This window comes from Ruegeria sp. O11, from assembly GCF_056535285.1.
The window spans coordinates 790,326-904,864 of record NZ_JBQERS010000001.1; the positions used below are offsets into that span (position 1 = coordinate 790,326).

Genomic DNA, 114,539 nt, shown 5'->3' on the forward strand with positions numbered 1-114,539 from the left:
GAAAACGAGCCGTCATATTCAATGCCGACAGATCAGGCCGTGCGGCAGCCAGCGCCTGCTGCTGCGTCTCTGCACCCTCCATCACGTTCAATATAAGCGTGACCTCACGGGCTGCCGTTCGCGTCATCTGTGCGGTCACTTCCTCGAGATGCTTTTGCAAAAAAGCGATTGCCACAACCAAGAGTACAACGATGACCGGTAGCACCAGGATAAGTGCAGCCCGCGCGTAAAGGCTGCGCGGCATATAGGGTTTGAGCCATTGGGTCGACATGCGCTAAACCTAGCGGGCTGCCTGGACAAGAGGAAGAGGTCAGAATGCAAGCCCCCGATGATTTCAACCCAGTGCCTGGACAAGCTGTGGAACTTGCTCAAGGCCTAAGACGGGTGCTTGCCCCAAATCCCTCACCGATGACATATCGCGGTACGAACACTTACCTTCTGGGTGAAACAGACATCGCCGTCATCGATCCGGGACCGCTGAGCGACGCACATTTGTCGGCGATTCTCGATGCATTACAGCCCAATCAGCGGATCAGCCATATCTTCGTCACTCACACCCATCTTGATCACTCACCCCTAGCTGCCCCTCTTGCGGCCCATACAGGCGCACCGGTTCTCGCTTTCGGAGGACCCCAAGCAGGCCGCAGTGAGGTTATGACGGAATTGGCGCAGACTGGGTTTGCGGGCGGCGGTGAGGGAATCGATATGGATTTTCGCCCTGATATTGAGCTGGAAGACTGTGCATGTATTTCTGCGGACGACTGGACGCTTGAAATCATCCACACACCCGGCCATCTCGGCAACCATATTGCGCTCGCCTGGGGCGATGTTTGCTTTACAGCGGATCATGTCATGGGATGGGCCAGTTCGCTGGTCTCACCGCCCGACGGGGATCTGACCGACTTCATGGCCGCCTGCCATCGCCTTCGCGCGAGAGAATGGTCAGTCTTTCATCCCGGCCACGGCGCTCCTGTAACTGAACCAAACAATCGCCTGGAGTGGCTGATTCATCACCGTCTTTCGCGCGAATCTCAGATTCTTGACGAACTGATCAAAGGCCCGGCTACTGCACGACAGCTTGCACAGCGTATTTATGTAGACACGCCTGGTGCATTGCTGCCCGCGGCGGAAAGAAATGTGTTCGCGCATCTGGTCGATCTGACCGGAAAGGCCCAGGTCGCTCCCGTTGAGACGCTTTCAGAACAGTCCGAATTTAGGATGCTCAGTTAGCAGCAAACTTTTTTCATCGGCAATGCGCTTCTCCTCTGGACGGAGAAAATCCGTGTTGTTATACGCCCCTCAGTTCCGGCGTAGCTCAGCGGTAGAGCAGTTGACTGTTAATCAATTGGTCGTAGGTTCGATCCCTACCGCCGGAGCCAATATCCATATGCATTCTCATTGCGCTGACAGATCGTACTAACCTTCCAGAGGTCTATTTTGGTGCAGTTCTGAAACGGCTGAGACGTCTTGTTTTCTGATTGCCTTGTCGCGGTCCATATTGGTGATTAGGACTTAACCCAATAAACGATATTGGCGGATTGTTTAGCTGCAATCGCGTGTACAGGAACAAGAACAAATATGCGCCACGAGTACGAAATAGGGATGCTGTGGGTCGAAGGCCCCCTCAGCTATGTAGAAGTTCTTTGCGCTCAATCTTTCTTAGATGCAGGTCATCATGTAAAACTCTACCATTATGGACACGTGCAAAATGTGCCGGAAGGTGTAGAGCTTGTTCACGGCGATACCGTACTCGGCAGTGATCGCTTTATCAAACACGGTAGAACAGGTAGCTTCGCGTTGTTCTCTGATGTATTCAGGTATCATCTTCTTCAACAAAATGACCGGATGATCTGGGCGGATCTTGATGCTTATTGTGTCAAGACTTTCAAGTCGGAGACTGGTCATTTCTACGCCTGGGAATCCGACTATCAAATTGCTGGTGGTGTTTTAGGCCTACCTTCAGACAGCGAAGCGCTTGGGCAACTTCTTGAGATGACTGAAGATGAATATGGAATTCCTGAATGGTATCCTGATGAAGAGAAGAAGCGCCTTGAAAACCTAAGAGAGGCTGGAACTCCGGTGCATGTTGGTGATTTACGTTGGGGCGTCTGGGGTCCGCATGCAGTGACTCACTATCTGCAAAAAACCGGAGAATCGAAATACGCTTTTCCAGAAAATTGGCTTTATCCAATAAGTTTTAAAAACCGCCGCTTTTTAATGCGGTCAAAATGGGCCCGAAAAGTGCGCCGTGCTGTAACTGAAGATACTTATTCAGTTCATTTCTATGGGCGTAGAGTCCGGCAGTTTTTGGCCACTATAGGAGGCGTTCCTGAACCGGGCAGTTACATGGAACAGTTGTTGACTAAGCACAACATTAACACCGCTGCGGCACCTATTTTTACGCGGCAAGAGCGTGAGGCGCAAAAGGCAACTCAGGAAGCAACTCCATCTGTAGAATAAACCTGCAGGTAGCCTTTCCAAGCGACAATGCTTACGTCGATGCTAAGAGAAAACTCACAAGCAAAAACACAGCGTTTTCTTGGCCTTTACTAATTATCTTCAAAAAATAATCTTATCCTCTGGACGATGCCAAAGCTGATTGTTATACGGCGCGGACCGTTCCGGCGTAGCTCAGCGGTAGAGCAGTTGACTGTTAATCAATTGGTCGTAGGTTCGATCCCTACCGCCGGAGCCATTCTTCCCCCGTTTGGCAATCACCCCATCAGCACGTCGCTAAAATCCGCACGCAAGTTCCGTTTCAGGACTTTGCCGGTTGCGTTCAATGGCAGAGCGTCGACGAATACAACTTTGTCTGGGACCTGCCATTTGGCGATCTTACCGTCGAAGAATGAAAGTAAATCCTGCTCGGTCGGCTCTTGGCCTTCCGCCTTCACAGCAACCAAAAGCGGGCGTTCATCCCACTTCGGATGTGGCACACCCACAACCGCCGCTGTCGCCAGTTGAGGGTGCGCGACAGCGATATTTTCCAGCTCAACAGAACTGATCCATTCGCCACCTGACTTGATAATATCCTTCGATCGGTCGCGGATGGTCATAAATCCATCCGGGTCCAATGTTGCCACGTCGCCGGTTGCGAACCAGCCATCCTGCAACAAGGCCTCATCTTGCATGTGGAAATAGCTGTCTAGCACCCAATGGCCGCGCACCATCAGATCACCCTGCGTTTCACCGTCATGGGGAAGGTCGCTGCCATCGTCATCTACGATTTTCAGCTCAACCCCAAAGGGCGGGCGGCCTTGGCTCTCGCGTAGTTTGTGTTGTGCTTCAATGGGCATTTCCAGATGCTTGGCCATAGGATAGTTCGTAGTGCCCAGCGGGCTCATTTCACTCATACCCCAAGCATGGACGGTATCGACGCCATAGGTCTCGCGAAAGGTTTCGATCATCGAAGGCGGGCACGCTGCACCCCCGATCACGGTACGATTCAGGCTCTCCAGTTTGGTTCCACATGTCGCCGCGTGCGCCAGAAGGCCCTGCCAGATGGTTGGCACACCCATCGCCAATGTCACGCCATAAGTGTCAATCAGATTAACCAATGCTTCCCCATGCAAACCCGGCCCCGGCAATACCATGCGTGAGCCGGACATGGCGCTGGCATAGGGTGAACCCCAAGCATTGACGTGGAACATTGGCACCACCGGCAAAACCACATCCATCGCGGAATAGCCGATCACATCACGTGTGTTTGACGCGAAGCTGTGCAGCAAGGTCGAACGATGCGAATACAGAACACCTTTGGGGTTTCCTGTTGTGCCCGATGTGTAACAAAGGCTAGAAGCGGTATTCTCATCAAAACTGGGCCACGCGTAATCCGCATCGCCGGTTTCAATCAACTCGTCATAGAAGATCAGACCAGGGACCTGAGACAACGCGGCCTCATCTCGTGCCCCCATCAGCACGAAATGCTGCACCTCGGTCAGATGCTCCTGAAGCGCGGCGACCAACGGCAGGAAAGTTGCATCAAAGAACAGAACCCGATCCTGCGCGTGGTTGATGATATACGTCAGTTGTTCAGGGAAAAGACGCGGATTGATCGTGTGACAAACGAAGCCCGCGCCGGATACGGCATAGTAGATCTCAAGATGGCGGCGGTTATTCCAGGCCAGTGTGCCCACTCGATCCTGCGGCTGTAGCCCAAGCTTCATAAGCGCCGAAGCCATACGGCGGGCGTTCTGCGCGATCCCCGCCCAGTTGGTCTGGGTCACGGTTCCGTCCGTCTCGACTGAGATTATCTCGGTCTGTCCGTGATAGCGTTCGGCGTGATCAATCAGCGACGAAATCAGCAAAGGCTGCGTCATCATCTGTCCCAGCATGGACAATCCTCCCATCGTCAGCGCTTGGCCGCGCCCTTCTACATTGGCAGAAACCCTGCCAAGATTTTAATTGTCTGACAATAAGAGAGTTTGGCTGAGTGCCGTGTCAACCTCGATGGCGTAGCGCGTACTCGACCAGACCGGCTGTCGAACCATCCTTGCCTTCGGTGCCAACTTCGCCATCGACAATGGGGCCCAGAGACGTCGCCAGTTCTTTGCCCAACTCAACGCCCCATTGATCGAATGAATTAATGCCGAGCAACACGCCTTCGACAAAAACCCGATGCTCGTACAGCGCAATGATCTGGCCCAGCACATATGGCGTAAGCTGCGGATATATCAGGGTTGTTGATGGGCGATCCCCCGAGAACACACGGTGGCGTGCCTGACGCTCCAGCTCTTCGCCGGTCAAACCTTTATCCACCATCCGCGCGCGGGCTTCATCCAATGATCGGCCTTGCATCAGAGCCTCGGACTGAGCCAGGCAATTGGCCAGAAGCAGACGATGATGATGGGCCAATTCAGGCTCATGCCCATTGGCTGCCACCATGAACTCGCACGGGATCACGTCAGTGCCCTGGTGAATCAGTTGATAGAATGCGTGCTGTCCATTGGTGCCAGGCTCGCCCCAAACCACCGGACCTGATGGCACGGCCAACGCACTGCCGTCCATTGCTACAGATTTGCCGTTCGATTCCATTTCAAGCTGCTGGAAATACGCAGGAAGCCGCAGAAGGCGCTGATCATAAGGCAAAACCGCACGGCTGGCGTAACCCAAAACCTGCCGATGCCAGACACCGACAAGCGCCAACATGACCGGCATGTTTTCAACCCACTTCGCCGAGCGGAAATGCAGGTCCATCGCCTGCCCACCTCGCAGAAAAGCATCGAATGCATTTGAACCTACAGCGATCATCACCGGCAATCCGACCGGGCCCCAGACCGAATAGCGTCCGCCCACCCAGTCGGCGAAACCGAACACGCGCTCTTCGGGGATGCCAAATGCAGCTGTCTTATCCACCGCGCTCGAAACGGCAGCGAATTGCTGCGACGGGTCTCCGCCTCCATCCACCATCCAAGCCCGCGCCGTCCGCGCGTTGGTCATGGTTTCGATGGTGGTGAAGGTTTTCGAGGCCACGATAACCAGCGTGCGCGTCGGGTTGAGCATGCGCAACGTGTCGGCGATATGCGCCCCGTCCACGTTCGAGACGTAATGCAACTTTGGACCATCGTGATACGGTGCCAGGGCATGTGTCGCCATGACCGGACCAAGATCCGAGCCGCCGATGCCGATATTCACAACATCCGTAAAGCTGCCCCCTGCCCCCTTGATCGCCCCGCCGCGCACCTCTTCGGCAAACACGCGCATCCGCTGCAATGTTTCCAGAACGTCTGGCATCACGTCCTGACCATCCACCTCGACCGGACCGCCATCGAGGTTGCGCAACGCCGTATGCAGTACCGCACGCCCTTCGGTCTCGTTGATCTTTTGGCCCACAAACATCGCAGTCCGGCGATCCGCCAATTTGGCCTGGTCACAGAGTTGAATAAGTGCAGAACGAATGTCGTCGTTGATCTGAGTTTTAGAGTAATCAAACAACAAGTCGCCGCTGGACGAGGAAAAACCCTCAGCCCGGTTTGAATCTGCATCGAACAGATCAAGTATTCTGCGATCACCGATCGATTTAGCCAGAGACTTCAGTTGATCCAATTGCATGGTGACTACTCCGCCCAGTGGACAGTCATGCCGGTTAGCACGGCCGCGATAGGCGCCTCTTCTGGCGGTAGTGACATGGCGCGATCCAGCGCATCGCGCTTGGATTCTCCGAAGATAATGAGGTGTTTTGATAACGCACCTTCGAGCACGGGTGCGGTCAGTGTTATTCTCGCCTCGGGCTGCACGTCTGTCCTTGCCACCGCAAGTGTTGGCGCGTGGCTGTCCAGCGCGGCAGTCAGGCCCTGCATCCCAGGAAAAAGAGAGGCCGTGTGCATATCCTCACCCATGCCAAGAACCAGGACCGACAGAGGCAAGACGGGAGTGATCAGGCTTTCGATCTCAGGCAGAACCGCCTCGGGCTCATGACCTGCGACAAACAATGGCAGGTACTGCGCGACAGAAGCGCGATTGGTCAATAGACGCTCGCGGATCAGCCGCTCGTTCGATCGTTCTTGGTCTCCCGGTACGCACCGCTCATCTGTCGGCAACACGCGCACGCGATCCCACTCAAGATCAGCCGCACATAACCCATCAAACACCGGCCCCGGGGTGGTGCCTCCGGGAACGGCAAGCGAAACAACATCGTGGTGCAACAACGCGGACTCAAGGTCTCCGGCCAGTGCATTCGCGACATCAATGGCCAGCATGTCACGGTCTGCATATTCTTTAATATTCATGGGTTTATTCCTTGCCAGCGGCGGTGATCTCTCTTCATCAGCAGTTCGGCGTCGCCCGGGCCAGTGCTGCCATTTTCATAAGGTTTGGGCACGTCACCGCGCGCCTTCCAGCCCGCAATGATCGGGTCGGTCCAGGCCCATGCGGCCTCGACCTCATCACCGCGCATAAACAGGGTCTGGTTGCCGCGAATGACATCCATCACCAGCCGCTCATAGGCGTCTGGCGGGTCCTGATTTTCGGGTCCAAGCGCCTCGGCAAAGCTCATGTCCAGCGGAACGTCGACCAGCCGCATCCCACCCTGCCCCGGCTCTTTGATCGTCACTTTCAGAGTAATGCCTTCATTCGGCTGCAACCGAATCGAAAGCGCATTTGCGTGACGCCCTGCCTCTTCGCCGAAAATCGAATGCGGCGCATCCTTGAACATCACATTGATGACCGACGACCGCGCCACCAATTCCTTACCAGTTCGCAGATAAAATGGAGTGCCGGCCCATCTCCAGTTGCTGATATGCGCGCGCAAAGCCACATAACTCTCGGTCGTGGACCGGTTGTTACCCACAACTTCGCGATACCCCCGACCCTGTTTTCCACCGGCAAACTGTCCCCGAACAATGTGGTGCGGTTCAACCGGGTCCAGCGCACGGATCACCTTGAGCTTTTCGTCGCGCACCGCATCCGGGTCAAACTTTGCGGGCGGTTCCATCGCGATCAGACACAAAAGCTGCATAAGGTGGTTCTGCATCATGTCGCGCATGGCACCTGCACGCTCGTAATACTCTTCTCGCCCATCGATGCCGACTGTTTCCGCAACGGTGATCTGAATGTGATCCACGTACTGGCTGTTCCACAATGGCTCGAACAACATGTTGCCGAACCGGACCGCCATCAGGTTTTGTACCGTCTCTTTACCTAGATAGTGATCAATTCGATAGATTTGCCCCTCATCAAAATGCGACGCCAACGTTGCATTCAAAGCGCGCGCACTTTCCAGATCGTGCCCAAACGGCTTCTCAACAACGATCCGGGTCTGAGGGGTGGCGAGATTATGCGCTCTGATCCGCTCGGCCAGCGGACCAAACAGTCTGGGACCCACCGAGAAATAGAACGCTCGGATTCGATCCGTGCTCAGCAATTCGGACAATGGAGCCCACCCGTCTTCGGACAAGGCATCCAGCGGAACATAATTTATGCGCTGTAGAAAACCTTTTACCGCCTCCGGGTCTTTAGACCGTTTTGGCGCATACTGACGCAAAGATTCGGCAACTATATCCCGAAAGGATTCAACGGTTAGCGCACCCCGTGCCGCGCCTATGATCCGGGTGGCCTCGGGCCATTGTCCGGCGCAGTAACGCCGAAACAGAGCCGGAACGATCTTGCGCTGCGCCAGATCGCCGGTTCCGCCGAATATGACCAGATCAAATGGGTCAACGGGTATGACGCGAGAAACCATGACTTTTCCTTACCTTGCCAGTCGCGGCATGTCCAATGTTAGCGCAATCAAAAATGTCGAAATCTTCGAACATCAAAACTCTGTCAGCAGGGCGTCAACGTACTTAACTAAACCGGCACGAACGATTAAGTCGGTTTGGTAAATGCACAAAACCGGATGCCGGAATGAAAGACAACGCCACTCAGGCTGCAAATATCGGGAAGTTTCAAAACAGTTTGGTGACAGCGGACGGGCAAACGCGCGCGTCTGTTGCGTTATCCAATCCGGAAACTCTGTGGTTCAATACCGGCACGCTGTGCAATATCGAATGCGTCAACTGTTATATCGCCAGCAGTCCCACCAATGACGCGCTGGTTTACATCGCAGCAGACGAGGTTCGCGCTTATCTGGATCAGATCGAAGAACGCCAGTGGCCAATCCGCGAGATTGGTTTTACCGGTGGTGAGCCCTTCATGAACCCTGAAATGATCGAAATGACCCGCGCAACGCTTGAACGCGGCTACGAGGTTCTGATTCTGACTAACGCCATGCAGCCGATGATGCGTCGCACGATGCGCGAAGGGTTGCTGGAGCTGCAACGTGACTATGGCGGCAAGCTGACACTGCGCATTTCGGTCGATCACTACCGCCCGGAATTACATGATGAAGAGCGTGGAAAGGGTAGCTTTGCCAAGACGCTGATCGGTATGGAATGGCTGCGGGATAACGGCTTTAAGATGGCGATCGCCGGGCGTACCGTGTGGGGAGATTCTGACACCGACAGCCGTGCAGGCTATGGCGCATTTTTTGCAGAACATGGCTTTAACATCGATCCTCAAGACCCGGGTCAAACCGTGCTGTTTCCCGAAATGGATGAATCCGTTGAAGTGCCTGAAATCACCACCGCTTGCTGGGGAATTCTTGATAAATCTCCGGATGCCGTGATGTGTGCCAGCTCACGCATGGTGGTTAAACGCAAAGGCGCGGAACGTCCGGCTGTTTTGGCATGTACATTGCTGCCATACTCACCTGAATTCGAAATGGGCGAAACCTTGGCCGAGGCCGAAGCCGACGTGCATCTAAACCACCCGCACTGCGCCAAGTTCTGCGTTCTTGGTGGGGCAAGTTGCTCCGGTTAATCAGTTAAGTTCAGGTGATTTCCAGAATTTTGTACCTGAGGCTCCCGCTGACACACGCCATCCTTTCTTGCTCAGAACAAAGAAGGATCGGCCATCGGTAAAGCGCAGCGTGTCTCCCGCGCGATCCTCACCATACATTGCGCCTGTCTCCGCGGTCGCATCGTAGCCGTGATCAATAAAATTCTCTAGATCCGCAGAGGTTTCGAACAGGATCACGAACTTGGTTTCAAAGCCCCCGATCCCAATAGCTCCGCCAACGCCCCCGGTCCCCATGTTCATATAGGTGTGTTGTCCTGTGTCTTTTGAAACGGCCACACCGCGCCCATAACCTGCAGATACCGGAAAAACCGTCACCTTGCGCGAGTCAAAAACCGCGTATCCAGCGCAGACATCGTATAGTTCTAGTGCCTGTGGATTCTCGGCAAGTAGTTGATCAAGAATTTCGCCCGCCATCAAATCCAACTTGGCACGTGTCTCTTCAGGCGTGGCCTCGTTTCTTAGCAGTTCCGAAGTCGAATCAATGGTTTCGTCGACGGCGTTCGCACCTTTCTCGATTGTGTTACCAACACCCTCTGCACCGCGACCTATCGCGTTTGCAGTATTCTCAGCCCCCTTTTTGATCTTATCCAGAACCCCTTCGGCGATGGCAGGACCGGTCAGGAAAACCGCAGCGGCGAGGATAAGATATCTGAGCATAGAGTGATTCCGTGTAAGACCATCAGTTTGGTCATTACATTATCTCAATCGCGACATTTGAGAACCGGACTTTCGATTCCTGAAAGGATATCCGACGCCCGATTAGTTCACGCGAAACTCTCCAACCATATTCCGCCATTCGCCCGGAGCGATCATCTTTCGATGTGTGAACCGAACAGAATGCAGCGGTCCTTCAATTTCTTTTTGCCAGAATTCCACGAATTCAAAAAGTTTGGGGTGATCCGGGGCAAGATCATAATCCTGCCAGATAAAAGTATTCAGAACGTGTATGTAATCGGGCATGTGATAGAAAAATTCTGCGGTTGTCAGCCCGTACCCTTTCAACATGAGTTCGGTTTCGTTTTGCGCCATCCAGACCTCCAATTTTGTTGCAAGGTCTTCTCAGGGTAACACGAAAATCACCTAATACTTAGATAACAATATGTTACTCTACTGTTACCGGGCTAATTTGGCCACAAGACGGTTGCTTGCTTGCACCTTATATGCCGGGTCTGATAAGGTGCATCCACAAGATATAGATCAAAAACAAGACACGGGCAGCCTACGTGAGCGATACGCCAGAAATACCTGAAAACATGGATGAAACACCGCCCGAGCGCCCCGTTTATGACGGCCCGACGGTATCCATCGAATCCGAGATGCGCACGTCCTATCTGGACTATGCCATGTCGGTCATCGTGTCGCGCGCCATTCCCGATCTGCGCGATGGTTTGAAACCAGTGCACCGCCGCATCCTGTATGCAATGCACGAAACCGGGAACACGCACGAAAAGGCCTACCGCAAATCGGCCCGCCCGGTCGGCGACGTGATGGGTAAGTACCACCCGCATGGTGATAGTGCGATCTATGACGCGCTGGTGCGGATGGCACAGGATTTCTCGATGTCCCTGCCGCTACTGGATGGTCAGGGCAACTTTGGCTCGATGGACGGCGATAACCCGGCTGCCATGCGTTATACCGAAGTTCGGATGGACAAGCCTGCCGCGTCCCTGCTGGCCGATATTGAAAAAGAGACGGTCGATTTTCAGGACAACTATGACGGCAAAGACAAAGAGCCGACCGTCCTGCCCGCCCGTTTCCCAAATATGCTCGTCAACGGTGCCGGCGGTATCGCTGTGGGTATGGCAACGAACATCCCTCCGCACAATCTGGGTGAAGTGGTTGATGCAACTCTGGCGCTGATCGATGACCCGGACTTGACCTCGGAACAGTTGATCGAATACGTCCCCGGCCCCGATTTCCCGACCGGCGGCGTAATGCTGGGCCGGTCCGGCGCGCGTAAAGCTTATCTGGAAGGCCGTGGCAGCGTCATCATCCGTGCCAAGACCCGTGTCGAGGAGCTTCGTAAGGACCGCTACGCCATCGTTGTCGATGAGATCCCCTATCAGGTGAACAAAGCCGCGATGATCGAAAAGATTGCCGAGGCCGTGCGTGAGAAGCGGATCGAAGGTGTGTCCCATGTGCAGGACGAATCCGACCGAAATGGTGTGCGCGTCGTCGTCGAATTGAAGCGCGATGCAACACCCGAAGTGGTGTTGAACCAGCTCTATCGTTTCTCACCGATGCAAACTTCTTTCGGCTGCAACATGCTGGCCTTGAATGGTGGTCGCCCCGAACAGCTGACCTTGCGCCGCTTCCTGACATCCTTCATCGACTTTCGCGAGGATGTGGTTGCACGTCGTACTGCGTACGATCTGCGCAAAGCACGCGAACGCAGCCATATCCTCTGTGGTCTAGCGGTCGCTGTTTCCAATGTGGACGAAGTGGTCGCCACGATCCGCTCGTCTGCAGACGCGGCACAAGCACGTGAAAAGCTGATGACCCGCCGTTGGCCGGCGGCTGATATCGAAGGCTATCTGCGTCTGATCGACGATCCTCTGTCAAAGATGAACGACGACGGCACCTATAACCTGACCGAAGTTCAGGCCCGCGCCATCCTCGAACTGCGTCTGCAACGTCTGACCCAACTGGGTGTCAAAGAGGTCACGGACGAGCTTGAAGAACTCGCCGCCAAGATCAAGGAATACTTGGATATTCTATCTTCGCGCGAACGCATCATGTCGATCATCGGCGATGAGCTGCGCAGCGTGCGCGACCAGTTTGCCGTTCCACGTCGCACCGAAATCGTTGACTGGTCCGGCGACATGGAAGACGAGGATCTGATCGAGCGTGAGGATATGGTCGTGACCGTCACCTCGGGCGGATACATCAAGCGCACCCCGCTGGCTGATTTCCGCGCCCAGAAGCGAGGCGGCAAAGGTCTGTCCGGCATGCAGACCAAAGAAGAAGACGTGGTCACCACGCTCTTCGTGGCGAATACCCACACGCAGTTGTTGTTCTTCACAACGGATGGCATGGTCTACAAGCTCAAGACCTGGCGACTGCCGCAATCGGGGCGGACTGGCAAAGGCAAAGCCATCGTCAACATCCTGCCGATTCCAACCGGGGTTTCCATTGCTGCAATTATGCCGGTGGATGTGCCGGATGAAGAATGGGAAAACCTGCAGATCATCTTCGCCACCAGTGCGGGCACTGTGCGGCGCAACCGTTTGTCAGATTTCACCAACGTCAAGCGCAACGGCAAGATCGCCATGAAGTTCGAAGAGGATCACGCCGACACCAAGTTGATCAACGCTCGTATCTGTTCCGAAGATGATGACGTCATGCTGGTCACTAAATCTGGCCGCGCAATCCGCTTCCCAACAACAGATGTACGGGTGTTCAACAGCCGGTCGTCTGTTGGTGTACGCGGTGTACGTCTGACCGGCGATGATGAGGTGGTTTCGATGTCGGTCATCCGCCACTTCAATGCCACCTCGGATGAACGGGCCGCGTACCTTAAAATGCGACGCCTGATGGCCGGTGTCACCGATGAAACCGAGACGGACGAAGATGAAGGAAACGCCGACAGTGTGCTGCCTCAGGAACGTTATGCCGAGATGTCGGCTGCCGAGAACCTGATCCTGACCATTACGGCAGGGGGCGCGGGCAAGCTGAGCTCAAGCCACGATTACCCGGTTCGCGGACGCGGCGGTATGGGCGTGGCAGCGATGGACAAGGCCATGCGCGGCGGTAAATTGGTGGCATCCTTCCCCGTTGATATTGACGACCAGATCATGCTGGCCACCTCAAAGGGTCAGTCGATCCGGGTGCCGGTTGATGGGATCTCTTTCCGCTCCCGCAGCGCGGGCGGTGTGAAAGTCTTCAACACGGGCAAGGGCGAAGAAGTCGTCAGTGTTGCCTGGATTGCAGACCAGGGTGATGAAGAAGCCGAAGAGTGAAGGATCGAGAAAGAAATCGGGTGAGTTAAGCTCGGTTTCTTTGGTCTAAACCTTCCAATTACCGCTCTGCGGACTTTTCAGTCATTCAGTCGAAACGTGTGAAGGCAGAAGAATGGATCAAGTCGTAAGATGGGCAATTTGCTCGCAGTCACAATGGGTGTTGCAAGAGCGATCCAGGCTGAACCTATTCGGGTACACGTAAACATCGAACTGAAGCTTGTCACACGAACCGCAAATAGTGGCCTCAGCAAAGCGCAGAGCTTAAGCGCCACTTTCAATCCAAATATTACTCGACCGGTGACCAATTCGTGTCTGGATCATAAGCAGAAATTTCAGATGCAATACTGAGTGTCTCCGGGCCAAAATCTGCCTCGTAGACTATGCCGTTTTCGCCTACCAGAAAGGAATGAATACCAGTTTCTCCGTAGTCTGCCGGTATTGCCAGCAAGGCATGTCCTGCAACAAAGTGATCCCCGACGAAATAGGGGTAGGCACCCCCTGGAGCGTTAGGGCCCTGCTCTTGCAGGATTGTGTAATAATAGCCAAGAAACGGTTCGGCTTCATAGTCAACCTGACCGTCACTCCACCCCGAAGCTGCGGCGCGGGCAAGCGCTGCACCGACAAAGCTGTCTTTTCCAGGCCAGAAGAGACCGTTCTGCTCTTCCGGATCGGAAATGATCGTCTGAGCGAATTCCATAACGCCATTCCCGTTATGGTCCACAAGCCGGAAAGCTGCCTGCAGGTCAACATAGGCCTCAAGCAATTCGATCACTTCCAACTCATTCAAGCCTATTTCACGAGCTGAAAGTTCCTCGATCCCAGCCTCCAGGTCAAAGCGCCAACCGTCATCTGTACGCAGAATTGGGATAGGAAAAGGCCAACCGTCTTCACCCAGAAGAAGTACAACGCCATCGTCCTCAGGCCGGAAACGATACCCCTCGGCATACATGCCAAGCACTTCCTGCCTTCTTTCTTGATCTTCCGCCGGATCACCCGTTCCAACCAGATCCTCGGCTTCAGGCCCGAAAATTTCGATCAGCTTGCTCTGATCATTAGCCCTCAACGCATCAACAAAAGCATCCAGTGCGGTTTGTGGCGTATCAAATCTGGCTCCTTCAGAGAGGGCCGGGCTTGTGGTCGCGGCGAGCAACAAAATTGAAAATACCGATCTACGCATCTTACCGTCTCCGCTTGCCTTTAGCGGCGTGTCCACGCTTGGACGCGCTTTGAGTTCTGCTGCCGGACGCCGTTTTCTTCATCGCTTGCCCTTTGGATGCCGCGGGCTTGCGCTGCGTCGATGCGGCTTTCTTCGCCTGCGGCTTCTTGGCGGTCTGCGGTCTTTGTGCGACTGGCTTTTTCGCTGAATCTGGACGTTTGGTACGATCAATGGCTTGTTGCTTTGCGGCAGCCTTGTCCCGATCAGCGTTTTTCCGGTTCGCTAAGGCACCGCCTGCTACAGCCCCTGCTCCCGCACCGACCGCGGCTGCAGCCGCCCCGCGGTCCCGGCTAATATCTGCAGCACCGGATTCTCGGCTCAACTTTGCACGCAGCTCATCCGTGCGACCGTCAGGACGGTTAACCGGCAAGTCGCTACGGCCACCTTCGGGTCTTTTGTGGTCCGCTATTTTGTTCCGGGCCTCCTGTTGCCGGTCAGGATCGGGGTTCCATCCGATATCCGTTCGGTCACCTAAATCTATATCATTGCCGATATTGACGTTGCCATCCACGTCTATGTCGATGTCTGGATTTCTATAAATCGGACCGCCGCCCCAGCCACCGCAATTTCGGCACCCCCAGTAGTCGTTCCAATCATCGTCGTCGTCAAAAATTTCGTCGATCAGGGCAACAGCGCCAAAAGTCAGTAGTGCGGCGCCCACAACATCCCCGGTTGACGGGCCAGTATAAATCGTCTCGGGATTGTATTGTGGAACGTATACCGTCTCGGGTTCTGTCGGTGTAATTACTACGTTGTCGTCGTCAGACACTTCGACAGTTTGCTCGGGCCCTGAAACCAGAGCGCCGCTGTCAATTGCCTGATCCCGCATGACCTGCACCGCATCCATCACATCGTCGGACTGGGCCAACATGGCAGTGCCAACTGTCTCGGTCCAGTCGATATGGGTGGCCATCTGACCAACAACTTCGGGGAACGCCGTTGCCAACACACTGACAGAAGGATCCCATCCCATCGCATCGATTTCGGGCTCTAGTTCAACAGGGTCGCGGTCGGCGTTATCGAGCAAATACCGCTCAGCCTTAACAATTTCCAATGGCTGGGTTGCCGCGACAAATATCTGTATGAGTAACGTGTCGGGATAAAGAGCAACCGGGGCGACCAATGTCTGCAACTCAGCGTCAGTTAGCAGACTGGACGAGGTCGCCGAGGTATCATCTTTTGCTGCTACATCTTCGGACGACTCTTGCGCTAACGCGGAAGTAGATACGTAAATACCGAATGCAATTAATAGTAACCTAAACATATTGCGATCCTTCGATTTCTTGAAGGATCACCTAAGACTGCGATTCTGGCAACCGATCAGTCAATAAAACGGTTGTGGGATAATAATCGACACCCAATCAAGTTTGAGCGAGTGTCCGCTTTGGGCTCGAAGCGAACGTTGCTTTTAAGCAAAACCCTGAATTCATAAACTTTCATACGCCTTTTAGAGGTTAATATTCGGCCCTCGCTCAAAGCCCATACAATGCCCCAAACTTGTTCTCAAGATAGGTCAACAATGCCTCCGGCCCGGGCTCGACACCACTTGCCCTCTGGATGATTTCGCGTGGCGCATAAAGGCCGCCAAATTGCTGGACGCTCTCGCGCAAAACTATGGCCTCTGGAGCGTCATAGGAGAAAAATAGGATGGCTCAGAAACGGTATTGAGATGAGAATTCGCTGCCCGAACCATGAGAACCTAACCGTGCGCAACGAACACATTCAAAAATGCAACCGTCGATAAATCTTGCAAGATTAGGGCCGCACCTGATTTAGTGACCGAAAATTGGGCGGCTTTTGGGGGGAAGCGCGTGCAGAAAGCACAAGAGCAGGACTACGAAGCCGAATTACGCATTCACGAAGCACTGGACGTTGCGTCGACAACGCCAGTATTTGCATTGTCTTTCGTGATGGCCTTTGCTGTGATGACATTGCAAATCGGTCCCTCGAACCTGACGCTGGGCGCGATCGTGTCTTTGGTCATGTTGCTGATCATGAATGTGATGGGGATGAAAAGCTATTACGCGTTGCGTAACAAGCCTAGACCAAAATCAATCTCGAAACGGCGATTGAGGGTAATTCTCATCACCTCACTGATCCTTGGAACAGGTTGGGGCAGTTTCAACTTTTTCATGATGCCGGTCTTGGCACCGCATGAACAGATGGTCCTGTATCTTTTCGCGTTTATCGGAGCATTTGGCGGCTCTACAACATTTTCGCTTAGGGTGACCTGGGGCTTCTCAAGCTCAATTCTCTTTCTAACTTGGCTGTCCATGCTTCTATGGGGGCCTTTGGAATGGTATTTTAATACTCTCATCATATTGGGCACGATTCTGGTCATAACTCAGCTGACACTCTTAACCAGAAAAAGTGCGATCAACGGCATCAATTTGACGCTGGCCAACACCAAGGCGCTGAACAATCAGCTTAGGGCTGAAAACCGGATACGTGAATTGGCGCGCATTCCGGAAGAAAACCCGAACCCGGTGTTGCGTATCTCTGAGAAAGGCGAACTGACTTACGCCAATAAGGCAAGCGCTCCATTAATCGAAGCACTGCAGCTAAGAGTTGGTGACCGCGTGGGAACGGGTTGGCGCAAACGAATTGCCAAGGGTTTGCAGGAAGATCAAAGGGCAGATTTCCAGTATAAGGCTGGTGGTCAGACCTATTCTCTTTTGCTGTGGCCGGTTCCGGAAGGAGGATACGCGAATATCTACGGTCGGAATATTACGCAGCAAAAACGCGTGGAGAGCGAGTTGCGGGTGGCCCGCGACACAGCTGAAACCGCTAACAAGACTAAAAGCACGTTCCTTGCCAATATGAGTCATGAACTGCGCACACCGCTGAATGCGATTATTGGATACAGCGAACTAATGTTGGAAGAAGCCATCGACCAGAAGGACGAAGCAAACCTGAGCGATTTGAAGAAGATTCAATCTGCCGGGAAACACCTGCTTGCGTTGATCAATGATGTATTGGACCTCTCCAAAATCGAAGCCGGAAAGATGGAGTTCGAACTGGAAACTTTCGACGTTTTCCAGATGATCAAAGATGTTAGCGCGACAGTGCAGCCGTTGGCTGAGCAGAACAACAACACGCTGGAAATTGAGTGCCCTGAAGATATCGGCGAGATGGTCTGTGACTTGACCAAGGTGCGGCAAGCCCTGCTGAACTTGTTGTCCAACGCTTGTAAGTTCACAGAACATGAAAAGATCACGTTATCGGTTGTAAAATCGAACGACACAGATCGACTGGAATTTGCGGTCACCGATCACGGCATCGGCATGTCGCCAGAGCAGGTCGAGAGGATATTCGATGCGTTTACGCAGGCAGATTCCTCAACAACGCGTAACTACGGTGGTACCGGATTGGGGCTGTCTATCACAAAGGCCTTCTGCGAACAGTTGGGCGGCAACATTCACTGCGAAAGTGCGCTTGGCGAAGGTTCGACCTTCACAATTCGCCTGCCGCGCATCTGTCGCGACCCGTCAACAGGCGTGATGCGTCTGGCTGACCAGTCAGAGAATGAATCGAACAATGACCCGAATGCTCCACTGGTTCTGTTGGTGGATGACGATCCGACCGTGCATGATCTTCTGGGTCGACGATTACTTCGTGAGGGATATCGCGTTCTCGCATCGGCCAACGGCGATGAGGCATTGGAACTGGCTCGAACAACCCGTCCTGATGCCATCACGCTCGATGTCTTCATGCCCGAAATCGATGGCTGGGCTGTTTTGTCCAAGCTCAAGGACGATCCCGAACTTAGGGATATTCCTGTCATTATGTTGACTTTCGCAGAGGATCGCAAAAGAGGTTTGTCGCTGGGAGCCAGTGAATATCTGGGCAAGCCAATTGACACGACCGAGCTGCTGAGTGTCCTTAAAGAGCACTGCCCGACTCTGCCAACGCCACGCGTTCTGGTCGTCGAGGACGAGGCTGCAACGCGTGAGCTGATCTGTCGCGTTCTCGAAAAAGAAGGCTGGCAGATTGACGAGGCGATCAATGGACTGGATGCCCTTCAACGCCTCTCTCAGTTCGTGCCGGACGTGATTTTACTTGATCTCATGATGCCCGAGATGGACGGTTTTGAGTTCTTGGCGGGGATAAGAAAGAACCCGGAGTGGAAGAATATTCCCGTCATCATCGTGACCGCCAAATCCCTGTCCAGCGAGGACCGCGCGCAACTGAATGGCTCGTTCCAGACGCTGGTCCGCAAAGATGGGGATGAGATTGAAATTATTCTGAACCAGTTGAACGAAATCCTTTCGGCTTCTCGATCTGAAGACGTATAGGCTGTGAGTAGCACCCCGAACACCCAACCCGAGCAGGCACAGGCAATGTGGCTGGCAAATTTACGCCAGAACCTGATTCCCCCGGTCAGTGCGATAGTCGGGCTATGTGAGTTTCTCGAAAGTGAGGCTGAACGCCTTACTCTGAAGGAAGCCGCATCAGACCTGAACCGAATATATCAGGCTGCAACCGAACTAAGCGTGTTTGTGGACCAGCTTCTGCATCCCCGAATGGCCTTGAAGCTTACGGTAAGCGGTGACGAAGGAGTGAAAAGGCTTCGTCACGATTTGCGAACGCCGATGAATGCGATCAAGGGCTACAGCGAAATGCTGCTTGAGGATCTGGAGGATCTAAACGCAGGACATCTGGAGTTGGACCTGCGCGGATTGCTGAAGCATACGGATTCTCTATTGCAAGAAATTGATGTGCTCGCATCGTTGTCCGACAACCAGTCCGGCGATGGCTTCAAAATACCCGAGGCATCGCAGGACGCAGCTGAGATGTTCGCAAATCTGGCTCAAAGCATGCGCTCGATTGATCCGGTTGCGGAGACTGCTTCGCTAACCGGAACCATCCTAGTCGTAGATGATGTCGAAGCTAACCGTACGCTGCTTGCCCGGCGGCTCGAACGGGATGGCCATCAAGTCTGGACCGCCGACGGAGGATATTCGGCTCTGGAAAAGCTGTCTCAACACGCGTTCGATCTGATCCTGCTTGATCTTATGATGCCGGATCTCAACGGTTATGATGTTTTGAAGCGACTGAAAGAAAACGATGACTGGCGCGACATCCCGGTCATCATGATTTCCGCGCTCGATGAGATCGAAAGCGTTGCGCGTTGCGTTGAGATCGGAGCAGAAGATTACCTCCCTAAACCGTTCAACCCAATCTTGTTGCAAGCTCGGATCAACGCCGCGCTTGAGAAAGGACAGTGGCGGGAGCGAGAGCGCCTCTATCTCTTTCAGATGGAGGCAGAGAAGCAAAATTACAAAGACCTTTTGCATAGTATTCTGCCGCAAAAAATCGTGACACGGTTGAACGATGGAGAGGCCACGATTGCCGACCGTCATGACGATGTGACTGTCCTGTTTTCGGACATGGTTGGCTTTACGGAGATGTCGGCGAAATTGTCACCCGCGCAAGTGGTTCACTACCTTAATCGGGTTTTTTCGGGCTTCGACAAGACGGCTTCGGAACTTGGTGTGGAAAAGATCAAGACAATCGGAGACGCCTACATGGCCGCAGCCGGAGTACCCGACCACCGGAATGACCACGCTGAAGTGATCGTTGAACTGGCTTGTCGGATGTTATCTCAGGTCGAAGCGCTGAACCACGAGCTGGACTACCCTATGCATCTTAGAATCGGCGTCCACAGTGGGCCCGTAGTCGCCGGAATAATCGGGTCACACCGTTTTCTCTACGATGTTTGGGGGGATACAGTGAATTTCGCCAGCCGTCTTGAAACAACGGGTGCGCCAGGCCGCATTCAAGTCTCAGAGGAGACCGCAAGGCGGGTTACGCATTGCTTTGACCTAACTAATCCGATGGATGTGAGAATTAAGGGCAAAGGCCAGGCAAAAACATATTTCATCACTGGACGGAAATCTTAGTAGTCGGATCTTCCTCCAGAGGCTGACAGCAGTTTTTCCATTATCTCAAGTAAACGGTTAAGTTCGACAGGTTTGGTATCAAAGTCATCGCAACCTGCCTCCAGCGCCTTTTCCCGGTCGCTGGCCATTGCGTGTGCCGTAAGCGCAACCACCGGGATTGAGGCCGTCTCGGGTGCTGCCTTGATGCGTCGGGTCGCCTCCCATCCATCAATCTCAGGCAGGCTCATATCCATCAAAACAATGTCGGGACGTGCTTCACCAGCCATGGACACGCCTTCCAACCCGTCCTTCGCAACGATAACTTGGAATCCTTTGCGCGCCAACCGACGCGACAACATATCGCTGTTCATTTCGTTGTCTTCCACCAACAGAACTTTAGCCAAATTTCCCCCTTTACGCATGCGCGCCATTTGACTGCCCACGAGACAGAGTGTTTCCGGATCCATTTTCAAAATGTCGAACATACCACAAGATTGCGCAAGTCGTTTCGGTTGAAGCATTCTTTCATCAATTCAGCTTCACGCAATGAACAAATTAGTGTCTTCAGGTAATGTCTTCTTTTAGTCCATCCAACCTGCTACGAATTTCGCTTTCCCACCCTTGCTGTTTTTTTGCTGCGGTCAAGTTGCGCCCAAAGCAATCGTTCATTGTCAGATTGCCAATGGCGGTAGTGTCCGCGTCTCGTTCATTGCCTGGGGAATTCTCGCTGCGCCGGGCCCGAATGGCGGCTCCTTACGCCGCATCGCCGTACTCAAGATAATGCACCCCCAGCAAAATCTGCGCTGTTTGCGTTTGCAGCGAGAAAATCAAATTCACAGGATGGGCTCGAGGCAGGCGTTGCTTTTGAGCAAGATCCTGAATTCAAAAACTTGCGTACACCTTCAGGAAGTTAATAATCGGCCATCGCTCAAAGCCCATACAATGCCCCAAACTTGCTCTCAAGATAGGTCAACAACGCCTCCGGCCCGGGCTCGACACCACTTGCCCTCTGGATGATTTCGCGTGGCGCATAAAGGCCGCCAAATTGCTGGACGTTCTCGCGCAGCCACCCGGTGGCGCCCGAGGTATCGCCCGCAGCCAATTGCATATCCAAATTCGGTACGGCCTTGCGCAAAGCCTGATTCAGACATCCTGCGTAGACATTCCCCAACGAATAGGTCGGGAAGTAGCCAAACAGCCCAACCGACCAGTGCACATCCTGCAGGCACCCATTCGAAGGCTTGTCGACCGCATATCCAAAATCTGCGGCGAAACGATCATTCCACGCGGCTTCAAGGTCGCCGACTTGCAGATCACCTGCCATCAACGCACGCTCAAGATCGAAGCGTAGCATGATATGCAGGTTGTACTGCACTTCGTCCGCTTCGGTTCGGATGTATCCACTGTGTACTCGGTTAACGGTGCCATAGAAGGCATCGGCGTCGGCGATGCCAAAATCGCCAAAGGCGTCTTTCATTTGATCGAAAAGCCAGCCGGTGAAGGCGCGGGACCGACCCAGTTGGTTTTCATAAATCCGGCTTTGGCTTTCATGCACTCCCATGGATACACCGCGCCCTAAAGGTGTCAGCAAATAATCCGGGTCGATCCCCTGTTCATAAGCTGCATGTCCCACTTCGTGGATCGTGGAATAGAAGCAATTGAACGGGTCCGTTTCGCTGGTTCTGGTGGTGATGCGTACATCCAGCCCGCTGCCAGAACTGAACGGATGTACAGCTTTGTCTACGCGACCATTATTTAGGTCATAGCCAAAGGCGACGGCCAGCTTTTGCGACAGGCGCATTTGGATCAACTCGTCAAATCTACCGGTCAGAGCCGCAGGCTCGGGCCGATCTAGGACAGCTGCGCGCAAAGCGACCAGACGTGGGCGCATCTGGCCAAATATCTCGGCAATCTGCGCACCCGTCGTGTAGGGCTCGTAATCTTCGACCATTGCGTCGTAGATATCACCGCCTTGAGCAAGCGCTGCACCTTCCTCGCGCTTAAGTGCAACAACCTCTTCCAGGACGGGCAGAAAAGCAGCAACCTCCTCGTTGGCGCGGGCCTGCGCCCATTTTCCCTGTGCCTCGGGCGTCACGCGTGCAATTGCAGTAGCCAGGTCCGATGGAACCTTCACCGCGCGATCATATTCGCGTCGAATTTCCCGCAGCTGAGCCTTGTCCGCTTCGCTGCTTGCATATGCGCTCTCCAGCCATTCCGCCACACGCGGGTCTGAGCGGCGCGCGTGAAGCACGGCTTCGATCGCGGCCATCTCTTCGGCCCGTTGTGGAGCTGCGCCGCGCGGCATTACCGTTTCCTGATCCCATCCCAGACGTCCGGCGATCTGGCCAAGGGCCGAAGTTTGGCGCTGATAGGCCATCAGGTCGTTGAAAGCTGTCATCTGGGTCATGCTCCGCGCAAAGAAGTTGCAATAGGATAGGCCGTGAGAAAACGTGCACGCAGGATCAGCGTCCAAACCACGACAGCCATGAATTGGTGGAATATCGCGATTTGCCAGGGTGCCGCGTAGATCACTGTCATAATACCGACCACCACCTGTAGCGAAAGCGCAGCGAATGCGGCGTTGAAAGCGAACCGCGTCTGCGGATGCGCACTTGCCGCGCCGCGCCGCCAAACAACGACTCCAAAGGCGAACAGCAGATAACCAGCGCAGCGGTGGATGAATTGCACAAGACCCGGGCTTTCGAAGAAGTTCCGCCACATCGGTTCAAGCATCGTGGCATCCGGTGGCAGAAGCTGCCCTCCGATCAAAGGCCAATCCGTATAGGAACGACCTGCGTCGATGCCCGCGACCAGCGCCCCAATGAGTATTTGCAAAAAGGCGAAATGCATCAGACCTGTGGAAAGCGAGAACAACCGGGTTTCCTTTGCGCGGCGTGCTTGCAACAGATCGCGCTCCTCGCGCGCCAACATGAAGATGTACCAAGCCAGAAACCCGAGGATGACGAACGCAAGCCCCAGATGCACCGCTAGTCGATAGCTTGCAACTGCGGTCATCCCCTCGCCTTGCGTCACACCCGACGCAACCATCCACCATCCAACAGCCCCTTGAACGCCACCGAGCGCTCCGGGGATCAGCAATCGACCGGTCCAACCAGCCGGTATCTTGCGGGCGACAAGAAAACCGAAAAAGCCGACAGCCCAGACCAGTCCGATCACGCGGCCCAGTTGGCGGTGGCCCCATTCCCACCAGTAAATTGATTTGAAATCATCCAGCTCCATCCACTGGTTCTGGATGCGCCATTGATCGATTTGCTTGTATTTATCGAATTCGGCCTGCCAGTCAGCCTCGGAAGTCGGTGGGATGGCCCCGGTGATCGGACGCCATTCGGTAATCGACAGGCCGCTATCTGTCAGTCGGGTCAGTCCACCGACCGCGATCATGATGACCACAAGCGCAAACAGGATCATAAGCCAGACGCGAATGGCCTGGCGTGCACCACCGCGCCCGCGATCGATCACACCCGGCTGAACCGCTTGTTGTTTTTCAGAGTCTGAGACGTCTTCGAAGATGCTGCGCTTACCGCTCATGCTGTCCTCTTGTGCCTTGGATTTCGTCGCAAGCTAGGTTGACTTGGGGGCGAGGTCCAGCCTCAGCCCCGATCCTTCCAGCGGACCATCTGACGCATCACCCCGTGCAGCATTTGCACATCCGCCCGCGTCATCCGCATCCTAGACCACAGATTGCGCAGGTTGGTCTTCATCCCTTCGGCCTTTTCGGGCGGGTAGAAAAATCCCGCCTCTTCCAGCCGATCCTCGTAATGCTCGACCAGCTTTTCGACCTCGATCCCCGTAGCCCAGTCGCCTTTGCCCAAATCAGTTGCTTCATGCACCACATCCCCGGTTTGGCGCATCCACTCGTAAGCCGTCAGCAGAACGCATTGCCCAAGGTTCAGCGACGCGTATTCGGGATTCACTGGCACCGAGATAATCGCGTTTGCCTTGGCGATATCTTCATTTTCAAGCCCGGCGCGTTCTGGACCGAACAGCACAGCCACCTTTTCGCCAGCGGCCACCTTTTCCGCGGCGATTTGCATTGCCCGTTCGGGGCTGAACACTGGCTTGGTCAGGCCCCGTTGCCGTGCAGTAGTCGCAAAGACATATGTGCGGTCCCCCAATGCTCCGGCCAGATCGTCGAACAATTGTGCCTCATCCAGCAATCGCCCTGCGCCGCTGGACATCGCCACCGCCTTGGGGTTCGGCCATCCATCGCGCGGCGCGACAATCCGCATCCGATCCAGTCCGAAATTCCACATCGCCCGTGCAGCAGCACCGATATTTTCGCCCATCTGCGGGCGCACAAGCACGAAAGAAGGCTGGGATATATCGCTGGGCATGGCTGTCTCCGAAAAGGTCTGCCTGCTCTAATCGCCTCTCCCCCGCAGGGCAAGGCACCCGGCGCGTCTAATCCAGCACGAGACGGCATAAAAGTTTGCTTCCCGCCCGCAATCCGCTAAACCGCGCGAAAGACTGAAAGCGAAGGACGCGCCAATGGACACCCCCGAGCAGCCGCAGATTTATCTGATCACCCCGCCAGCGATCACACTGAGCACTTTCCCCGACCAGTTGTCCCGCGTTCTGGACGGAGCCGAGATCGCCTGTATCCGCCTGGCTCTGGCAGGAAGTGACGAAGATACCATCGCTCGCGCCGCTGATGCCTGCCGTGAGGTTGCTCATGCGCATGACGTGGCGCTGGTGATTTCGAACCATGTACTGCTGGCGCAACGGCTGGGTCTGGACGGGGTGCATCTGGACGATGCGGCACGCTCGGTCAGGGCTGCGCGTAAGGAACTGGGGCCAGATGCCATCGTCGGCAGCTTTTGCGGAGCCTCCAGCCATGATGGTATGACCGCTGGAGAAGGTGGGGCAGACTATGTTGCCTTTGGCCCGGTGGGCAACGTCGCGCTGGGCGATGGAACCCGCGCTGAGCAAGACCTGTTCCAATGGTGGTCGGAGATGATCGAGGTTCCGGTGGTGGCCGAAGGCCGGCTAACCGAAGACCTGATCCGAGACCTGACCCCCTGCACAGATTTCTTTGGCATCGGCGATGAGATCTGGTCACATGACAACCCGCTGGATGCATTGAACACTCTGATCGCCGCAATGCGCTGACGACTGTGAGCGTTAACCCTTGCACCCGCGTCGGGGCTGCGGCATGACACGAAGCATGACTCAGAACAGCGAAATCCTGTGTATCGGATCGGTCCTGTGGGACGTAATCGGGCGATCTGCCAGCGTCATGCGGCAGGGATCGGACGTACCGGGGCGGATTACCCGCTTGCCCGGCGGTGTCGCCATGAACATCGCCATGACGTTGGTGCGCTTTGGGATGACCCCTACGCTGCTCACTGCAATCGGCCGCGATCCCGAAGGCGATGAACTGGTCCACTCCTGCGCACGGCTGGGCATGGTGACCGACCACATCTACCGTTCGCAAGACTTGCCGACCGACCGCTATATGGCCGTCGAAGGTGCCAATGGATTAATCGCAGCCATTGCAGACGCCCATTCACTTGAGGCGGCGGGAGCAAAAATCTTACGTCCCTTGATGCATGGACCTTTGGGCTATGAAAATACACCTTTTGAAGGCCCCATCGCGCTGGACGGCAACCTAACCCTGAACCTGCTGGAAGAGATCGCGCAAAGCCCCGCCTTTGCCCGCGCCGATCTTCGCGTGGCCCCCGCGTCCCCCGGCAAGGCCGAGCGTTTGTTACCTTTTCTGAAACACGCGCGCGCAACACTCTATGTAAACCTCGAAGAAGCTGGGCTTTTATGCCAACGCGAATTCACTAATTCCGAAAGTGCTGCTCAGGGCTTGCTTGACCGTGGCGCACTGCGTGTTCTGGTGACCGATGGCGGCAACTCGGCCACTGTCGGTAGCGCTAATAGTGTTCTGACCCAAAAACCACCTTCCGTTCTGGTCACCCGCGTGACCGGCGCAGGTGATACTTTCATGGCAGCCCATATCGCTGCCGAAGCAAGTGGCGCTGACAACGACGCCGCGCTCAAGCGTGCCCTACATGCCGCCGCAACATATGTTTCCGGAGAAACTCCACTGTGATCGACATCCAATATTCCGCCGAGGTTCGCGCCGCAAAAGACGCAGGCCAACCCATTGTTGCGCTGGAAAGCACTATCATCACCCACGGGATGCCCTACCCCCAGAACATCGAGGTTGCCGCACAGGTCGAACAGGACATTCGCGATGCGGGCGCAGTCCCCGCAACTATCGCCGTGATCGATGGCGTGCTTAACATTGGGCTTGAGTCCGATCAGCTTCAGGCCCTTGGTCAGGCGCAAGGCGTTGCCAAGCTGTCGCGCGCTGACATGGCTGCTTGTCTTGCAACTGGCGGTACAGGGGCCACCACCGTCGCAGCTACCATGATCGCAGCGCATTATGCAGGTATCGAAGTATTTGCCACAGGCGGCATCGGCGGCGTTCATCAGGGGGCTGAAACCTCTTTTGATATCTCTGCAGACCTGCATGAGCTTGCGCAAACACCTGTGACGGTTGTTGCGGCCGGAGCCAAAGCTATTCTCGACCTGGCCAAAACCCTTGAGGTTCTGGAAACGCTCGGTGTGCCGGTCATCGCACACGGACAGGACGAATTTCCGGCGTTCTGGTCAGCCAAGTCTCCGCTGGCCGCCCCCTTGCGGATGGACAGCGCAGAGGACATCGCCAAAGCCCATGCCGCGCGGCGGGCGCTGGGATTACCCGGTGGGCAACTCGTAGCCAATCCGATCCCGCAGGCCGATCAGATCGCTGCCGAGGAACTTGCCCCGATCATTGCTTCCGCACAGGCGGATGCCGAAACGCACAGGATCACCGGCAAAGGCGTTACGCCTTACCTGCTGCAACGCATCTACGAACAGACCAATGGTCGCTCGTTGACCGCCAATATCGCTCTGGTACGCAACAATGCACGGCTGGCGGCGGGCATAGCAATAGCGACGGTAAAGACGGCTGAGTGACATAAGCCTATTGTACCAAGACCTCGGACTGCTTAACTAATTCCGCAAACCACTCAGGACCGCAATGAACACGCCGTTTGACGAAGAACCACATCGCCGCTCGGGCCTTCTGTCCGGGCTGCGCGCGTCATTTTTGACGGGCATTGTTGTCATTGCGCCGGTTTGGCTGACGATCTGGCTGATCTGGTCGGTCGTGGGCTGGATCGACAGCGCCGTGCTGCCATTGATCCCTCAGCAATTCCAGCCAGCCGAGTATGTTGGGATCAACCTGCGCGGCGTCGGCGTCATCATCTTCCTGATCTTCACGGTCATCGTCGGCTGGATTGCCAAAGGCATTTTGGGCCGTTCACTGATCCACTTCGCCGAAAGCCTTGTTGATCGGATGCCCGTCGTCCGGTCCGTCTATTCCGGCATCAAGCAAATTTCGGAAACAGTCTTTGCGCAGACAGAACGCTCTTTCGAAAAAGCCTGTCTGATCCAGTATCCGCGCCGCGGAATTTGGGCAATTGGATTTGTTTCGACCACAGCGCGGGGCGAAGTCAGCCAGCGCGCCGAAACGGGTGGTGAATTGCTCAGCGTCTTTGTCCCGACGACCCCAAACCCCACATCCGGTTTCCTGCTGTTTTTCCCAGCCGAGGACGTGATCCTGCTGGATATGTCGATCGAGGACGCAGCCAAATTGGTGATTTCAGCGGGGCTGGTATACCCAAACGAAAAAGACCCGACCCAGCCGCCGGAGTAGTCAGCCAAACATGGCAGGCAGGTCGACAGTACTGCGTTCGCCCAGATCATCCTTGTGGGCGCGCAAGAATTGATCTGCCGCAACGCGCCCGGCCTGCTTCAACCTGTTCAGAACAACCGGATTTGGAACGGTTTTTGTCGCAGCTGACAGATCATTCATCAGAGCATCATCCGCGATCATATGAACCAGCACCCGGCTCATCTCGCCTGCTTTCAATTTTCCCTCGGCCAGCAGTCGCTGCACAAAATTAATCGCGCGCAATTCGCGGAATAGCGATGAATTAAAGCTGATCTCATTAATCCGGTTCTGAATCTGCTGCGGCGTCTTCGGCACCTCGTCCCTTTCTAAAGGGTTGATATTTACAATCACCACATCGTCGGGAAGTTCACCACCAAACAAGGGGTACAACGCCGGGTTGCCAGTATATCCCCCATCCCAATACGCTTCGGTACGACCAGATTTTGGATCATAGATCTCTATTGCCTGAAATAGGTTGGGCAGACAGGCCGACGCCAAAATTGCGTCGGTCGATATCTCATCTTCAGCAAAGACCCGAATTTTACCGCTGCGAACACAAGTCGCACAGACAAAAAGCTCCGGCCCTTCATCTGCACAAATCTCATCAAAATTGAACCGATCCACAACCGGCTCAAGCGGATTGCGATAGAACGGCCCGTAGGCATAGGGAGACACCAGCCGCGACCATGTTTCGGCCATCGAATACGGCAGTGAATACTCAAGCGCCTGCGATATATGCGCGGGCTCTAATCCGCGCATCCAATGAACGATCCGCATATCACCAACAGCGCCCATGCGCGTCCATAAATCGTCGAGACAGGCCCGAGCGCCTTCGCGCCCCGCATGCACCATTCCGGATTTGAACGCGGCTCCGTTAAGGGCGCCAGCCGAGGTTCCAGTGATCGCCGCAACCTCAACATCCTCCTCATCCAGTAGACGGTCCAGCACACCCCAGGTAAACGCACCATGGGCACCACCGCCCTGCAAAGCCAGATTGATCCGCTTCATACTTCCGCCTCTTCATCTGGCCAAAAATATCCGGGGGGGGCAGCGCATCCATGTATCCTCAAAGCGCGGTCCACCCCCCATCGACCGAGATCGTCGTCCCGGTGATCTGCGCGGCCGCATCCGAACACAAGAAGATGGTCGTGCCACCAAGTTGTTCAACCGTCGCGAACTCTTTTGAAGGTTGCCGTTCCAGCAGGACGTTCTTCACAACATCCTCGCGGCTCAGGTTATATTCCTTCATCGTATTGGGGATTTGCGCCTCAACCAGTGGGGTCAGCACATAACCCGGGCAGATAGCGTTGCACGTGATCGGTTCTTGAGCCGTCTCAAGCGCAACGGTTTTGGTCATCCCAACCACACCATGTTTTGCCGCTACATAAGCTGCCTTAAAAGGAGAGGCCGTCAACCCATGTGCCGAAGCGATATTCACGATACGGCCCCAACCTGCCGCACGCATCATCGGCAAGGCTGCAGCCGTTGTGTGAAAGGCTGAGTTCATGTTGATCGCAATGATTGCATCCCATTTATCAGTCGGAAATTGATCGATCGGTGAAACATGTTGGATGCCCGCATTATTCACCAATATGTCGCAGGCACCTGCCTGTTCGATAAGTGCGCGGCATTCATCGCCTTTCGACATGTCCGCCTTGATGTAGCGCGCGTTGGTCCCGGTCTCTTTCCCAATCTCGGCAGCCAGCGCATGATCTACATCCCGGTCAGTAAACGAGTTCAGAACCACATCCGCACCCGCCTTGGCCAGCTCACGCGCAACGCCCAGTCCAATCCCTGAATTCGACCCTGTTATGATGGCTGTTTTTCCCGCCAAGCTCATGCCTGCTCTCCGTACTGATTTCAATTCAGCCACACAGTGCCATGCTGCACCTGCAAAGGGAACGGGCAATGATACAGCAGGTGCATCCCGGCAGATTTTGCCAAAAAAAACGCCCGCACGAAGCGGGCGTTAAGTTATTGAGGCAGGTTTCATACAGGCAAGAAACCTATCGAGCAGTGCATCCTTTATAAGCAATTCTTTGCATCCGTCCAAGCTAAAAGTTTGATAATAAGAAAAATCATGGCTACGGTGAATCCCAAACAAAATAAGGCCAGAGCAGGATTGTTTCCAAAATGAGCCCCGATTATCTCCACCCCCTCCGACCAGCAATTGCGGGAATCGCCTGCATTTTTGCGGCTTCATTCGCTTCGGCAGAATCAGCCCATGGCATAGCTATGTATGGCGACCCGGCACTACCACCGGATTTTGTGTCGCTACCCTACGCAAATCCCGATGCGCCCAAGGGCGGAAAAGTCGTATTTGGAAATACCGGCGGCTATAACAGTTTGAACCCGTTTGTGCAAAAAGGCACGTCACCCTGGCAGCTGCGATTTTGGACCCATGAAAGCCTGATGGGGCGGTCCTGGGACGAACCTTTCACTCTTTACGGGTTGTTAGCCGAATCAGTTGAGACAGATTCAGACCGCACTTGGGTCGAATTCACTTTGCGTGAAAACGCACGATTCTCGGATGGCGCACCAGTCACTGTCGAAGATGTTATCTGGTCGTACGAGACGCTGGGTACCGAAGGCCACCTGCGGTATCGCGGGCTGTGGGGCAAGATCGATAGCATTGAACAGACCGGCCCACGCAGTGTCCGGATCAGCTTTAATGAACCCGATCGCGAGCTGGCCCTGATAGCCGGCATGCGCCCTATCCTGCAAAAGGCACAATGGGAGGGGAAATCGTTCGCAGACGCTCAGTTGCAAGATATACCCATCGGATCAGGACCCTACGTAATCGATGATTACGAAGCTGGCCGCTATGTAAACCTACGCCGCAATCCTGACTACTGGGGTGCCGATATCCCCTACCGCAAGGGCACGATGAATCTGGATGACATGCGGATCGAATTCTATGGTGACGGCACCGTCACCTTCGAAGCATTCAAGGCAGGCGAACTTTCAGCCGTGCGCGAGTTTAACGCGGACAAATGGAACACTCAGTATAACTTCCCGGCGGCCCAACGCGGTGATGTCGTAAAGACCGAAATTCCGCATCAAAAACCTTCGGGCATGACCGGTTTTGTCATGAACACACGTAAGGCCCCCTTTGACGACTGGCGCGTTCGCGAAGCGCTGACCCTGGCGTTCAACTTTGAATTCATCAACGACACCGTCACAGGCGGCGCGCAACCCAGAATTACGTCCTATTTCTCAGGCTCTGAGTTGGGCATGCAACCCGGTGCGGCCACCGGTCGCGTAGCAGACCTTCTGCAACCTTACGCCGCCGACCTGGCGCCGGGTACCATTGAGGGGTATGAATTGCCCGCGGGTGATGGAACCGAACGCAACCGGAGCAATATCCGCAAGGCGCTAAAACTGCTGGAAGAGGCAGGCTGGACAATTCAGGACGGTCAGCTTCGCAATGCCGATGGCAAACCGTTTGAAATCGACCTTGTCATCAGCCAGGGCAGCCTGAATGTGGTGCAGGATGTCGGTGTGATCGCGGAAATCTATGCACGCGCGTTGGAGCGCCTGGGCATTCAACTGACCGTCGAAAAAGTTGACGACGCGCAGTACACCTCGCGTATCGACGCGCAAGACTTCGACATGACGCCCTTCCGCCGCGCCCTTTCGCTGTCGCCCGGCAACGAACAACGCCTGTATTGGGGCAGCGGAAACGCCGACACTCCGGGGACTAGGAATGTCATGGGGCTGACTTCTCCTGCCGTTGACGGATTGATCGATGCAATGCTGGCCTCGGAAAGCCACGAGGATTTTGTGGCCGCTACCCGCGCGTTGGACCGCGTACTAACCGCTGGCCGTTACGTCATTCCGATCTGGAGCTTCGATGTCGGCCGCATCGCCCACGTGAAGGAGTTGAAGCAACCTGCCTCGCTTCCGATTTATGGAGATGGGCCCGAATACATGCCGCAGGTCTGGTGGTTCGAGGACTGATAAGACCGCGCGGCTTTCAGTTCAGCGCATATCCGGGCCTAAAATTGGTTGATCCGGCAATGGCGCGGCAACGGGGCAGATTGCCAGCTATAAGCGATTTTCGGCTGAACCCGTCACAAACTGTGACCAATACCAGAGCTTGTGGGTCGCGGAACCATTCGCGCCTACTGGTACACAAGTTGCACAAGTATTGCTTATCCGGTCAAAATCATCGCAAGGGGCTTTACGGACTCGTGGCACGGACTATACGTTGTACATATCCCGATGAATATCTTAGTGCATATAATTGCAGCATTTTTCGGGTACGTGATACTGTACTGGCTGTTTAAGTCAGAAGAACAACGGACCGGCCGCCACTCACTAAAACAGCAGGTCCGTCGGCCCGTTGCGGTTTAGCCGCAGCGGGTTTTTGCCTTTGGTTTCCGTCACGGCAACCTGCGACATTTTGTCATGTCCGCATTATCCCCCCACACTCCGTACGCTAATACCGGGGAGAGCAATCCTGGAACCGAATAAAGGGAAGGCTCGTAGATGTTGAACTGGGCTGATCTGACGCAAGACTGGGGCGCGTCGTATGCGCGTGCAAAACGCAGATTTCCAAACCTGCGGGACAGGGACATGGCGCGCGTTGGTGAAGATCGCAAGCAGTTCGAAGCATATCTGGCCGAACGTCACCATCTGACTGTTAATGAAGCCCGGGAAGAGCTTGAGGATTTCCTGTATACCGAAGCGTTGAACCGCGAAGTTGCGCAAACCTTAAGTAAGTGACGTCACCCAAAGGATCGTGGCATCCTCGTCACTAACCGAAATTACATTGTGCCCCATGCTACCGTCATAATAGGCGCTATCGCCCCGGCGCATCTCGACTGGTTCATAAAATTCGGTGAACAGGCGCACCACGCCGGTCAGGACATACAAGAACTCCTCACCATCGTGACGTACCCATCCATCAAACTCTTCCATAGATCGTGCGCGCACTCGGGCACGATAGGGTAGCATCTGCTTTTTGGTAAGCGTTTCTGCCAGCAGTTCATGCTCATAGGTTGTGGTCGCGTGCGCAGCCCCCGCGCCCATTTTGGTCACCGCCATTCGGCCTATGACCTGATCACGCTGGGGCGGAGTGAACAGCTGAGGCACCGAAATTTCCAGCCCTATCGCCAGCTTCTTCAACGCATCATAAGTCGGCGACATCTGACCGTTTTCGATCTTGCTAAGTGTCGACCTTGCCAACCCGGCCTGGTTGGCCGCCTGTTCCAGCGTCCAGTTTCGGGCTTTGCGCAGCTCACGCACACGCGCGCCCAGATCGACGGGCTCAAGCTCGGTATTAATACCATTGTCGCGGGCAATTCTGACGATGGACTTATGATCATTCTTGCTCATGCGTCTTTCTATAGGGGCAGCATGCTCTGCTTGCAACGCGCCGTGCGCAGCTGTAGCCAGTTCCCATGTTGTCGATCTTTGATCAGGGACCACCGCCGCCCTGCCCGCGCCCATTCAATCTTGCCGCGCATGTCCTGCGTCATGCCCAAAGCTATTCGGAAAAAACCGCTCTATCTGTGCTTGGGCAGAACAGCGCAGTCGACTGGACCTACAGAGAGCTGAATGCAGCGATCCTGGGAACAGGAACAGGCTTACTTCAGAGCGGCCTCAAGCCCGGCAACATCATTTTGATGCGACTTGGAAATACAGTCGATTTCCCAATCGCATATCTTGGAGCAATCGCCGTTGGGCTGGTTCCAGTTCCAACCTCATCGCAACTGACAGACGCGGAAACCGTCAAGATCATCGACGATCTAAATCCTGCCGCCGTTTTGCGCGATCCGCAGGTCGCCTGCGCCGATCACTCCAACCAAATACGGCTGGATGAGCTTGTCGGAATGCGAACGCTGCCGCCAGAGGAGTTTGCAATGGGTGACCCCGAGCGATTGGCCTATGTTGTCTATACTTCGGGCACTTCAGGCAAGCCGCGCGCTGTCGCCCACGCGCATCGCGCCATCTGGGCGCGGCAAATGATGGTCGATGGCTGGTACGGTCTGCAATCTTCGGATCGATTGTGCCACGCCGGAGCATTCAACTGGACCTATACTCTGGGTACCGGGTTGATGGACCCGTGGACCATCGGCGCAACGGCACTGATTCCAGAGCCGGGAACGAACATCCGTGATCTGCCCACCCTGCTGACCCAACAACGCGCCACGATTTTTGCAGCTGCCCCCGGGGTCTTTCGGAAGATCATGCAGGGCAATCAGCGACTAGACTTACCTGATCTGCGCCATGGCCTGTGCGCCGGAGAAAAGCTCTCACGTCACCTGCATGACAAGTGGGTGCGGTCCACCGGAACAGAACTATACGAAGCATATGGTATGTCGGAATGTTCGACTTTCATCTCGTCCTGCCCCAGCCACCCGGCGCGCGGTGAGGCGTTGGGTCAGCCGCAACCCGGGCGCCGGGTGGCCATTGTTGGTCCCGACGGCCCGGTCCCGCAGGGACAAGAAGGCACGATTGCAATTCACCGTGACGATCCGGGCCTTATGTTGACTTACCTGAACGCACCCGAAGAGGCCGACGCACGTATCGCTGGGAACTGGTTCCTGACAGGTGATCAGGGTGCGATGGCCGCAGACGGGCAGATCACTTATATGGGCCGCGACGATGACATGATGAACGCAGGCGGGTACCGGGTTTCCCCGGTCGAAGTCGAGGCTGCCTTGTCGAACCACCCAGGTATCACGCAGGTTGGCGCCGCGTCGGTTGAGGTTAAACAAGACAGCTCGATCATTGTTGCATTCTACACCGGCCCCGAGGAACTAGACGCGGAGACGTTGCGCGCCTATGTGTCTGACAAGCTGGCGCGCTACAAACAACCGCGGGCCTTTGTCCATCTGTCCGAACTGCCCACTGGGGGCAACGGCAAACTCCTGCGCCGCGCCCTGCCGGCCTATTTCAAGGCAACGTCCGAATGACACAGACCGTTAAGCTCGATATCATGTCCGACCCGATCTGCCCCTGGTGCTATATCGGCAAGACCCATCTGGACAAGGCGCTGGCCGAAATCCCGAACCATCCGTTCGTGATCGAATGGCATCCTTTTCAATTGAACCCGGATATGCCCGATGCAGGGATGGACCGGCGTGAGTATCTGGAGCGCAAGTTTGGCGGCAAAGACGGCGCTGTTCGCGCCTATGCACCGGTGGTCGAGCACGCCGAGAACGCTGGTCTGAAGATCGATTTCGAGGGCATGAAACGTACACCAAATACGCTGGACGCACACCGACTGATCCATTGGGCCGGTATAGAGGGCAAGCAGAACGCCGTGGTCGATGCCCTGTTCAACGCATATTTCGTCGAAGCACGCGACATCGGAGATCGAGAAGTTCTGGCCGATATCGCAGACAGCGTTGGCATGGACGCGGCAGTCGTGATGAAATTGCTGCAATCGGAATCCGATCGCGAAGACATAAGAACCCGCGACAGCCATTCTCGCGAGATGGGCGTGAATTCGGTTCCCACTTTCATTGTGGCGAACCAACACGCCGTTCCTGGCGCACAACCCCCTGAATTATGGGGAAAAGTTATATCTGAGATCATGTCTCAGATTGAGGCTTCCTCTGCAGAATAGCACAGACCCCTGTGCATTTCTGATCTAGTCCGTTCCTCGGCACCGTGATAGCGCTGCTGGGAAGGAGCTCCCCATGACCAATCGCATGTCCCGGGGCGAATTCATTGCGCTGGTCGCGATGATGTTCGCCACGATTGCCTTTTCGATCGACTCAATGCTGCCCGCTCTGCCCGAAATCGGTAAAGAGCTTAGCCCCAATGACATGAACAAAGCGCAACTGATTTTGACATCTTTTGTGCTGGGGATGGGTATCGGGACGTTTTTCACGGGCCCGATTTCGGATGCCGTTGGACGCAAACCGGTTATCTATGGAGGCGTTGCCCTCTATATCCTGGCGTCGGCAGTTGCCTGGGCCAGTTCTTCGCTCGAGCTGGTATTGGCTGCGCGGGTTGTTCAAGGCCTCGGCGCAGCTGGCCCTCGTGTTGTGGCGATGGCGATCATTCGGGACCTCTATGCGGGACGCGAGATGGCCCGCATCATCTCGATTGCCATGATGATCTTCACGTTGGTTCCGGCCGCAGCACCGTTGCTTGGTGCAGGTGTTATCGCTTTGGTTGGATGGCGCGGAATCTTCGTATCCTTCATGCTTTTTGCTTCAATCATCGTAGTTTGGATGGCAACGCGGTTGCCCGAGTCCCTGGCTCCTGAAAATCGCCGCCCCTTTCGACTGCCATTAATGATCGCAGCTGTGAAGGAGATGATGACCCATCCCACCGTGCGACTTTCAATCCTTGTGCAGACGTTGTGTATGGGATTGCTGTTTACCATGCTGACAATGGTGCAACCGGTTTTTGACGTCATACATGACCGAGCCGAAAGCTTTCCGTTCTGGTTCGGCTTTGTGGCGCTGATCTCGGGCTCGGCCAGTCTGTTGAATGCCGCGCTCGTTGTTCGCCTCGGCATGCGCCGGATCGTGACCTGGGCCCTTGGTGCGCAGATCATTATCACCGCATGCGTAATTGTCCTGAACGCGATGCCATTGTCCCCGGACGCCTCATTCGCGCTGTTCGTGACGTGGCAAACTACCGTATTCTTCATGGCGGGCGTTACCATGGGCAATCTGAACGCCATCGCGATGGAACCGATGGGCCATATCGCGGGAATGGCCGCCTCGGTCATTGGGTCTATCGCAACGGTTCTGGCTGCGGCAATCGCCGCGCCTGTCGGCTTACTATTTGATGGATCGATTACGCCTTTGACGACAGGGGTGTTGATCATGTGCATTCTGGGCTTCGGCCTGATGCTGCATATGGGTCGGATCGAAAATCGACTGCCTGCCTGATCTGTGCAGACCTTCTGAAACGCGTTAAGCTCCTGCCAATTGTTTGGGAGGGGTCTTATGCGCGACTATTATGATCTTGGCACCTATTCCTGTGCCGTCACCACTGCGTCGGCTGAGGCGCAGCTGTGGTTCGATCGCGGACTAGTCTGGACATATGGCTATAACCATGACGAGGCGGTCGCCTGTTTTCAGAAGGCCGCAGACGCTGACCCCGACTGCGCCATGGCCCATTGGGGCGTCGCCTATGCGGCGGGGCCGAACTACAACCTGCCATGGGATCTGCGTGACGATCAGGGACAGACCAAATCACTGGCGATTGCCTATGACGCTACACAAAAAGCTATGGCCCTTCTGGAGATGTGCACACCGGTTGAACAGGCCCTGATCCGTGCGCTGCCAGCCCGTTACCCACAGCGTGATCCGATTGAGGATATGCACACCTGGGATTACGACTATGCCGACGCGATGCGCGCAGCATTTTCTGAGCAGCCCGGCAATCTGGATCTGCGCACTATCTATGTCGAGGCATTGATGAACCTTACGCCCTGGCAGATGTGGAACCTGAAAACCGGACAACCTGCCGAGGGCGCGGCCACGCTTGAGGCGCAAGAGGCATTGGAAAAAGCGATGGCTGATGATCCTGATGCGATGTCTCATCCCGGCCTGTTGCATCTCTATGTCCATCTGATGGAGATGTCGCCGACCCCGGAAAAGGCTCTGCAAGCGGGGGATATTCTGCGCACGCTGGTTCCGGATGCGGGGCATCTGGTACATATGCCAACGCATATCGACGTGCAGTGCGGCCATTATCACAACGTCGTCTATTGGAATGAACAGGCCTCGGTCGCTGATTTGAAGTATTATGAGCGCGAAGGCGCGTTCAATATCTACACCGGCTATCGTCAACACAATTACCATTTTGCAATCTACGGTGCATTATTTCTGGGTCAGATGGAGCCCGCCCTGCGCGCCAATCAAGGCCTGTGGGACACCACACCCGAGGAAATGCTGCGGATCGAAAGCCCGCCCATGGCGGATTATTTCGAAAGTTATATGTCCATGGGTCCGCATATCCTGATCCGCTTTGGCCGCTGGGAAGAGGCTAAGGCGTTGGATCTTCCCGACGATCCGGACCTCTATCGTACGCTCACGGCAACAACACACTATGCCCGCGCCATCGCCCATGCGGCCACGGATGAGGTCGCGCAGGCCGAAGCTGAAGAGCAACTGTTCCTTGCCGCTAAAACCTGCGTGCCCGAAACACGCAGGCTGCACAATAACCGTGTCATCGACCTTCTTGAAATTGCTGCGGAAATGCTGCGCGGAGAAATCGAATATCGTAAGGGCAACTACGATATTGCATATGCCCATCTGCGTCGGTCGGTCGAGTTGGACGACACATTGCCTTATGACGAACCATGGGGCTGGATGCAGCCCACACGCCACGCGCTTGGGGCTTTGTTATTTGAACAGGGCCACGTTGCCGAGGCCGAGGCCGTCTTTCGAGAGGATCTGGGTCTAGGAGGAGCGCTCGGCCGTGCCTCGATCCACCCCGACAATGTCTGGAGCCTTAGAGGGCTACGCGATTGCCTGAAAGAGCGTGGAGAGGCCATAGAAATCAAACAGATTCAACAACGTCTTGATCTTGCGCTCGCGCGTGCGGACAGGGCTGTTGATGCATCCTGTTTTTGTGCGCAAGCCGCGATGCGAGCCGCCGAATGAATGCACTGTCATTGGCTCTGGCTTTGGTAATGTGTGGTCCCGCATTTGCGCAACGGCAGACATTTCCTCCAGTGGATCAAGCAGAACAAGACCCCACCCTGCTAAAGTTCAGGTCCGATCTGCTTGCAAAAATCGAAGCGCGCGATACCGAGGCCGTCGTGGCTGCCACATGTCCCGATATTTATCTAAGCCATGGCAGCAATGGCGGACCGGACGAATTCCGAATAAACCTAACTGTGCCGCCCGATCAGCTGAGCGAAGAGTTCAGAGACGAAGCTGACGAACTGCGCGATGCCTATTGGACAGATTTATACGAAACGCTGTCGCAGCCAGGTTACTTTGACGAACAGGGTGAGTTCTGGATGCCAACACATTGGCAAATCGCCCTGCCCGCTTCCGTGGATCCGTTCACAGCATATTTCGTCGCCGCTGAACAGGTAACGCTGCGCCAATCCCCCTCTCGCGGTGGCCCGATAGTTGGTTTGATCAGCCACGAGGTGGTCATTGTTCCTGACTATCAAACCGATGAAACCTATCAAAAAATTCGACTGACGGATGGAACCACAGGCTACATGCATGGCGACTTTCTGACATCTATGGTTGGGTATCGCGCTGCTTTGGTGAAATCCGAAGCGGGCGATTGGCAGCTTTGCACCTTTGTGACCGGGGACTAGGCTTTTGCCTTTTTCTTCTCAGCCATCACCTTTTCAGCCAGATCGCGCGCGATCGCAAACGCGCCCTTGATCTTGTCGCTGTCCTTTTTCCAATCGCGCCGGACAACGATCTTGTTGTCCTTGACCTTGGCCAATCCACGCTGGTTCTGGATGAACTCGACCAACCCCTGAGGAGAAGCGAACTTGTCATTATGGAACTGGATCGTCGCGCCTTTAGGTCCGCCGTCCAGCTTGGCAATCCCTGCCCGTTTACACATCGCCTTGATACGTACGACCAACATCAGTGTATTCACCTCTTTCGGCAAAGTGCCGAAACGGTCGATCAATTCAGCAGCGAAGCCTTCCAGCTCGACCTTCGTCGACAATGACGACAGGCGGCGATAGAGACCAAGACGCACATCCAGATCGGGCACGTAATCCTCGGGGATCAGAACCGGGACACCTAGGTTGATCTGCGGGGCCCATTGGTCGTCGGCATCCGACAGTCCTTCCATCTCGCCGGCTTTAATCTTGGCAATCGCCTCTTCCAGCATCGACTGATAGAGTTCATAGCCTACGTCGCGCATCTGGCCGGACTGCTCTTCACCCAGCAGATTACCGGCCCCACGAATATCCAAATCCTGTGACGCCAGCGTAAATCCAGCCCCCAGCGTATCCAATGAGCCCAAAACCCGCAGGCGTTTCTCGGCCGTTACCGTCAGGCGTGCGCGCGGTTTGGTGGTCAGATAGGCATAAGCGCGGGTTTTCGAACGCCCCACCCGACCCCGGATCTGATAGAGTTGTGCCAGCCCGAACATGTCCGCCCGATGCACCACCATCGTGTTGGCGGTCGGAATATCCAACCCGCTTTCGACAATAGTGGTCGCCAGCAACACGTCGTACCTGCCGTCGTAGAAGGCGTTCATCCTGTCATCCAACTCACCCGCTGCCATCTGCCCATGGGCGACCACATAGGTCAGCTCCGGCAGTTGTTCTTTGAGGAATTCCTCGATCTCGGGCAGGTCCGAAATACGCGGGACCACATAGAAGCTCTGCCCACCTCGATAATGTTCACGCAGAAGCGCCTCGCGAATGGTGACGGCATCGAACTCGCTGACATAGGTGCGGATGGCAAGGCGATCGATGGGTGGGGTGCCAATGATCGACAGATCGCGTACCCCGGTCAGAGACAGCTGCAGCGTCCGCGGGATCGGCGTTGCGGTCAGGGTCAGGACGTGTACGTCCGAGCGTAGTTGTTTCAACCGTTCTTTGTGACCCACGCCGAAATGCTGTTCCTCATCGATGATCAGCAGACCCAGATTGTTGAACCGTATCCCTTTGGCCAACAGCGCATGTGTTCCGATCACGATATCCACAGTGCCCCGTGCCAGCCCGTCGCGGGTTTGTTGCGCCTCCTTTGCCGACACAAAGCGCGATAATTGCCGAACCTCCAGCGGGAAGCCCCGGAAGCGTTCCTTAAAGGACGCTGCGTGTTGGCGTGCGAGCAACGTGGTCGGCGCGACTATGGCGACCTGCACGCCTGACATGGCTGCGACAAAGGCTGCGCGCATGGCGACTTCGGTCTTGCCGAAACCAACATCGCCGCAAATCAGGCGATCCATCGGCGCGCCGGAGTGCATGTCTTCCATCACCTCGGATATGGCACGCAACTGATCGTCGGTCTCCTGATACGGGAAACGCGCGCTGAATTCCTCCCACGCGTGGGGTGGCGGGTCCATAACCGGAGCTTTCCGCAACGCACGCTCGGCCGCGATGCGGATCAGTTTGTCCGCCATCTCGCGGATGCGCTCTTTCAGTTTGGCCTTTTTGGCCTGCCACGCGCCGCCGCCGAGACGGTCCAGCAGCCCTTCATCATGGCCGTATTTCGAAAGCAGTTCGATGTTTTCGACCGGCAGATAGAGCTTTGACTGTTCCGCATACTCCAGCAGCAGGCATTCATGCGCAGCACCGGCGGCGGTGACGACCTCCATCCCCATGTAGCGACCAATGCCGTGGTCTACATGCACCACCAGATCGCCGGGGCTGAGGGATTGGGTCTCGGTCAGAAAGTTCTCGGCCTTGCGGCGTTTCTTGGGTTGGCGGATCAAACGGTCACCCAGCACGTCCTGCTCAGCGATCACCGTCAAATCAGGCGTTTCAAACCCATGCTCCAATGCCCAAACGGCCAGATGCAACCCGCGCTTCCCAACTCGTGTGCCATCGGCCACTGGGATCGCCTCGGCGAGACCTTCGTCCTCGATCAAACCGGTTAGACGCTCACGCGCGCCTTCTGAATAAGAGGCAATGAGGACCGGACCTTTGTCCATCTTATCGGTGATGTGGCTGGCGAGAGCACCAAATAGGCTGATGCTTTCCTGTTGGCGTTCCGGGGCAAAGTTTCGCCCAATCCGACCACCTGCATCAATCACACCCGGTCCGCTGGCCTGCGGCAGCGGGCTGAACTGCAACACTCGCCGGTCGCCAACCGCCTTTTCCCATGCAGCATCGTCCAGATAAAGCAGCCCGGGGGGCGTAGGTTTATACACAGTATCCATGCGCGAGCGGTTTTCCAGTGCCAGCTTTCGCGTCTCATACTGATCAGCAATCGAATCCCACCGCGCCAACCGCGCTGGTGTGACCTGATCATCAAGTGAGATTGTTGCGCCCGGCAGGTAATCGAACAGCGTCTCAAGCTTTTCATGAAAGAACGGCAACCAGTGTTCGATACCCTGATGTTTACGGCCAGCGCTGACGGCCTCATACAGCGGGTCATCCGTGCCCGCTGCGCCGAATTCGATGCGGTAGTTCTGGCGAAATCGGGTGATGGCGGCATCGTCCAGAATAACTTCGGACACTGGGGCAAGCTCGACCACATCAAGCTTTTCTGTCGTGCGCTGCGAGACAGGATCGAACCGGCGCGCGCCATCCAGAACATCTCCAAACAGGTCCAGCCGAACCGGGCCACTTTCGCCCGGTGGAAAGATATCAATGATACCCCCGCGGATCGCATAATCTCCGGGCTCCATAACAGTCGGACTTTGGGTGAAGCCCATGCGCACCAGAAAGTTCCTCAGCGCTTCTTCATCTATGCGCTGATCTACGCGGGCGGTAAACGCGGCCTCGCGTAGAATCGCGCGGGCCGGAACCCGCTGTGTTGCTGCATTAAGCGTGGTCAACAGCACAAACTGCTCTGGCATCTGATGTACTAGTGCAGCCAATGTCGCCACGCGCGCAGCCGAGATATCCGCATTGGGCGACACACGATCATAAGGCAGGCAATCCCAGCCCGGGAAAACGAACACCGGCATGTGAGGGGCAAAAAAGGCCAGCGCCGCCCGCATCGCCTCCATCCGTTTGTCATCGCGCGCGACATGACAGACCGGACCACCCGAGCGGACGATCTCATTCAGCACCAGCTGTGCGTCAAACCCTTCAGGAGCACCGCCGACTGTAACGTGGTTCGGAGCCTTCATCATGCTGCCTCTTTGATATCACCAGCCCAGAACGCCAGCCGTAAAGTTCTGATACATGCCCCAAAACGAAGTGAGCAATATAGAGATCATTCCAATGATCTGAGTATAGACCCGGCACCGGCCCAGATTCTTGGCAACGTTTTCCAACGTCAGCTCTTGTTGTCTCATTTTTTTTGCGGTCGATATATTGATGAGCATGACAAAGCACATCGGGCACAACAGCAAGAAAACAGCTTGCGCAAATTCAAGCCCGTAAAAGAAACCCATTGTTGCCAACCCGGTCAGCACGAAACAACAGATCGCAAATATCGCAAGACCAGATGTCTCGACAATATACATCACGCGATTCGTGTTGATCCTGGCAATGTCCAACAAATCCTGTTCTGACTGGCCACCGGAACGGCGCGCCCGTGCCACCAGATCGTGGGGCACGCCAATCGACCAATGGCTGGCAGAAGACCAAAGAACAGCCAATCCGATCCAATACCACAGATTCGAAAAGCTTCGCATATCGATGATTTCAAATATCGAAGTGTAAATGTCCAAGCGTCTGCCCTTTATTCAACGTCCGCAGGGACCGTCATCGAATGGATGCGTCCATTGTTACCCTTGAGACCACCGGGAATTCATGCCACCCAATGCGCGATTGTTCAAGGAGAGTGCGCCATGAAACCGACCATCGCCCCCTATCCACTGACGCGGTTCCGCCGGGCCCGTCAATCCGAGGCGATCCGGGGGTTGGTGCGCGAGAACACCCTGACTGTCGATGACTTTATCTGGCCGATTTTTGTGCGCGATGGTGAAGGGATTGAAGAGCCCGTGCCCTCCATGCCCGGGGTTAAGCGTCGTTCGGTTGATTTGATAGCCAAAGCAGCTGGCGAGGCACAGGCACTCGGAATACCGGCTATCTGTATATTCCCATACACCGATCCCGCGCTGAAAACCGAAGATTGTGCCGAAGCGTGGAACCCCGACAACTTGTCCAATCGCGCTATTCGGGCAGCCAAAGAAGCGGCACCAGATATCGCTGTAATGACCGATGTGGCGCTGGATCCCTACAACATCAACGGCCATGACGGTTATGTTGTGGATGGCGAAATTGTGAATGATCAGACGGTCGAAGCGCTGGTTAAAATGACTCTGGCGCAAGCCGAAGCCGGTGCTGATATTATCGGCCCTTCAGACATGATGGATGGACGGATTGGCGCAATGCGTAGTGCGCTTGAGGCGGCAGGGCATCACAACGTCATGATCCTCAGCTACGCCGCCAAATATGCCAGCGCGTTTTACGGCCCGTTCCGTGACGCCGTTGGGGCCTCGGGCGCACTGACCGGGGACAAGAAGACCTATCAGATGGATCCCGCAAACTCGAACGAGGCGCTGCGTCTGATCGAACGCGACCTGACCGAGGGCGCAGATATGGTCATGATTAAGCCAGGGATGCCCTATTTGGATATTTGCCGCCGGGTAAAAGACAGCTTTGGCGCGCCGACCTACGCGTATCAGGTCTCGGGCGAATACGCGATGATACAGGCAGCAGCCCAAAACGGTTGGATCGACGGCGAAAAGGTGATGCTTGAAAGCCTGCTGGCTTTCAAACGCGCGGGATGTGATGGCATTCTGACGTATTTTGCACCAGAGGCCGCGCGCATTTTGAACGGCTAACGCCTCAGATTGTCGCGACTTTTCGCCGATCTGCCGCGCATGCAGCGCAGCTTTCCCGTGACAGGCGGGCGCAATCGGCGTATTCTTGCAAACAAGATCGGGAAGACCCGACAAATCAGGCACATACACAGAGACAGAGAAACATGAGCAGCTCAAACTCCCTCCGACTAAGCCGTCGCGGCTTTGCATTTGGCATGGCCGGACTGACGCTAACAGCCGCCTGCGGCAATGGCGTCGGGAATTCCAATGCGGTGGCGCTTGATGCCCGTGTTGATGCGACGCTAAACGAAATGTACAGCAAGTACCCTAATACCGTTGATATCGCCAACAAGGCTAACGGGATGCTGGTCATGCCATTGATCACCGACGCCGGGTTAATCTTCTTCGGTGGTGCCTATGGTCAGGGTGCGCTGCGCATTCAGGGTGCTACGGTTGATTACTATTCGGCCATTTCCGGCACGGCGGGCCTACAGATCGGCGCACAACAATATGCACATGTTCTATTCTTCATGACCGAGGACGCGCTGAATGACTTCCGCCGATCCAGCGGTTGGACCGCAGGCGCCGATATCGGGTATGTCGTTGACGCAACCGGTGAGTCGCTTTCGACAGATACCAATCAATTGGGCAAACCCGTGCTAGCAGCGGTCTTTGGGCAGGCGGGTCTGAAATTCGGTGCAACCATAGAAGGCACCAAATACACCCGCATCATTCCCTGATTCACGAGCCCCCTTCCCCCTCAGAGAAGCCCTGCTACATCTTGTGGCAGGGCTTTTAGATTTTATGGATTTCACACATATTCCTTTGGCATTCCTCTTTCGGTCCGGATGGGCTTCCAGTAACCTCTGCGCAAACGAATATACAGATTTCTTGGGGGACAGATGGGTCTGGTCTTTCGCTGGCTGGTGAGAATTACGACGGGCCTGATCCTGCTTTTGGTCGCAGCAATCGGGCTGATCTATTTTCTGGCCAGCCAATCCCTGCCCGAATATGATCAAACTCTTGAAGTTGAAGGGATTACCGCCCCCGTCGAGATCGTCCGCGACACCGCGAACGTACCACATGTCATGGGCCAGTCCGACCCGGATGTATTCTTTGGCCTTGGATATGCCCATGCGCAGGACCGGCTTTGGCAAATGACCGTTCTGCGCCGGACCGTACAGGGCCGATTGTCCGAAATATTCGGCCAGCGAACAGTCCATATCGACAAGCTCTTGCGACGACTGGACCTTTATGGCCTTGCCCATCGATCTGTCGACGTACAAGACGATTACACGCTTGCCGCATTGCGCGCCTATTCTGCTGGAATTAACGCCCGGCTAACCGAAATAAACGATCAGGCGCTAGGTCGTGGCGCGCCCGAGATGTTCTTGTTCAACGCGCCTGTCCCGCCATGGCAGCCCGGCGACAGTCTGGCCATCATGAAACTGATGAGTTTGCAATTGTCCGGCCACCTTGCGGATGAGGTTCTGCGTGCCCGAACTTCTCTGATATTGGACGACCCAGCACGTTTGGCTGACATTCTGCCCGATGTCCCTGGCCCCGGGATCGCGGCGCTACCTGAATATGCCGCTCTGTTTCCGAACCTTCCGCGGTATGCGCAGGGAGCTTCGATGCCTGACACGCCGCTTTCACCTTTTCCCCAGCGCGGATTGGCAGGGGCGTCAAATGCCTGGACCGCCGCGCCGTCTCGTTCGGCCAGCGGTGGCACCTTATTGGCCAACGACCCCCATCTGGGTTTCACTGCACCCGGCATCTGGTACCTGGCCCGGATGGAGCTTACTAAAGGCGGAGTTATTGGCGCGACGATCCCTGGTATTCCCGCGATTTCAGCCGGGCGAAGCGAGCGCTTGGGATGGGGTCTGACCTCATCTTATCTGGACGATCAGGACGTCCATATCGAACAGTTGAACCCCGAGAACCCAGAAGAATACCTGACCCCAGACGGATATAAGCGCTTCCAAACCCGGCCTTCGATCATTGAGATCAAGGACGCGGCCCCGATCACTTTGACCCTGCGTTGGACCGAGAACGGCCCCGTTCTGCCGGGCACGCATTACCATCTGGAAACCATTACGCCTCCGGGGCATGTGGCCTCCCTGTCATGGAGTGCGCTCAGTCCCCGCGACACCTCGATGAGTGCGTCTTTGGCGCTGATGAATGCAGATACCGTTCGGCAGGCCATCAATATAGCCGAAGATTACATCGCGCCATCACAGAACCTGTCATTGGTCGATCGAAACACGATTGGTTTGAAACTGATCGGTGCCATGCCCCGGCGAGACCTTAATAACCAAAGTCGTGGCCGTATTCCAACCCCCGGGTGGCTGGAACGAAACCGCTGGCAAGGTCGGTTGCGTTATGCGGACAACCCGGAATTTGTTGCTCCAGCCGGCGGCGTACTGGGCAATACAAATAACAAGATCATTGATCGCCCCTTCCCAGATCATGTCTCATATGAGTGGGGTGACACCCAGCGCGTTCACCGTTGGGAACGCCTGATGCAATCGCGCGAAGTGCACACCCGCGATAGCTTTATAGAGGCGCAGCTGGATACGGTCAGCTTTACGGCTCGATCCTTGTTGCCGCTGATCGGTGCTGATCTCTGGTTCACCGGAGAGTCCGCACCTGAAGGCACACCGGAACGTCAGCGGCAAATCGCGCTGGATTTGCTGGCCAACTGGAATGGCGAGATGAATGAGCACCTGCCCGAGCCATTGATCTACGCTGTCTGGCTGCGGGCACTGCAAATCCGTCTGATATCGGATGAGCTTGGCCCCTTGGCAGCGGAATACAAACATGTCGAACCATTGTTCATCGAGCGTGTTTACCGTGACATCGATGGCGCTTCGGTCTGGTGCGACGTGCGTCAGAGCGCCCCTGCCGAGACATGCACAGACATGGCTCGGCTGGCGCTGGATGACGCAATCATCTGGATTTCGGAACGATATGGCTCAGCGTTGGAATCTTTGCGTTGGGGTGATGCCCATCAGGCGACCCACGACCACCCCGTGCTGGGCGAAGTACCGGTACTGCGTTTCTTCGTAAACATCCGCCAGTCGACCAGTGGCGGCGACAATACCTTGTTGCGCGGCCGCACTTCGGGCGAAGGTCCAGATCCATTCCAGAATGTGCACGGTGCAGGATATCGTGGCGTATATGATTTCGCCGATCCGGACAGTTCAGTATTCATCACGGCCACTGGTCAGTCTGGCCATTTTTTGTCGCGCTACTACGATGATCAGGCCCAGTTGTGGCGCCGGGGCGAATACATTCCCATGTCGTTGGATATCGGTCTTGCCCGCGCCGCGGCAGTTGGCGTGACCGTGCTCAACCCACGCTGACAGTATCGGCAATTCCCCGCCCCTTTTTGCGCGCCGCGTGGACGTGGTTGATTGAATTCGCCTAAAATCAACGAGCCGTCGCATCGCACCAAAGGGGGAAATGCATGGGCAGCCTTCGCGATATTTTGAATAATCTGGCGCGCGACTATGCCGTTGCGTGGAGTTCAGGCGACCCAGACGCGGTTGCCAGCTTCTTTTCGCCGGATGGTCAAATCAGCATCAATCGTGGCGAACCTCTGCAAGGACATGCCGCAATCGCTGAAATGGCGCGCCGTCTTTATGCGGATTTCCCTGATCTGGAAGTACGTTGCGACATGATGCGGTGGGCTGGACCACATGCCCTGTTCGTCAGAACGCTCGAAGGGCATCATCACGCCACTGGTAACCGCGTTGTCACGCGTGGATGGGAGCAGTGGGAACTGACATCGAACAACAAGATCAAAACTTCGCTGGAATGGTTCGATGCACAAGAGCGGCAAAGCCAGATTGATGGTGTCTGAAACGCGTCCGCGCACCTTACTCTGAAGTCACAATGTATTCACGGGGAATGCCTTGTGTGATCCGATACCAGTCAGAGTTTTTCGTCCTGTCCTGGTGCGCCTCAAAGGCCGCCCTGTTTGCAAAAACCTCGGATACTTCAAACCGACCTGGCTGGTTGGCATCTTCGCAGACTTCGAATGAGATACACCCCGCCTCTGCACGGGTCAGTGAAATATGAGCAGGCAGCGCTTGCCGCACCTGTTCCAACCGGTCCTGAGGCACCGTAATATGACCGCGCAAATGAACCTTCTTTTCAGCCTGTGTCATCGACAACCCTTTTTATTGAGTGGGTCCAAACTTCAAAGCGCGGCAAAGCGGGCCGCTTGTTTGTCAGTCCAAAGCACAGTGATTTCGAAACCATCCTCGGTCTGCGCTTCAGATCTCACGACTTCCTGACGAAACAACCATGCCCGCTTTTGACCTTCAGCGAACGTCAATGAGAGTGTGGATTCATGCCGGGCGCCCTGCAGGATCGTGGCAATTTCAGACAAAAGAGGAGCAATCCCCTCGCCTGTTACCGCCGAAATCGCAAATATTGCCGGATCACGCTCGGCTCGAGCCAGCGTGGCCTGGCGGTCCTCGGGGCTGAGAAGATCAATTTTGTTCCAGACTTCCAGCCGGGGCCGGTCATCCTCGACCCCAAGAGAGGTCAAAATCGTCTCGACATCCTGCGCCTGCGCTTCAGTTTCTTCATGACTAATGTCTCGAACATGAACCACAAGATCGGCACCCAAAACCTCTTCCAGCGTGGCGCGGAATGCGGCAACCAGTTCTGTCGGCAGGTTCGAGATGAAACCCACTGTATCCGAAAGGATCACTTCGGGACCATCCGGCAGTTCGACCCGCCGCATTGTGGGATCAAGCGTAGCAAAGAGCATATCTTTTGCCATTACCTTGGCGCCAGTCAGGCCATTGAATAGCGTGGATTTTCCAGCGTTGGTGTAGCCGACCAATGCAACGATTGGGTACGGAACCTTGGCCCGTGCGGCGCGGTGCAACGTGCGGGTCTTGACCACTTTCTGCAGCTGCCGCCGTAGACGCACCAATTGTTCATCGATCGCACGGCGGTCCGCTTCGATCTGGGTTTCACCCGGCCCGCCGACGAATCCCAATCCGCCGCGCTGCCGTTCAAGGTGGGTCCAGGCCCGCACCAATCGCGTTCGTTGATAGCTGAGTGCCGCCATCTCGACTTGTAGCACCCCTTCGCGGGTACGCGCACGATCACTGAAAATCTCCAGGATCAGCCCGGTTCGATCGAGGATTTTGACCTTCCAGGCCTTTTCAAGATTTCGTTGCTGAACAGGCGTGACTGGCCCGTCGATCAGAACCAGTTCCACTTCGTTCTCGTGGAAACGCTCTCCCAACTCTTCGATCTTGCCGCTGCCGAACAGCAATCCCGCCTGAGCCCGCTGTAAACGTACAACTTCGGACCCGACCACATCCAGATCGGGCAAAGCGGCAGCCAATGCCACCGCCTCTTCCAGCGCCGGTTCTGGAACGCGGCGCTGTTCATCTGATTTGATTTCCGGATGCAGCACCCAGGCACGGGTGCGCGTCCTATCATGTTCCATCAAGAGGCGTCTTCGCCCTCATACAGGCTGATCGGCTGTGACGGCATGATGGTCGAAATCGCGTGTTTGTAGACCAGCTGCGACTGTCCGTCGCGGCGCAACAACACACAAAAATTATCGAACCAGGTGATTACACCCTGCAATTTCACGCCATTGATCAGGAATATCGTGACCGGGACTTTTGCTTTCCGTACATTATTCAGGAACGCGTCCTGCAGATTCTGTCTGTCCGAAGCCATATTGTTTTAATCTCGCCATTGTTCTTGCTACGCGCTGCGGACCAACGCGCTCCCTCCGGCGGAGTATGGAGTGGTGCGCGCAGATATTCCAGATGAAAAATCATGCAGTAACAGCAGACGCCTGCCGCAGGGTCAATCGCGCCACAGGGTTGGTGTAATCAGTGCGACGATCGCCAGGGTTTCCAAACGGCCAATAACCATCGCAGCGCAAACTGTCAGTTTGGCTGCACCTGACAGATCAATAAGTCGAATGGGGACATCAGTTGCCAATTCAATCAGCGGCCCCGTTGTGCTCAGCGCCGCAACGCTCAACACCATCGCCTGCTCGAACCCGACACCCATGGCGGCCAGCAGCAAATCGAACAGAGCCAACGTCAAAGCAAACATCATCAGGAAGATCCAGGCGATGAAGGCCCCGTCGCTTTGGATACGTCGGTTGCCTCCGCCTTCGCCGCTGACAGAAGACGGATAGATCAGTCGGTCAATTTCGCGCTTACCATTCAGATAAAGTGCAAAAACGCGCAGCAGTTTGACCCCTCCTGCGGTTGTTGCAACACCGCCGCCAATCAACGCCAAACCCATCAGGATCAAACCAGGTGTCCCGAGGCCTGATAGTTGCTGCGCATCGTTCCAATTCGCGCTTTCAAATCCGGCTGTTGTCAGGAAAGACATTCCAGTGAACACCATACCCCAAGCCACGTGCAACGCCTGCACAATCTCGATCTGAATACCAAGCTCGGCCGTTCCCGCCAGAACTCGGATAAACAACAATACCGCAACCGCCAGCACGATAAAGATACCGATCCGAAACTCAGGGTCTTTGTCCAGCCGCGAATAGCCCGAGGTCGCTGTATCGGTCGAAAAGGTCAGCCGCGACAACGCGAAGAAAAGGAACAGGAACATGATAGCTTCGCCGGTTATACCTGCTGTTGATCCTTCCAGCCCGCCCACAGGCGAAATACCCGAGGTCGCCATCACCGACATCGCGTGGCACACTGCGGTTAATCCTTGTTCGCCTGCGATCAACAAAAGAACCCAGATCACCGCTGTCAATCCGGCATAAATCGGAGCCAAAGCGCGCGACACGCGGATCAGATGGCCCCTTGGATCGGTCTTTTCGCTTTGGGCAACACCCGAGACCGGTCGACCAGGTTGCCCTTTTGCGGTTACCTCGAATCCACCCAACGACAAAGGCGCGAGGATCGCCGCTGCAGAAATCCACATCAACAGCCCCCCCATCCATCCAACCAAAGCGCGCCACAAATGCAGCGGTGCAGACAGACGCTGGGGATCCGGGAACAGGTCAGCGCCGGTTGTTGTCAGCGCACTGACCATATCAAAATAAGCATTTAGAAAACTGGTTGTTCCCAGCGCATCATGAAACGGTATGGCCAGAAAGATCGGCAACAAGGTGAACGCGGCAAGTAAAACCGCCAATTGGCCAAGCGTCCCGCGCCGGGGTTTTCGGTTCGACATCGCAAGCGCAATGATCAAGACAGCGAACACACCTAACAGACCGGAATAAAAGAAAGATCGTGAGGTATCGTGATCATCCAGTGCCAGCGCGTAGGCAGCGGGAATCCACATCGACAGCGCGACAATTCCCCAGATCATCAGCAACAGCGGTAGTCGCCGCAATACTCCGATCCGTTGCTGTCCACGTGCCTGCAACATCAGAAGAAATCGATCGAGACCTGCATCAGACGTTCAACCTCGGGCACGTCTTTAGCCATAGCAAAGATTGCAACGACATCCTTCTCGTCAATGCGGAGGCTTCCAGTTGGGCGCAGCACCTCGTCTCCTTTGCGGACGGCACCGACCAATACGCCCTCGGGGAAATCAATATCACGCAGCTTTTGCCCCGCCATCGGAGAAGTCGACAGGACTTCGGCCTCAATAACTTCGGCTTCGGCGTCGCCAATAGAATAAACCTGACGCACCCGACCGTGACGGATGTGGCGCAGGATCGAACTTACTGTTGTCGCACGCGGATTGATATAAGCGTCGATTCCCAGCGGCCCCATCAGGGCGACCATACTGGGGTCATTGATCAAAGCGATGGCCAGCGGGCAGCCCTCGCCCTTGGCACGCACCGCAGCCAACATGTTGGTGCGATCGTCGTCTGTGACTGCCAGCATCGCATCGGCGCGTTCAATACCTGCCTCGCTCAGCAAAGACGAATCCAAACCGTCGCCATTCAATACGATGGTGCGCTCCAGCCCCTCGGCAGCGATTTCCGCGCATCGACGGTCGCGCTCGATGATCTTGGCGCGGACGCGGCTTTCACGTTCTTCCAGCGTGCGCGCAACTTCCAACCCGACATTTCCGCCACCCACGATGACGACTCGATCTTGCTGACGTTGGGCTTTGCCGAACACCTCCATCGTGCGGTCCACATCCTTGACGCTGGTAAAGACATAGCATTCGTCGCCAACAAACAGCTGATCCTCGGATTCAGGCGCGAACAACGTCCCTTCACGACGAACACCAACAACGATTGAACTGAGCGTCGAGAACAAATCAGTCAGCTGGCGAAGCGGAGTGTTGACGATTGGACAGTCTTCTTCAACCCGAATACCCAGCAGTTGCGCCTTACCGTCCATGAAAATCTCGGTATCGAAAGCCGACGGAGCCGACAGACGGCGCATTGCAGCGGCAGCGACCTCGCGTTCAGGGCTGATTACCACGTCGATGGGCAGATGATCGCGGCGATAAAGATCGGAGTGAATCGCTTCGAGATAGGATTTAGACCTCAGACGCGCGATCTTGCGCTGGATCGAAAAAACCGAGTGCGCCATCTGGCAGGTGACCATGTTCACCTCGTCCGAATGGGTCGCAGCAATGATCATATCAGCGTCGCGGGCCCCTGCCCGATCAAGTACATCCGGATAACTGGCGAATCCGGCGATCCCCTGCACGTCCAGCGTCTCAGTCGCGCGACGCACCAGATCAGGGTTGTTGTCGACCACCGTTACATCGTTCAGTTCGCCCGAAAGGTGACGCGCAATCTGCCAGCCCACTTGGCCGGCACCGCATATGATGACCTTCATACTCTTGGCCTTTCTGCCTGAAATCTTTGAATGACAGATGCCCCCAAAGCGGTCAATTGAATTGTCATGGATGACAAGCTGAGCCAAAGTAACTGCATGAAACCAATTCTGCCCACTCTGATTTGCTTGCTGACACTATCTGCCTGTGGTCCGCTTTCGCTGTATTACCGCGAGGGCGAAAGCGTTGCGCGCATGCAGACCGAAACCACGAACTGTCAGGTGAAAGCTCTTAAAGACGCCCCTGTCGCCAATCAGGTCCGTCAGAGCCCACCGGTATACTGGCCCGGGCGCACCTATTGTGATGGCCGTGGGCGTTGCTATCGCAACCCTGGATGGTGGGAACCCGGACGGATCTATACCGTTGACGTGAATCAGGGGCTAAGAAACAAGGTCGAGGCACAGTGTATGGCACAGAAAGGGTACCGCCCGGTCAGCCTGCCGCCTTGCAAACAAGGTGTCAAATCGCGGGTTGCACCCGCACGTACCACAACTCTTCCACCGCTGAGCACTGAGTCGTGTTTCGTGAAGTTTGAAGACGGGTCATTTCAAATCATCACCCCAGGACAGGCCGGCTGATTTGCGACGCTTGGCCAGTGCGAGATGAGCAAATATGGCGATGCCATAGAATGCAGCCACGGCCAAAAACATACCGACCTCTTTTGCGCCCAAAAGAACTGCCAGTAAAACTGGCGTCCCTAGCAGATTTCCAGCATTCCCCATCTGCGCCATTGCGCCGTAGCTTAACGCCTGGGTCTCGGCTGTGTCGTTCAACTCGGGCACAGCAGCGAAACTACCGCCCTGAACAAGCCCAAGAACCGCAAACAATGCGATGCATCCGAAGGCAAGCGGAGCCCCCAGAAACAGCGAAATGATCGTCAGAATCCCCATGGCGAATCCCAGATTCACGACACTGACGCAGGACAGTACGGTCAAAAGCAGCGGTACCAGCAACCATGACAACACGATCCCGGCCAACGGCATCAATGCTGCGATCGATGCACCCTGCCCTTCGGGTAAGCGCCCCGGCAGAATTGCCAGAAGTGAGACGAAAGTGAGCGTGTAGAAGAACCATCCGATCGCCGGAGCCGAGATGAATGGCGAGCGATAGGTCCTTAGGTGCACACCAAGCAAAGAAGATAAACTCCACCTCGTGCCGGCTGGCTGATCTATGTCGATCTTCAATTTGCTGAACGCTATCAGCGCGGCAATCACCAACATCAATCCGCCATGCAGGGCAAAATACACCGGCAATCCATAGCGGTCGACAATTGGCAACCCGAACCAGGCATTCAACGCAAAGGCTACGCCAAAAAACGTACTCCATAGCACCATAGAGTTGTACCTAGCGCGACCGGTTGTGATCTGTGCAATCAAGGTCGGTGCCGCGACAACAATCGCAAGATGGGATAGCCCTTCGACCACCCGGCTGAGCAACATCAATTGGAATCCCGGCAGACTTGCTTGCAATATTGACAATGCACCCCCAAGAACCAAACCCGACAAAAGCAGACGGTTTGGCCCGATCCGCGCCGCAATCGCACCCGACATCGCACCCAGCGCTGCTCCCATCAGGCTGATAATCGATAGCAGCCAGCCGATCACCGCCGCATGATCGGGATAAAGCAATCCAATGTCAGCAAACGGAACGGCGATCTTGGCAAACTGGGTCGCAGCCCCGAGGCCTGCGAACCAAATCAGCAAAACTTGCTGAAATGTTCGGAAAGAGTCGCTCATGAACTCGGTCTATCGCGACCTACACACCAGCGGAACGCATAAATTATGCGGCACCCTCTCGCCGACCGCTGACCAGACGAACCGGGGTGCCATCCGAAAGATACAATCGCTCCCAAACGATCCGTCCAGCGCTGATTCTGATTTGGTCATGCACGGCTTCCGAGGTCAAAAAGGCCTTGGGCGCAGGCGAGTGCAAATCCCACCAACCATCCAGTTGGAGTTCCGCCTCGGCCTGTCGGATCTCATCCGTCGCAAATTGCCAGAGTGATACACCCAGCAACGCGTGCTGAGAGGTTTTCCAATCTCGTGCACGACTGGCCGAATAGGCAAGGCAAGTGTGTGTGGCTTCTTCAACAAGGTGTAGGCACTCGGAGGAGTTTACCACCAGACGTTTAAGCGCGGAATCTTGTGCCTTTGCCGGACCAAGCGCCGCAAAAACAACCTGTTGAACATGGGCCGAAGGGGTTTGGCCACCATTTTCCCACCGAGAAATCGTGGCCTGATCAACCTCGATCAGATCGGCAAGGGCAGATTGCTTCAGGCCAACCACGCGGCGCAGTCGTTTCAGCCGCTTTCCAAAGGCTGGAAAACCAATGGAAACGGCTGTGGTCTTCGAGCAATCTGCGGTCATTGAAGCAAATCACTCTGCGGGTTCGGGCTCATCAATCTGCGCCACCCGCGCACCTGACTTGTTTGAGGTCACGACCCCCAAGGACTTGAGTTTGCGGTGCAAGGCGCTGCGCTCCATGCCGACGAAGCTGGCAGTGCGGCTGATGTTACCACCAAACCGATTGATCTGAGTCAGCAGATACTCACGCTCGAATGCTTCGCGGGCCTCGCGAAGCGGCAGCGTTGCCAGAGCACCGGACAGGACCACCCGTCCGGTTTCATCTGCCTTCTCTTCTTCATTGGGCAGTTCGCGTGCCTCAATCGGGCCGGTACTATCCCCAAGGATCAGTACCCGTTCGATCAGGTTCTTGAGCTGACGCACATTGCCTGGCCATGTCATCGTTTGAAGCAGCGCGACGGCCTCATCGGAAAGTTCACGCACTGGCAGGCCCTGCGTGTCGTTGCACATCTCGATAAAATGCTGCGCCAAAACCGGAATGTCTTCGCGGCGCTCTTCCAGAGATGGAACTGAGATCGGTACAACGTTCAGACGATGATACAGTTCTTCGCGGAACCGCTCTGCTGCAATTTCCTGTTCCAGATCGCGGTTGGTCGAAGAGATGACGCGCAGATCAACCCTCACTTTGTCTGACCCGCCGACGCGCTGGAACTGCTGATCGACCAGCACACGCAAGATTTTGGACTGCGTTCCCAGCGGCATATCAGCGACTTCGTCGAAATAGACGACCCCGCCATGGGCCTCTTCCAGCAGGCCTGACTCGACACCACGCTCCGAGGATTCACGGCCGAACAGAACCTCTTCGACCCTCTCAGGCTCGATCCCGGCGCAGTTTACCGTGACGAATGGTGCATTGGCGCGATTGGAATGGGCATGGATATAACGTGCTGCGATCTCTTTGCCCGAGCCCGCCGGACCGCTGAGCATGACCCGACCATTGGACTTGGTCACCTTATCCAACTGCCCCTGCATCGCCCGGAACGAAGCCGATTTGCCGATCATATCGGAACAGCTGACTTCCTGCCGTTTCAACGAAGCATTCTCGCGGCGCAGGCGCGAAGTTTCCATCGCTCGGCGTATAACCACCATCAACTGATCAATATTAAAAGGCTTTTCGATAAAATCGTATGCCCCCTGTTTGATCGCCGCGACCGCAATCTCGATATTGCCGTGCCCGGAAATGATCACCACCGGCACATCCGGGTTGTCGCGTTTCACCGCCTTCAGGATGTCAATCCCATCCATACGACTGTCTTTCAGCCAGATATCCAGGATCAACAGTCCGGGAGGTTCGGCATTGATCGACGACATGCACTCATCCGAGTTTGCCGCCAGCCGTGTGGAATAGCCTTCGTCCTCTAGAATATCGGACACCAATTCGCGAATATCGCGTTCGTCATCTACGATCAGAATGTCGCTCATCTTTGGCCTGCTTTCAGTTTGTTTGTTTTAATCGCCTGTTTTTCCGGCGCATCTGTCGGGCCGCCTGAGGCCCCGGGAAGACGAATGACAGCCATCGCGCCGTAATGGTCCTGTCCGTCAAATGTGGGCGCATCTTCTAATGTCAGCGCTCCGCCATGTTCTTCGATTATCTTTTTGACGATAGGCAGGCCCAAGCCCGTGCCTTCGTCACGCGTGGTTACATAAGGTTCAAACAGCCGCGCCCGATCTTCTGGCAGGCCGATGCCGTTATCGGCAATGGTGATCTGCGTTCCCGCATCGTCATTGCTGACCGCCACCTTAATCTGAGGTTCAAGATTGTCCGGGGCGCCTTTTTCTTTCAGCGTTTCAATAGCCTCGCCCGCGTTCTTGATCAGGTTCGTCAAGGCCTGGCTCAACATGGTCGAATCCACATCCGCCAGAATAGGCTGTTCGGGCAGATCCGCGTCGATCTGAACATCGGGTTGGCCCGCCTGCTGCAACAACACCGCCTCACGCACCAGCGTCACAATGTTTTCTTCGCGCCGCTCCGGCTCGGGCATCCGCGCGAATTTTGAGAACTCATCGACGATCCGTCGCAGGTCGTTGGTCTGACGCACGATCACATCTGTCATCGATTCAAGGCTACTGCAGTCTTCTTCATTCAGCTTGCGCGAAAACTTACGTTTGATCCGCTCGGCGCTCAGCTGGATCGGGGTCAGAGGATTCTTGATCTCATGCGCAATGCGACGGGCCACATCGCCCCAAGCCGCCATGCGCTGTGCACTGACCAAATCGGTCACATCGTCAAAGGCCACAACGTAGCCTTCCAAGCCGCCATCTTCACCTCGACGCGTCGCCATGCGTACCAGCAAGTTCTCTAATTGACCCTTTCGAGTCACTTTCACTTCGCCCTGAACAGCCTCCTGCCCGCTGTCCTTGAGCGTTTCGAACAATGGCAAGAATTCGGGCACGGCTATGCCTATCGCAAGATGATGCTCACCGCCCGACCAACCCAACAGGCGCTCTGCGGACCGGTTCACAAAAGTTACGCACCCTTCGGAATCAACGCCCACAACCCCCGACGTCACCGAACTGAGCACCGAGTCGAACAACCTTCGGCGGCGTTCGATCTGGCGCGTATTCTCCAGCAAGGTATCGCGCTGCCCCTTCAACTGGCGGGTCATCTGATTGAAGTATCGGCCCAGCATCGCGATTTCATCATCGCTGGCCTCTTCGATGACCTGAACGCTCAGATCACCTGCACCGACCCGTTGCGCAGCCGTTGTCAGCCGCCCTACGGGACGTGAAAGGCGCTCGGCAAACCACATGCCCAGCGACATAGCCGCCAATATCAGGATCACCGCGAAACCCAGATACAGAAGACCGAACTCGAACAGTACCCGACCACGCTCACTTTCGAGCTGACTGTAAAACTGCGCGGTTTCTTTGGTCTCATCCAGTAGGGTCAAAAGCTGTCCGTCAACCTCGCGGCTGACATATAGGTATCGGTCCAGATAGGCCTGCAATGGTACAAGAGCGCGGAACTCGCTGTTCTCCCAATCTGCGATAATCGCCACACCCTGATCATTGGCCTCAATCATCTCTTCGGGCGTCGGTGCCTCGTAGTCGAACAGGTAGGACCGATCACCACGCGACCGAATTTCAGCACTGCCATCAATTACATAGGCCTCACGCAAACCGCGTTGAATCTGGGACTGCCCCTGCGCCAGAACCTCACGCAATTCGGCATCTGAGATGTAGTAATCTAATGATCGAGCGTTATCGAGAAATCGCGCCAGAACGATCGCGTCCTGCGTCAGCCCTTCGCGGTGCTCTTGTTCGTAGGCTTCGGCGGCCGTAAGAGATGACCCAACAACCTGCCTAACCCGATCCGAGAACCAGCCTTCAAGGCCGATATTCACCGTAAGCCCTGCAAAAATAGCAACCGTAACGGTAGGAACCAGAGCCAGCAGCGTAAACGCGCCAATCAGGCGCAGGTGAAGCCGTGACCCTGCTGATTTCGCGCGTCGGGCGGCGATCAGACTGAATAACTGCCCCAACACCAACGCTGCGACGACCAGCACATAAACCAGATCGGCCAGCAGAATCAGCCTCAGCGTCGGCGCCGCCGCGCCTAAATCAAAGGGACCAATGACCAGATAAGTTGCCAGCGCCAGAATGGGGCCCAACACGACCAGACCCAAGGTACTGAAATTGCGCATCCTCCGGGACTTGCGCCACCGGTTAATCGATAGGATCGGCCCGTTCTGTGCCCGGGTTGCCACCGTCTGCCCTCATTCTGAAGTGCCGCTTGCGCGGCTTACCGCCATATGTCGTGGTCGTTCCCGGGGTCGAACCCGAATGCCACGGTTTGTGTGGCGATATTACATCAGTTTGCGGCGGCGTGTCACCTGAATATCGAGGTCGGTAATCTTTTTCCGCAACGTATTTCGGTTAATCCCCAGAAGATCAGCACATTTTGCTTGATTTCCACCGGTCGCATCCAGCGCAATTTCGATCAAAGGCGCTTCGACTTCACGTAAAATACGCTGATAGAGCCCGGGCGGTGGTAGGATATTCCCGTGCAAATCGAAGTATCGCCGCAGGTGACGCCCCACCGAAGCTGACAGTTTTTCACGCTCGCCATCCCCCAGAACTGGTTCAGCCTCAGGCTGACTGCCCAAAACCATCTCAACTTCGGTGCGCGAGATTTCTTCTGCACGGCTTGTCAGGCTGAGACGACGGATGGCATTTTCCAGCTGCCGGACATTCCCAGGCCAAGAATATCGGCGCACAAGCTCCACAGCTTCGGAGCTGAGGCGGCGTTTCGTTCCGCTTTCGCGCTCTTCCCTCGCAAGAAAATGGTCGGTGAGCAACGTGATATCATCAACGCGTTCTCGAAGAGCAGGAACATGTACTGTCGCACCGCAGAGACGATAATAAAGGTCCTGCCGCACGCGACCGCTTTCCATTGCGTCAGTAAGGTCAGATTGGCTGGTGGCCATGAAACGCGGCACATGATCGCCCGGAGTGTCCATCATGCGCACGATACGGGCCTGAATCTCGTCATCGATATCGGCGATCTCATCGATCAACAGCGTGCCGCCCCGCACGCGCGCCATAACTCGCGCCGGGCCTTCCAGATCACTTAGATCAGCGGCAGTCGCGGTGACAAAAGGCAGAGTTCGACGGTCTGAAAAATCGTGAATAGCGCGCGCAATCAAAGATTTACCTGTACCACTTTCACCCGATATCATCACTGACAGATCGGTGTTCATCACCCGCGCCACGAGACGATAGAGCGCTTGCATAACTGGGGTGCGCCCAACAAGCGGCAACTCGTCTGGACGATCTTCGCTGGCTTCGACAGGCTCAGCCTGAGCATGCTGTTTCTGATCAAGCGCCCGTGCGGTCCGCTTCATCAGATCAGGCAAATCGAAGGGCTTGGGCAGATAGTCATAGGCATCCGCCTCGGCAGCCTGAATGGCCGTCATGATGGTGTTCTGGGCCGAGATCACGATGACCGGCAATCCAGGTCGATCCTGTGCGATCTTTGGCAACATCTCGAGCCCGTTTCCATCCGGCATCACTACATCCGAGATCACCACGTCGCCCTTGCCTTCGGCCACCCAGCGCATGAGCGTGGTCAGCGAAGATGTGGCATGCACCTTGCACCCCGCCCGCGTGAGGGCCTGTGTCAGAACCGTGCGGATCGTGCGGTCGTCATCGGCAACCAGAACTGTGCCATCCATCAGATGCTCTCCTTGTCATATGTGCCCTGCGGCGCGCGCCGCAGGGACAAACGGAATACAGTGCGCCCAGGCACCGATTCCGCTGATATCCATCCGTCGTGGTCGGATATGATCTTGCTGACCAGCGCCAGCCCCAGGCCGGTTCCGTTTTCTTTACCGGAAACAAATGGATCGAAAATCTCGCCCTGAATTTTCTCCGGCAGTCCGGGACCATCATCGATGATCTCGATTTGCAAAGGCAGCGAGTGACCGGAACCATCACTGCGACGCAGCCGGAATGAATGTTCGAAATAGGTGCGAAGCCGGATTATGCCGCTGCCATCAGCAGCCTCAGAGGCGTTCTTGAGCAGATTCAAAATCACCTGCAAAAACTGGTCCGGATCTCCGTATGCCAGTGGCAAAGATGGATCGTAGTCCTCAACAATGGTCATATGAGCGCCAAACCCCAGCAGCGCCGATCTGCGCGCGCGGTCCAAAACATCGTGTATATTGACTGGCTTGAAATCAGGCTGAGACAGGTTTCCGAACTGTTCCACCTGTTCCAGTAGCTTCACAATACGACGGCTTTCCTCGACAATAAGATCTGTTAATTCAAGATCTTGCTGTGAGATATTCATGCTGAGCAACTGTGCCGCACCGGTGATCCCGGCCAGAGGGTTTTTGATTTCATGCGCCAGCATCTCGGCCATGCCAATGGCCGATTGCGCCGCCGATTTCACGGTATTGCCTCGGGTCATCCGCCCAGACAATTCACGTGGTGAGATGATCATAATCATGGATCCGGGATGCCCCATTAATGGCGCGATCTGCAGGGCACATTGCAGCGGCGCGCGATTACCCGAGCCCACATCCACATCATTCACAAACAGGGGCGTGCTCTGCTGACGGGCGCGTATGAAAGCCTCTTCCAAGGGCGCATCGACTGCGATCTGATCCCAGACTGGATGCCCGATTACAGCTTTGCGCGAAGCGTTCAGGAACCCCTCACCCGAAGAATTGACATCCGATATGCGGTCGTCAGGATCGATGATAAAGGCCGGAACCGGCAGCGAGGTCCAGATGCTCTGATCCGAGGTCATGCCGCCACCTCTGCCGAGCTGTTCAAAGCATCGCCCAGTAGCTGCAGAACTTCATCCGTATCGCGTGATGTCAGTACTGCGCGTCGTAAGGTGGCAGACGTCCCGGCCTCATCCATGTACCATCCCAAATGCTTACGTGCGACGCGCAAGCCCAGCTCAGTACCGTAGAATGAGAGCATCGCCTGATAGTGGGCGCGCACCGTCTCGATCAGGTCGGCTCCCACCGGAATGTCCGGAGCTGCAGCTCCATATAGATCGTGACAGATCTGCGCCAGCAGCCATGGCTTACCCTGCGCGCCCCGGCCCACCATCACGCCATCCGCACCAGACTGCACCAGCGCGGTTTGCGCGGCCACCGTATCAATAATATCCCCATTTGCGATGACCGGGATCGAGACCGCCTCTTTCACCGCCCGGATCGCCTGCCAATCTGCCCGACCTTTGTAGAACTGACAGCGCGTACGCCCATGGATGGTGACCATCCGGATGCCAGCTTCCTGCGCCCGACGCGCCACATCCGGCGCGTTCAGCAATTTGTCATCCCACCCCAGGCGCGTCTTCAACGTGACGGGTACGCCCACAGCATCCACCACGGCCTCTATTAGCGTCAGCGCGTGATCCGGCGTCTTCAGCAGGGCCGAACCGGAATAGCCGTTGGTCACCTTCTTTGCTGGACATCCCATGTTGATGTCGATCACTCGGGCGCCCCGGTCGACGACCTGCCGGGCAGCCTCGGCCATCCAGTGCGCGTCGCGACCGGCCAATTGCACCGCCGTGTTCTCAACATCCGCCGACAGTTCTGCCCGTTCACGGACGCCTGGTTTGGCCTGCACCATCTCTTGGCTGGCAACCATTTCGCTGACCACCATGCCTGCACCGAAGCGCATCACAAGATCCCGAAAGGGCCGGTCGGTGATTCCGGCCATAGGTGCCAGCAGCACCGGCGGGGTCAGGTCCTTCTCAGCAAGACGCAGGGTCAATGTGCTTAATCCTTGAGCAGTTGCGCTTTTAATATCGAAATTGCAGCATATGAACAACAAATCGACGGCATTCAAGCCCGCTAAATCATCAGTTGCTTAATTTTTAGGCAGATTGACGTGGGTGATTGCCTCTGCATTCACCGCCCCCTAAACAATGCCCAATCAGGAGAACCCGCAGATGACCACAGCCGCCATCATCGTCGCCGCCGGGCGCGGCCAGCGCGCCGGAGGCGGAGTGCCTAAACAGTGGCGCGCTTTGGGTGGGCAGCGCGTGGCAGATTGGACCATTGATCGCTTCAAAGGGCTCGTCGATCATATCGTTCTTGTTCTGGCGGAAGACGATACATCTGCCTGGGAAGAATTCTCTGCAACAGACCTGATTCTTGCACCGGGTGGCAGCGACCGGGCCGGATCTGTGCATAGTGGCCTGCGGGCGTTGGAAGCACACAGCGTCGAAAAGGTCTTGATCCACGATGTCGCTCGTCCCTGTGTCAGCGCGAGGGTAATCCGGGATGTGCTGGCTGCGCTCGATGCACATTCTGCAGCGGCTCCGGGTTTGGCCGTCACTGACGCACTCTGGACCGGAGATGGATCGGTGGTGACAGGAACACAGGATCGGTCTGCTCTTTACGCCGCGCAGACGCCGCAGGGGTTTCACTATGGCGCGATCACGAACGCCCACGCCTCCCATCCCGGAGGCGCGGCAGATGACGTCGAAGTTGCACGTGCTGCCGGGATTGATGTGGCGATCGTTCCGGGCGATGCGGATAACCTAAAAATAACCCGGCCCGAGGATTTCGAGCGGGCGGAACGCATAATGGGTATGAACATGGATGTAAGGCTGGGCAACGGCTACGACGTGCACCGATTTGGGGACGGAGATCACGTGATCCTGTGCGGTGTGAAAGTACCGCACACACGCGGACTTCAAGGTCACTCGGACGCCGATGTGGGCATGCATGCGGTGACCGACGCGATCTTTGGTGCACTGGCGAAAGGCGATATCGGGCAACACTTCCCACCCTCCGACCCGCAGTGGAAAGGTGCGGCCAGTGAGATTTTCCTGCGCCACGCCGTCGAGCTTGCCGGGCAGATGGGTTATGCGATCTCGAATGTCGATTGCACGCTGGTCTGCGAATATCCCAAGATCGGCCCTCATGCTGACGCGATGCGTGCCGAAATGGCACAGATCATGGGCCTTCGCACCGATCAAGTTTCGGTCAAGGCCACCACGTCCGAGCGGCTGGGCTTTACCGGTCGCAGCGAGGGGATTGCGTCGCTTGCGACTGCCTGTCTGGTGAAGTCATGATCGCGGCGCGCTTGATCGGAACCGTCGGCGGCGTCGGCTATCTGCGCCCTGCCCCCGGAACCTGGGGATCACTGGCTGCATTGCCACTGGCATGGGTTCTGCACACACTGGGCGGCTTTCCGCTACTGGTCATCGGGACGTTGGCAGCATTCTTCGGCGGCCTTTGGGCCACGCGTGTGATGACGGCAGGACAGGATGATCACGACCCGTCCGAGATCGTCATCGATGAAGTCGCAGGTCAGTTCATCGCGATCTGGGCGATCTCCTACCCGTCATGGGCCCATGGAATCGATATCACGGCGCTCTGGCCTGGCTGGGTCGCAAGCTTCCTGCTGTTCCGGATGTTCGACATCACCAAACCCGGCCCCATCGGTTGGGCCGACCGGCGCGGTGATCCATTGGGTGTCATGCTGGATGACGTGATCGCGGGCATTTTTGCAGCCGTCGGCGTCGTGATCCTTGCTGGCATCGCGCATGGGGTGATGGGCCTATGACCGTGATCGACCTGTTGAACCGCGCCAAGTCGCAGGGTGTGATGATCGCAACGGCCGAAAGCTGCACCGGCGGCATGGTCGCCGCCGCACTGACTGATATCCCAGGCAGCTCGGCCGTGGTCGAGCGCGGCTTTGTCACCTACACCAACACCGCCAAGCAAGAAATGCTTGGCGTACGCATCGACACGCTTGAGGCCCATGGTGCAGTCTCGGAAGAGGTTGCACAGGAGATGGCCGAGGGTGCGCTGCACCACTCACAGGCGCAACTGGCAGTCTCGATAACCGGTATTGCAGGCCCCGGCGGGTCCGAGCACAAACCCGAAGGCCGTGTTTGCTTTGGTTTGGCAGCAGTGGGCCAACCAACACGCACCGAGACTGTCGAATTCGGCGCTCTGGGGCGTGAAAACGTGCGCAAAGCCGCTCGCGATCATGCACTACTTATGCTGCTGAGCGGCGTTTCGCAGTCCGCCCAAATTTAGGGCAAACACGCCCGATAGGCGCAAAATTGATCACCAGTTGAAAAAAAGCCGCCTAAACGGGCGGCTTTTTGTATAGCTGCCTCTTTTTTCCCCACCTCAGCTCGGCTTCAACCCGCTCCACACCACTCAAGCGGTGTCGGAGGTAGAATTGGATTGCTCATCCGACACCCCAATAGGGAAAGGAGAGCGGCCCATGAACGGAGCCGATACAGCGTGGATCATTGTGGCAACAGCACTGGTCCTGTTCATGACACTGCCGGGTCTTGCCCTGTTCTATGGTGGGCTTGTGCGTGCCCGAAATGTACTCAGCGTTTTCATGCACTGCTTCTCGATTGCCTGTTTGATGAGCATTCTGTGGCTGGTCGCAGGGTATTCGATCGCCTTCGGACCGGGTGAAAACGGCCTCTGGGGTGGTTTGGGCAAAGCGTTCCTGATCGGCGTTGACGCTGACAGCCTTGCGGGAACCTTACCCGAAGTGCTGTTCTTCGCTTTCCAGATGACCTTCGCCATCATCACCCCTGCCCTGATCATCGGCGCATATGTGGAGCGTGTTGGCTTTGGCTTTGTCCTCACCTTTTCGGCGCTTTGGATGCTGCTGTGCTATGCGCCCGTTGTCCATTGGATCTGGGGCGGCGGCATGCTGGCGGACGGAGGCATTCTTGGCGAAATCGGCGTGCGCGACTTTGCGGGTGGCATTGTCGTCCACGAAACCGCCGGCCTGGCCGCGCTGATCATCGCAGTTATCCTTGGACCGCGGCGCAATCGCACGACACCTCCACATAACCCCGGCTATGTAATGGTGGGCGCTGCAATGCTGTGGGTCGGTTGGTTCGGTTTCAATGGCGGTTCACAACTGGCTGCCGACGGCGGCGCAGCGATGGCCATGACTGTCACCCATCTGTCTGCCGCAACAGCGTCGCTGACATGGGCGTTATGGGAGCGCATCCGTTTTGGCAAAGCCTCGATGGTCGGCCTTGTTACTGGCACCATTGCTGGTCTGGCGTCGATCACCCCGGCCTCGGGCTTTGTGGGTCCGGTTCAGGCTCTGATCATCGGTGCGGTTGCCGGTATCCTGTGTCAGGAGGCCGTCAATGTGATCCGTAATAAGCTGAACATCGACGACACGCTGGACGTTTTCGCCGTTCACGGTGTCGGGGGTATCTTTGGTACTCTGATGATTGCACTTTTCGGTCTGGGAACTTGGACTGCGCAACTGGGCGGCTTGGTCATCGTGGGTGCCTTTACGGCAGTTGTCACGATTGTGTTGGTTAAGGTGGTTGCACTCATCACCCCGCTTCGCGTAGACGCCGAGACCGAAACAAACGGGCTCGACCTCTCAGTACATGGGGAACGCGCCTACGATATGAGCAGCTAAGCCCACCTTGGCGCTCTGCCGCCCGTAAGGGCAAAGCGGACCTCTTGGGGGTCCGCTTTTCTTTTGGTCAGCCCCCTCGACTCTGGGCCAGAGGACGGGCTATCAGCCTGCGACACCCTTCCAGACCAGAGGTTTGCGCCATGATCCCCAGTTCTTTCCCCGACAGCACCGAAATCGCCCGCCTGACTGCGCGGATGCTGCTGGAGATCAAGGCGGTTCATTTCAACTCGCGCGAGCCCTTTACACTGGCATCCGGCCTGCCCAGCCCGACCTATATCGACTGCCGCAAGCTAATCTCCTACCCGCGCATCCGCTCAACCCTGATGGACTTCCTGACTGTCACAGTGATGCGTGAGGCCGGTTTCGAGGCATTCGACAACATCGCTGGCGGCGAGACTGCAGGCATCCCGTTCGCGGCCATGGTTGCCGAGCGCATGGCCCTGCCAATGACCTATGTGCGTAAGAAACCCAAAGGCTATGGCCGCAATGCCCGTATCGAGGGCGCGATGACCGAGGGCGAACGTGTGCTGCTGGTTGAGGATCTGACCACCGATGGCGGCTCGAAACTGTCTTTTGTTGATGCGATCCGTGAGACGGGTGCGACCTGCGGCCATACCGCAGTAATCTTCTACTATGGCATTTTCCCCGAAACCGAGAAGACACTGGGCGATCATGGCGTAAAGCTGCACAGCCTTTGCACCTGGTGGGATGTGCTGGCAGAGGCTAAGGTGCAGAAAGCGTTCGACAATGAGACGCTGGACGGGGTCGAGGCCTTCCTCAACGACCCACGTGCATGGCAGGAAGCCCACAAAAGCTAGCGCAACGGCATCTGTGTGCGCCTTGGAAACAATTATCGCGCAATGCGATCCAATCGTACAATATGTTGACGAACAACCTCATCATCCTTCAATATGATGGGGTCTGGAGATATGCACAGCCTATCCCCAAAAACATACAATTTGCCCCGACTCACGGGGCTCGGCTATGGAACATGCCCAAGGGGCATAGAGAGCAGCAATGAACGAGATCAGCAGTATCGAGCAGGCAGCCGCACAGATTCAGAATCCGGAAACAATGCCGCACTCCATCGAGGCCGAGCAGCAGCTTCTGGGTGCGATTCTGACGAACAACGATCTGTATGATCGCGTCGCATCGATTATTGGGGCTGAGCATTTCTATGATCCGGTTCATGCGCGCATATACGAAGTCGCATCAACTCGTATCGCAAAAAATGCGCTGGCTTCACCCGTCACGCTAAAATCATTCATGGCTGAAGATGAGGGTCTGAAAGAACTGGGTGGTCCGGCCTATCTGGTAAAACTGGCGGGCGCTTCAATCAGTGCCTTTGCTGTGCATGACTACGCCCAGATGATCTATGACCTTGCCATCCGACGCGAATTAATCCGCCTGGGCCGGGACATTTCGGACAAGGCAGCGCGGGTCGATGTGGCCAGTGAACCCAAGGAACAAATCGTCGAGGCCGAACAACAGCTTTATCAGTTATCCGAGCAGGGCCAGACCGAACAAGGTTTTCAATCCTTCCTTAAGGCGGTCACAGAAGCCGTCAACGTCACCAACGAGGCGTACCAGCGCGGTGGCGGCATGGCGGGGATTTCCACCGGTCTGGCCGATCTCGACAAGCAATTAGGCGGGTTGCACCCGTCTGACCTGATCATTCTGGCCGGGCGTCCGTCGATGGGTAAAACCTCATTGGCGACCAACGTCGCGTTCAACGTGGCCAAGGCTTACAAGCGCGGGCAGAAACCCGATGGCAGCGAAGGCGCAGTTGACGGCGGTGTCGTCGGGTTCTTCTCGCTGGAGATGAGCGCCGAACAACTCGCGGGACGTGTACTGGCCGAAGCCTCGGAGATTTCTTCGCACAAGATCCGCCAAGGCGACATGACAGAATCCGAGTTCCGTCGCTTTGTGGATGCGGCCAAGGAATTAGAAGCCTGCCCGCTGTTCATTGACGACACCCCCGCCCTCCCGATCTCTCAGCTTGCAGCGCGTGCGCGGAGGTTGAAGCGTACGCATGGGTTGGATTTGCTGGTCATCGACTATCTGCAACTCTGCCGGGGCATGGCTGAGAACCGGGTCAACGAGATTGCCGAGATTTCGATGGGCATGAAGGCCATCGCCAAGGAACTGAACATCCCGGTCATTGCCCTGTCACAGCTCAGCCGTCAGGTGGAAAACCGCGACGACAAGCGCCCACAACTGTCAGACCTTCGGGAATCAGGATCGATCGAACAGGACGCTGACGTGGTCATGTTCGTATTCCGCGAGGAATACTACAAAGAACGCGAGAAACCCGGCGATCACGAGTTGGAAAAGATGGAAGAGTGGAAGCAAGCCATGGAGCGCCTGCATGGCAAAGCCGAAGTCATCGTCGGCAAGCAACGCCACGGCCCCATAGGCACAGTAGAGCTTTCGTTTGAAGCCCAGTTCACCCGCTTCGGAAATCTGGTCAAACCTTGGCAGCAGGAAGGTCAGATCGATGGATATTGACGTTTACCATATCTCAATGAACTAAACCTGCCATGCGTTATTCTCTTCAACCTTTGCCACCTCGCGTCATACTCGCACGCCACTACGGGCATCGCCGCAAACGCTTTGCGGGATAGATCGGGGGCACGCTTCGCCCCTGAAACCATCCCAACAAAGCGAGAGAGAAATGACAGAATTCACAGAAATCCCGGTCGTGCGACTGGGTGAACGATATGACGAGGAAATCGCCAACGATTTCCGCGCTGCCTACGGAACAACCGGCTTTGGATATATTGTTGATCACGGTATCGACCAAGCCCTGATTCAAGCTGTCTTCGAAGCCTCCAGGCAATTTCACGCATTGCCATTGTCCGAAAAACAAGCAATCGCGGTCGATACAACCCATCGCGGCTATATTGCCATCAATACGTCGACGGATGTGAACTCCTCCCTCGCTGATGTCACCAAACCCAATCAATCCGCCAGTTTCATGATGATGCGCGAGGACGCATCCGTTGATCCGAATATCTATCTCTCTGGCCCCAATCGCTGGCCAGAATTGCCGCAGTTCCGTGATACACTTGAGACCTATGTCGAGGTCATGTCCGGATTGGGCCGCCGACTGATGAGGATTGCACTTTTGGCGTGCGGGGCCACTGATTTCTCGATCCTATCGGCCTTTGACGAGCCTACTATCTGGTTGCGCCTTCTGCACTATCCACCGCAGCCCAAGGCCAGTCCGGACGACCTGTTCGGTTCTGCGCCGCATACGGATTTCGGATGCCTGACCTTGCTTGCCCAGGATCAGGTCGGCGGATTGCAGGTTCAGACAGCAGCGGGAAACTGGGTCGATGTTCCGACAAACCCGGATGCGTTTGTCGTGAATGTGGGCGACATGTTGCACCGCATGAGCAACGGTCAGCTCATGTCAACACCTCACCGCGTTATCAATCGCTCAGGGCGTGAACGATACAGCGTTCCCTTCTTCTTTGATCCGCATGTGAATACAATCGTTCAACCTCTACCTGGCACTGGTCATCCCAGGTACAACCCCCTGATATTCGGAAATTTCCTGCGTTCTGAGCTAGAAGCAGCTTATGAAGCGCACAAACCAGGCAAAAATTAGATCAATCCCCCCCTTGACGTCGGCCGCACAATGGCATGAACAGCTTTTATGAGTACCGCACATCTTACGATTAATCTGCACGCACTGACACATAACTGGCGTGCGCTCGACGCAAAAACCAACGTCGAAACCGGGGCTGTCGTAAAGGCCGACGCCTACGGATTGGGTGCCGAACCCGTCGCTTGGGCTTTGGCCGAAGAAGGGGTGCGCAAGTTTTTTGTCGCTGTCGCCGAAGAAGGTGCGGTCGTACGTGAGGCGGTTGGCCCCGGGCCACTTGTCGCGGTCTTTTCAGGCCATATGGAGGGCGACGCTGATCTGTTGCGCAATCATGCTCTGACACCTCTGCTCAACTCCCCCGAACAGTTCAAACGCCATCGAGAGGCATTGCCCGACCACCGCTTCGGCATTCAACTTGACAGTGGAATGAACCGTCTGGGGCTTGAGCCTGCTGATTGGGCAGAACTGCGCCATGAGGCCCTTGCGCTGAATCCGCTAGTGGTTATGTCTCATCTGGCTTGCGGGGATGAACCGGAACATCCGATGAATCAGCAGCAGTTGCGGACTTTCAAACAAATGACTGATGGGGTGGATGCACCGCGTTCGCTTGCAGCCACCGGAGGCACATTGATGGGACCCGAATTTCACTTTGAATTCTGTCGTCCGGGGATCGGCTTGTATGGCGGGCTGCCCTTTGCCGGGGCCAAACCGGTTGTGACCGTCGATCTGCCCATCATCCAGGTGCGCGATGTCTCCGTCGGCGAAACCGTAGGCTACGGAAACAGTTGGACCGCGCGCCGGCCGTCCAAGATCGCAACCGTGGCGGCAGGTTATGCCGATGGGCTGCATCGTGCCATTGGCGGCGGCATTGACGCATTCGCTGGTGATCAGCCCTGCCCGGTGGTAGGACGTATCTCGATGGACCTGATCACCGTGGATGTTACCGACTTGCCATACACTCCTGAACGCCTGCGTATCCTGAACGGGCACCAAACCGTCGATGATCTGGCCGAAGCCGCCGGAACCATCGGTTATGAGATACTGACTTCACTCGGCAGCCGCTATTCCCGAGGCTACGTGGAATGAGCCCCATCTCATTGCTGGGTGAGCTGGGACGCGCCATACTGAACATGCTGGCCGCGTTTGGCCGCGTCGCGCTGTTCGCGCTCGACGCGGTTTCGCATATTTTCCGACCGCCGTTTTATCCACGCGAGTTCGGCATCGCCTTGCTGAATATCGGCTGGCTGTCCCTGCCCGTGGTCGGTCTGACCGCCATCTTCACTGGCGGCGCACTCGCGCTGCAGATCTACGCCGGTGGCGCGCGTTTCAATGCCGAAGCTGTGGTGCCCCAGATCGTCGCCATTGGCATGGTGCGAGAGCTTGGACCGGTGCTGGTCGGCCTGATGATCGCCGCCCGCGTGACGTCTTCGATCGCCGCCGAGATTGCGACGATGAAAGTGACCGAGCAGATTGATGCTTTGGTCACGCTCTCCACCCACCCGATGAAATACCTCACCGCCCCGCGCGTGCTGGCGGCACTGATCACGGTACCCGCACTTGTCGCGGTCGGAGATATCATCGGCATTGCAGGCGGTTACACCGTCGCCACGAAAAATCTGGGCTTCAACCCGGCGGCCTATCTAAAAAACACCGTTGATTTCCTTGAGCTACGCGACATCGTCTCGTCGCTGGTCAAAGGCGCGGCCTTCGGCGTGATCGCCGCCATCATGGGCTGCTACTACGGCATGTCCTCGGGCCGCGGCGCGCAGGGCGTGGGCCGCGCCACCAAAGGCTCGGTCGAGGCCGCCGCCGTCCTTATCCTCGCCGCCAATTTTGTCCTCACAGGGGTGTTCTTCTCGCTATGATCCGGATGGAGAACGTACATAAAGCCTTTGACGACAACCACGTCTTACAAGGCATGAACCTTGAGATTCCCAAGGCTACCTCAATGGTTATCATCGGTGGTTCGGGCACCGGTAAATCCGTGGCGCTGAAATGCATCCTTGGCCTGATAAAGCCTGACAGCGGCATGATCTATGTCGACGGCAAAGACGCCACCAAAGGCGACCGCGACGCGTTTCTGGCCCGTTTCGGGATGCTGTTTCAGGGGGCCGCGTTGTTTGACTCGCTGCCCGTCTGGCAAAACGTCGCTTTCCGCCTGTTGCGGGGCTCGCTGAAGCGCCCGGTAGAGGAAGCCCGTGAAATCGCCATCGAGAAATTGCGTCGCGTGGGCCTGAAAGCCAACGTCGCCGACCGGTTCCCGGCAGAACTGTCGGGCGGAATGCAAAAACGCGTCGGCCTCGCCCGCGCCATCGCCGCCGAACCCGAGATCATCTTTTTCGACGAGCCCACCACAGGATTGGACCCGATCATGTCCGGCGTCATCAATGACCTGATCCGTGAAATCGTGACCGAGATGGGCGCCACCGCGATGACCATCACCCACGACATGAGCTCGGTCCGCGCGATTGCCGACAACGTCGCCATGCTGCACGGGGGCGTGATCCAGTGGACCGGGCCGGTCGGACAGATGGACGCCTCGGGTGATCCTTATGTGGAGCAGTTCATCAGCGGGAGTGCAGAGGGGCCGATTGAGGCAGTGCGTTAATCTTTCTCACTCTCTAGCCAGTTTTTCGCGCTTGCGACAACCTCATCTGGAAGCAATTCGGCTTTTCGAGATTCGAGATTTAACAAGACGCATTTGAACACTGTTGAGAATACAGTTTTTCTGTCGGCAGAGCGCAGCAATCTGTGTCGGAAGGTGACCGACTTCCCACCTATCTCTAGTACCTCACTCTCCATCTGAATAGCCTCCCCCGCTCGAAGTTCGGCGAGGAAACTACTCTCCGCATGTACCACCGCAAATGATAACTTCCGTCCCGAACGCATATCGTCTGCGTTCAATCCCATCTCCGATTGGATAGCAAACACCGAATCTGAGCAAGCCGCAAAGTACCGCGAGACATTCATATGCCCCAGAAAGTCGCAATCCGAAGGATCAACAATTGACTTGAAAGCCACAAAAGCTGGCATCTGAGGTCTCCCCACTGACAAAAACGAGTTTGAATTGTTTAATTAAGCTAACACATAACTGAAACGCGTCGCCCGATAGGCGGCGGAACACCCAATAAGTACATATGAATCTCCGCCTCGCCACCCTTTCACTCCTGATCCTCTACCCCATCGCGTGGTTCGCCCCGCTGATGCGGGCAGGGCTATTGCCGATCTTCGGTCTCAGCGAAATAAGCGTCATCACCGGGCTCCAGTCCTTGTGGAAATCCGACATCTTCCTCGCGCTGGTCGTCACCGTCTTCGCCCTCTTCGCGCCCTACATCAAAACCATCGGCACTGCGCTGGTCCAATGGGATATGTTGGACCCACGGGTCCAACCCGCGCTCAACATCCTGGGCAAATTGGCGATGGCCGATATCTTCCTCATCGCGCTTTACATCACACTGGCCAAGGGCATCTCCTACGCGACCATCGAAACCGCGTGGGGTCTCTACCTGTTCACCGGCTGCATTCTCGCTTCGCTTGCCTTGGGCCACATTACAGAGATGACATCCGGATCACGAAAACCTCAGACCTAATTGATTGAAAACAGATTTCTGAGTATCATCTTTATATTTCGAGCAGTAAATTTTGTAGTTTTCGGGTCCGTAGCGGATTACTTTACGTCTGTTTAACCTTCCGCTTCGGCCCGGTTTTTGTACCGGTTGAAGAAGGAGAACGACGATCATGGCCGCCCTCCACACAATAACATTACAATTTCAGAATGCATTATTAAGACTAACCTTTTTCCTGATCTGCGCCGCAGCATTGTTCGCGGTGACGACCACCGTTTTATCTGCATTTGGCATCCTGCCCTGGCTCTCGCTGCAGGCCGGTCTCAGCACCGGTGCAACGATTGACGCAGGTCTATATGTTCAGGCCGGATTGACCGCCCTGATCCTGATGCTGGTCTTCTACCTGCCATCAAACGCGCGCATGATGGCGCTTGAAAACACCCATCGGAAGTTCACAATGAACATGCAGGACGTGGCCGGGGCCTATCAGGTCGCCCATGCCGCCGACCGCAGCGGCGCCTTTGCACTGTCCTCTGAATTCGACGCTGTGAAAGAACGTATGGCCTTTCTGCGCGATCACCCCGATCTGCAATCGTTGGAACCGCAGGTACTGGAACTGGCCGCTCAGATGAGCCAGATCAGCCAGGAGCTTGCCGATACCTATTCCGAGGCGAAGGTTTCGCGCGCCCGAACCTTCCTGCAGCAAAGGCAGGAAGAGATCGAGCAGTTTCAGCATCGCATAGAAGAGGCCCAGATTATCCAACACGAACTGCGCCAATGGACCCGAGATATCGAGATCGAAGAATCCATCGCCAAATCCCAACTGGCGCGGCTAAGGGACGAGTTGTTCGACCTGCTGCCCGAACTCTCGGCACAACTGCAATCGCCTAACGACGATAAATCCCCCGCCAGCGTGGTTGCCATGACCCCGCCGCGGGCTGCGGAATAGGCGCGATCAGCGCCTGTCGCGAACGATGGTCCGCAGGGCCTGAGGACGCGGCACGTTATCGGCGGTGAGGAAAGCCTGCGAGGGCTTGAAGAACCGCCCTTCCTCGGGCACGAAGGGCGACATGGCAAAGACACAATCCTTCACCTGCTCCGCCTGCGGTGCCTCACATACAAGATGGTCCGGCCGCTGCGATGGCTGCGGCGAATGGAACACTATCATTCAGGAAGCGCCCCTCTCCGCTGGACCGGCCAAGAAATCGCTGGGCGGCAAGCGTGGCCAGTCGATCACGCTCTCCGATCTTTCGACCGAGGAGACACCCCCGCCCCGCACCTTGTGTGGAGTTGAAGAACTCGATCGTGTCCTCGGTGGCGGCCTCGTCCCTGCCTCGGCCCTATTGGTGGGGGGCGATCCCGGCATCGGCAAATCAACCCTCCTGCTGCAAGCTGCCGCGCGCTTCGCGCGCAACGGTATCAAAACAATCTATGTCTCAGGTGAAGAAGCCAGTGCGCAGGTCAGGATGCGTGCACGTCGGTTGGGTTTGGAAGAATCTCCCGTTCAACTGGCAGCCGAAACCAATTTGCGGGATATCCTCACTACGCTAGAGGCCGAAAAACCCGGCCTCGCCATCATCGACTCGATCCAGACCATGTGGGCAGACAATGTAGACAGCGCACCAGGCTCAGTTTCGCAGGTTCGTGCCGCCGCGCATGAACTGACCACTTTTGCCAAACGCCACGGCGTTTCGATCATCATGGTCGGCCATGTCACCAAAGAAGGCCAGATCGCAGGTCCGCGTGTGGTCGAACATATGGTCGACACAGTGCTCTATTTCGAAGGCGAACGCGGCCATCAATTTCGTATTCTGCGCGCGGTAAAGAACCGCTTTGGCCCTGCAGATGAGATTGGCGTTTTTGAGATGACCGGCAAGGGCTTGGCGCAGGTCACCAACCCCTCGGCCCTCTTCCTTTCCGAACGCGGCACACCGAGCCCCGGTTCGGCGGTGTTCGCAGGCATTGAAGGTACCCGCCCCGTGCTGGTCGAGTTGCAAGCGCTGGTTGCTCCATCGCCTCATTCGCAGCCCCGCCGTACCGTTGTGGGCTGGGATAGCGGACGTCTTGCGATGATCCTTGCGGTGCTCGAGGCCCGCTGCGGCATTCCCTTTGCTGGGCTCGATGTCTATCTAAACGTCGCCGGCGGACTAAAAGTCAGCGAACCTGCCGCAGACCTCGCCGTGGCAGCTGCACTGCTAAGTGCCCGTGAAGATACTGCCCTACCCGCCGATACTGTCGTTTTCGGAGAAATCTCGCTATCTGGGGCACTTAGACCGGCCCCTCAGACAGAAAACAGGTTGAAAGAAGCGCAAAAACTTGGTTTCACAGCGGCAATTGCTCCGGCGGGTGGCAAAACTGGCACTGTGGCAGGTCTGACACTCACCCGACCCTCTGATTTGGTGGGGTTTGTTGGCGAAACGTTCGGAGCAGGTTAAAGTTGCGCCTTGAGAGGCAGAAAACGAACAGGCGAGGGCCATGGAAGGTTTTACAATAATTGACGGGGTTGTGGCCCTGATCATCGTGCTGTCGGGCTTGTTGGCCTATTCGCGTGGTTTCATGCGCGAGGTTCTCGCCATCGCTGGCTGGGTTGCCGCTGCCGTCCTGGCCTTCATCTTCGCGCCGCAGGCCGTGCCACTGGTCAAAGAAGTGCCCGTCGTCGGAGAATTCCTGCGCGACAGTTGTGAGCTTTCGGTTATCACCGGCTTTGCCGCCGTTTTTGCTGTTGCCTTGATCGTGGTCAGTATCTTTACACCGCTGTTCTCTTCTCTGGTTCAGCGTTCGGCGATCGGTGGTCTGGATCAGGCACTTGGGTTCTTCTTCGGCATCGCACGCGGCATCCTGCTGGTTGCGATAGCCTTTTTTGTCTACGACACCGTAATGACCGGCCAGTCTTACACGATGGTCGACGTAAGCCGCTCGGCAAAAGTCTTTGAACAGTTCAGCGGCAAGATCGAAGAACAAAACCCCGAAGCCGCGCTGGGCTGGGTCACCGCTCAGTACGAGGAGCTGGTCGCAAGCTGCACTGCAGATAATTCGACGGACGCTTCCGACGGCTGATCACGCCCTTTAGGCCTGTAATAAGGAACGAGGTGATTAATCCACCCCGTTCCGGCTCTTGTCACAGACCATGCTAGCTGGTCTACGACAAGTGCGCAGTGTAGCTGTGAGCTCAATTGGACCAGTGTAACGGTTGGTATTAGCGACTGCTGCACGTAATAAAGCGGACTTTTGAACGTTGAAGAAATAAGCCAAACAGTTCAAAGCCAACAGTTTGCGTTTTGGCTGCGGTTGTTTTGCCCTTCATTCGAAGGAAGAAACGGGTGATTTGTGAATTTCTACTGCCCCGTAGTTTTTCAACAAGCGCTAACTTTCAAGAAGTTCACGAATATTGGCATCTAGCTGCGTCGTGAAGCCCTTGTCACTTCCTGGGTTTGCAGCGCAATGGCCCCAGGGCGAATGATACGGGCGGAAGATGGCGTTGGGCATGAAGCTGTCTTCAATTTCATTGTCTTCTGGTGGAAAATATAAATCCTGCGTGCAAGGCATCAGGATGGCACGAGCTTTGATGGCACCCAGTGCCAGTTTGTAATCCCCATTGTAAAGCGGTCCGGCAGAGATATCGCCTGCCTGCCAAGTTGCAAGCTTTGCCAACAGGTCGTTGGCATCCCAGCCCTGCACATGATCACGCTCCCAATCCTGCAACAACTCCTCGATAGTTTCAAAACCCATCTGCCGATAAAGTCCCTCGCGATAAAAGGTCTGAGAGAAAGCCCAACCTGCGTAAACTCGCCCAAAGGCCTTCAGCCCTGCTTCGGGTGGGCTAGCATAGTTGCCACCATTCCAATTTTTATCCGCGCAAAGGGCGGCCTTAACCCCTTCGAGGAAGACGAAATTGTGTGGAGAAGTTTTGGCTGAGGCACAGAATGGCAGAATCGCCTGAACCATGTCCGGGTATTGCGCTGCCCACTGGTAGGACTGACAGCCCGCCATAGACCAACCCGCGACAAGGGCGATTTTTTCGATCCCCAGATGTTCGTGGACCAACCGGTGCTGGGCAGCAATGTTGTCCCACATTTGTACCAGCGGAAACCGCGGCCCGTCCTGCGGTGCAGGCGTATTCGATGGTGATGACGAACGTCCATTGCCAAACAGGTTGGGGCTGACGATGAAATGCCGCGCCGGATCAATCGCGCGACCCGGACCAAAGAAGCCTTCGTTGCGGGTATTTGTGCCGGTGTAAAATGTCGGCAGGACGATGACATTGTCACCTGCCACAGACAATGTGCCGTAGGTCTGATAGGCGAGTTTGGCATCCTTGAGCATCTCACCCGACAAGAGCGGAAGGTCACCCAACTCGTAGATCTGATAATCCGCCATTGTCTGGCCCTTCCCGCTTTTAGTAGAGCCGAAGGTATTCCTGCACTTCCCAATCGGTGACCGATTGGTGGTATCGCTCCCACTCATCATTTTTGTATTCTAGATAGGACTTACGCATCACGGGTCCCATCACATGTTCTGCCATGGTGTCGCCCCGTAAAGCCTCGATCGCATTGAACAGAGTGCGAGGCAATCGACGGATCCCCAGTTCAGCAAGTTCAGCTTCGGTTTTTGAGTAGAGATCAAAATCCGTTGGTTTGCCTGGGTCGATCTTGTGTTTGATCCCCTTGACACTGCAACTCAGGTGCATCGCCATCGCCAGATAGACGTTCATGGTCATATCGCAGGCGCGGTTTTCGATGCAATGGCGGCTTTGCGGCAGGCGGAACTGGGCAGAGCGATTGTTGAAACCATAGGTGATATTGGTCGGGGCCCAGGTGACAGTCCCACCCTCAAACCCACCGACACGAGGCACCAACCCGTTATAGGAATTCACCGTCGGACAGGTGATCGCGGTGATCGCTTCGGCGTGCTGCATCAACCCGCCAACGGCCCAGCGGCTTTCGTCGCTCCATTCCCCGTCGGGGGTTTCAAAGATGTTTTCACCGGGGCGGCTTTCATGTTGCATCGACATGTTGATATGCGCACCCGATCGCCAGTCGCCAACTGTCGGTTTTGGCATAAAGGTTACGAACATCCCGTGCTTTTTTGCCACCTCTTTCAAGGTGATCCGCAGAAACGCCAGACGGTCGGACATCTCCAGCATGTTGGTATAGTGAAAATCCAGTTCGAATTGTGAATACGCACCCTCGGCGACTACGTCATGCAGGTTCCAACCCAGACCTTCGATGATGTCGATCATGTCTTTCAAAAATGCCATCGAGTCGATCGAGTATTCAACGTCATAGCCAAATGCCTGACGGCGTGGACGGACCCCGATAGCAGGGTCGTCGTCAAAGGCTTTCACTGGTTGGCCAGCATCGTCGTATTTCATCACGATGAACTCGGGCTCAACACCGGCATAGCCTGTGTATCCTTCCAGCGCAGCCTCGTGCATGGCGCGTTTCAGGGCCTGACGCGGGCAGACGTTATATGGCGCGTCTTCCCAATACAGATCGGAGAAGATGATTGCCATCGATGTGTCCCACGGACAGACGTAGACGGCGTCAAGATCCGGCACCACCACCTGATCGCTGTCAGCGGGGCTCAGTTCGGGCACGTAAGAAATCGAATGCACCGCAAATTGCGGTCCTTTCCCGAGGCATAGCGGTTCAAAATCGCTCATCGGGACGGGCTTGGTTTTTGGAATGCCGTGCAGGTCGATCCAGGCAGCCATCACATATTTGACGCCGGCCTCTTCCAAACGTTGTTGAACTTCTGGGATACGCGGGCGGTTCCGCTCTACAGCGTCGTGAAATGTCTCGTAGTAAATACGGGCATTGGCATTGTCCTTGGGCATTCGGCGTCCTCCCATCAAATGACAATCGGATTTGTTTCACCGAGGTGACACCTCGGTGTTGGTTTAGGTTTCGTTTGCTCAGTCACGCGGCGGAAAAATGTTCAGCCGGGGACAAAATCGTCAGGGTCTATGCCGGGAACTTGTGTGATCCCCGCCAGTTGTTTCCAGTTGTGTGGGTAGGCGGCATAGAAGATCACGCATTTGCCGTCCGCCTCGTAGGAAATGTGATTGTCCTTGGGGACAAACAGCACGTCACCACGATTGCAGACATAGCTTTTGCCCTCACAGACCAATCGGAACGTCCCCTCGAGGCAATAAATGATCTCGTCGCAGGTCAGATCCCACGGCACCTTGATGTTGTTCAGAACGTTGATGCCGCCGCACATGGATTTGCTGAACTCGCTGGTCACCATCGGTTTAATGTACGTATCGCTGTCGCCCATCGTGTCGTAGCGTTTCTGAACCAGATCGAATTTGAAAAGTTGAGGTGTATCACCCATTGGGTCAGCCTTCCTGCGCCAAGTGTTTCAGTATGGATTCGTTCAATTCGACCTTGTAACCGTCAGGATCCTCGCAGAAGGCGATGACCCTTGTGCCATTTTTCATAGGCCCCGGCGGGCGGGTGATATTCACACCGGCTGCTGCCAGTTGCTCGCAGGCGGCGTAAACGTCTGGAGTTTCAATGCAGATATGGCCCCAACCGTCGCCCTTGTCATAAGGCGTGTCCTGATCCCAATTGGCGGTCAGCTCCAGCGTGGGAAACTCAGCCTCAGGCCCATAACCGATAAACGTATTGGTGAATTTCCCTTCGGGATAATCCGTGCGCCGCAGCACTTCCATGCCCAAGATTCCGCAATAGAAATCCAGCGACTTCTCCATGTCTGTGACCCGCATCATCGTATGAGCCAGACGAAACCCTTTGGATATGGAGTTGCTCATTGGTCTTGTTCCTTCTTACTTATGCGCCGGCCACGTCGCGCTCGATCAAATCTTGAAAGGCGCGCACGCTATCTTCCCAGGCAGGCGACAACAGGCCCCCATCTTCGGCGACCGGGGATTTGCGGCCCTCAAACATGCGTTCAACCATCTCGTGATCTTCCTTGTGGACGTCCCACCAGAGGTTTCTGAGGGCCTCTATTTCCACAGCGCTCAACTTTTGGCCTTCAGTGGTGTAGAGCGCTCGGTATTGGCGCATCTTTCCGGGACCGATGGGCACGTTAAGATAGACGCCCAGCTGATCCGGGAAATAGCGGCCCAGGATAAAGTTGGGATACAGCGTCAGATAGCGCGAGCTCACACCCAAGCTGCCGGATGTGCCCAACTCTTCCTCTAGGTCGACGGCACTACCGATGCAGGTACCATCAATGATAGTATAGTGATCCTCCAACGGCTGATCCGTCGTCGAGGAATGTACAAACTGGACGTGGTAAGGCTCGATAAAGTTCTCCATTATCAGCTTCCAGTTGGTGTCGATCTCACCAAAATCGAGCAGGCCAATGGGTTCCAATTTGCTGTAATCCATCCCCGACAACTGGTTCATCAATGGCGCGGCATAGTCTTCGAATTCAGGCGCGTTCCCATCCAGATTAACGAATATCCAGTCATGCCAGACATGAGTGCGTACGGGTTTCAGCCGATGTTCTTTGATGTCAAATCCGTCGAACTCTTGCTTGCCGGTGCCTGCAAAATGTGGAGCGGCCCGCAGGCGGCCATCCAGATCATAGGCCCAGGCATGATAGGGGCAGCGGATCAGTTTGCCGACATTCTTGGGCCTGTCGACCAGTGTCATGCAGCGGTGCAGGCAAACATTGTGAAACACCTGAATGTCGCCATCACGACCTCGTACCGCCAGCAGTGGCAAACCAGCACAGGTGATAGGTTGTGCATCGCCTGGGTTACTCATCTGGTGGGCAAATCCAACAAACACCCAGTTCTTGGCCAGAACCGTCTGGCATTCCCGTTGCCAGAACTCCTCGCTGCGATATGCGTCGGCGGTCAGACCGTGCTGAGGCCCGCAAGAAGCCTGTGCTTTTCGCTCGGCAATTGTCATTTGTCCTCCCTTCGACACTGACACCAGCGTCCGCCGATCCAACGGCATGCGCATGGATTCACCGTTTCTCGCGGATAGCCTATTTTCAGGCTCTGTACCGCCGCGACGGGCTTAGATTTTCAATCTACGAATATCGCATTATTTTGGCTATTCCACTTCGATATTCGCTTATGAATTGGAGTATCAAGTAAGAATCAGAAGTGATCTGGTCAAAAAACGGCATTGCGATACGAATTTCGAATATTTTGGTTGCTTTGGCTGTTAGATCCACAAATTCAGCATTAAATTATAGAAATTTCGGCGATCTGGCCTTCGGAAACTGTGGCGAGAAGATCAAATCATGTCGTTTTCCGCACTTCCTTCCAGAGGATTCCTAAGAGTTAATTGCGGATTTCGATGCGCTCTCTTAACCTTGACTGCGAATACAGCAATCGAGCATCAGGCCTATGTCAGTCAAAAAGCAACCGAACGCGCGTGCCGCCCAGAGCATTCGATCCCCCAAGGATGATTTAAACCAGCAGATCATCCGGCTCTTACAGCAGGATGGTCGGATGGCATTTTCTGAAATTGCGCAGCAACTGGATGTGTCGGAGGGAACCATTCGCAACAGGGTGAGCGGACTGCGAGACAACAACATGCTGCGGATTGTTGCGATGTCGGATCCGGTGGCAACGGAATACACGACTGACGCGATGATTGGCTTGAACGTGGCGACCGGCGTGACCCCAAGACAGGTGGCCGAGCGACTTGAAAGAAACCCACGTGTTGTATTCATCCTGTGGGTCGCAGGTCGTTATGATCTGATTATCGAGCTGGTGAGCGACGATAGCGACGCACTAAAAGATTTTCTGGAACATGAAATCCACGGAAGCAACGATATTGCCAAGGCCGACGTCATGCCGGGGCTGAAGAATTTCAAGAACCAGTTCCTCCTAAAGCAGGGTGCAAAGGAGTGATTAGGAAGAAGTCGATCGCTAAAAGTGATAGCGCGAGAGGACTTCAACAAATTTCTTTTGCTAGATACTCAGCGCTGATCATAGTGCCGGCCCCGACAATAGCCGGTTTTTGAATTTTGCGTTCGATTTTTGCCAAACAAGTCATTTTGAATGTCGAAGCCAGCAGCAAGCAACTGTTTCGCGTTGGCGATTGGTCATCGAACTAAAGCAAGTGAACAGCCGGTAAGCCCTACAATGCGGATATCAATTGCTGAACTTGGATCACCAGATACCCCAAAGATCATTTCAGCGTTTAGGTTGGCCTCATTTGTAAGAAAAACCTGTCGGAAACGGAAAAACAGCGCGCCTTACAACATTCTCAGCATTAAAATTCGGCGCTCGCATATTCTGTGTCAGATTCATCCAAAATCAAACGAACCCTTCACCGCCGCAGATATTGCAGCGAATGGCTTTCAATCCAAAGCACCCGTCGCAGCGGCTTGAGATTGGTTTGCCATACTGGTCGCGGCTTTTGACGACCGTTCCAGATCCTTTGCAAATCTCACAGGGTGCACGGCCTGATCCTCGGCATCGGTGACACCGACGCTTGACGGGCTTTTCCTTGGGATTGTTTTGCTTGTGCTGCCACATGGCTATTTTCCATCCCAAACTATCGGGCATCTGGAGCAGACGCCTGACCTAAAGCACAGCACAGGTCGGCTCATTTGTCATCTTAAACTCGCGAGCGGCGCATTTCAGGCCTGCGGCAAATCGCGAATGTGATCCTTTGGTGACACGCGCGGCAATAGGCAGTATGTCGGAGCCGAACCGACATGGAATCGGAGCTGCCGATCTTGCTGTATTTGTTCTATTCTGCATTGGCCGCTTTGGCGCTTGTGCATGCATGCCATACATTCCGGCTGCAACAACCCAATCAGATACGCAGTAGCAGTCGATCCGACCTGAACACCAGCCAGATCAAGTCATAGAAATTGGAGCCCGTGTATGTGTGGGATTTTGGGGATCGCAAGCCGGACACATGATGTCTTTGCGGAAATCTATGACGGGTTGCTGATGCTGCAGCACCGGGGTCAGGACGCCTCGGGGATCGTCACCTACAACGGCGAATTCTTCCGCGAGAAAAAAGCCAATGGTCTGGTCAAGGACGTCTTCAACGCCAGCGATGCTGAAACCCTACTGGGCAAGATCGGCATGGGTCACGTCCGCTATCCCACCGCAGGATCGCTAAGCGCCACCGAGGCCCAGCCTTTCTTTGTGAACGCGCCCTACGGAATTTACCTTGTCCATAACGGCAATATCACCAACACCGAAGAACAGCGCGAAAAAGTGACCGCGAAATACAGCCGTCACCTGCGCACCACCTCGGATTCCGAAGTGTTGCTAAACGTGTTGGCCGACAAGGTAGCGGACGCCATCAAGGTCAATGGCAATGCCGACCCGATCCGCAACTTGTTTGCAGGTGTGAAGATGACCATGGAGCGGGTGCAGGGTGCTTATTCTGTGATCTGTCTGGTCGCCGGTGTTGGTATGCTCGCCTTCCGCGATCCGTATGGTATCCGGCCCCTGTCAGTCGCCAAGCGAGAAGCGCCCGGTGACGGTGATGATTTCGCCTTTGCCTCGGAAGACGTGGCGTTTGGCATCAATGGTTTCGACAAATTGCGCGATCTGCGACCCGGTGAGGCGATCCTGATCGATCTCGACGGGAATATGCATGAGTTCCAGGCCGTCGAAGGCAAGCTGACGCCCTGCATTTTCGAGTATGTCTATCTGGCACGTCCGGATTCGCTGCTGGATGGCGTGTCGGTTTACAAAACCCAGATGCGCATGGGCCAAACACTCGCCAAGCAGATTCAGGATTCGGGGCTAGAGATCGACCGGATCATCCCTGTGCCAGATAGCGCCCGCCCCGTCGCACTTGAAGCTGCCAAGATTACCGGCATTCCCTATCGAGAGGGGCTGGTCAAGAACCGCTATGTAGGCCGAACCTTTATCATGCCAGGTCAGGCCGAGCGCCAAAAATCCGTGCGCCGTAAGCTGAACGCCGTGCCGTTGGAATTCGACGGACATAATGTGCTGCTGATCGATGACTCGATCGTGCGCGGCAATACGATCAAGAAGATCGTCCAGATGTGCCGCGAGGCTGGTGCAAAGAAGGTGTACATCGCCAGCGCTTCTCCACCCGTAAAATACCCTAATGTCTACGGAATCGACATGCCCACCAAGGCCGAACTGGTTGCCAATGGTAAAGAGATCGAAGAAATCCGTGAAGAGCTGGGTGCAGATGCGCTGTTCTACCAGAATCTAGACGATCTGATCTGGGCCGCCAAGGAAGGCAATCCCGAGATCGAATCCTTTGACTGTTCGTGCTTTGATGGAAACTACATCACCGGGGTAGATGAGGACTATCTGGACAGTCTTGAAAACAGCAGCCGAGTCAGCAAGAAACGCGAGGATATGCAGGTCGTTGGCGGTTCGTGGAACGCGGCCAAACTGGCGTCGGGCTGATCAGGCGAATCAAATGATAGCGACAGGTCATTTCCCTGAGGTGGGGTGGCACTCATAGGTCAGAATCCGCCGACAACTTTCTGTTGAACGAGATGCGTTTGCAAAGGGTTGGGCGACCTGGGTTAGCGACCTATTGGAAATGAGATTGCAACCCTTTTGGTTCGAACGGCCGCATGATACCCGATCGCCGTAAACCACTCACAATGCAGGGCCCGGGCACACGATCCGGCCACAGAACATGGCAAATTCAACGGTCAAAAGCGCCGCAACGCAAGCGGGTGCGCTAAAGAAAAACTCGGTCTCTGTTCTGGGCATTTTTGGCCCTAAGTCCGAGTTGCGCGCTCTGGTTCGTCTGTCCTCGGGGCGGGTAAAGAAAGTAAAGCCAGGCAGCCGTGTCGCCTCGGGCAAGGTGATCGCCATTGATGAGGAAGGTGTCGTGCTGCGACAAAGCGGCCAGAACCGCAGGATCGACATACCTGGCAGTTGATCCAGACTTGACGCCTTGTGCGCACGGGTTCAAACCCCACCTATGACCGATCAGACCAAAATCGCCCTGATTACCGGGGCCTCACGCGGGCTGGGCGCGGCACTGGCCGAAGCCCTTTCCCCCGAGTATCACATCGTTGCCGTCGCCCGCACCCAAGGCGGGCTGGAAGAGCTGGACGATCGCATTCAGGCCAAGGGTGGCTCGGCCACTTTGGCCCCGATGGACATCTCCGATCCCAATGCAATGGCGACACTTTGCCGTGGCATTCACGACCGCTGGGGTAAGGTTGACCTTTGGCTGCATACAGCTGTCCATACCTCGGCCCTGACACCAGCAAACTTTGTTGACCCCAAGGAATGGACCAAAGCGGTCAGCACTAACGCGACAGCCACCTCGGTTCTGATTCCCTATGTGTCGCCCCTTTTAGGCGATGCAGGTCACGCGGTGTTCTTTGATGATCCCAAGGCAGGTGAAAAGTTCTATGGCATCTACGGTGCCACCAAAGCCGCGCAAATGGCTTTGGCCCGTAGTTGGGCAGCCGAGACAGCTCGCACAGGTCCACGGGTTACGATCCTTGAACCCGCGCCGATGCCTACAGCGGTGCGTGCACGATTCCATCCCGGTGAAGACCGCGAGGCGCTGACCAGTCCCGCGGATGAGGCGGCGCGGATTGTGGCCGGGCTTTGATTGGCCCTGACGGGCCATGCCTACGGCGGGGATATTTGTGGCCAGATGAAGCAGGCGGTTTACGCGATGTGGACACCGTTGCGCCCGGCGAGATCGACAAAGAACTGCCAGGCCACGCGACCTGATCGAGCCCCTCGCGTGGCTTGCCATTCGATGGCCTCGGCGCGCAGGATTTCCTGGTCGATCGTGACGCCATGGGCGGCACAGTAGCGGTCGATCATGGCGAGATATTCGTCCTGATCGCAGGGGTGAAAGCCTAACCACAGGCCGAAGCGGTCCGACAAGGATACCTTTTCTTCAACAGCCTCAGATGGATTAATAGCGCTGGAGCGTTCGTTTTCGATCATGTCGCGTGGCATCAGGTGGCGGCGATTTGAAGTGGCATAGAATACCACGTTTTCCGGACGACCTTCGATGCCGCCATCCAGAACAGCTTTGAGTGACTTATAGTGTTGATCATCGTGGCTGAACGAAAGGTCATCGCAAAACAGAATGAACCGGTGCGGCGCTAACCTCAGGTGGTTCAGCAGACGCGCGACTGAGGACATGTCTTCCCGTTGTAGTTCGACAAGTTTCAAATCCGGGTGATCTGCTTGCAAAGTACCGTGCACTGCCTTGACAAGGCTGGATTTTCCCATACCTCGCGCGCCCCAGAGCAGCGCGTTGTTGGCCTTGTACCCAGCCGCGAACCGGCGGGTGTTGTCTAGCAGCGTATCGCGGGATCGGTTGATGCCGACCAACAGATCCAGATCGACGCGGTTAACCTCAGAGACGGGCACCAGCCGGTCCGGATCCACATGCCAGACAAATGCAGGGGCCGTGTTGAAATCGGGTGCGTCCAGCGGCGCGGGCGCCATGCGTTCCAACGCGTCGGCGATACGGTTCAGGGCTTGATCGTCCATCGGCTCCTCCGGGTATTCCGGCTGAGTTGAACCATGTTACGAACTACACAACAAGGCCCGCGCATGAAAAAGGCGCGCCGAATGTGGACGCGCCTTTTGAAGTCAGGATACAGGCTACTTTGTCTCGTCGTAATCCTGCATCATTTCCGCATCCGCCTCGGCCTCTTCATCGTCATAGTAGCCGTCGGCGCGCAGTTGTTCTTCGCGCTTTCTCTCGACGCGGGCGACAAGGAAGATTGACACTTCGTATAGTCCATAGACCACAGTGAACAGGATCAGCTGCGTGATCACATCTGGTGGTGTCACTAAAGCAGCCAGAACCAGAATACCGACCATCGCGTATTTGCGAACGGCACCCAGACCCTCGGCCGAGACCAGCCCAGCCTTGCCCATCAGTGTCAGCAGAACCGGCAACTGAAAGCACAGGCCAAAGGCAAGAATAAACTTTAGCGTAATATCCAGAGATTCATTGACCTTCCCGAAGAAGGTGATTTTCACGCCTTCGGTTGTTTCGGGAACAACAATGATCTCTTCCGGGACATCATCGGCCGCCGGGGCCAGTAGGTTTGCAAAGATCGAACTGACATCTGCGAACCCAAGAAAAAACTGCATTGCCAACGGCGTCACAACAAACTGCGCAAAAGCCGCTCCCAACAGGAACATAAACGGCGATGCGATCAGAAACGGCAGGAAAGCCCCCTTCTCGGACTTGTAAAGCCCAGGAGCTACAAACCGCCACAGCTGATATGAGATCACGGGGAATGCCAGTGCAAACCCGAAGACCATCGATATCCGAAACAGTGTGAACAGGTATTCCTGTGGAGAGGTGTATTGCAGTGTTGGTGACGGATCACCAAGCTCACGCAGGGTCGCCTCGATCGGACGCACTAAGAACTGCAGGATCGGTTCGGCCACTATGAAGGCAAGAACAATCCCCACGATAAAGGCAAGCACCGACCGGATCAGCCGGGTACGAAGCTCGGCTAGATGCTCGATCAGAGGCGCCGAGCTGTCCTCGATCTCGTCGGTTTTAGTCATGACTTGCTTTCAGTTTTCAACGCGGCTTCGGCCTCTTCCGCCTTTGCAAGCGCGTCTGCAGCTTCCTTAGCCTTGCGTTCAGCGGCCGCACGGGCCGTGGAGGCTTGGATCTTCTTTGCCTGCTCTGCCCGTTCAGCAGCCAGTTTGCCGGTCTCGCTATCAGGGTCGAACTTGGTCGGGTCAATGGATTTGGCCACGTCACGCGCGGCCTCGTTGATCCCGTCCATCGCGGTACTAACCGGATTAGTCGCCGCGTTCAGGCCCTTCTTGATATCATTGACGCCAGCTTCATCCGCCGCTTCGTTCATCGCAGTGCTGAACTCACGCGCCATACCGCGTGCCTTGCCGACGAACCGCCCGACATTGCGAAACAGCACTGGCAGGTCCTTCGGCCCCACCACGATCAGCGCAACGATGCCGATGACCAGAAGCTCGGTCCAGCCCAGATCAAACATCTAAGCTCAGACCTTGTCTTTGTCGGTCTCAGGGGTGACGTCTTTAGCCAGCTCGGAGGCGTCCTGTTCCAGCTCTTCCGAACCTTCCTTGATGCCTTTCTTGAACGAGGTGATGCCTTTACCCACTTCACCCATCAACGAGCTGATCTTGCCACGTCCAAATAGTACGAGAACCACAACAGCAATGAGCAGGATACCCGGAAGGCCAATATTGTTGAGCATGTCTTGTCTCCTTCTACGTCGGCGCAGCGCGCCGGGAATATGTCTGGCCCCGTGTCTACGCCCGTAAGGGCCATTGCAAAAGTGCGCCAGATCAAATCCGCGTGCGAATTTGAACGGATCGCACATTTTTTGCAGACTCGCATTTCTCAACTGACAGGTTTATGTCAGTTGTAGTGGCCTAGAAGGACGATATCGAAACTTGGTCAACGGAGAACCAAATGACCCATGTCGCAGAAATCGTCACTTTCACACTTGCCGAGGGCACAAAACCCGAACAGTTCGTGAAACTGAGCCAAGCATCCGAAGCATTTGTCCGCGCCGCCCCCGGCTTTGCCCATCGCCAACTAAGTCAGGGCGAAGATGGACGCTGGACGGATTATGTTGTCTGGGCAGATATGAAATCCGCCAAAGATGCGGCTGCTGCTTTCATGCAACAAGATTTTGCACCCGCTCTGATGGCGGCAATCAATCCCGAAAGCGCTCAGATGCGCCACGAGACCGTGCTATGGAACATGACCGCCTAACCGCGGCTCAGACGGCGTGTCATGCGCCGTACTGACCGCCTGTTCGATATCATCCAGATCCTGCGCGACGGCAAGCTGCACCGCGCGCAGGACATAGCGGACCGGCTCGAAGTGTCGGTCCGTACGATCTATCGCGACATGGATACGCTGGTAGCCTCGGGCGTTCCGGTCGAAGGCGAACGCGGCGTGGGTTACATGGTGCGTGAACAGATCACACTGCCCCCGCTGAACCTGACACCCGCCGAGCTTGAGGCTCTGAACCTCGGCATGGCCATCGTGGCTGAAGCCGCCGATCCCGATCTCAAGTCCGCCGCTGAATCTCTGGCCGACAAGATTGACGCCGTACTGCCCACTCAAGTCGTGGCAGAGGCCGACACCTGGAAATTCGCCGTCTACCCGTTTGCCGATGCTGCGCGCGGATTGGCCCACATGGCCCCGATCCGCGCTGCGATCAAATCGCGCCAGAAATTACAACTGAGTTACCGCCGCATTGACGGGATCTTGACCGACCGCACCATCCGCCCGTTGCACATGGAATACTGGGGCCGCGTCTGGACCCTCACCGCATGGTGCGAACTTCGCAATAGCTTCCGCGTCTTCCGCATTGACCTGATCGAGGCCATCACACCCTTGCCAGAGCTCTTTTCAGACGAACCCGGAAAACGGCTGAGCGACTATGACCCCTATGGGTGAACCGACCTTCATCTGGCCACAAATATCCCCGCCGGAGGCATGGCCCGGAACGGGCCATTCAGGTCACTTCAGATAGGGCTCAGGATCAACCGACTCGAACCCCTGACGCACCTCAAAATGCACATAGGCATTATCGCCACCACGCAGCGCGGCGATTTTCTGACCCCGTCGCACCCTGTCACCCTTCTTCACGGTGATATTGTCGACATTGGCGTAGACGGTCAGTAAATCATTGTTGTGCTTGACCACAATGATCGGAACCTGATCGGCGTCTTCCGTGATCGCCGCAACTGTGCCCGCCTCGGCCGCCGTTACAGAAGCACCTGGAGACGCCGCAATGTCGATCCCTTCGTTCTTACCTTTGGCATAAGTGCGAATGATCCTCCCGTTCACAGGCGCTGCCAATGCTGAACTGCCTGAATTCGTAGGGGCTTCGGCAGTTACATCTGGTGCAGGTGTTGCAGCGGCAACCTTCTCATCCGGCAATGGCTGTGTCGCGCTTGGCGGTGTTGGCGTCGGAGAGCCCTCTCCCGGCTGTGTCACAGCCGTCGCGGTTGCTGCTGGTGCGGCAGCGCGCGGCGCTGCCTGATCCTTGACGGGGATCAGCAGATACTGGTCCTCACGCACGGTGAAATCCGATCCTAACCCGTTCCATTCAGCAAGCGATTCTACAGACACCTGATAGAGACGCGAAATCGTATAGGCGGTTTCGCCGCGTTTTACCTTATGCCGAATGGGCTCTGGCCCGGATGCAGCAGGCGCAGGGGTCGCGGCGGGTTGCGCAGGTTGCAGGGTGGATGTCTGAACCGAACCGGTATCGGGTGCGTCATCAATCGCAGTCCCGGCTATGGTTGCAATATCAACACCACTCGAAGTACCGACTGAACGCGGCATTGCAAGCACTTCGCCGTCCCGTAGAGAGTCATTCGGCTGCAAACCATTAAATCGCGCCAGTTCGGCCACTGGCATGCCGATACGGGCAGCGACATCACCAACCGTATCCCCCCTGCGGGCCACTGCCACTTGATAGTTTGGATAGGTTATCACTCCCCGTGCATCCGGCGACGGTCGGCTGGCGGTGGCTGCCAGAGCGGCATCGGTCGTTGAAAACCCGCCAACATTCCCGCGCAAGTCATAGTCGAACGGTCCTTCGCACCCGGCCAGAATTGCCAGCGCGGCCACGCCCGTTACACAACGGCGCATTGCTGAATTGGAAACTGCTCTCATTTTTTTGTCCTCAACACCTGCCCCTGTTCTCCGGGGTTCCGGCGCCTTTTAATATACCTTTACGCTCCGTCTTTTCCCAGCCCCTCAAGCAGAGGCACAAAACGGACCGGCAACAATTCGTCGTAATCCAGACCGGTCTCGGTACGCGTGACCCGGATCAGGGTCTGCACCGCATCCGACTGGCCCACGGGTAACACCATGATACCGCCGATTTTCAACTGCGCCAAGAGTGGCCCCGGAGGATCTTCGGCGGCAGCGGTTACAATGATACGGTCGAACGGTGCCTGTTCGGACAATCCAAAAGAACCATCTGACAGCATCGCCGTCACATTTGTCAGCCCCAACTCACGAAACAGCGCACCGGTTTCACGCACCAGCCGTCTATGGCGTTCAACAGTATAAACCCGGCGCGCCAGTTTGGACAGAATCGCCGCCTGATAACCCGATCCGGTGCCCACCTCCAGAACCGTGTCCCGCGGGCGCACTTGCAAAGCCTGCGTCATCAGACCCACAACCGACGGTTGGCTGATGGTCTGACCACAGGCAATCGGCAACGGTGTGTCCTCATAAGCCCGCTGGGCAAACAGGCCCCTCACAAACTGCCCCCTGTCGATTTGCTCCATTGCGGCCAGAACGCGCGCATCAGTGACCCCGCGCGAACGCAGCGCAAATAGGAACTGCATGATGGTTTCAGCGCTTGGTCCTGTCATTCGATGACCTTCAACGCCTCAAGTGTGTCGTGGGCGGTCAGATCGGCTCGCATCGGTGTCACCGAGATATACCCTTTAAGGTTAACGGCGGCATCCGTGCCCGGAGCAGTCGGGTTGTGCTGATATCCGCCCTTGATCCACAGGAACCGCCGCCCCGACGGCGAGCTGTGGGGTTCGACCGAGAAATGCGTATCGCGGCGGAATCCCTGCGGTGCTACCCGGGCACCCAGCACTTCATCAGCGGGAACCGGTGGAAAATTTACGTTGTAGAACAGGCGGTAATCGCCCGATTCTGTAGGGGTGGCATCCAAAATGCGCCGAACAAGTCCCGCTCCGTAACGGGCTGCTGCCTCAAACGGATCTTCCAGCCCCAAATTGCGCGGGCCAAAATACTGTGACAAGGCAATCGCGGGCAGACCCTGCAGGGCAGCCTCCATCGCCCCACCGATCGTACCGGAATACAAGGTGTTTTCAGCCGAGTTATTGCCCCGGTTCACCCCGGACAACACCAGATCGGGCGGAGCGTCTTTCATCACGTCGTGCAGGCCGGCCAAAACACAATCCGCGGGTGACCCTTCGGTGGCAAAGCGACGCTCACCCAGTTTGGCCACCATCATCGGGTGGGTATAGCTGATGCAATGACCGACACCTGATTGCTCAAATGCAGGTGCGACCACCCAAACCTCGCCTTCGGGGCCAGCCAGTTCAGCTGCAATCGCTTCCAGCACGATCAGTCCCGGCGCGTTGATGCCGTCATCATTGGTCAGAAGAATTCGCATGCCCGGTCCACCCCTCGTTTTGCCCTTGATAGACCCGCCTCTGCGCTGCGACAAGCAATGCGCATACGCAATCTGAGGCTTTCACGCACCACTTGGGTGAAAATGCAGAGTCTGAGCGTCAGGCCGGGAACACAAAACACCGGTCGCGGCGAATTGTCAGCCACATGACCCGGCCCTCTTTGGGCACAAACACGTTCGGAACCGTGGCCTTCAGGATCGAGCCATCGTAGTCCATGCGAAACTCGACAAGGCTTTCATTTCCCAGAAATCGAGCACGCTCAACCACGCCTCGGGCTGCAACACCGTCAGTAGGTGTTGGCGCAGGCCCTTTGCCATTGCGGTCGAAATCCAGTTTGACATGCTGGGGCCGGAACACGATTTCAACATCGGTTGCGTCCGGCACACCTGGCGCGAGAAAACGGCCAAACGGAGTATGCGCCAAAGCACCATTAACTTGGGACTTCAACACATTGACATCACTAAAGAATGCAACTGCAGCCTTGTCTGCAGGACGGGTATAGACATTGTACGGCGCCCCTTGCTGCACAATCTTGCCGCGCCGCATCAGCGCGATCTCATCGGCCATCCGCATCGCCTCGTCTGGCTCATGCGTGACCAACAGAACGGCAGCATCCTCTTCCTTAAGGACTGCCAGCGTCTCATCTCGAATACCGTCTCGTAGGCGGTTATCGAGGCCCGAGAACGGCTCATCCATCAACATGATCCGTGGACGTGGTGCAAGCGCCCGCGCCAGAGCCACACGCTGTTGCTCCCCTCCCGACAACTGATGCGGAAATCCATCAATAAACCGCATCAAATCGACTTTGGTCAGCAACTCTTCGACCCGTGCGCGTTTCTGTTCTTTGCTGCCCTTCAGGCCAAACGCGACGTTGTCTGCCACGCTGAGGTGCGGAAACAGGGCAAAATCCTGAAACATCAGCCCAATCTCGCGCCGCTCAGGGGGCACTCGAAACACAGTGTCGCAAATCAATTTGCCATCGACATAAATCTCGCCCGAGGTCTGCATCTCGACGCCAGCGATCATGCGCAAGGTGGTTGACTTGCCACAACCCGACGGCCCCAGCAGACAGGTCACCTGCCCTGCCTGAACGGTCAAGGACACATCATCCACAACCGTCCGCCCAGCAAAGCGCGCAACCAGATTGCGGATTTCCAATCGAGGAGGAGTTGTCGTCACTGTCACCGATGGACCCCGTTGCCTTTCCCGATCAATTCCATCGGGCTTAGGCGGGGATAGCAACCCCGCCCATCAGGCGCAAGGGATCAGCAACACCCAGTTGACGCAGCTTCGCCCTGTACAACAAACGGGCTATCACCGCCGCATCCTTCGAAGATCCCATAGTGGGTTGAGAAATCGCCGATGAATTCGAAATGTCGTGCAAAACGAGTGTCTTGCAACATCATCCATGTATTGCCACAGACCGGGAACACTTTGCCAGTCTCAATCGTGTGGTGATCATCCAGCACAAATTCATGCGGCGCATGCGGCACTGTGCCCTTGTAGATCACAGCCTGACCGTAGTCTTCGCAAGCCGGCTCAAGCTCGGGCAGCTTGAACAGACGGTATGTGGCCGAAATAAAGCTGAGCGGTGCCACCCTTTCCTCCAGAGCAGAGTTCTCGATCGTCAAAGGACGATGCGTGACCCTACGCGGATCACCAAACCCGGCAGCGCGCGACATCGACAGGAAGTCATTCCAATAGAGCGCCCCCGACAAGCACTCACCGTACAGCACCTCGTCTTCGGCCATGGCTTTGGTCACCCGGCGGTCGGCGTAGACGTCCGAGAAATACATCTCACCGCCTGTTTTCAGCAAACGCTGGGCCCCGCGCAGTACAGCAGCCTTGTCAGTCGCCAGATTGATTACGCAGTTCGAGACAATGATATCGAACGATCCCGGTTCTAGGTCCAGCTCATCCAGCTTTTCGATAAAACCGTGATGAAACTCTACATTGCTTTTGGAATGCCCAAATGCCTCAGCGTGATAATCCTGTTGAGCGCGCGCAACATCCAACTGTTCTGGCGTCATGTCGACGCCGACAACACGGCCATTCTCACCAACCATCGCCGACAGAGCATACACATCCCGCCCCGCACCACAGCCCAGATCAAGGATGTGCATTCCTTCCAGATCCAGCGGAGCAATTAGCCCACACCCATAGTAACGTGTCAGCACATCATCATGAATTTGCGATAGAATTTTCTTGACGTGATCCGGCATATCATCCGGGGTACAGCATGCATTCGTTTGCAAATCCGCACTGCCTTGCAGCACTTCGCCATAGTAGTTCTGCACAGCTTCATGCTTCATCGCGGCATTCCTTTTATCACTGGTTGCACTGCAGTTAATGCAGCAAGCCGAACCGTGCAATCCAACACCGTCCGATTTGACGATACCGTGACTGCGCTCAGCCCAGCAGTTCGAAATCCACGCCCGTACGCACCCGTCCGTTCACCTGAATCTCTAACCGATGTGGCCCGGGCACCAGTTTGAATGTGGTCGCGTTGCCCTTGAGCTTGTGGCGCTTTGTGACGACCAATCGTCCTTCTTCCAAACTGGTTTGTTTGAACTTGTGAACTTTAGGTGAAACCTTCCCCCCAGGCCTTTGAAAATGTACGATATAATCGATCAACACAGGCTGTCCGTTCGCACCCTTCAATCGCGCTTCGAAATTAAGCGCCTCACCAATCCGAGCCGGACCATTCACCTGAACTTCGACCGCGATATCAGCATCGGGATCATACCCAAGAGCTCTCATCGCGCCCGGGTGCCCAGACTTTACCAGACCCCGCAAAGCGTGCGCTGTCATCCACTGCAACTCTTCCGGATCCTGTTGCTGTTCCTCCTCCCACTTACGCAGTCGTTCCAGCACCAGACCGGGGTCTTTCTTGGTGATATCATTCAGATGGTTGGCGACTGAACGTGTCACGTACCGCGTCTGATCCCCATGCAGCTGGTCAAGCAACGGCAAAGGATCGGACACGTCCAAGCCAACGGCCTGCCCCCAAGGCAAACGTGGTCGCGTCCCTTCACTGACCAAACGACGCACGTGGTAGCTGGGATGGCAACACCAGTTCTGCATGCGCTCAAAAACTTTCTCGGGATGGTGGTTCAGGAAAGGGCGGATCGCCCATTCCATAGAAAAGCGTTGCGTAAGCTCTTCCAAGACGTCCAGCGACAATTCAGGGTGATCCAGCCCGATCGCGCAGACCCAATCGCCCAGAGGCGCAAAAATGAAATCGCCGAAGTCATTATCACTCTGGCCGGGATCAAGCGGCGGCGGCAGCGCATCCAAAATGACCGGGGCAACCGTTGGAAGATCACCCGGAATGGTTTCTTGCAAACATTCTGCAATCCAGGCCATCCGCTCTTTCAATTCCAGCTCAAGCAATCGCGACATTATTCGTGCTTCGAGTGCGCCTGCGTCGAAATGAGGGTCAGCTTCCGCGAACAAGCCCGCAAGATAGCTTACTTTTTCAGCGTTGAAGAGTTGATCTTTCAGAGAAAAGTTTTGCGCCATGCTTACATCGTCAGATTAGTGCCCCCACCATCCAGCAAAATATTCTGCCCGACGATGAAACCGGCATGTTGTGAACATAAAAACGCGCAAGTCGCCCCGAATTCTTCCCGCGTTCCATAGCGGCGCGCTGGAATGGTCGCGGCGCGCTCTGCCCGTGCATCATCGATCGAGATACCCTTCTGCGCCGACACACCGCCATCCAGTGCGTCCGCCCGATCGGTTGCATGAATTCCTGGCAGCAGATTATTAACTGTCACCCCGTGCGGCGCCACCTGACGCGAAGTGCCCGCCACGTATCCGGTCAGACCAGTACGCGCCGCATTTGACAAACCCAAAACAGCGATCGGTGCACGTACGGATTGTGAGGTGATATTCACCACACGGCCCCAGCCTTTATCCATCATTCCCGGAAGCAGAGCCTTCATGAACGCAATCGGTGTCAGCATGTTTGCATCCAGCGCTTTGATGAAGTCGTCGCGTTCCCAATCAGACCAAAGCCCCGGAGGAGGCCCACCTGCGTTTGTAACAAGGATATCAACTCCCTGCGCGGCGTTTATCACCTCAGCCTGACCTTCAGATGTTGTAACGTCACAAGCGACGGTCTGTACGGCAACGCCATATGACGACCGTAAACGCGTTGCCTCGGCTTCCAGCGCCTCAGCCCCGCGTGCGTTCATCACCAGGTCGACACCGGCTTCGGCCAACGCCTCGGCGCAGCCCAGACCCAAACCTTTGCTGCTGGCGCAAACCAACGCACGTTTTCCACGAATTCCAAGATCCATTCTGACCCTCCCTATCTTTGCCCTCATTTAGCATCGGCCCGACAAGGAAGGCCAGAAACGGATCAGTGGCTCAATAGAAGAACTCTTCCCGCACGATCTTGCCGTCGGCGACGTGATAAACAGCAACTTCGCGCATATCAAAGCTCTCACCAGACTCCTTCACCTTGCCCTGAACTTCGAAGATGACGGCAAAGCGGTCTTCGCCATGCGGGAACGGATCACTCACAGACGCGTCTGAAACCTCGTGTGCGCCTTCCCACCACTCATGTTTGCCTCGTATTGCGTCACGGCCATGAGTTTCGCGCCCCATGCCCATTGCATCCGCAGCCTCGACCGAGACAGCATCCGCTGCGTAAAGCTTGTCCAGATTTTCTTTGGCTCGGTTTTCTCGGCAACCCGCAACCAATTCGTCTGCGATTTCTTTCAAATTCATTGGTCCACTCCATATTTTGTTCACTATATGTTCTTATTGCCATACCCCCACGATTCGAACCACCCCCTTTGTCTTGCCTCAGCAGGATTCCCCGCCTATACGCGCGTTTATGCTTGATACCTCGAACCAACCCACCCTGCCGCCCGAGATTGCCCGTCGCCGGACATTCGCCATTATCTCGCACCCGGATGCGGGCAAGACAACGCTGACGGAAAAGTTCCTGCTTTACGGGGGTGCCATTCAAATGGCCGGTCAGGTGCGCGCCAAGGGTGAGGCACGTCGCACGCGGTCGGACTTTATGCAGATGGAGAAAGATCGCGGTATCTCGGTCTCGGCCTCGGCGATGTCCTTCGACTACGGGAATTTCCGGTTCAATCTGGTGGACACCCCCGGCCACTCGGATTTCTCGGAAGATACCTATCGTACGCTGACCGCCGTAGACGCCGCCGTCATGGTCATTGACGGTGCGAAAGGTGTGGAAAGCCAGACGCAGAAACTGTTCGAAGTCTGCCGCCTGCGCGATCTGCCGATCCTGACCTTCTGTAACAAGATGGACCGCGAAAGCCGCGATACGTTTGAGATCATCGACGAAATTCAGGAGATGTTGGCCATCGACGTCACGCCTGCCGCGTGGCCGATTGGTGTGGGTCGCGATTTTATTGGTTGCTACGACATGCTGCGTGACCGGCTCGAGCTGATGGACCGCGCCGATCGCAACAAGGTGGCCGAAAGCATCCAGATCAACGGGCTGGATGACCCCAAGCTGGCCGAGCATGTGCCGGCTGAACTGCTGGACAAACTGCTGGAAGAGGTCGAGATGGCGCGCGAATTGCTGCCTAAACTCGACCCGCAGGCGGTGTTGGAAGGGCACATGACCCCGATCTGGTTCGGCTCGGCGATCAACTCATTTGGTGTGAAAGAGTTGATGGAGGGCATCGGCGCCTATGGCCCGCAGCCTCAGGTTCAGTCGGCAGAACCGCGTCAGATCGCACCCGATGAGAAGAAAGTGGCCGGGTTCGTGTTTAAAGTTCAAGCCAATATGGACCCCAAGCACCGCGACCGGGTGGCCTTTGTCCGCATGGCAAGCGGTCATTTCAAACGTGGCATGAAGTTGACCCATGTACGGTCGAAAAAGCCGATGGCGATCTCGAACCCCGTCCTGTTCCTCGCGTCCGACCGGGAACTGGCCGAAGAAGCCTGGGCCGGAGACATCATTGGCATTCCCAACCATGGCCAATTGCGCATCGGTGACACGCTTACCGAAGGCGAAGCGATCCGCGTGACCGGCATCCCTTCCTTCGCACCAGAACTGCTGCAAACGGTGCGCGCTGGTGACCCAATGAAGGCCAAGCATCTGGAAAAAGCCCTGATGCAGTTTGCCGAGGAAGGCGCGGCCAAGGTCTTTAAACCCTCGATCGGCTCAGGCTTTATCGTCGGGGTTGTCGGTGCGCTGCAATTCGAAGTGCTCGCCAGTAGGATCGAGATGGAATACGGTCTCCCTGTGCGGTTTGAGGCGTCTCAATTCACCTCGGCCCGCTGGGTCAGCGGTGACAAGGCCGAGGTCGATAAATTCGTCAACGCCAACAAACAGCACATCGCGCATGACCATGACGGCGACATCGTCTATCTGACGCGTCTGCAATGGGATATTGACCGGGTGGTTCGTGACTATCCAGCGCTGAACCTGACCGCGACGAAGGAAATGATGACCTGACGGATTCCGCGGCCAATCCAGATAAGACCACATGGGGGATTGTGTCCACGATCCGCGCCCCGCGTGAAGATATTCTGCGCTTTGCCGCCCACCACCTCGATATCGGCGCGGACCGGATTCACATCTTTCTGGATGAGCCGGTCCAAGGCGACATCACCGCCCTGCGCGAACACCCCAGGATCCGGGTGCGTACTTGCGATGCGGCGTTCTGGAAACGACGCGGGCGCGAGAGGCCGGACAAACATCAGGTCCGGCAATCGTCGAATGCCAATTTGATCTATAATCGGACCGATCTGGACTGGGTCGCGCATATCGACGTCGACGAGTTCCTTTGGCCGATGTCCCCGATCCCAGATCTGCTGAGCCAAATTCCGGATGACACCCCCGCCGTCCGCGTCCGCCCGATAGAGGCTCTGGCGGGGGGCGAGGACCTCTACAAAGCCTTCATTCCCGAAGGAAAGAACAGACAGGCGCTGGTCGAGTCGCTCTACCCCAAATTCGGCGCTTATGTTCTGGCCGGTTTCATGAGCCACATTCAGGGCAAACTGTTCGTGCGCAGTGGCCTCAAGAAACTGAGCGACCGCATCCACAATCTTTATCAGCACGGCGAATTTCTACCGGTCAGAATAGAACTGCCGCAGATCGATCTCTGCCACCGCCACGCCCCGGATTGGGAGCATTGGCTGGCGCATTACCGCTTCCGCCTTGAACGCGGCTCGTACCAGGCCAGCCCGGATCGCCCGCGAAAGATCGGCGCGCTCGACAGGTTCGAATTGTTCACACTTCTGGAAGCCGAATACGGGCTAGATGGTCTTAAGGAATTCTATGATGAAGTCAGTGCCGCTGACCCTGAGGTTCTAGAACGGCTTGAAGATAATGACATGATGCGCCACCGCCCGCTGGATCTGGACCGGAAAGTCGCGAAACACTTTCCCGGAAGCATCTGAATTGTTGCAGAAATCCCTGTTATCGGCGGATATGGAACAGGTTAAGTCGACTTCATTTGACCCTGCCCCACGTTTTTGTTATGCCCGCGCCACAGCCGAAACGCGCATGAGGCGCATGGCCATCCGGGCCCGGCATATTCTGACGCGCGGGCCAGGTCGAGTGTCCGCATGAACCGGACATACATGACAAAATTTAACGAACTGAACCTGAACCCGAAGGTCCTCAAAGCCATTGAGGAAGCTGGATACGAAACTCCGACCCCGATCCAGGAAGGCGCAATTCCAGCCGCGCTGGAAGGGCGCGATGTTCTTGGGATCGCCCAGACTGGCACCGGCAAAACCGCCAGCTTCACCCTGCCGATGATCACTCTGTTGGCCCGTGGGCGTGCCCGCGCACGTATGCCTCGCTCACTAGTGCTGTGCCCGACGCGGGAACTGGCGGCACAAGTGGCCGAGAACTTCGACACCTACGCCAAGCACCTTAAGCTGACTAAAGCGCTGCTGATCGGTGGCGTTTCGTTCAAGGAACAAGATGCCCTGATCGATCGCGGTGTTGACGTGTTGATCGCCACTCCGGGCCGTCTGCTGGATCATTTCGAGCGTGGCAAACTGTTGCTGACCGGCGTGCAGATCATGGTTGTGGATGAGGCCGACCGGATGCTCGATATGGGTTTCATCCCTGATATCGAACGCATCTTTTCACTAACGCCATTTACCCGCCAGACCCTGTTCTTCTCGGCCACCATGGCGCCCGAGATCGAACGGATCACCGACACGTTCCTTTCTGCACCGACCCGGGTCGAAGTTGCGCGTCAGGCCACTGCCTCGGAAACCATCGAACAGGGAGTGGTGATGTTCAAAGGCGGTCGCCGGGATCGTGAGGCCAGCCAGAAACGCAAAACCCTGCGCGCTCTGATCGATGCCGAGGGCGACAAATGCACCAACGCGATCATCTTCTGCAACCGCAAGACCGATGTAGATATTTGCGCCAAATCGCTGAAGAAATACGGCTATAACGCTGCCGCGATTCATGGCGATTTAGACCAGTCTCAGCGGATGAAAACGCTGGACGGGTTCCGCGATGGATCCTTGCGGTTACTTGTTGCGTCAGACGTCGCGGCGCGGGGTCTGGATATCCCCTCGGTCAGCCATGTGTTCAACTTCGACGTTCCCGGCCATGCCGAGGATTATGTCCACCGTATCGGTCGTACTGGTCGGGCTGGACGTGAAGGCAAAGCGATCACGATCTGTTCGGGCCGCGATGAAAAGGCGCTGGCCGCGATCGAGAGCCTGATCCAGAAGGACATTCCGCGCATCGACAATCCGGTCAAGGTAGACGAGCCCAAGCCCGAAGCGCCAAAGCCTGAGAAAAAGGCCAAGGCCGCAGACAGCAAGAAAAGCGAAAGCCGGAAAGATCGTGAGCCCAAAAGTCGTGGCCGTGGGCGCCGCGACGATGGCGGGCCAGCAGTTGTGGGCATGGGGGATCACCTTCCCAGCTTTATCGCCCTCAGCTTTGACGAGCGTCGCGCCGGTTAGATCGCGAGTACAAGCGCCAATATCGACAGGCCCAATAACGCCATCCCGGCGACCTCTCGCCGGGTAATGGTTTCGCGGAAAAACAGCAGAGATGCGAACAGGCTTAGGATCAGTTCGATCTGACCCAGCGCCTTCACATAGGCCGCGTTCTGTAGTGTGAATGCAAAGAACCAGCAGAACGAACCGCATAGGCTGGTCAGACCTACGAAGATCCCGGTCTGACGGGTTTCCCACACTGCGCGCAGCTCGGCCCGGTCTCGCCACAACAGCCAAAGCCACATGCTGAGGAACTGGAACGTAACCACCGCAGCCAGCGTCACCAGTGCCCGGAACCACGCATCGATATCGCCCAGTTGCAGTGAGGCACCGCGATAGCTGACCGAGGAAAAGGCGAACAATACGCCTGACCCCAGACCAAGGCGCGAGGCTTTGTTTGTTAGATGTTGCCACCAAGCCCCGGTGCCTCCGGGTGTTTTTGACAGCAGCAGAACGGCCAGCAATCCAAGCAGAATTGCTCCAAGCGCCCCGGTTGACACCTGATCGCCGAGGATGAGGAACCCAACGATAGCGGTTTGAATAACCTCGGTTTTCTTGAACGTAATCCCAACTGCAAAGTTACGCTGCTTGAACAGCGCCACCACGCAGATCGTGGCCAATATCTGCGAGGTCCCGCCGATGACAGCAAAGATCCAGAACTTCGCCGTCAACGCTGGTAATTCGTACCCTGTCGCGCCCAAGGCTATAATAAGCCCCAGCAAGGCCAACGGCATCGAATAGGCAAATCGTGCAAATGTCGCCCCGGCAGCCGTAAGTTTCGCACTGCTCAGCGATTTCTGCAGCATGAACCGCACCGTCTGGAACGATGCGGCTGCGATGGTGACGGGAATCCATAAACTCATGGTTTCCCTTCTGTCGTTAAATCAAGGCTTTGGCCAGAGCGGATGCGCCACTGGATCCTTGGCGCGCCAAAAATATTCCCGAAATATTTGCGCATATGAACGGTATACATAGGCCTCGTTACAAGCCAGATAGCGCTCTTTTCCTGCACGGTAGAGTGTCGGCAAACGGTACCACGGCGCGGCTGGATTCATATGATGAACGACGTGCAGGTTGTTGTTAAGAAACAGAAATGCAAGGATGCCACGGTCTTCAACAATCACAGTCCGGGCACGGGATTTCTCATGGGCGCGATGCTCCAGGAATGTGCGGATCTTGACCAGACCCAGCCCGATATATGCAGATAAGGCAAAGGCCCAAATCGGCATTTGCGAAAGTGCAGCGATCCAAAGCACCGCAACAACGCCGGGCAAATGTAGCGCCCATGCCAACAGAATCTCCCGATCCCCGCGCAATGCACCTCGTATTTCATCCCTCAGGAACGCAATCTGCCCAATTGCAGGCCCCAGAACCATCCGCCCAAGCAGAGTATTGTTCACCTGATACATCCGCCTCTGCCAACCGGCCAGAGACGCCCAGACCTGCGGGTCAAGATAGTTGGTCTCAGGGTCATCGTAAGGATCGGTCAGGTTCGCATCACAGTGATGCGCCAGATGCAGGTCCCGAAACCGATTGTATGGAATGAACAAGGTCAGCGGCAGTGCCATCAGCGCCTCATTTAGCCATTTCTGGTGAAAGGGATGCCCGTGCAGCGCCTCATGGGTCAGCGAGGAATGCAAAGCGGCCACCAGCCCCATGACTGGGATTGCCAGCCAAAGAGACACATCAGCCAGCCAGAAGATCACGCCAAGCCAAACGGAATAACACGCGAGGATCAGGGCAAATGTCGCCCACTCGGGCGATTTGGGTGTGGTGGGATCAGCCATTGCGGCCCCACGAAATCCCGGCCCATACGCGTTCGTAAATCACGTACATCGTCAGACCAATGGCCGTGTTGACCAGAGCAACCATTCCCCCAAGCGCTGCCGAGCCTGTAGCGATCAAACCAACCAGCATCATCATCGCCAGTCCCATCGCATTCCACACCAGCGCTTTCACGACCGACCTGCGTCGCGTTTCCATTCCAGACCCCATTCTTGTTTTTGTAACACCAGCGTTACAGACACATCCAAGGGTCGGGAATTCTGAATATGATTAACAATTCACAACATAGGTGATATAAATCACCATATGATTGAAAAAATCGACAAACGGGATCGTGCCTCGCAGTTCCGGCAACGCCTGGCCAGGGCGATGCAAGATCGCGACGTCAGTCAGAGTGTGCTGGCACGTAGCATCGGTGTTGACCGATCAACTGTCTCACAATTGCTGACCGGAGCAGGCGCACGCCTGCCTAATGCGCATGTGGTTGGCAGCTGCGCCTCGGCGCTCGGGGTATCCGCCGACTGGTTGTTGGGCCTCTCCAACCGACCTGAAAGCGCGGCGGAATTGCTGGCCAGCTCCCTTACGCTGACTGAAGCCGCGCGAGCGCTTGTAGATGAGCGAATCTTTGAATGGCACCAAGAGGCCGCCGGCTACAAAATACGTTATGTCCCCGCCACCCTGCCCGACATGCTCAAGACCCGTGCAGTTTTAGAATGGGAATACGCTCCGCATTTGGGCCGTACTGCGGATCAAGCCATTGGCGCTTCGGCGGACCGGCTGGCCTGGATGCGCAGCGCTCAGTCCGATTATGAAATTGCGATGCCGCTTTATGAGCTCCACAGCTTTGCTCACGCCACCGGATACTACGAGGGGCTGCCCCTGCAGGTCCGGCTGGATCAGATCGACCATCTGCTAAGCCTATGCAAACAGCTCTACCCCCGCCTTCGAATTTATCTATTTGATGCCAAACGGCTTTACTCTGCCCCGGTTACGATATTCGGTCCGCTTCTATGTGTATTCTATGCTGGAAGCCACTATATGGCCTTCCGCGACCGCGACCGGATTGAGGTGTTCACTCTTCATTTCGATCGGCTTGTGCGCGAGGCGGAGATGACCGCCCGTGATTTCCCAACGCATTTGCAGCAATTGCGTGCCGAAATTACACAGACATGACCTGAGCGATATCTTGTTGTATAGTCACTTGGCGCGAACCCATAGACATTCCGATCTGAGATGGAGGATGACGGGAATGGACGCACTCAAAACCGCAGAATACGCACGTGCCCTTTACACGGCTCATGGAGATCGGGCTGAGGCCGAAGCTGCGCAGAAAATGCGCGAAAGCCAAGCTGCCGGAAACCAGCAGGAGGCGCAGGACTGGAAAGCCGTCCGCAGCGCCATCCGCCAGATCCGCGGCCCCAATCAGGGCTGATCTACAGTTTCGGGTCAGGATTGACTGTATGACCATCCACCGCGATCACCTGACCCGACACCAGCCGCGCCGCATCTGACGCCAAAAATACAGCCATGTTTGCAATGTCCCGCCCCTCGACGAAGCGGCCCATGGACGTGCCCGAGGCGTAACCGTTGTAAACCTGATCCCGGGTCATGCCCTTTGCAACGGCTTCGCGTTGCAGCACGCCCTCCATGCGTGGTCCTTCTACTGAACCGGGGCAGATTACATTACATCGGATTCCGTGCGGCCCCAATTCCATCGCCAGCGTTTTGCCCAAGCCCACCATGCCCCATTTCGCCGCCGCATAAGGTGCGCGGTTGGGATAGCCGTATTGGCCTGCAGTCGAAGACGTGATTAGGATCGCACCACTCCTCTGCCGCTTCATTATTGGAGCAGCATATTTGGAACACAAAAACGCCCCTTCCAGATTTACTGAAAGGCAAGAACGCCAATCAGTTAGAGGCACATCCTCAACCGCAGCGGTCGGCCCGGCGACACCTGCATTCGCGCACAGCACGTCGAGCCCACCCCACGCGGCCTCAACTTCTTTGAATGTAGATGAAACAGCGGTTTCATCCGAAACGTCTAATAGGCTTTGCTTCCAGTCTGATGGACATTCTGCCAGCGCATCTACGTCAATATCCGCCACCCAGACCTGCGCCCCGGCAGCATCAAACGCCTCCGCCATTGCGCGACCGACACCCGAGGCGCCGGCAGTAATCAGAACCCGGCTGGTCATGCAGGCTTGCGGATCGCAGCGCCCGCACCTTCCGGATAAGGCAATCCGGCCTGCGCCTCAGAAATCCGCGCCATCGCGGCCTCGATTTCGGGTGATGGCGGACTGGGGCGGCGGGTTTCAAGGCTGACATGCAACAAAAAGCTTTCGCCAGTGGCCAACAACGTCTCACCTTCGTACATGCTGTGGAAGACATGCAGCTTCTTGCCCTGCCCCAACAGCATCTGCGTACGGCACTCGATCCGCGAACCGGCATGGGTCTCTTGCATATATCGGATGTGGTTCTCGGCGGTGAAATAGCTGCCGCCAGTCGAGATATACTCCATGTCGCAGCCGATTATCTCCATGAACCGATCCGTGGCGGCTGCAAAAGCTTCAAGGTATTTGGCCTCGTTCATATGGCCGTTGTAATCCGTCCAATCCAGCGGCACGGCGCGCGATAGCGTCAGAATGGGCTGGCTCAGATCCGCTTGATCCAGGGTCGGCAAGGCTCCCGGTTTCAGCGCAGCGTCATGTTGGTTCAACACCGCCCCGGCCCCGTAGTTCTGCGCCTTCAGCGCCCGCATCATGCCCACAAGGTTGTTGTCGCGAATGCGCTCCAACTCCCTAATTGAGTGCATGCCCGATTGTGCATCCGACTGATCTGCGATCATATCAACCAGTTCATCGGTGAACTCGGGCACGTCCATCAGCTTGGTCCAGGGCCATTTCAGCGCCGGACCAAACTGCGCCATGAAATGCCGCATCCCGGCTTCGCCCCCGGCCACGCGATAGGTTTCGAACAGCCCCATCTGCGCCCAGCGGATGCCAAACCCCATGCGGATGGCTTCGTCGATCTCCTCGGTTGTTGCGATACCGTCCCTGACCAGCCACAGCGCCTCGCGCCAGACGGCCTCAAGGAAACGGTCCGCGATATGCGCGTCGATCTCTTTTTTGACATGCAACGGAAAGAACCCGACCGAGGTCAGCAGTTCCTTCGCCTTAGCGACCATCTCAGGCGTATTTTTGTCAGTCGGCACAAGTTCGATCAACGGCAACAGATAAACTGGGTTGAATGGATGCGTGACCACGATTTGCTCGGGCCGCGACGCACCTTCCTGCAGCTCAGACGGTTTGAACCCGCTTGTCGAGGACCCAATGATGGCACCGGGGTCACATGCCTCCTGCAGACTTTTGTAAACCTTCAGTTTCAGGTCGAGCCGCTCCGGTACGCTTTCCTGAATCCACATGGCGCCGTCCACGGCGTCGCCAATCTCATCATGGAAACTCATCACCCCCTCCGGCGGCAGGGGCACATCGCTCAGGCCTGGCAGAGAGCGGCGTGCATTGACCAGCACCTCGCCAATCTTGCGTTCCGCCTCCGGATCCGGATCAAACACCCGAACATCCCAGCCATTCAGGAGAAACCGCGCAGCCCATCCGCCGCCGATCACACCGCCACCAATGATTGCAGCAATCTTTTTCATATCGCTTGACCTTACTCGTAGTGCGGGCCTCAGCCCGCCACTCCTGCCGGTGCCCGCTTGACCAGACCCAGTTTCTCACGCACTTCCTGTGGCCCGATCACGCGTGCGCCCATGTTTTCGATGATACTGCCCGCACGTTCAACCAGTTGCCAGTTCTCGGCCAATACACCCTTCTCTAGCCACAGATTGTCCTCTAACCCGACACGCACATTGCCACCCGCCAGAACCGATGCCGCCACGTAGGCCATCTCATTCCGACCCAATGAAAACGCACTGAACGTCCAGTCATCTGGCACGTTGTTTACCATCGCCATGAAGGTGTTCAGATCATCCGGCGCGCCCCAGGGCACACCCATGCACAGTTGCACCAGCGCATTCGGTTCTAGAACACCCTCTTTCACCAGTTGTTTGGCAAACCACAGATGACCGGTATCAAAGGCCTCGATCTCGGGCTTCACACCCAGATCGGTCATCATTTGCCCCATCGCGCGCAAGGCGCCGGGGGTATTGGTCATCACATAGTCGGCTTCGGCAAAGTTCATCGTGCCACAATCCAAGGTGCAGATTTCCGGCAAGCACTCGGCCACGTGTGCCACACGCTCGGTAGCACCAACCAGATCGGTTCCGGCCTCCGCCAATGGCAGCGGATTTTCGATCCCGCCGAACACCATGTCTCCGCCCATGCCAGCCGTCAGGTTCAGCACTGCATCAACCTCAGCATCACGTATACGGTCCGTCACCTCACGATACAGCGCCAGATCGCGCGACGGTGCACCCGTCTCAGGGTCGCGCACATGGCAGTGCACCACCGCCGCACCGGCCTTGGCTGCAGCAATCGCGCTGTCGGCGATTTGCTTGGGTGAGCGCGGGACATGAGGGCTGCGATCCTGTGTTCCGCCCGACCCAGTCACGGCACAGGTGATAAAGACTTCGCGGTTCATTTCCAAAGGCATGGCGTTTTCCCCAGCTTATACCCGGTTTTACCTAAGGTTTTCCCCAGGCTTCTCCCCGGATTCCGATTTGCGTCAACGCCAACTCTGGCGCAGCCTTGGACAAACCACTTGGCAGAATGCGAATCAGACTTGATGAAATCCGCAAAAAACATACTCCAACCTGAACATCGCGCCCTGAAAACGGCGGTGCTGGTGCTGGACGAATGCAACACGCTCAGCTTTGCTGCTGCGGTCGACCCGATGCGCGCAGCCAACAGATTAGCAGACCGGCCCGCTTTTGACTGGGACTACGTCACCGCCACTGCTGAGCCCGCCATGTTGACGAGCGCTCTGAATGTACAAGGCATCCCATTGGCACGCCTGCAAGGCTGCGACCTGATGATTGTCGTTGCGGGCTTCCAACTCGCACGTCACGCAACGCCTAGCCTACTTGCCGGTCTTCGCCGGATCGCCGCCTCTGGCGCTACAATGGCTGGGATAGATGGCGGCCCCTGGTTGCTGGCCGAGGCTGGACTGCTGGATGGTCACGCTGCAACGACCCATTGGGAGGACTTGGAGAATTTTTCTGCCCGCTTCCCGAATGTCGATGTGCGACCCGACCGGTTCACCGTGTCCGAAAACCGCCTGACCTCGGGCGGTGCTGTCCCAGCGATCGATATGATGCTGCACATCATCGCCGCCCGCCATGGTGCTGGATTTGCTGCCCGGGTCTCCGGACTGTTCCTCTACGAAGGCACATCCGAACCCTCAAAACCGCAAAGCCGTACCGGAGCGCCGCATCGCCATACTGCCCTGACCGCCAAGGCAAACTCGCTGATGGAATCATCTCTGGATGAACCCCTTCCACTGGCTGACATCGCTGACGCTCTCGGCACCAGCGCCCGCACCCTACAGCAGCAATTCCGGCTACGCCTGAATACCACACCGCAAGACCACTACCTGCAACTCAGACTGGCCGAGGCACGCCGACTCGTCACCGATACCGACATTCCTTTGATGGATGTGGCACTCGCCACAGGCTTCGCGTCACAATCGAGCTTCGCCCGCGCCTTCCGCACCGCACATGGCCTATCGGCCCGCGACCTCAGGCAAGACCGCACACAACCCACCCATCACTGAGGCGATCCAGCTTCATCTGGCCAAAAATACCTCGGGGGAGTCGCCAAAGGCGACGGGGGCATAGCCCCCATCCCTTCAATATGGCATCGGAAACGCCCGGTGCGCCGCACTGATCTCGGCCATCACTTCGGACGACAGCTTCAGATCCTTGCCCACCAGAATATGCTCCAACTGCGCCACCGTCGTCGCGCCAAAAATGGTCGATCCCATAAACGGCCGGCTGCAACACCACGCCAAGGACATGTGCACCGGATCCAACCCGTGTCGCTGCGCGATATCCAGATAAGCAGCCACAGCATCATACACGCGATCCGTTTTGCGCCCGCCCATATTCGGGACTAACGCCATGCGTGATCCTTCTGGAATAGCACCACCTTGATATTTCCCCGTAAGAAAACCCGCCGCCAAGGGTGAGAACGACAGCAACCCGACATCTTCGAGCAAACACAATTCAGCCAGATCCGTATCGAACAACCGGCAGAGCAGCGAATACTCGTTCTGGATCGACGCGACCCGAGGTCCGCCGACCTCATCCGATGCCCGCAACCACTGCGCGGTGCCCCATGCGCTCTCGTTCGACAGACCAAAGGCGCGGATATTTCCTTTATCCACCTGTTGTTGCAGCGCCACTAGACTCTCGCGCATCTCATCCACGATCTCATTCCGGTTGTGCCCCAAGGGCGCATAGTCCCAGTTCTGCCGGAACATGTAGCTGCCGCGATTTGGCCAATGGAACTGATAGAGGTCGATGACATCCGTCTGCAATCGACGCAATGATCCTTCAATCGCCTCAGGAATGGTTTCTTTCGAGATCGGAGCCCCATTGCGCGCATGCACGAACCCCTCACCGGAATGCTTCGTGGCCAGCACATAGTCCCCACGACGCGAGGGATTGGCGGCATTCCAGTTGCCCAGAATCTCTTCAGTCCGCCCGATTGTTTCCTTGGAAATTGGATTTACCGGATACATCTCGGCGGCGTCGACAAAGTTGATTCCACCCGCAAGCGCCATATCCATCTGGCGGTGCGCCTCAGCTTCCGATGTTTGTGTGCCAAAAGTCATTGTGCCCAGACATAAATCCGACACCATGATCCCGGTACGCCCCAAAGGCTTCATATCCATTTAAAATCTCCCAAAAAAAATAATGCTGCCGATCAAGCCTCGGCCTTCTTCTCCCATCGTCCGGATTCCTCGGACCAATATTGAGCCGCGCATCCTGAGCCGGTCAGGGATTTCCATTGCCCACGCGCATGTTGCACCGCCTCCGGGTCGTTGCCGTCAAACAGAATACAGACACGCTCCAACGCCGAAACCTCTTCCGCCTCAATCGGTGCCCCATCGACGGCCATCACGCAAGTCGCCCCATTGGCGGCCTCTGGTCCGGTCGTCAGCAAAATCGGCTGCGCCGCGTCATGCGGGCCACCTTCACGGCCATGTGGCAGGAACCCCTCTTCGGGACCCAGCCACAGTTTTTCATCCAGCCAGTCCATCCGCGCTGGGTCAATCCCCCGCACGGCAATCCGCCACCCGGCCTGCCGCGCCTTGTCCAACAGCACAGGCAGGGTGTGTTCCAACGGCTGACGAGTTAGGTGGTAGAAATAGACCGCGCCCACGGATCTATTCGCCCGTGGTCTCGAAATTGTCCTGTACGAAGCGGCTTAGCGCACGGACGCCCCAGCCGGTGGCCCCTTTGGGCGCATAAGACGTCTCGGAGGACACCGAGGCCACACCAGCGATATCGAGGTGAATCCAAGGTGTCTCTTCCTTGACAAAGCGCTGCAGGAACTGCGCCGCGGTGATCGAACCGGCTGGACGTCCCCCTACGTTCTTCATATCCGCAATGCGTGATTTTAACTGCTTGTCATAACCTTCGCCCAATGGCAGCCGCCATGCGCCCTCATCCTCGGCCTTGGCGGATTTCAGGAAGGCATCACAGAACGTGTCATTGTTCGAAAACACGCCGGCATTCTCATGCCCAAGTCCGATGATCACTGCCCCAGTCAAAGTGGCCAGATCGATCATGCCCACCGGCTGGAACCGATCCTGCGCGTACCACATGACGTCGCACAGAACCAAACGACCCTCGGCGTCGGTGTTGATGATCTCAACAGTGTCGCCTTTCATCGATTTGACGACATCACCGGGGCGTGAAGCATTGCCCGACGGCATGTTCTCGACCAACCCGACCAGCCCCACGACATTGGCCTTTGCCTTGCGCTTGGCCAGCGCTCGCATGGTTCCGGCAACAACACCCGCGCCGCCCATGTCCATGGTCATGTCTTCCATGCCACCCGCGGGCTTCAGCGAGATACCCCCGGTATCGAACACAACACCCTTGCCGACCAAGGCCAGCGGCGCGTCATCCTTGTCACCACCATCCCACTGCATCACCACAACTTTCGAGGGGCTGACTGAGCCCTGCCCGACGCTCAGCAGCGTGCGCATGCCCAGTTCGGCCAACTTGTCTTCTTCCAGCACCTCGACCTTCAGGCCCAGCGATTCCATCTCGACCAACCTGTCCGCGAATTCGGTTGTCGTCAGCACATTTGCGGGTTCATTTGTCAGATCCCGTGTCATGCGCACCCCATCCGCGACGGCATAGAGCGGCGTAAATTTGGCCTCGGCCTCTTCCGGTTTAGAATGACCGATAACGATCTCGCCTGTCGGATCAGAATCTTTGGTTTTGTGGACATCAAAATCGTAGGCCCTCAGAACCATGCCCAAAGCCAACTCTTCGATTCGCGCGTGGTTGGCGGCCATGACCAGCACGGATTTACCAGCAGACAGCTTTGCCAGATTAGCCCCGGCCTTTCGTGCTTCGTCGAAATCGGGTCGGCGCGGCAGGACCAAAATATCCAGCGCCTCCGCCTCCATTCCTGCCGGCCATGCCAGCGAAATCACATCACCCGATTTCACTTTGCTGAAACGCTCGCTTTCGACCAGCCGCGCAATACCACCTTTGGTCAAACGATTGGCCCGTCGCGCGGCAGGGCTCATCTTGCCATCGGCGGGAATGAGAATGGCCACGCGCCCTTCGGCCTGCGCCATCGCATCAAGGTCAAAAGGGGTGAAACGGACGGGCATGAGACTGCTCATATCATTCTCCTGAAAAATGCGTTGCCCAAGACCTAGCCCGCGCAGCCACCGTTGACCAGATAGCAGTTTTCCCCGCCGGGCAATTGCATTATGGTCGCGCGAAAATAACGGCAGGCTCGGGGGAGAGAACGTGACACCAATCGGCAGTTACAGGCCGTCGCGCATGATTCCATGCCCGATCGTGATTCTTGGATGCCGGGGTTTGACGGGGATGCCCACGTGATCCTCGACCGCTATTTTGCCCGCCGCTTTATCCAAAGCTTTCTCATAATCGGCGGAATATTTCTGACTTTGATGATCCTGATCGATCTGATCGAGCAGGTGCGCCGGTTCGATGGTACTGGCCTGTCCTTCGGTCAGCTATTGCAGTTGACGCTTCTCAACACGCCCGCCGCGATTAGCGAGATGCTACCCCTTTTGATGATCTTGGCCACTATTGCTTTGTTCGTTGGCCTTGCCCGCAGTTCCGAATTGGTCGTGACCCGAGCCATCGGCCGGTCTGGAATCCGCGCGCTACTGGCCCCGGTATTGCTGGCGTTGACAATTGGAACACTCGCGATTGCTTTGCTGAACCCGATTGCCGCTGCCACCTCAGAAGAATTTCAGCGTCTGTCGGATGGTTACCGAAACCAAGGCAGTTCGGCCCTTTCGATCAGCCGCGAAGGGCTATGGCTGCGCCAGGGTTCAGCCAATGGCCAGTCAGTGATCCACGCAACCGGCACGGTCAACGGAGACAGGTTCGCCTTGAAAGACGTAACCATCACCACATTCGCACCCGACGGTAAACCGAACCAACAAATTTCAGCCCAACAGGCCGATCTTGAGGATGGGTTCTGGACCCTGCATCAGGCCAAGATCTGGCCTATTCAGGATGACCTTAACCCCGAAGCAAATTCCAGCACGCACGAGGTACTGAACCTCCCGACAACGCTGACACGAGATCGGATTCTGGACACTTTGGGACAGCAGGATTCAGTATCGGTCTACGACCTGCCGCAATTGATCCGAGATCTGGAAGAGGCCGGATTTTCTACCAAACAGTATGAAGTCTGGTTGCAGGTACAACTTGCGCGGCCGCTGTTTCTGGTCTCAATGGTCTTGATCGGTGCGGCCTTTACAATGCGCCATGTCCGGTTTGGTGGCACGGGTGTTGCTGTACTAACTGCCGTTTTGCTGGGGTTCGGCATTTATTTCATTCGAAACTTTGCGCAAATTCTTGGCGAGAACGGACAATTGCCGATCCTTGTTGCGGCCTGGGCTCCACCTTTTGCGGGTATCCTTTTGTCACTGGGTCTTTTGCTTCATGCGGAGGACGGCTGATGCGCCCTATCCTCTCCTTACTACTTTCGACCGCATTGATCCTGTCCCTGCCCGCTGTTGCTATGGCACAGTCGGAAGTGCCAGGCGCCACCAACGACACCGGTGCGACTGAGCAAAATCAACCAGCCCTACTTGTGGCCGATGAGATTTTCATCACCCCGGACCGCAAACTGGTCGCCGAAGGAAATGTCGAAGCTTTTCAGGGCGACGTGAAACTCACAGCCCAAAGCGTCACCTATGATCGTGAAACAGGTGAGCTGACTCTGGTCGGCCCGATCCGGATCGATCAAGGTGGGGACAGCACATTGCTGGCCGAATCTGCACAATTGGATAGCGGCATCCAGAATGGCCTGTTGATGGGCGCGCGTATGGTATTTGAGCAGCAGGTTCAGATCGCTTCGGTCCAAGCTACCCGTGCGGCGGGGCGATACACACAGTTCAGCAAAGTGGCGGCAACCTCATGTCATGTCTGCGCAAACGGCACCCCTCCGATCTGGCAAATTCGCGCACGCAAAGTCACGCATGATCAGCTCGAAAGGCAACTGTATTTCGAAGGCGCCCAGTTCCGCATTCTGGATGTACCTGTCTTCTATTTCCCCACCCTGCGCCTGCCCGATCCAACTCTCGAACGCGCGACAGGTTTCCTGGTGCCATCAATCCGCACGACCTCTCAATTGAGTACCGGAGTACAGGTTCCCTACTTCTTCAAGATCGGAGACCACAAAGACCTGACGTTGACCCCCTATCTGTCATCCAAAACCCGTACCCTCGGGTTTCGCTACAGGCAGGCCTTCAAAGCCGGCGGCATCCGTCTGAGAGGGGCCTATACCCGAGACGATTTGCAACCCGGTGAAGATCG

General features: G+C 56.2%; 109 protein-coding genes and 2 tRNA genes (2 of these 111 cut by a window edge). 54 read left to right on the forward strand and 57 right to left on the reverse strand.

Going from position 1 to position 114,539, the window contains the following annotated elements; all coding sequences use genetic code 11:
• Positions 1–271, reverse strand: the start of a protein-coding gene (locus tag ACRZ91_RS03950) for an ATP-binding protein (RefSeq protein ID WP_480902759.1). Its footprint begins 1,049 nt before the window's first position; 271 of the gene's 1,320 nt are visible here — the first part of the coding sequence; the start codon lies at positions 269–271; the stop codon falls past the left edge of the window.
• 44 nt (positions 272–315) lie between these two features.
• On the opposite strand from ACRZ91_RS03950, the gene ACRZ91_RS03955 reads away from it, so the two are divergent.
• The 4 genes from ACRZ91_RS03955 to ACRZ91_RS03970 all read left to right on the forward strand — a co-directional run bounded on the left by ACRZ91_RS03955 (position 316) and on the right by ACRZ91_RS03970 (position 2,695).
• Positions 316–1,230 (forward strand): MBL fold metallo-hydrolase, encoded by a 915-nt coding sequence (locus ACRZ91_RS03955; protein ID WP_480902762.1) that lies wholly within the window; start codon positions 316–318, stop codon positions 1,228–1,230.
• Positions 1,231–1,304: 74 nt separating this feature from the next.
• Positions 1,305–1,379: transfer RNA gene (locus ACRZ91_RS03960), tRNA-Asn, on the forward strand.
• Between the two features lie 199 nt (positions 1,380–1,578).
• Positions 1,579–2,460, forward strand: a complete 882-nt coding sequence (locus ACRZ91_RS03965) for a hypothetical protein (RefSeq protein WP_170774049.1) — start codon at positions 1,579–1,581, stop codon at positions 2,458–2,460.
• Positions 2,461–2,620: 160 nt separating this feature from the next.
• Positions 2,621–2,695 (forward strand) — tRNA-Asn (locus ACRZ91_RS03970).
• A 19-nt stretch (positions 2,696–2,714) separates the two neighbouring features.
• Here the strand turns inward: ACRZ91_RS03970 and ACRZ91_RS03975 are convergent.
• From ACRZ91_RS03975 to zwf, 4 genes are all read right to left on the reverse strand, one after another.
• Positions 2,715–4,334 carry a long-chain-fatty-acid--CoA ligase gene (locus ACRZ91_RS03975; protein WP_319547262.1) on the reverse strand — a complete coding sequence of 540 codons (1,620 nt, stop codon included), beginning with the start codon at positions 4,332–4,334 and terminating at the stop codon, positions 2,715–2,717.
• Positions 4,335–4,440: 106 nt separating this feature from the next.
• Positions 4,441–6,051: a glucose-6-phosphate isomerase gene (pgi, locus tag ACRZ91_RS03980; protein ID WP_480902766.1), complete on the reverse strand. Its 1,611-nt coding sequence runs from the start codon at positions 6,049–6,051 to the stop codon at positions 4,441–4,443.
• A 5-nt stretch (positions 6,052–6,056) separates the two neighbouring features.
• Positions 6,057–6,728 (reverse strand): 6-phosphogluconolactonase, encoded by a 672-nt coding sequence (gene pgl / locus ACRZ91_RS03985; RefSeq protein WP_170774046.1) that lies wholly within the window; start codon positions 6,726–6,728, stop codon positions 6,057–6,059.
• Positions 6,725–8,179, reverse strand: coding sequence for a glucose-6-phosphate dehydrogenase (zwf, locus tag ACRZ91_RS03990; protein WP_170539983.1), 1,455 nt, complete (start codon positions 8,177–8,179; stop codon positions 6,725–6,727). The genes pgl and zwf overlap by 4 nt, the downstream gene beginning before the upstream one ends.
• Positions 8,180–8,343: 164 nt before the next feature.
• Between zwf and ACRZ91_RS03995 the strand changes: the two genes are divergently transcribed.
• Entirely contained in the window at positions 8,344–9,297 is a 954-nt protein-coding gene (locus ACRZ91_RS03995; protein WP_480902768.1) for a radical SAM protein, read from the forward strand.
• On the opposite strand, the gene ACRZ91_RS04000 is transcribed toward ACRZ91_RS03995, so the two are convergent.
• The gene (locus tag ACRZ91_RS04000; protein WP_480902770.1) at positions 9,298–9,993 is read right to left on the reverse strand and encodes a lipid-binding SYLF domain-containing protein; all 696 of its coding nucleotides are present in this window, start codon (positions 9,991–9,993) and stop codon (positions 9,298–9,300) included. It abuts the gene before it with no gap.
• Between the two features lie 102 nt (positions 9,994–10,095).
• Positions 10,096–10,365: an usg protein gene (locus ACRZ91_RS04005; RefSeq protein WP_170470617.1), complete on the reverse strand. Its 270-nt coding sequence runs from the start codon at positions 10,363–10,365 to the stop codon at positions 10,096–10,098.
• A 224-nt stretch (positions 10,366–10,589) separates the two neighbouring features.
• Here ACRZ91_RS04005 and gyrA point away from each other — a divergent pair, with 224 nt between their 5' ends.
• A complete protein-coding gene (gene gyrA / locus ACRZ91_RS04010) occupies positions 10,590–13,295 on the forward strand; it encodes a DNA gyrase subunit A (RefSeq protein WP_480903378.1) in 2,706 nt (901 codons plus the stop codon).
• A 286-nt stretch (positions 13,296–13,581) separates the two neighbouring features.
• On the opposite strand, the gene ACRZ91_RS04015 is transcribed toward gyrA, so the two are convergent.
• Together ACRZ91_RS04015 and ACRZ91_RS04020 are read right to left on the reverse strand one after the other, a co-directional pair.
• On the reverse strand, positions 13,582–14,472 hold the full coding sequence (locus ACRZ91_RS04015; protein ID WP_480902773.1) for a DUF2950 family protein: 891 nt from the start codon (positions 14,470–14,472) through the stop codon (positions 13,582–13,584).
• Position 14,473: 1 nt separating this feature from the next.
• Positions 14,474–15,775, reverse strand: coding sequence for a DUF3300 domain-containing protein (locus ACRZ91_RS04020; protein WP_480902776.1), 1,302 nt, complete (start codon positions 15,773–15,775; stop codon positions 14,474–14,476).
• Between the two features lie 547 nt (positions 15,776–16,322).
• On the opposite strand from ACRZ91_RS04020, the gene ACRZ91_RS04025 reads away from it, so the two are divergent.
• Together ACRZ91_RS04025 and ACRZ91_RS04030 are read left to right on the forward strand one after the other, a co-directional pair.
• Positions 16,323–18,806, forward strand: coding sequence for a response regulator (locus ACRZ91_RS04025; protein WP_480902778.1), 2,484 nt, complete (start codon positions 16,323–16,325; stop codon positions 18,804–18,806).
• A gap of 3 nt (positions 18,807–18,809) precedes the next feature.
• Positions 18,810–20,414: an adenylate/guanylate cyclase domain-containing protein gene (locus tag ACRZ91_RS04030; RefSeq protein ID WP_480902781.1), complete on the forward strand. Its 1,605-nt coding sequence runs from the start codon at positions 18,810–18,812 to the stop codon at positions 20,412–20,414.
• Here ACRZ91_RS04030 and ACRZ91_RS04035 read toward each other — a convergent pair.
• The 4 genes from ACRZ91_RS04035 to ACRZ91_RS04050 form a co-directional block, all read right to left on the reverse strand.
• On the reverse strand, positions 20,411–20,797 hold the full coding sequence (locus ACRZ91_RS04035) for a response regulator (RefSeq protein ID WP_480902784.1): 387 nt from the start codon (positions 20,795–20,797) through the stop codon (positions 20,411–20,413). The two genes, ACRZ91_RS04030 and ACRZ91_RS04035, sit on opposite strands and share 4 nt — an antisense overlap.
• 524 nt (positions 20,798–21,321) lie before the next feature.
• On the reverse strand, positions 21,322–22,791 hold the full coding sequence (locus ACRZ91_RS04040; RefSeq protein WP_480902786.1) for a carboxypeptidase M32: 1,470 nt from the start codon (positions 22,789–22,791) through the stop codon (positions 21,322–21,324).
• A gap of 5 nt (positions 22,792–22,796) precedes the next feature.
• On the reverse strand, positions 22,797–23,942 hold the full coding sequence (gene ctaA / locus ACRZ91_RS04045) for a heme A synthase (protein ID WP_480902788.1): 1,146 nt from the start codon (positions 23,940–23,942) through the stop codon (positions 22,797–22,799).
• 62 nt (positions 23,943–24,004) lie between these two features.
• Entirely contained in the window at positions 24,005–24,748 is a 744-nt protein-coding gene (locus ACRZ91_RS04050) for an RNA methyltransferase (protein WP_480902790.1), read from the reverse strand.
• A 154-nt stretch (positions 24,749–24,902) separates the two neighbouring features.
• On the opposite strand from ACRZ91_RS04050, the gene ACRZ91_RS04055 reads away from it, so the two are divergent.
• From ACRZ91_RS04055 to ACRZ91_RS04070, 4 genes are all read left to right on the forward strand, one after another.
• A complete protein-coding gene (locus ACRZ91_RS04055; protein WP_480902792.1) occupies positions 24,903–25,523 on the forward strand; it encodes a thiamine phosphate synthase in 621 nt (206 codons plus the stop codon).
• Between the two features lie 55 nt (positions 25,524–25,578).
• Positions 25,579–26,472 (forward strand): PfkB family carbohydrate kinase, encoded by an 894-nt coding sequence (locus ACRZ91_RS04060; RefSeq protein ID WP_480651527.1) that lies wholly within the window; start codon positions 25,579–25,581, stop codon positions 26,470–26,472.
• Positions 26,469–27,383 (forward strand): pseudouridine-5'-phosphate glycosidase, encoded by a 915-nt coding sequence (locus ACRZ91_RS04065; RefSeq protein WP_480902795.1) that lies wholly within the window; start codon positions 26,469–26,471, stop codon positions 27,381–27,383. Before ACRZ91_RS04060 ends, ACRZ91_RS04065 begins: the two co-directional genes overlap by 4 nt.
• Before the next feature lie 64 nt (positions 27,384–27,447).
• The gene (locus tag ACRZ91_RS04070; protein ID WP_010440321.1) at positions 27,448–28,125 is read left to right on the forward strand and encodes a DUF502 domain-containing protein; all 678 of its coding nucleotides are present in this window, start codon (positions 27,448–27,450) and stop codon (positions 28,123–28,125) included.
• On the opposite strand, the gene ACRZ91_RS04075 is transcribed toward ACRZ91_RS04070, so the two are convergent.
• Positions 28,126–29,151, reverse strand: a complete 1,026-nt coding sequence (locus ACRZ91_RS04075; RefSeq protein WP_480902798.1) for a patatin-like phospholipase family protein — start codon at positions 29,149–29,151, stop codon at positions 28,126–28,128.
• Positions 29,152–29,209: 58 nt separating this feature from the next.
• The gene (locus ACRZ91_RS04080) at positions 29,210–29,983 is read right to left on the reverse strand and encodes a 3-hydroxybutyrate dehydrogenase (RefSeq protein WP_480902801.1); all 774 of its coding nucleotides are present in this window, start codon (positions 29,981–29,983) and stop codon (positions 29,210–29,212) included.
• Between the two features lie 293 nt (positions 29,984–30,276).
• Here ACRZ91_RS04080 and ACRZ91_RS04085 point away from each other — a divergent pair, with 293 nt between their 5' ends.
• A complete protein-coding gene (locus tag ACRZ91_RS04085; RefSeq protein WP_480902804.1) occupies positions 30,277–32,103 on the forward strand; it encodes an extracellular solute-binding protein in 1,827 nt (608 codons plus the stop codon).
• Between the two features lie 531 nt (positions 32,104–32,634).
• Positions 32,635–32,871 (forward strand): hypothetical protein, encoded by a 237-nt coding sequence (locus tag ACRZ91_RS04090; RefSeq protein WP_010440325.1) that lies wholly within the window; start codon positions 32,635–32,637, stop codon positions 32,869–32,871.
• Here the strand turns inward: ACRZ91_RS04090 and ACRZ91_RS04095 are convergent.
• Positions 32,860–33,483: a helix-turn-helix domain-containing protein gene (locus tag ACRZ91_RS04095; RefSeq protein ID WP_010440326.1), complete on the reverse strand. Its 624-nt coding sequence runs from the start codon at positions 33,481–33,483 to the stop codon at positions 32,860–32,862. The two genes, ACRZ91_RS04090 and ACRZ91_RS04095, sit on opposite strands and share 12 nt — an antisense overlap.
• Positions 33,484–33,548: 65 nt before the next feature.
• Here ACRZ91_RS04095 and ACRZ91_RS04100 point away from each other — a divergent pair, with 65 nt between their 5' ends.
• The 5 genes from ACRZ91_RS04100 to ACRZ91_RS04120 all read left to right on the forward strand — a co-directional run bounded on the left by ACRZ91_RS04100 (position 33,549) and on the right by ACRZ91_RS04120 (position 39,400).
• Complete coding sequence (locus tag ACRZ91_RS04100) at positions 33,549–35,066, forward strand: class I adenylate-forming enzyme family protein (RefSeq protein WP_480902808.1); 1,518 nt, start codon at positions 33,549–33,551, stop codon at positions 35,064–35,066.
• On the forward strand, positions 35,063–35,722 hold the full coding sequence (locus tag ACRZ91_RS04105) for a DsbA family oxidoreductase (RefSeq protein ID WP_170774017.1): 660 nt from the start codon (positions 35,063–35,065) through the stop codon (positions 35,720–35,722). The genes ACRZ91_RS04100 and ACRZ91_RS04105 overlap by 4 nt, the downstream gene beginning before the upstream one ends.
• A gap of 73 nt (positions 35,723–35,795) precedes the next feature.
• Positions 35,796–37,004: a multidrug effflux MFS transporter gene (locus tag ACRZ91_RS04110; protein ID WP_170781717.1), complete on the forward strand. Its 1,209-nt coding sequence runs from the start codon at positions 35,796–35,798 to the stop codon at positions 37,002–37,004.
• 57 nt (positions 37,005–37,061) lie between these two features.
• On the forward strand, positions 37,062–38,726 hold the full coding sequence (locus tag ACRZ91_RS04115) for a hypothetical protein (RefSeq protein WP_480902811.1): 1,665 nt from the start codon (positions 37,062–37,064) through the stop codon (positions 38,724–38,726).
• Positions 38,723–39,400 (forward strand): SH3 domain-containing protein, encoded by a 678-nt coding sequence (locus ACRZ91_RS04120; RefSeq protein ID WP_480902814.1) that lies wholly within the window; start codon positions 38,723–38,725, stop codon positions 39,398–39,400. Before ACRZ91_RS04115 ends, ACRZ91_RS04120 begins: the two co-directional genes overlap by 4 nt.
• On the opposite strand, the gene mfd is transcribed toward ACRZ91_RS04120, so the two are convergent.
• Together mfd and ACRZ91_RS04130 are read right to left on the reverse strand one after the other, a co-directional pair.
• Complete coding sequence (gene mfd, locus ACRZ91_RS04125) at positions 39,397–42,852, reverse strand: transcription-repair coupling factor (protein WP_480903380.1); 3,456 nt, start codon at positions 42,850–42,852, stop codon at positions 39,397–39,399. The genes ACRZ91_RS04120 and mfd overlap by 4 nt on opposite strands.
• A gap of 18 nt (positions 42,853–42,870) precedes the next feature.
• Positions 42,871–43,398 carry a component of SufBCD complex gene (locus tag ACRZ91_RS04130; RefSeq protein ID WP_480902816.1) on the reverse strand — a complete coding sequence of 176 codons (528 nt, stop codon included), beginning with the start codon at positions 43,396–43,398 and terminating at the stop codon, positions 42,871–42,873.
• Between the two features lie 120 nt (positions 43,399–43,518).
• Here ACRZ91_RS04130 and hemB point away from each other — a divergent pair, with 120 nt between their 5' ends.
• The 4 genes from hemB (at position 43,519) to ACRZ91_RS04150 (ending at position 48,361) form a co-directional block, all read left to right on the forward strand.
• Positions 43,519–44,517, forward strand: coding sequence for a porphobilinogen synthase (gene hemB / locus ACRZ91_RS04135; RefSeq protein WP_480902819.1), 999 nt, complete (start codon positions 43,519–43,521; stop codon positions 44,515–44,517).
• Between the two features lie 143 nt (positions 44,518–44,660).
• The gene (locus ACRZ91_RS04140) at positions 44,661–45,236 is read left to right on the forward strand and encodes a lipid-binding SYLF domain-containing protein (protein WP_010440335.1); all 576 of its coding nucleotides are present in this window, start codon (positions 44,661–44,663) and stop codon (positions 45,234–45,236) included.
• Between the two features lie 162 nt (positions 45,237–45,398).
• Complete coding sequence (locus tag ACRZ91_RS04145) at positions 45,399–47,861, forward strand: penicillin acylase family protein (protein WP_480902822.1); 2,463 nt, start codon at positions 45,399–45,401, stop codon at positions 47,859–47,861.
• Between the two features lie 104 nt (positions 47,862–47,965).
• Complete coding sequence (locus ACRZ91_RS04150) at positions 47,966–48,361, forward strand: SgcJ/EcaC family oxidoreductase (protein WP_480902825.1); 396 nt, start codon at positions 47,966–47,968, stop codon at positions 48,359–48,361.
• 16 nt (positions 48,362–48,377) lie between these two features.
• Here the strand turns inward: ACRZ91_RS04150 and ACRZ91_RS04155 are convergent, their stop codons facing one another.
• The 5 genes from ACRZ91_RS04155 to trkA all read right to left on the reverse strand — a co-directional run bounded on the left by ACRZ91_RS04155 (position 48,378) and on the right by trkA (position 53,261).
• Entirely contained in the window at positions 48,378–48,668 is a 291-nt protein-coding gene (locus tag ACRZ91_RS04155; RefSeq protein ID WP_480651554.1) for a putative quinol monooxygenase, read from the reverse strand.
• Between the two features lie 32 nt (positions 48,669–48,700).
• Positions 48,701–49,972: a GTPase HflX gene (hflX, locus tag ACRZ91_RS04160; RefSeq protein WP_480902829.1), complete on the reverse strand. Its 1,272-nt coding sequence runs from the start codon at positions 49,970–49,972 to the stop codon at positions 48,701–48,703.
• Positions 49,972–50,211: an RNA chaperone Hfq gene (hfq, locus tag ACRZ91_RS04165; RefSeq protein WP_010440340.1), complete on the reverse strand. Its 240-nt coding sequence runs from the start codon at positions 50,209–50,211 to the stop codon at positions 49,972–49,974. Before hfq ends, hflX begins: the two co-directional genes overlap by 1 nt.
• Before the next feature lie 132 nt (positions 50,212–50,343).
• Positions 50,344–51,885: a TrkH family potassium uptake protein gene (locus ACRZ91_RS04170; RefSeq protein WP_010440341.1), complete on the reverse strand. Its 1,542-nt coding sequence runs from the start codon at positions 51,883–51,885 to the stop codon at positions 50,344–50,346.
• Positions 51,885–53,261: a Trk system potassium transporter TrkA gene (gene trkA, locus ACRZ91_RS04175; protein WP_010440342.1), complete on the reverse strand. Its 1,377-nt coding sequence runs from the start codon at positions 53,259–53,261 to the stop codon at positions 51,885–51,887. The genes ACRZ91_RS04170 and trkA overlap by 1 nt, the downstream gene beginning before the upstream one ends.
• A gap of 66 nt (positions 53,262–53,327) precedes the next feature.
• Here trkA and ACRZ91_RS04180 point away from each other — a divergent pair, with 66 nt between their 5' ends.
• Positions 53,328–53,837 carry a hypothetical protein gene (locus ACRZ91_RS04180; protein WP_480902832.1) on the forward strand — a complete coding sequence of 170 codons (510 nt, stop codon included), beginning with the start codon at positions 53,328–53,330 and terminating at the stop codon, positions 53,835–53,837.
• Here ACRZ91_RS04180 and ACRZ91_RS04185 read toward each other — a convergent pair.
• The 7 genes from ACRZ91_RS04185 to dusB all read right to left on the reverse strand — a co-directional run bounded on the left by ACRZ91_RS04185 (position 53,802) and on the right by dusB (position 62,856).
• Complete coding sequence (locus ACRZ91_RS04185; protein ID WP_480902834.1) at positions 53,802–54,995, reverse strand: MFS transporter; 1,194 nt, start codon at positions 54,993–54,995, stop codon at positions 53,802–53,804. The two genes, ACRZ91_RS04180 and ACRZ91_RS04185, sit on opposite strands and share 36 nt — an antisense overlap.
• Before the next feature lie 43 nt (positions 54,996–55,038).
• A complete protein-coding gene (locus tag ACRZ91_RS04190) occupies positions 55,039–55,626 on the reverse strand; it encodes a helix-turn-helix domain-containing protein (protein ID WP_170540060.1) in 588 nt (195 codons plus the stop codon).
• A 9-nt stretch (positions 55,627–55,635) separates the two neighbouring features.
• Positions 55,636–57,045 carry a nitrogen assimilation response regulator NtrX gene (gene ntrX / locus ACRZ91_RS04195; protein ID WP_170540063.1) on the reverse strand — a complete coding sequence of 470 codons (1,410 nt, stop codon included), beginning with the start codon at positions 57,043–57,045 and terminating at the stop codon, positions 55,636–55,638.
• Complete coding sequence (locus tag ACRZ91_RS04200; RefSeq protein ID WP_480903382.1) at positions 57,042–59,267, reverse strand: sensor histidine kinase NtrY-like; 2,226 nt, start codon at positions 59,265–59,267, stop codon at positions 57,042–57,044. Before ACRZ91_RS04200 ends, ntrX begins: the two co-directional genes overlap by 4 nt.
• A gap of 162 nt (positions 59,268–59,429) precedes the next feature.
• A complete protein-coding gene (locus ACRZ91_RS04205; protein ID WP_170470678.1) occupies positions 59,430–60,797 on the reverse strand; it encodes a response regulator in 1,368 nt (455 codons plus the stop codon).
• A complete protein-coding gene (locus ACRZ91_RS04210; RefSeq protein ID WP_170470680.1) occupies positions 60,797–61,876 on the reverse strand; it encodes an ATP-binding protein in 1,080 nt (359 codons plus the stop codon). Before ACRZ91_RS04210 ends, ACRZ91_RS04205 begins: the two co-directional genes overlap by 1 nt.
• A complete protein-coding gene (dusB, locus tag ACRZ91_RS04215; RefSeq protein WP_480902837.1) occupies positions 61,873–62,856 on the reverse strand; it encodes a tRNA dihydrouridine synthase DusB in 984 nt (327 codons plus the stop codon). The genes ACRZ91_RS04210 and dusB overlap by 4 nt, the downstream gene beginning before the upstream one ends.
• 178 nt (positions 62,857–63,034) lie before the next feature.
• Between dusB and ACRZ91_RS04220 the strand changes: the two genes are divergently transcribed.
• The 10 genes from ACRZ91_RS04220 (at position 63,035) to ACRZ91_RS04265 (ending at position 72,731) form a co-directional block, all read left to right on the forward strand.
• Entirely contained in the window at positions 63,035–64,165 is a 1,131-nt protein-coding gene (locus ACRZ91_RS04220; protein WP_480902839.1) for a bifunctional 2-C-methyl-D-erythritol 4-phosphate cytidylyltransferase/2-C-methyl-D-erythritol 2,4-cyclodiphosphate synthase, read from the forward strand.
• Complete coding sequence (locus ACRZ91_RS04225) at positions 64,162–64,659, forward strand: phosphatidylglycerophosphatase A family protein (RefSeq protein ID WP_480902843.1); 498 nt, start codon at positions 64,162–64,164, stop codon at positions 64,657–64,659. The genes ACRZ91_RS04220 and ACRZ91_RS04225 overlap by 4 nt, the downstream gene beginning before the upstream one ends.
• Positions 64,656–65,138 (forward strand): CinA family protein, encoded by a 483-nt coding sequence (locus tag ACRZ91_RS04230; protein ID WP_480902845.1) that lies wholly within the window; start codon positions 64,656–64,658, stop codon positions 65,136–65,138. Before ACRZ91_RS04225 ends, ACRZ91_RS04230 begins: the two co-directional genes overlap by 4 nt.
• A gap of 193 nt (positions 65,139–65,331) precedes the next feature.
• Positions 65,332–66,513, forward strand: a complete 1,182-nt coding sequence (locus ACRZ91_RS04235) for an ammonium transporter (protein ID WP_170540088.1) — start codon at positions 65,332–65,334, stop codon at positions 66,511–66,513.
• Between the two features lie 140 nt (positions 66,514–66,653).
• Positions 66,654–67,331: an orotate phosphoribosyltransferase gene (locus tag ACRZ91_RS04240; RefSeq protein WP_170540091.1), complete on the forward strand. Its 678-nt coding sequence runs from the start codon at positions 66,654–66,656 to the stop codon at positions 67,329–67,331.
• Between the two features lie 199 nt (positions 67,332–67,530).
• A complete protein-coding gene (locus ACRZ91_RS04245; protein ID WP_170470688.1) occupies positions 67,531–69,021 on the forward strand; it encodes a replicative DNA helicase in 1,491 nt (496 codons plus the stop codon).
• A gap of 166 nt (positions 69,022–69,187) precedes the next feature.
• On the forward strand, positions 69,188–70,126 hold the full coding sequence (locus tag ACRZ91_RS04250; protein ID WP_480902848.1) for an isopenicillin N synthase family dioxygenase: 939 nt from the start codon (positions 69,188–69,190) through the stop codon (positions 70,124–70,126).
• 48 nt (positions 70,127–70,174) lie between these two features.
• Positions 70,175–71,209: an alanine racemase gene (alr, locus tag ACRZ91_RS04255; protein ID WP_480902849.1), complete on the forward strand. Its 1,035-nt coding sequence runs from the start codon at positions 70,175–70,177 to the stop codon at positions 71,207–71,209.
• Positions 71,206–71,988 carry an MlaE family ABC transporter permease gene (locus tag ACRZ91_RS04260; protein WP_480902852.1) on the forward strand — a complete coding sequence of 261 codons (783 nt, stop codon included), beginning with the start codon at positions 71,206–71,208 and terminating at the stop codon, positions 71,986–71,988. The genes alr and ACRZ91_RS04260 overlap by 4 nt, the downstream gene beginning before the upstream one ends.
• Positions 71,985–72,731: an ABC transporter ATP-binding protein gene (locus ACRZ91_RS04265; protein ID WP_480902854.1), complete on the forward strand. Its 747-nt coding sequence runs from the start codon at positions 71,985–71,987 to the stop codon at positions 72,729–72,731. The genes ACRZ91_RS04260 and ACRZ91_RS04265 overlap by 4 nt, the downstream gene beginning before the upstream one ends.
• On the opposite strand, the gene ACRZ91_RS04270 is transcribed toward ACRZ91_RS04265, so the two are convergent.
• Complete coding sequence (locus ACRZ91_RS04270; RefSeq protein ID WP_480902857.1) at positions 72,728–73,156, reverse strand: acyl-CoA thioesterase; 429 nt, start codon at positions 73,154–73,156, stop codon at positions 72,728–72,730. The two genes, ACRZ91_RS04265 and ACRZ91_RS04270, sit on opposite strands and share 4 nt — an antisense overlap.
• Positions 73,157–73,260: 104 nt before the next feature.
• Between ACRZ91_RS04270 and ACRZ91_RS04275 the strand changes: the two genes are divergently transcribed.
• From ACRZ91_RS04275 to ACRZ91_RS04290, 4 genes are all read left to right on the forward strand, one after another.
• On the forward strand, positions 73,261–73,713 hold the full coding sequence (locus ACRZ91_RS04275; protein ID WP_480902859.1) for a paraquat-inducible protein A: 453 nt from the start codon (positions 73,261–73,263) through the stop codon (positions 73,711–73,713).
• Positions 73,714–73,861: 148 nt separating this feature from the next.
• Positions 73,862–74,638 (forward strand): DNA repair protein, encoded by a 777-nt coding sequence (locus tag ACRZ91_RS04280; RefSeq protein WP_480902862.1) that lies wholly within the window; start codon positions 73,862–73,864, stop codon positions 74,636–74,638.
• 121 nt (positions 74,639–74,759) lie between these two features.
• Positions 74,760–76,124: a DNA repair protein RadA gene (radA, locus tag ACRZ91_RS04285; RefSeq protein ID WP_170470696.1), complete on the forward strand. Its 1,365-nt coding sequence runs from the start codon at positions 74,760–74,762 to the stop codon at positions 76,122–76,124.
• A gap of 40 nt (positions 76,125–76,164) precedes the next feature.
• Positions 76,165–76,746, forward strand: coding sequence for a CvpA family protein (locus ACRZ91_RS04290; protein WP_480902864.1), 582 nt, complete (start codon positions 76,165–76,167; stop codon positions 76,744–76,746).
• Positions 76,747–77,052: 306 nt separating this feature from the next.
• Here ACRZ91_RS04290 and ACRZ91_RS04295 read toward each other — a convergent pair whose 3' ends face one another.
• The 5 genes from ACRZ91_RS04295 to ACRZ91_RS04315 all read right to left on the reverse strand — a co-directional run bounded on the left by ACRZ91_RS04295 (position 77,053) and on the right by ACRZ91_RS04315 (position 81,575).
• Positions 77,053–78,066, reverse strand: a complete 1,014-nt coding sequence (locus ACRZ91_RS04295; protein WP_480902867.1) for an alpha/beta fold hydrolase — start codon at positions 78,064–78,066, stop codon at positions 77,053–77,055.
• A gap of 19 nt (positions 78,067–78,085) precedes the next feature.
• Positions 78,086–79,525 carry a glutamine synthetase family protein gene (locus ACRZ91_RS04300; RefSeq protein ID WP_170540120.1) on the reverse strand — a complete coding sequence of 480 codons (1,440 nt, stop codon included), beginning with the start codon at positions 79,523–79,525 and terminating at the stop codon, positions 78,086–78,088.
• Positions 79,526–79,626: 101 nt separating this feature from the next.
• Positions 79,627–80,025, reverse strand: coding sequence for a cupin domain-containing protein (locus ACRZ91_RS04305; RefSeq protein ID WP_170470699.1), 399 nt, complete (start codon positions 80,023–80,025; stop codon positions 79,627–79,629).
• Positions 80,026–80,029: 4 nt separating this feature from the next.
• Positions 80,030–80,464: a lactoylglutathione lyase gene (gene gloA / locus ACRZ91_RS04310; protein WP_010440370.1), complete on the reverse strand. Its 435-nt coding sequence runs from the start codon at positions 80,462–80,464 to the stop codon at positions 80,030–80,032.
• A gap of 19 nt (positions 80,465–80,483) precedes the next feature.
• Positions 80,484–81,575, reverse strand: a complete 1,092-nt coding sequence (locus tag ACRZ91_RS04315) for an aromatic ring-hydroxylating oxygenase subunit alpha (RefSeq protein WP_480902870.1) — start codon at positions 81,573–81,575, stop codon at positions 80,484–80,486.
• 488 nt (positions 81,576–82,063) lie between these two features.
• On the opposite strand from ACRZ91_RS04315, the gene ACRZ91_RS04320 reads away from it, so the two are divergent.
• The 6 genes from ACRZ91_RS04320 to ACRZ91_RS04345 all read left to right on the forward strand — a co-directional run bounded on the left by ACRZ91_RS04320 (position 82,064) and on the right by ACRZ91_RS04345 (position 86,210).
• Positions 82,064–82,531 carry an Lrp/AsnC family transcriptional regulator gene (locus ACRZ91_RS04320; RefSeq protein WP_480903384.1) on the forward strand — a complete coding sequence of 156 codons (468 nt, stop codon included), beginning with the start codon at positions 82,064–82,066 and terminating at the stop codon, positions 82,529–82,531.
• 150 nt (positions 82,532–82,681) lie between these two features.
• The gene (locus ACRZ91_RS04325) at positions 82,682–83,014 is read left to right on the forward strand and encodes a hypothetical protein (RefSeq protein ID WP_480902872.1); all 333 of its coding nucleotides are present in this window, start codon (positions 82,682–82,684) and stop codon (positions 83,012–83,014) included.
• A gap of 329 nt (positions 83,015–83,343) precedes the next feature.
• The gene (locus tag ACRZ91_RS04330) at positions 83,344–83,499 is read left to right on the forward strand and encodes a hypothetical protein (RefSeq protein ID WP_010440374.1); all 156 of its coding nucleotides are present in this window, start codon (positions 83,344–83,346) and stop codon (positions 83,497–83,499) included.
• 16 nt (positions 83,500–83,515) lie between these two features.
• Positions 83,516–85,036, forward strand: coding sequence for an amidophosphoribosyltransferase (gene purF / locus ACRZ91_RS04335; protein WP_170540129.1), 1,521 nt, complete (start codon positions 83,516–83,518; stop codon positions 85,034–85,036).
• Between the two features lie 238 nt (positions 85,037–85,274).
• Positions 85,275–85,523 carry a hypothetical protein gene (locus ACRZ91_RS04340; protein ID WP_029621843.1) on the forward strand — a complete coding sequence of 83 codons (249 nt, stop codon included), beginning with the start codon at positions 85,275–85,277 and terminating at the stop codon, positions 85,521–85,523.
• Positions 85,524–85,565: 42 nt separating this feature from the next.
• On the forward strand, positions 85,566–86,210 hold the full coding sequence (locus ACRZ91_RS04345) for an SDR family NAD(P)-dependent oxidoreductase (protein ID WP_170540132.1): 645 nt from the start codon (positions 85,566–85,568) through the stop codon (positions 86,208–86,210).
• A gap of 59 nt (positions 86,211–86,269) precedes the next feature.
• Here the strand turns inward: ACRZ91_RS04345 and ACRZ91_RS04350 are convergent, their stop codons facing one another.
• From ACRZ91_RS04350 to ACRZ91_RS04365, 4 genes are all read right to left on the reverse strand, one after another.
• On the reverse strand, positions 86,270–87,112 hold the full coding sequence (locus ACRZ91_RS04350; RefSeq protein ID WP_480651604.1) for an ATP-binding protein: 843 nt from the start codon (positions 87,110–87,112) through the stop codon (positions 86,270–86,272).
• 114 nt (positions 87,113–87,226) lie between these two features.
• Complete coding sequence (tatC, locus tag ACRZ91_RS04355; RefSeq protein WP_170773947.1) at positions 87,227–88,150, reverse strand: twin-arginine translocase subunit TatC; 924 nt, start codon at positions 88,148–88,150, stop codon at positions 87,227–87,229.
• Complete coding sequence (tatB, locus tag ACRZ91_RS04360) at positions 88,147–88,605, reverse strand: Sec-independent protein translocase protein TatB (protein WP_170470712.1); 459 nt, start codon at positions 88,603–88,605, stop codon at positions 88,147–88,149. Before tatB ends, tatC begins: the two co-directional genes overlap by 4 nt.
• 6 nt (positions 88,606–88,611) lie before the next feature.
• A complete protein-coding gene (locus ACRZ91_RS04365) occupies positions 88,612–88,827 on the reverse strand; it encodes a twin-arginine translocase TatA/TatE family subunit (RefSeq protein ID WP_010440381.1) in 216 nt (71 codons plus the stop codon).
• Between the two features lie 218 nt (positions 88,828–89,045).
• Here ACRZ91_RS04365 and ACRZ91_RS04370 point away from each other — a divergent pair, with 218 nt between their 5' ends.
• Both ACRZ91_RS04370 and ACRZ91_RS04375 read left to right on the forward strand, forming a co-directional pair.
• A complete protein-coding gene (locus ACRZ91_RS04370) occupies positions 89,046–89,351 on the forward strand; it encodes a hypothetical protein (protein ID WP_010440382.1) in 306 nt (101 codons plus the stop codon).
• Between the two features lie 21 nt (positions 89,352–89,372).
• Positions 89,373–90,044, forward strand: coding sequence for a helix-turn-helix transcriptional regulator (locus ACRZ91_RS04375; protein WP_170781686.1), 672 nt, complete (start codon positions 89,373–89,375; stop codon positions 90,042–90,044).
• 63 nt (positions 90,045–90,107) lie between these two features.
• Here the strand turns inward: ACRZ91_RS04375 and ACRZ91_RS04380 are convergent, their stop codons facing one another.
• The 8 genes from ACRZ91_RS04380 to ACRZ91_RS04415 form a co-directional block, all read right to left on the reverse strand.
• Positions 90,108–91,271 (reverse strand): peptidoglycan DD-metalloendopeptidase family protein, encoded by a 1,164-nt coding sequence (locus ACRZ91_RS04380; RefSeq protein WP_480902881.1) that lies wholly within the window; start codon positions 91,269–91,271, stop codon positions 90,108–90,110.
• 59 nt (positions 91,272–91,330) lie between these two features.
• Entirely contained in the window at positions 91,331–91,981 is a 651-nt protein-coding gene (locus tag ACRZ91_RS04385) for a protein-L-isoaspartate(D-aspartate) O-methyltransferase (RefSeq protein WP_480902884.1), read from the reverse strand.
• Positions 91,978–92,760 (reverse strand): 5'/3'-nucleotidase SurE, encoded by a 783-nt coding sequence (surE, locus tag ACRZ91_RS04390; RefSeq protein ID WP_480902887.1) that lies wholly within the window; start codon positions 92,758–92,760, stop codon positions 91,978–91,980. The genes ACRZ91_RS04385 and surE overlap by 4 nt, the downstream gene beginning before the upstream one ends.
• A gap of 118 nt (positions 92,761–92,878) precedes the next feature.
• A complete protein-coding gene (locus ACRZ91_RS04395) occupies positions 92,879–93,964 on the reverse strand; it encodes an ABC transporter ATP-binding protein (RefSeq protein ID WP_029621845.1) in 1,086 nt (361 codons plus the stop codon).
• Positions 93,965–94,044: 80 nt separating this feature from the next.
• Positions 94,045–95,091, reverse strand: coding sequence for a methyltransferase domain-containing protein (locus ACRZ91_RS04400; protein WP_480902889.1), 1,047 nt, complete (start codon positions 95,089–95,091; stop codon positions 94,045–94,047).
• A gap of 97 nt (positions 95,092–95,188) precedes the next feature.
• Entirely contained in the window at positions 95,189–96,301 is a 1,113-nt protein-coding gene (locus ACRZ91_RS04405; RefSeq protein ID WP_480902892.1) for a hypothetical protein, read from the reverse strand.
• Between the two features lie 2 nt (positions 96,302–96,303).
• Positions 96,304–97,083, reverse strand: coding sequence for an SDR family oxidoreductase (locus ACRZ91_RS04410; RefSeq protein WP_480902894.1), 780 nt, complete (start codon positions 97,081–97,083; stop codon positions 96,304–96,306).
• A 70-nt stretch (positions 97,084–97,153) separates the two neighbouring features.
• A complete protein-coding gene (locus ACRZ91_RS04415) occupies positions 97,154–97,516 on the reverse strand; it encodes a SnoaL-like domain-containing protein (RefSeq protein WP_260022522.1) in 363 nt (120 codons plus the stop codon).
• Between the two features lie 109 nt (positions 97,517–97,625).
• On the opposite strand from ACRZ91_RS04415, the gene ACRZ91_RS04420 reads away from it, so the two are divergent.
• From ACRZ91_RS04420 to ACRZ91_RS04430, 3 genes are all read left to right on the forward strand, one after another.
• A complete protein-coding gene (locus tag ACRZ91_RS04420) occupies positions 97,626–99,230 on the forward strand; it encodes a peptide chain release factor 3 (RefSeq protein WP_170470730.1) in 1,605 nt (534 codons plus the stop codon).
• A gap of 41 nt (positions 99,231–99,271) precedes the next feature.
• Complete coding sequence (locus ACRZ91_RS04425) at positions 99,272–100,177, forward strand: glycosyltransferase family 2 protein (protein WP_480902897.1); 906 nt, start codon at positions 99,272–99,274, stop codon at positions 100,175–100,177.
• A gap of 183 nt (positions 100,178–100,360) precedes the next feature.
• Complete coding sequence (locus tag ACRZ91_RS04430; RefSeq protein WP_480902900.1) at positions 100,361–101,713, forward strand: DEAD/DEAH box helicase; 1,353 nt, start codon at positions 100,361–100,363, stop codon at positions 101,711–101,713.
• Here ACRZ91_RS04430 and ACRZ91_RS04435 read toward each other — a convergent pair.
• Genes ACRZ91_RS04435 through ACRZ91_RS04445 form a run of 3 tightly spaced genes read right to left on the reverse strand, consistent with a single transcriptional unit; the run spans position 101,710 to position 103,732 of the window.
• Positions 101,710–102,612, reverse strand: coding sequence for an EamA family transporter (locus ACRZ91_RS04435; RefSeq protein ID WP_170540175.1), 903 nt, complete (start codon positions 102,610–102,612; stop codon positions 101,710–101,712). The genes ACRZ91_RS04430 and ACRZ91_RS04435 overlap by 4 nt on opposite strands.
• Positions 102,613–102,633: 21 nt before the next feature.
• Positions 102,634–103,536: a fatty acid desaturase gene (locus ACRZ91_RS04440; RefSeq protein WP_480902902.1), complete on the reverse strand. Its 903-nt coding sequence runs from the start codon at positions 103,534–103,536 to the stop codon at positions 102,634–102,636.
• On the reverse strand, positions 103,529–103,732 hold the full coding sequence (locus ACRZ91_RS04445; protein ID WP_480902904.1) for a DUF2061 domain-containing protein: 204 nt from the start codon (positions 103,730–103,732) through the stop codon (positions 103,529–103,531). The genes ACRZ91_RS04440 and ACRZ91_RS04445 overlap by 8 nt, the downstream gene beginning before the upstream one ends.
• 108 nt (positions 103,733–103,840) lie before the next feature.
• Between ACRZ91_RS04445 and ACRZ91_RS04450 the strand changes: the two genes are divergently transcribed.
• The gene (locus ACRZ91_RS04450) at positions 103,841–104,707 is read left to right on the forward strand and encodes a helix-turn-helix domain-containing protein (RefSeq protein ID WP_170540181.1); all 867 of its coding nucleotides are present in this window, start codon (positions 103,841–103,843) and stop codon (positions 104,705–104,707) included.
• Between the two features lie 76 nt (positions 104,708–104,783).
• On the forward strand, positions 104,784–104,966 hold the full coding sequence (locus ACRZ91_RS04455; protein ID WP_010440418.1) for a hypothetical protein: 183 nt from the start codon (positions 104,784–104,786) through the stop codon (positions 104,964–104,966).
• A gap of 1 nt (position 104,967) precedes the next feature.
• On the opposite strand, the gene ACRZ91_RS04460 is transcribed toward ACRZ91_RS04455, so the two are convergent.
• The 3 genes from ACRZ91_RS04460 to bcoG are packed head-to-tail and all read right to left on the reverse strand — an operon-like array spanning position 104,968 to position 108,145.
• Positions 104,968–105,729, reverse strand: a complete 762-nt coding sequence (locus tag ACRZ91_RS04460; protein WP_480902908.1) for an SDR family oxidoreductase — start codon at positions 105,727–105,729, stop codon at positions 104,968–104,970.
• A complete protein-coding gene (locus ACRZ91_RS04465) occupies positions 105,726–107,192 on the reverse strand; it encodes a carnitine 3-dehydrogenase (protein WP_480902910.1) in 1,467 nt (488 codons plus the stop codon). Before ACRZ91_RS04465 ends, ACRZ91_RS04460 begins: the two co-directional genes overlap by 4 nt.
• 29 nt (positions 107,193–107,221) lie before the next feature.
• Positions 107,222–108,145 carry a 3-dehydrocarnitine:acetyl-CoA trimethylamine transferase BcoG gene (bcoG, locus tag ACRZ91_RS04470; protein ID WP_170781671.1) on the reverse strand — a complete coding sequence of 308 codons (924 nt, stop codon included), beginning with the start codon at positions 108,143–108,145 and terminating at the stop codon, positions 107,222–107,224.
• 132 nt (positions 108,146–108,277) lie between these two features.
• On the opposite strand from bcoG, the gene ACRZ91_RS04475 reads away from it, so the two are divergent.
• Entirely contained in the window at positions 108,278–109,264 is a 987-nt protein-coding gene (locus ACRZ91_RS04475) for a helix-turn-helix domain-containing protein (RefSeq protein WP_170470746.1), read from the forward strand.
• A gap of 75 nt (positions 109,265–109,339) precedes the next feature.
• Here the strand turns inward: ACRZ91_RS04475 and ACRZ91_RS04480 are convergent, their stop codons facing one another.
• From ACRZ91_RS04480 to ACRZ91_RS04490, 3 genes are read right to left on the reverse strand one after another with little or no spacing between them, the layout of a single operon-like run.
• Positions 109,340–110,386 carry an aldo/keto reductase gene (locus tag ACRZ91_RS04480; RefSeq protein ID WP_480902913.1) on the reverse strand — a complete coding sequence of 349 codons (1,047 nt, stop codon included), beginning with the start codon at positions 110,384–110,386 and terminating at the stop codon, positions 109,340–109,342.
• Positions 110,387–110,418: 32 nt separating this feature from the next.
• Positions 110,419–110,877, reverse strand: coding sequence for a DNA polymerase III subunit chi (locus ACRZ91_RS04485; protein ID WP_480902915.1), 459 nt, complete (start codon positions 110,875–110,877; stop codon positions 110,419–110,421).
• A gap of 4 nt (positions 110,878–110,881) precedes the next feature.
• Positions 110,882–112,360 carry a leucyl aminopeptidase gene (locus tag ACRZ91_RS04490; protein WP_480902918.1) on the reverse strand — a complete coding sequence of 493 codons (1,479 nt, stop codon included), beginning with the start codon at positions 112,358–112,360 and terminating at the stop codon, positions 110,882–110,884.
• A gap of 219 nt (positions 112,361–112,579) precedes the next feature.
• Here ACRZ91_RS04490 and lptG point away from each other — a divergent pair, with 219 nt between their 5' ends.
• Together lptG and ACRZ91_RS04500 are read left to right on the forward strand one after the other, a co-directional pair.
• On the forward strand, positions 112,580–113,680 hold the full coding sequence (lptG, locus tag ACRZ91_RS04495; protein WP_480903386.1) for an LPS export ABC transporter permease LptG: 1,101 nt from the start codon (positions 112,580–112,582) through the stop codon (positions 113,678–113,680).
• Positions 113,680–114,539, forward strand: partial view of an LPS-assembly protein LptD gene (locus ACRZ91_RS04500; protein ID WP_480902920.1) — the 5' end (the start) only. 1,306 nt of this gene lie beyond the right edge of the window; the window shows 860 of its 2,166 coding nt (coding positions 1–860); its start codon is at positions 113,680–113,682; its stop codon lies off the right edge, out of view. The genes lptG and ACRZ91_RS04500 overlap by 1 nt, the downstream gene beginning before the upstream one ends.

Excerpts from the sequence above, each read along its gene's own strand:
- ACRZ91_RS04105 (WP_170774017.1), top strand. The coding sequence starts at position 35,063 with ATGACACAGACCGTTAAGCTCGATATCATGTCCGACCCGATCTGCCCC.
- ACRZ91_RS04380 (WP_480902881.1), bottom strand. The coding sequence starts at position 91,271 with ATGAGAGCAGTTTCCAATTCAGCAATGCGCCGTTGTGTAACGGGCGTG.
- ACRZ91_RS04460 (WP_480902908.1), bottom strand. The coding sequence starts at position 105,729 with ATGACCAGCCGGGTTCTGATTACTGCCGGCGCCTCGGGTGTCGGTCGC.
- ntrX (WP_170540063.1), bottom strand. The coding sequence starts at position 57,045 with ATGAGCGACATTCTGATCGTAGATGACGAACGCGATATTCGCGAATTG.
- ACRZ91_RS04110 (WP_170781717.1), top strand. The coding sequence starts at position 35,796 with ATGACCAATCGCATGTCCCGGGGCGAATTCATTGCGCTGGTCGCGATG.
- ACRZ91_RS04005 (WP_170470617.1), bottom strand. The coding sequence starts at position 10,365 with ATGGCGCAAAACGAAACCGAACTCATGTTGAAAGGGTACGGGCTGACA.
- ACRZ91_RS04290 (WP_480902864.1), top strand. The coding sequence starts at position 76,165 with ATGGAAGGTTTTACAATAATTGACGGGGTTGTGGCCCTGATCATCGTG.
- ACRZ91_RS04055 (WP_480902792.1), top strand. The coding sequence starts at position 24,903 with ATGGACACCCCCGAGCAGCCGCAGATTTATCTGATCACCCCGCCAGCG.
- ACRZ91_RS04385 (WP_480902884.1), bottom strand. The coding sequence starts at position 91,981 with ATGACAGGACCAAGCGCTGAAACCATCATGCAGTTCCTATTTGCGCTG.
- ACRZ91_RS04260 (WP_480902852.1), top strand. The coding sequence starts at position 71,206 with ATGAGCCCCATCTCATTGCTGGGTGAGCTGGGACGCGCCATACTGAAC.
- ACRZ91_RS04205 (WP_170470678.1), bottom strand. The coding sequence starts at position 60,797 with ATGGATGGCACAGTTCTGGTTGCCGATGACGACCGCACGATCCGCACG.
- ACRZ91_RS04240 (WP_170540091.1), top strand. The coding sequence starts at position 66,654 with ATGATCCCCAGTTCTTTCCCCGACAGCACCGAAATCGCCCGCCTGACT.
- ACRZ91_RS04455 (WP_010440418.1), top strand. The coding sequence starts at position 104,784 with ATGGACGCACTCAAAACCGCAGAATACGCACGTGCCCTTTACACGGCT.
- ACRZ91_RS04180 (WP_480902832.1), top strand. The coding sequence starts at position 53,328 with ATGGATGACAAGCTGAGCCAAAGTAACTGCATGAAACCAATTCTGCCC.
- ACRZ91_RS04020 (WP_480902776.1), bottom strand. The coding sequence starts at position 15,775 with ATGTTTAGGTTACTATTAATTGCATTCGGTATTTACGTATCTACTTCC.
- ACRZ91_RS04450 (WP_170540181.1), top strand. The coding sequence starts at position 103,841 with ATGATTGAAAAAATCGACAAACGGGATCGTGCCTCGCAGTTCCGGCAA.
- ACRZ91_RS04225 (WP_480902843.1), top strand. The coding sequence starts at position 64,162 with ATGATCGCGGCGCGCTTGATCGGAACCGTCGGCGGCGTCGGCTATCTG.
- gloA (WP_010440370.1), bottom strand. The coding sequence starts at position 80,464 with ATGAGCAACTCCATATCCAAAGGGTTTCGTCTGGCTCATACGATGATG.
- gyrA (WP_480903378.1), top strand. The coding sequence starts at position 10,590 with ATGGATGAAACACCGCCCGAGCGCCCCGTTTATGACGGCCCGACGGTA.
- ACRZ91_RS04070 (WP_010440321.1), top strand. The coding sequence starts at position 27,448 with ATGAACACGCCGTTTGACGAAGAACCACATCGCCGCTCGGGCCTTCTG.
- ACRZ91_RS04420 (WP_170470730.1), top strand. The coding sequence starts at position 97,626 with ATGCTTGATACCTCGAACCAACCCACCCTGCCGCCCGAGATTGCCCGT.
- ACRZ91_RS04155 (WP_480651554.1), bottom strand. The coding sequence starts at position 48,668 with ATGACACAGGCTGAAAAGAAGGTTCATTTGCGCGGTCATATTACGGTG.
- ACRZ91_RS04410 (WP_480902894.1), bottom strand. The coding sequence starts at position 97,083 with ATGGATCTTGGAATTCGTGGAAAACGTGCGTTGGTTTGCGCCAGCAGC.
- tatB (WP_170470712.1), bottom strand. The coding sequence starts at position 88,605 with ATGTTTGATCTGGGCTGGACCGAGCTTCTGGTCATCGGCATCGTTGCG.
- purF (WP_170540129.1), top strand. The coding sequence starts at position 83,516 with ATGTGTGGGATTTTGGGGATCGCAAGCCGGACACATGATGTCTTTGCG.
- ACRZ91_RS04190 (WP_170540060.1), bottom strand. The coding sequence starts at position 55,626 with ATGACCGCAGATTGCTCGAAGACCACAGCCGTTTCCATTGGTTTTCCA.
- ACRZ91_RS04060 (WP_480651527.1), top strand. The coding sequence starts at position 25,579 with ATGACTCAGAACAGCGAAATCCTGTGTATCGGATCGGTCCTGTGGGAC.
- ACRZ91_RS03975 (WP_319547262.1), bottom strand. The coding sequence starts at position 4,334 with ATGCTGGGACAGATGATGACGCAGCCTTTGCTGATTTCGTCGCTGATT.
- ACRZ91_RS03965 (WP_170774049.1), top strand. The coding sequence starts at position 1,579 with ATGCGCCACGAGTACGAAATAGGGATGCTGTGGGTCGAAGGCCCCCTC.
- ACRZ91_RS04230 (WP_480902845.1), top strand. The coding sequence starts at position 64,656 with ATGACCGTGATCGACCTGTTGAACCGCGCCAAGTCGCAGGGTGTGATG.
- ACRZ91_RS04405 (WP_480902892.1), bottom strand. The coding sequence starts at position 96,301 with ATGGCGCAAAACTTTTCTCTGAAAGATCAACTCTTCAACGCTGAAAAA.
- ACRZ91_RS04330 (WP_010440374.1), top strand. The coding sequence starts at position 83,344 with ATGGAATCGGAGCTGCCGATCTTGCTGTATTTGTTCTATTCTGCATTG.
- ACRZ91_RS04115 (WP_480902811.1), top strand. The coding sequence starts at position 37,062 with ATGCGCGACTATTATGATCTTGGCACCTATTCCTGTGCCGTCACCACT.
- ACRZ91_RS04325 (WP_480902872.1), top strand. The coding sequence starts at position 82,682 with ATGTCGAAGCCAGCAGCAAGCAACTGTTTCGCGTTGGCGATTGGTCAT.
- ACRZ91_RS04435 (WP_170540175.1), bottom strand. The coding sequence starts at position 102,612 with ATGAGTTTATGGATTCCCGTCACCATCGCAGCCGCATCGTTCCAGACG.
- ACRZ91_RS04150 (WP_480902825.1), top strand. The coding sequence starts at position 47,966 with ATGGGCAGCCTTCGCGATATTTTGAATAATCTGGCGCGCGACTATGCC.
- alr (WP_480902849.1), top strand. The coding sequence starts at position 70,175 with ATGAGTACCGCACATCTTACGATTAATCTGCACGCACTGACACATAAC.
- ACRZ91_RS04275 (WP_480902859.1), top strand. The coding sequence starts at position 73,261 with ATGAATCTCCGCCTCGCCACCCTTTCACTCCTGATCCTCTACCCCATC.
- ACRZ91_RS04245 (WP_170470688.1), top strand. The coding sequence starts at position 67,531 with ATGAACGAGATCAGCAGTATCGAGCAGGCAGCCGCACAGATTCAGAAT.
- ACRZ91_RS04430 (WP_480902900.1), top strand. The coding sequence starts at position 100,361 with ATGACAAAATTTAACGAACTGAACCTGAACCCGAAGGTCCTCAAAGCC.
- bcoG (WP_170781671.1), bottom strand. The coding sequence starts at position 108,145 with ATGCCTTTGGAAATGAACCGCGAAGTCTTTATCACCTGTGCCGTGACT.
- ACRZ91_RS04365 (WP_010440381.1), bottom strand. The coding sequence starts at position 88,827 with ATGCTCAACAATATTGGCCTTCCGGGTATCCTGCTCATTGCTGTTGTG.
- zwf (WP_170539983.1), bottom strand. The coding sequence starts at position 8,179 with ATGGTTTCTCGCGTCATACCCGTTGACCCATTTGATCTGGTCATATTC.
- trkA (WP_010440342.1), bottom strand. The coding sequence starts at position 53,261 with ATGAAGGTCATCATATGCGGTGCCGGCCAAGTGGGCTGGCAGATTGCG.
- ACRZ91_RS04075 (WP_480902798.1), bottom strand. The coding sequence starts at position 29,151 with ATGAAGCGGATCAATCTGGCTTTGCAGGGCGGTGGTGCCCATGGTGCG.
- ACRZ91_RS04170 (WP_010440341.1), bottom strand. The coding sequence starts at position 51,885 with ATGTTGCAGGCACGTGGACAGCAACGGATCGGAGTATTGCGGCGACTA.
- ACRZ91_RS04400 (WP_480902889.1), bottom strand. The coding sequence starts at position 95,091 with ATGAAGCATGAAGCTGTGCAGAACTACTATGGCGAAGTGCTGCAAGGC.
- ACRZ91_RS04220 (WP_480902839.1), top strand. The coding sequence starts at position 63,035 with ATGACCACAGCCGCCATCATCGTCGCCGCCGGGCGCGGCCAGCGCGCC.
- ACRZ91_RS04120 (WP_480902814.1), top strand. The coding sequence starts at position 38,723 with ATGAATGCACTGTCATTGGCTCTGGCTTTGGTAATGTGTGGTCCCGCA.
- pgl (WP_170774046.1), bottom strand. The coding sequence starts at position 6,728 with ATGAATATTAAAGAATATGCAGACCGTGACATGCTGGCCATTGATGTC.
- ACRZ91_RS04370 (WP_010440382.1), top strand. The coding sequence starts at position 89,046 with ATGACCCATGTCGCAGAAATCGTCACTTTCACACTTGCCGAGGGCACA.
- ACRZ91_RS04145 (WP_480902822.1), top strand. The coding sequence starts at position 45,399 with ATGGGTCTGGTCTTTCGCTGGCTGGTGAGAATTACGACGGGCCTGATC.
- surE (WP_480902887.1), bottom strand. The coding sequence starts at position 92,760 with ATGCGAATTCTTCTGACCAATGATGACGGCATCAACGCGCCGGGACTG.
- ACRZ91_RS04300 (WP_170540120.1), bottom strand. The coding sequence starts at position 79,525 with ATGCCCAAGGACAATGCCAATGCCCGTATTTACTACGAGACATTTCAC.
- ACRZ91_RS04015 (WP_480902773.1), bottom strand. The coding sequence starts at position 14,472 with ATGCGTAGATCGGTATTTTCAATTTTGTTGCTCGCCGCGACCACAAGC.
- ACRZ91_RS04100 (WP_480902808.1), top strand. The coding sequence starts at position 33,549 with ATGTTGTCGATCTTTGATCAGGGACCACCGCCGCCCTGCCCGCGCCCA.
- hflX (WP_480902829.1), bottom strand. The coding sequence starts at position 49,972 with ATGGAACATGATAGGACGCGCACCCGTGCCTGGGTGCTGCATCCGGAA.
- ACRZ91_RS04480 (WP_480902913.1), bottom strand. The coding sequence starts at position 110,386 with ATGGATATGAAGCCTTTGGGGCGTACCGGGATCATGGTGTCGGATTTA.
- ACRZ91_RS04445 (WP_480902904.1), bottom strand. The coding sequence starts at position 103,732 with ATGGAAACGCGACGCAGGTCGGTCGTGAAAGCGCTGGTGTGGAATGCG.
- ACRZ91_RS04185 (WP_480902834.1), bottom strand. The coding sequence starts at position 54,995 with ATGAGCGACTCTTTCCGAACATTTCAGCAAGTTTTGCTGATTTGGTTC.
- ACRZ91_RS04345 (WP_170540132.1), top strand. The coding sequence starts at position 85,566 with ATGACCGATCAGACCAAAATCGCCCTGATTACCGGGGCCTCACGCGGG.
- ACRZ91_RS04465 (WP_480902910.1), bottom strand. The coding sequence starts at position 107,192 with ATGAAAAAGATTGCTGCAATCATTGGTGGCGGTGTGATCGGCGGCGGA.
- ACRZ91_RS04475 (WP_170470746.1), top strand. The coding sequence starts at position 108,278 with ATGAAATCCGCAAAAAACATACTCCAACCTGAACATCGCGCCCTGAAA.
- mfd (WP_480903380.1), bottom strand. The coding sequence starts at position 42,852 with ATGAAGGCTCCGAACCACGTTACAGTCGGCGGTGCTCCTGAAGGGTTT.
- ACRZ91_RS04340 (WP_029621843.1), top strand. The coding sequence starts at position 85,275 with ATGGCAAATTCAACGGTCAAAAGCGCCGCAACGCAAGCGGGTGCGCTA.
- ACRZ91_RS04040 (WP_480902786.1), bottom strand. The coding sequence starts at position 22,791 with ATGACAGCTTTCAACGACCTGATGGCCTATCAGCGCCAAACTTCGGCC.
- ACRZ91_RS04280 (WP_480902862.1), top strand. The coding sequence starts at position 73,862 with ATGGCCGCCCTCCACACAATAACATTACAATTTCAGAATGCATTATTA.
- ACRZ91_RS04350 (WP_480651604.1), bottom strand. The coding sequence starts at position 87,112 with ATGGACGATCAAGCCCTGAACCGTATCGCCGACGCGTTGGAACGCATG.
- ACRZ91_RS04315 (WP_480902870.1), bottom strand. The coding sequence starts at position 81,575 with ATGACAATTGCCGAGCGAAAAGCACAGGCTTCTTGCGGGCCTCAGCAC.
- ACRZ91_RS04080 (WP_480902801.1), bottom strand. The coding sequence starts at position 29,983 with ATGAGCTTGGCGGGAAAAACAGCCATCATAACAGGGTCGAATTCAGGG.
- ACRZ91_RS04200 (WP_480903382.1), bottom strand. The coding sequence starts at position 59,267 with ATGCGCAATTTCAGTACCTTGGGTCTGGTCGTGTTGGGCCCCATTCTG.
- ACRZ91_RS04490 (WP_480902918.1), bottom strand. The coding sequence starts at position 112,360 with ATGAGCAGTCTCATGCCCGTCCGTTTCACCCCTTTTGACCTTGATGCG.
- ACRZ91_RS04295 (WP_480902867.1), bottom strand. The coding sequence starts at position 78,066 with ATGGCGGATTATCAGATCTACGAGTTGGGTGACCTTCCGCTCTTGTCG.
- ACRZ91_RS04210 (WP_170470680.1), bottom strand. The coding sequence starts at position 61,876 with ATGACCTCGGATCAGAGCATCTGGACCTCGCTGCCGGTTCCGGCCTTT.
- ACRZ91_RS04270 (WP_480902857.1), bottom strand. The coding sequence starts at position 73,156 with ATGCCAGCTTTTGTGGCTTTCAAGTCAATTGTTGATCCTTCGGATTGC.
- radA (WP_170470696.1), top strand. The coding sequence starts at position 74,760 with ATGGCAAAGACACAATCCTTCACCTGCTCCGCCTGCGGTGCCTCACAT.
- hemB (WP_480902819.1), top strand. The coding sequence starts at position 43,519 with ATGAAACCGACCATCGCCCCCTATCCACTGACGCGGTTCCGCCGGGCC.
- ACRZ91_RS04265 (WP_480902854.1), top strand. The coding sequence starts at position 71,985 with ATGATCCGGATGGAGAACGTACATAAAGCCTTTGACGACAACCACGTC.
- ctaA (WP_480902788.1), bottom strand. The coding sequence starts at position 23,942 with ATGAGCGGTAAGCGCAGCATCTTCGAAGACGTCTCAGACTCTGAAAAA.
- ACRZ91_RS04090 (WP_010440325.1), top strand. The coding sequence starts at position 32,635 with ATGTTGAACTGGGCTGATCTGACGCAAGACTGGGGCGCGTCGTATGCG.
- ACRZ91_RS04085 (WP_480902804.1), top strand. The coding sequence starts at position 30,277 with ATGAGCCCCGATTATCTCCACCCCCTCCGACCAGCAATTGCGGGAATC.
- ACRZ91_RS04095 (WP_010440326.1), bottom strand. The coding sequence starts at position 33,483 with ATGAGCAAGAATGATCATAAGTCCATCGTCAGAATTGCCCGCGACAAT.
- ACRZ91_RS03955 (WP_480902762.1), top strand. The coding sequence starts at position 316 with ATGCAAGCCCCCGATGATTTCAACCCAGTGCCTGGACAAGCTGTGGAA.
- tatC (WP_170773947.1), bottom strand. The coding sequence starts at position 88,150 with ATGACTAAAACCGACGAGATCGAGGACAGCTCGGCGCCTCTGATCGAG.
- ACRZ91_RS04235 (WP_170540088.1), top strand. The coding sequence starts at position 65,332 with ATGAACGGAGCCGATACAGCGTGGATCATTGTGGCAACAGCACTGGTC.
- ACRZ91_RS04140 (WP_010440335.1), top strand. The coding sequence starts at position 44,661 with ATGAGCAGCTCAAACTCCCTCCGACTAAGCCGTCGCGGCTTTGCATTT.
- ACRZ91_RS04250 (WP_480902848.1), top strand. The coding sequence starts at position 69,188 with ATGACAGAATTCACAGAAATCCCGGTCGTGCGACTGGGTGAACGATAT.
- ACRZ91_RS04305 (WP_170470699.1), bottom strand. The coding sequence starts at position 80,025 with ATGGGTGATACACCTCAACTTTTCAAATTCGATCTGGTTCAGAAACGC.
- ACRZ91_RS04050 (WP_480902790.1), bottom strand. The coding sequence starts at position 24,748 with ATGCCCAGCGATATATCCCAGCCTTCTTTCGTGCTTGTGCGCCCGCAG.
- pgi (WP_480902766.1), bottom strand. The coding sequence starts at position 6,051 with ATGCAATTGGATCAACTGAAGTCTCTGGCTAAATCGATCGGTGATCGC.
- ACRZ91_RS03995 (WP_480902768.1), top strand. The coding sequence starts at position 8,344 with ATGAAAGACAACGCCACTCAGGCTGCAAATATCGGGAAGTTTCAAAAC.
- ACRZ91_RS04000 (WP_480902770.1), bottom strand. The coding sequence starts at position 9,993 with ATGCTCAGATATCTTATCCTCGCCGCTGCGGTTTTCCTGACCGGTCCT.
- hfq (WP_010440340.1), bottom strand. The coding sequence starts at position 50,211 with ATGGCTTCGGACAGACAGAATCTGCAGGACGCGTTCCTGAATAATGTA.
- ACRZ91_RS04415 (WP_260022522.1), bottom strand. The coding sequence starts at position 97,516 with ATGAATTTGAAAGAAATCGCAGACGAATTGGTTGCGGGTTGCCGAGAA.
- ACRZ91_RS04375 (WP_170781686.1), top strand. The coding sequence starts at position 89,373 with ATGCGCCGTACTGACCGCCTGTTCGATATCATCCAGATCCTGCGCGAC.
- ACRZ91_RS04440 (WP_480902902.1), bottom strand. The coding sequence starts at position 103,536 with ATGGCTGATCCCACCACACCCAAATCGCCCGAGTGGGCGACATTTGCC.